The 115,343-nt window shown below is 73.1% G+C and carries 74 protein-coding genes and 13 pseudogenes (1 of these 87 running past the window's edge); 50 read left to right on the top strand and 37 right to left on the bottom strand.

Features of this window, described 5'->3' with window-relative positions:
* Positions 1–2: a 2-nt sliver of an ester cyclase gene (locus ABT403_RS29180; RefSeq protein ID WP_344155188.1), read on the top strand. The gene continues 427 nt to the left of window position 1, outside the view; just 2 of its 429 coding nucleotides fall inside the window; its start codon lies off the left edge, out of view; its stop codon straddles the left edge of the window (only 2 of its three bases are visible, at positions 1–2).
* Positions 3–1,246: 1,244 nt separating this feature from the next.
* Here ABT403_RS29180 and ABT403_RS29170 read toward each other — a convergent pair.
* Positions 1,247–2,197: pseudogene (locus ABT403_RS29170) on the bottom strand (helix-turn-helix domain-containing protein); the annotation flags it as partial.
* Between the two features lie 39 nt (positions 2,198–2,236).
* Here ABT403_RS29170 and ABT403_RS29165 point away from each other — a divergent pair.
* Together ABT403_RS29165 and ABT403_RS29160 are read left to right on the top strand one after the other, a co-directional pair.
* Positions 2,237–3,355 (top strand): saccharopine dehydrogenase family protein, encoded by a 1,119-nt coding sequence (locus tag ABT403_RS29165; RefSeq protein WP_344155185.1) that lies wholly within the window; start codon positions 2,237–2,239, stop codon positions 3,353–3,355.
* Positions 3,352–3,936 (top strand): TetR/AcrR family transcriptional regulator, encoded by a 585-nt coding sequence (locus tag ABT403_RS29160; RefSeq protein WP_344155182.1) that lies wholly within the window; start codon positions 3,352–3,354, stop codon positions 3,934–3,936. The genes ABT403_RS29165 and ABT403_RS29160 overlap by 4 nt, the downstream gene beginning before the upstream one ends.
* On the opposite strand, the gene ABT403_RS29155 is transcribed toward ABT403_RS29160, so the two are convergent.
* The gene (locus ABT403_RS29155) at positions 3,916–4,119 is read right to left on the bottom strand and encodes a hypothetical protein (protein ID WP_344155179.1); all 204 of its coding nucleotides are present in this window, start codon (positions 4,117–4,119) and stop codon (positions 3,916–3,918) included. The two genes, ABT403_RS29160 and ABT403_RS29155, sit on opposite strands and share 21 nt — an antisense overlap.
* Before the next feature lie 102 nt (positions 4,120–4,221).
* On the opposite strand from ABT403_RS29155, the pseudogene ABT403_RS29150 reads away from it, so the two are divergent.
* Together ABT403_RS29150 and ABT403_RS29145 are read left to right on the top strand one after the other, a co-directional pair.
* Positions 4,222–4,555, top strand: a pseudogene (locus ABT403_RS29150) (transposase); the annotation flags it as partial.
* A 61-nt stretch (positions 4,556–4,616) separates the two neighbouring features.
* Positions 4,617–4,763, top strand: a pseudogene (locus tag ABT403_RS29145) (transposase); the annotation flags it as partial.
* A gap of 361 nt (positions 4,764–5,124) precedes the next feature.
* Here the strand turns inward: ABT403_RS29145 and ABT403_RS29140 are convergent.
* Positions 5,125–5,916 (bottom strand): MBL fold metallo-hydrolase, encoded by a 792-nt coding sequence (locus ABT403_RS29140; RefSeq protein WP_344155176.1) that lies wholly within the window; start codon positions 5,914–5,916, stop codon positions 5,125–5,127.
* Positions 5,917–6,000: 84 nt separating this feature from the next.
* On the opposite strand from ABT403_RS29140, the gene ABT403_RS29135 reads away from it, so the two are divergent.
* Positions 6,001–6,606, top strand: a complete 606-nt coding sequence (locus tag ABT403_RS29135; protein WP_344155173.1) for a CGNR zinc finger domain-containing protein — start codon at positions 6,001–6,003, stop codon at positions 6,604–6,606.
* Between the two features lie 464 nt (positions 6,607–7,070).
* Here the strand turns inward: ABT403_RS29135 and ABT403_RS29130 are convergent, their stop codons facing one another.
* From ABT403_RS29130 to ABT403_RS29115, 4 genes are all read right to left on the bottom strand, one after another.
* The gene (locus tag ABT403_RS29130; protein WP_344155170.1) at positions 7,071–7,685 is read right to left on the bottom strand and encodes a DUF4328 domain-containing protein; all 615 of its coding nucleotides are present in this window, start codon (positions 7,683–7,685) and stop codon (positions 7,071–7,073) included.
* Positions 7,686–8,639: 954 nt separating this feature from the next.
* A complete protein-coding gene (locus ABT403_RS29125) occupies positions 8,640–8,867 on the bottom strand; it encodes a hypothetical protein (RefSeq protein ID WP_344155167.1) in 228 nt (75 codons plus the stop codon).
* 144 nt (positions 8,868–9,011) lie between these two features.
* Positions 9,012–10,322, bottom strand: coding sequence for a hypothetical protein (locus ABT403_RS29120; RefSeq protein WP_344155164.1), 1,311 nt, complete (start codon positions 10,320–10,322; stop codon positions 9,012–9,014).
* 142 nt (positions 10,323–10,464) lie between these two features.
* Positions 10,465–11,223 (bottom strand): polymorphic toxin-type HINT domain-containing protein, encoded by a 759-nt coding sequence (locus tag ABT403_RS29115; RefSeq protein ID WP_344155162.1) that lies wholly within the window; start codon positions 11,221–11,223, stop codon positions 10,465–10,467.
* Positions 11,224–11,775: 552 nt separating this feature from the next.
* On the opposite strand from ABT403_RS29115, the gene ABT403_RS29110 reads away from it, so the two are divergent.
* The 3 genes from ABT403_RS29110 to ABT403_RS29100 all read left to right on the top strand — a co-directional run bounded on the left by ABT403_RS29110 (position 11,776) and on the right by ABT403_RS29100 (position 13,788).
* Entirely contained in the window at positions 11,776–12,411 is a 636-nt protein-coding gene (locus ABT403_RS29110) for a hypothetical protein (protein WP_344155159.1), read from the top strand.
* On the top strand, positions 12,408–13,496 hold the full coding sequence (locus ABT403_RS29105; RefSeq protein WP_344155156.1) for a hypothetical protein: 1,089 nt from the start codon (positions 12,408–12,410) through the stop codon (positions 13,494–13,496). Before ABT403_RS29110 ends, ABT403_RS29105 begins: the two co-directional genes overlap by 4 nt.
* Before the next feature lie 64 nt (positions 13,497–13,560).
* The gene (locus tag ABT403_RS29100; protein WP_344155153.1) at positions 13,561–13,788 is read left to right on the top strand and encodes a hypothetical protein; all 228 of its coding nucleotides are present in this window, start codon (positions 13,561–13,563) and stop codon (positions 13,786–13,788) included.
* Between the two features lie 19 nt (positions 13,789–13,807).
* On the opposite strand, the gene ABT403_RS29095 is transcribed toward ABT403_RS29100, so the two are convergent.
* Entirely contained in the window at positions 13,808–14,110 is a 303-nt protein-coding gene (locus tag ABT403_RS29095; protein WP_344155214.1) for a hypothetical protein, read from the bottom strand.
* Here ABT403_RS29095 and ABT403_RS29090 point away from each other — a divergent pair.
* Positions 13,998–14,519, top strand: coding sequence for a DUF6009 family protein (locus tag ABT403_RS29090; RefSeq protein WP_344155205.1), 522 nt, complete (start codon positions 13,998–14,000; stop codon positions 14,517–14,519). The genes ABT403_RS29095 and ABT403_RS29090 overlap by 113 nt on opposite strands.
* 144 nt (positions 14,520–14,663) lie before the next feature.
* Here the strand turns inward: ABT403_RS29090 and ABT403_RS29085 are convergent, their stop codons facing one another.
* The gene (locus tag ABT403_RS29085) at positions 14,664–16,091 is read right to left on the bottom strand and encodes a carboxylesterase/lipase family protein (RefSeq protein ID WP_344155150.1); all 1,428 of its coding nucleotides are present in this window, start codon (positions 16,089–16,091) and stop codon (positions 14,664–14,666) included.
* Between the two features lie 192 nt (positions 16,092–16,283).
* Positions 16,284–16,559, bottom strand: a complete 276-nt coding sequence (locus ABT403_RS29080; protein ID WP_211275124.1) for a putative quinol monooxygenase — start codon at positions 16,557–16,559, stop codon at positions 16,284–16,286.
* Between the two features lie 130 nt (positions 16,560–16,689).
* Between ABT403_RS29080 and pdxR the strand changes: the two genes are divergently transcribed.
* The gene (pdxR, locus tag ABT403_RS29075) at positions 16,690–18,153 is read left to right on the top strand and encodes a MocR-like pyridoxine biosynthesis transcription factor PdxR (RefSeq protein WP_344155147.1); all 1,464 of its coding nucleotides are present in this window, start codon (positions 16,690–16,692) and stop codon (positions 18,151–18,153) included.
* A 544-nt stretch (positions 18,154–18,697) separates the two neighbouring features.
* Here the strand turns inward: pdxR and ABT403_RS29070 are convergent.
* Positions 18,698–18,949 (bottom strand): DUF8825 domain-containing protein, encoded by a 252-nt coding sequence (locus tag ABT403_RS29070; RefSeq protein WP_344155144.1) that lies wholly within the window; start codon positions 18,947–18,949, stop codon positions 18,698–18,700.
* A 293-nt stretch (positions 18,950–19,242) separates the two neighbouring features.
* Between ABT403_RS29070 and ABT403_RS29065 the strand changes: the two genes are divergently transcribed.
* Positions 19,243–19,869, top strand: a complete 627-nt coding sequence (locus ABT403_RS29065; RefSeq protein WP_344155141.1) for a TetR/AcrR family transcriptional regulator — start codon at positions 19,243–19,245, stop codon at positions 19,867–19,869.
* A gap of 50 nt (positions 19,870–19,919) precedes the next feature.
* Here the strand turns inward: ABT403_RS29065 and ABT403_RS29060 are convergent, their stop codons facing one another.
* The 5 genes from ABT403_RS29060 to ABT403_RS29040 are packed head-to-tail and all read right to left on the bottom strand — an operon-like array spanning position 19,920 to position 23,891.
* A complete protein-coding gene (locus tag ABT403_RS29060; RefSeq protein ID WP_344155138.1) occupies positions 19,920–20,207 on the bottom strand; it encodes a DoxX family protein in 288 nt (95 codons plus the stop codon).
* Between the two features lie 13 nt (positions 20,208–20,220).
* The gene (locus tag ABT403_RS29055; protein ID WP_344155135.1) at positions 20,221–20,529 is read right to left on the bottom strand and encodes a hypothetical protein; all 309 of its coding nucleotides are present in this window, start codon (positions 20,527–20,529) and stop codon (positions 20,221–20,223) included.
* The gene (locus tag ABT403_RS29050) at positions 20,526–22,136 is read right to left on the bottom strand and encodes an FAD-dependent oxidoreductase (protein WP_344155132.1); all 1,611 of its coding nucleotides are present in this window, start codon (positions 22,134–22,136) and stop codon (positions 20,526–20,528) included. Before ABT403_RS29050 ends, ABT403_RS29055 begins: the two co-directional genes overlap by 4 nt.
* Positions 22,133–23,038, bottom strand: a complete 906-nt coding sequence (locus tag ABT403_RS29045) for an alpha/beta fold hydrolase (protein WP_344155130.1) — start codon at positions 23,036–23,038, stop codon at positions 22,133–22,135. Before ABT403_RS29045 ends, ABT403_RS29050 begins: the two co-directional genes overlap by 4 nt.
* 19 nt (positions 23,039–23,057) lie before the next feature.
* Positions 23,058–23,891: an alpha/beta fold hydrolase gene (locus tag ABT403_RS29040; RefSeq protein WP_344155127.1), complete on the bottom strand. Its 834-nt coding sequence runs from the start codon at positions 23,889–23,891 to the stop codon at positions 23,058–23,060.
* Positions 23,892–24,174: 283 nt separating this feature from the next.
* Between ABT403_RS29040 and ABT403_RS29035 the strand changes: the two genes are divergently transcribed.
* Both ABT403_RS29035 and ABT403_RS29030 read left to right on the top strand, forming a co-directional pair.
* Positions 24,175–25,194, top strand: coding sequence for an alpha/beta hydrolase (locus ABT403_RS29035; protein WP_344155124.1), 1,020 nt, complete (start codon positions 24,175–24,177; stop codon positions 25,192–25,194).
* A 384-nt stretch (positions 25,195–25,578) separates the two neighbouring features.
* A complete protein-coding gene (locus tag ABT403_RS29030) occupies positions 25,579–26,067 on the top strand; it encodes a hypothetical protein (protein ID WP_344155121.1) in 489 nt (162 codons plus the stop codon).
* 476 nt (positions 26,068–26,543) lie between these two features.
* Here ABT403_RS29030 and ABT403_RS29025 read toward each other — a convergent pair.
* A pseudogene (locus tag ABT403_RS29025) lies at positions 26,544–26,745 on the bottom strand (transposase); the annotation flags it as partial.
* Positions 26,746–26,794: 49 nt separating this feature from the next.
* Between ABT403_RS29025 and ABT403_RS29020 the strand changes: the two are divergent.
* Positions 26,795–27,178, top strand: a complete 384-nt coding sequence (locus ABT403_RS29020) for a hypothetical protein (protein ID WP_344155118.1) — start codon at positions 26,795–26,797, stop codon at positions 27,176–27,178.
* Positions 27,179–27,465: 287 nt separating this feature from the next.
* Here ABT403_RS29020 and ABT403_RS29015 read toward each other — a convergent pair.
* Positions 27,466–27,686, bottom strand: a pseudogene (locus tag ABT403_RS29015) (IS5/IS1182 family transposase); the annotation flags it as partial.
* Positions 27,687–29,174: 1,488 nt separating this feature from the next.
* Between ABT403_RS29015 and ABT403_RS29010 the strand changes: the two are divergent.
* The 7 genes from ABT403_RS29010 to ABT403_RS28980 all read left to right on the top strand — a co-directional run bounded on the left by ABT403_RS29010 (position 29,175) and on the right by ABT403_RS28980 (position 41,602).
* Positions 29,175–29,867, top strand: coding sequence for an alpha/beta fold hydrolase (locus ABT403_RS29010; RefSeq protein WP_344155115.1), 693 nt, complete (start codon positions 29,175–29,177; stop codon positions 29,865–29,867).
* A 185-nt stretch (positions 29,868–30,052) separates the two neighbouring features.
* Positions 30,053–32,275 (top strand): WD40 repeat domain-containing protein, encoded by a 2,223-nt coding sequence (locus ABT403_RS29005; protein ID WP_344155112.1) that lies wholly within the window; start codon positions 30,053–30,055, stop codon positions 32,273–32,275.
* A gap of 8 nt (positions 32,276–32,283) precedes the next feature.
* Positions 32,284–33,258: an AAA family ATPase gene (locus ABT403_RS29000; protein ID WP_344155109.1), complete on the top strand. Its 975-nt coding sequence runs from the start codon at positions 32,284–32,286 to the stop codon at positions 33,256–33,258.
* The gene (locus ABT403_RS28995) at positions 33,255–34,493 is read left to right on the top strand and encodes a DUF58 domain-containing protein (RefSeq protein WP_344155106.1); all 1,239 of its coding nucleotides are present in this window, start codon (positions 33,255–33,257) and stop codon (positions 34,491–34,493) included. Before ABT403_RS29000 ends, ABT403_RS28995 begins: the two co-directional genes overlap by 4 nt.
* On the top strand, positions 34,490–36,820 hold the full coding sequence (locus ABT403_RS28990) for a transglutaminaseTgpA domain-containing protein (RefSeq protein WP_344155103.1): 2,331 nt from the start codon (positions 34,490–34,492) through the stop codon (positions 36,818–36,820). Before ABT403_RS28995 ends, ABT403_RS28990 begins: the two co-directional genes overlap by 4 nt.
* Positions 36,807–41,156 carry a caspase, EACC1-associated type gene (locus ABT403_RS28985; RefSeq protein ID WP_344155100.1) on the top strand — a complete coding sequence of 1,450 codons (4,350 nt, stop codon included), beginning with the start codon at positions 36,807–36,809 and terminating at the stop codon, positions 41,154–41,156. The genes ABT403_RS28990 and ABT403_RS28985 overlap by 14 nt, the downstream gene beginning before the upstream one ends.
* A complete protein-coding gene (locus ABT403_RS28980; RefSeq protein WP_344155097.1) occupies positions 41,153–41,602 on the top strand; it encodes an effector-associated constant component EACC1 in 450 nt (149 codons plus the stop codon). The genes ABT403_RS28985 and ABT403_RS28980 overlap by 4 nt, the downstream gene beginning before the upstream one ends.
* Positions 41,603–41,680: 78 nt before the next feature.
* Here the strand turns inward: ABT403_RS28980 and ABT403_RS28975 are convergent.
* Positions 41,681–42,127: pseudogene (locus ABT403_RS28975) on the bottom strand (transposase family protein); the annotation flags it as partial.
* 51 nt (positions 42,128–42,178) lie between these two features.
* On the opposite strand from ABT403_RS28975, the gene ABT403_RS28970 reads away from it, so the two are divergent.
* Both ABT403_RS28970 and ABT403_RS28965 read left to right on the top strand, forming a co-directional pair.
* The gene (locus tag ABT403_RS28970) at positions 42,179–42,343 is read left to right on the top strand and encodes a hypothetical protein (RefSeq protein WP_344155094.1); all 165 of its coding nucleotides are present in this window, start codon (positions 42,179–42,181) and stop codon (positions 42,341–42,343) included.
* 515 nt (positions 42,344–42,858) lie between these two features.
* A complete protein-coding gene (locus ABT403_RS28965) occupies positions 42,859–43,494 on the top strand; it encodes a hypothetical protein (protein WP_344155091.1) in 636 nt (211 codons plus the stop codon).
* Positions 43,495–43,753: 259 nt separating this feature from the next.
* Here ABT403_RS28965 and ABT403_RS28960 read toward each other — a convergent pair whose 3' ends face one another.
* Complete coding sequence (locus tag ABT403_RS28960) at positions 43,754–44,137, bottom strand: nuclear transport factor 2 family protein (RefSeq protein WP_344155089.1); 384 nt, start codon at positions 44,135–44,137, stop codon at positions 43,754–43,756.
* A gap of 498 nt (positions 44,138–44,635) precedes the next feature.
* On the opposite strand from ABT403_RS28960, the gene ABT403_RS28955 reads away from it, so the two are divergent.
* The 3 genes from ABT403_RS28955 (at position 44,636) to ABT403_RS28945 (ending at position 47,654) form a co-directional block, all read left to right on the top strand.
* Positions 44,636–45,208, top strand: a complete 573-nt coding sequence (locus ABT403_RS28955; RefSeq protein ID WP_351650182.1) for a peptidylprolyl isomerase — start codon at positions 44,636–44,638, stop codon at positions 45,206–45,208.
* 1,021 nt (positions 45,209–46,229) lie between these two features.
* Positions 46,230–47,171: an isoprenoid biosynthesis enzyme family protein gene (locus ABT403_RS28950; protein WP_344155085.1), complete on the top strand. Its 942-nt coding sequence runs from the start codon at positions 46,230–46,232 to the stop codon at positions 47,169–47,171.
* Positions 47,172–47,252: 81 nt separating this feature from the next.
* Positions 47,253–47,654 (top strand): hypothetical protein, encoded by a 402-nt coding sequence (locus tag ABT403_RS28945; RefSeq protein WP_344155083.1) that lies wholly within the window; start codon positions 47,253–47,255, stop codon positions 47,652–47,654.
* A gap of 10 nt (positions 47,655–47,664) precedes the next feature.
* On the opposite strand, the pseudogene ABT403_RS28940 reads toward ABT403_RS28945, so the two are convergent.
* Positions 47,665–47,805 (bottom strand): annotated as a pseudogene (locus ABT403_RS28940) (ATP-binding protein); the annotation flags it as partial.
* Between the two features lie 155 nt (positions 47,806–47,960).
* On the opposite strand from ABT403_RS28940, the pseudogene ABT403_RS28935 reads away from it, so the two are divergent.
* The 3 genes and pseudogenes from ABT403_RS28935 to ABT403_RS28925 form a co-directional block, all read left to right on the top strand.
* Positions 47,961–48,269: pseudogene (locus tag ABT403_RS28935) on the top strand (hypothetical protein); the annotation flags it as partial.
* A gap of 323 nt (positions 48,270–48,592) precedes the next feature.
* Positions 48,593–48,970 carry an NUDIX domain-containing protein gene (locus ABT403_RS28930; protein WP_344155079.1) on the top strand — a complete coding sequence of 126 codons (378 nt, stop codon included), beginning with the start codon at positions 48,593–48,595 and terminating at the stop codon, positions 48,968–48,970.
* Positions 48,971–49,044: 74 nt separating this feature from the next.
* The gene (locus ABT403_RS28925; RefSeq protein ID WP_425580142.1) at positions 49,045–49,302 is read left to right on the top strand and encodes a hypothetical protein; all 258 of its coding nucleotides are present in this window, start codon (positions 49,045–49,047) and stop codon (positions 49,300–49,302) included.
* Positions 49,303–49,323: 21 nt separating this feature from the next.
* Here ABT403_RS28925 and ABT403_RS28920 read toward each other — a convergent pair whose 3' ends face one another.
* Together ABT403_RS28920 and ABT403_RS28915 are read right to left on the bottom strand one after the other, a co-directional pair.
* Positions 49,324–49,677: a hypothetical protein gene (locus ABT403_RS28920; RefSeq protein WP_344155077.1), complete on the bottom strand. Its 354-nt coding sequence runs from the start codon at positions 49,675–49,677 to the stop codon at positions 49,324–49,326.
* 238 nt (positions 49,678–49,915) lie between these two features.
* Positions 49,916–50,758 (bottom strand): helix-turn-helix transcriptional regulator, encoded by an 843-nt coding sequence (locus ABT403_RS28915; RefSeq protein ID WP_344155075.1) that lies wholly within the window; start codon positions 50,756–50,758, stop codon positions 49,916–49,918.
* Between the two features lie 260 nt (positions 50,759–51,018).
* Here ABT403_RS28915 and ABT403_RS28910 point away from each other — a divergent pair, with 260 nt between their 5' ends.
* Complete coding sequence (locus ABT403_RS28910; protein ID WP_344155073.1) at positions 51,019–51,951, top strand: oxidoreductase; 933 nt, start codon at positions 51,019–51,021, stop codon at positions 51,949–51,951.
* Positions 51,952–52,008: 57 nt separating this feature from the next.
* Positions 52,009–52,989: an aldo/keto reductase gene (locus tag ABT403_RS28905; protein WP_344155070.1), complete on the top strand. Its 981-nt coding sequence runs from the start codon at positions 52,009–52,011 to the stop codon at positions 52,987–52,989.
* A 66-nt stretch (positions 52,990–53,055) separates the two neighbouring features.
* Here ABT403_RS28905 and ABT403_RS28900 read toward each other — a convergent pair.
* Positions 53,056–53,934, bottom strand: a pseudogene (locus ABT403_RS28900) (LysR family transcriptional regulator); the annotation flags it as partial.
* 83 nt (positions 53,935–54,017) lie between these two features.
* Between ABT403_RS28900 and ABT403_RS28895 the strand changes: the two are divergent.
* The 3 genes and pseudogenes from ABT403_RS28895 to ABT403_RS28885 all read left to right on the top strand — a co-directional run bounded on the left by ABT403_RS28895 (position 54,018) and on the right by ABT403_RS28885 (position 56,797).
* Positions 54,018–55,244 (top strand): amidohydrolase family protein, encoded by a 1,227-nt coding sequence (locus tag ABT403_RS28895; RefSeq protein ID WP_344155067.1) that lies wholly within the window; start codon positions 54,018–54,020, stop codon positions 55,242–55,244.
* 252 nt (positions 55,245–55,496) lie between these two features.
* Positions 55,497–55,619, top strand: a pseudogene (locus ABT403_RS28890) (IS630 family transposase); the annotation flags it as partial.
* 293 nt (positions 55,620–55,912) lie between these two features.
* Positions 55,913–56,797: an AraC-like ligand-binding domain-containing protein gene (locus ABT403_RS28885; RefSeq protein WP_344155200.1), complete on the top strand. Its 885-nt coding sequence runs from the start codon at positions 55,913–55,915 to the stop codon at positions 56,795–56,797.
* Positions 56,798–58,313: 1,516 nt separating this feature from the next.
* Here ABT403_RS28885 and ABT403_RS28880 read toward each other — a convergent pair.
* The 9 genes and pseudogenes from ABT403_RS28880 to asnB all read right to left on the bottom strand — a co-directional run.
* A pseudogene (locus ABT403_RS28880) lies at positions 58,314–58,487 on the bottom strand (hypothetical protein); the annotation flags it as partial.
* 56 nt (positions 58,488–58,543) lie between these two features.
* Positions 58,544–72,088, bottom strand: coding sequence for a non-ribosomal peptide synthetase/type I polyketide synthase (locus ABT403_RS28875; RefSeq protein WP_344155064.1), 13,545 nt, complete (start codon positions 72,086–72,088; stop codon positions 58,544–58,546).
* Positions 72,085–80,667 carry a non-ribosomal peptide synthetase gene (locus tag ABT403_RS28870; protein WP_344155061.1) on the bottom strand — a complete coding sequence of 2,861 codons (8,583 nt, stop codon included), beginning with the start codon at positions 80,665–80,667 and terminating at the stop codon, positions 72,085–72,087. The genes ABT403_RS28875 and ABT403_RS28870 overlap by 4 nt, the downstream gene beginning before the upstream one ends.
* Positions 80,660–85,189, bottom strand: coding sequence for a type I polyketide synthase (locus ABT403_RS28865; RefSeq protein WP_344155058.1), 4,530 nt, complete (start codon positions 85,187–85,189; stop codon positions 80,660–80,662). Before ABT403_RS28865 ends, ABT403_RS28870 begins: the two co-directional genes overlap by 8 nt.
* Positions 85,190–85,241: 52 nt before the next feature.
* A complete protein-coding gene (locus tag ABT403_RS28860; protein WP_344155055.1) occupies positions 85,242–85,997 on the bottom strand; it encodes an aspartyl/asparaginyl beta-hydroxylase domain-containing protein in 756 nt (251 codons plus the stop codon).
* An 84-nt stretch (positions 85,998–86,081) separates the two neighbouring features.
* The gene (locus tag ABT403_RS28855) at positions 86,082–92,588 is read right to left on the bottom strand and encodes a non-ribosomal peptide synthetase (RefSeq protein WP_344155052.1); all 6,507 of its coding nucleotides are present in this window, start codon (positions 92,586–92,588) and stop codon (positions 86,082–86,084) included.
* Positions 92,585–94,357 (bottom strand): non-ribosomal peptide synthetase, encoded by a 1,773-nt coding sequence (locus ABT403_RS28850; protein ID WP_344155048.1) that lies wholly within the window; start codon positions 94,355–94,357, stop codon positions 92,585–92,587. The genes ABT403_RS28855 and ABT403_RS28850 overlap by 4 nt, the downstream gene beginning before the upstream one ends.
* Positions 94,354–95,070, bottom strand: coding sequence for an aspartate/glutamate racemase family protein (locus ABT403_RS28845; RefSeq protein ID WP_344155197.1), 717 nt, complete (start codon positions 95,068–95,070; stop codon positions 94,354–94,356). Before ABT403_RS28845 ends, ABT403_RS28850 begins: the two co-directional genes overlap by 4 nt.
* Positions 95,067–96,944: an asparagine synthase (glutamine-hydrolyzing) gene (asnB, locus tag ABT403_RS28840; protein ID WP_344155045.1), complete on the bottom strand. Its 1,878-nt coding sequence runs from the start codon at positions 96,942–96,944 to the stop codon at positions 95,067–95,069. The genes ABT403_RS28845 and asnB overlap by 4 nt, the downstream gene beginning before the upstream one ends.
* 779 nt (positions 96,945–97,723) lie before the next feature.
* Between asnB and ABT403_RS28835 the strand changes: the two genes are divergently transcribed.
* The 8 genes from ABT403_RS28835 to ABT403_RS28800 all read left to right on the top strand — a co-directional run bounded on the left by ABT403_RS28835 (position 97,724) and on the right by ABT403_RS28800 (position 105,572).
* Positions 97,724–98,524, top strand: a complete 801-nt coding sequence (locus tag ABT403_RS28835; RefSeq protein WP_344155042.1) for a thioesterase II family protein — start codon at positions 97,724–97,726, stop codon at positions 98,522–98,524.
* A 148-nt stretch (positions 98,525–98,672) separates the two neighbouring features.
* Positions 98,673–100,271, top strand: coding sequence for an amino acid adenylation domain-containing protein (locus tag ABT403_RS28830; RefSeq protein ID WP_344155039.1), 1,599 nt, complete (start codon positions 98,673–98,675; stop codon positions 100,269–100,271).
* A complete protein-coding gene (locus ABT403_RS28825) occupies positions 100,268–102,703 on the top strand; it encodes a M20/M25/M40 family metallo-hydrolase (protein WP_344155036.1) in 2,436 nt (811 codons plus the stop codon). The genes ABT403_RS28830 and ABT403_RS28825 overlap by 4 nt, the downstream gene beginning before the upstream one ends.
* A gap of 76 nt (positions 102,704–102,779) precedes the next feature.
* The gene (locus ABT403_RS28820; protein WP_344155033.1) at positions 102,780–103,247 is read left to right on the top strand and encodes a GNAT family N-acetyltransferase; all 468 of its coding nucleotides are present in this window, start codon (positions 102,780–102,782) and stop codon (positions 103,245–103,247) included.
* Positions 103,248–103,327: 80 nt separating this feature from the next.
* Positions 103,328–103,579 (top strand): phosphopantetheine-binding protein, encoded by a 252-nt coding sequence (locus ABT403_RS28815; RefSeq protein WP_344155030.1) that lies wholly within the window; start codon positions 103,328–103,330, stop codon positions 103,577–103,579.
* Positions 103,576–104,487, top strand: a complete 912-nt coding sequence (locus tag ABT403_RS28810; RefSeq protein ID WP_344155027.1) for an ABC transporter ATP-binding protein — start codon at positions 103,576–103,578, stop codon at positions 104,485–104,487. Before ABT403_RS28815 ends, ABT403_RS28810 begins: the two co-directional genes overlap by 4 nt.
* Positions 104,488–104,516: 29 nt before the next feature.
* On the top strand, positions 104,517–105,335 hold the full coding sequence (locus ABT403_RS28805) for an ABC transporter permease (protein ID WP_344155024.1): 819 nt from the start codon (positions 104,517–104,519) through the stop codon (positions 105,333–105,335).
* A 54-nt stretch (positions 105,336–105,389) separates the two neighbouring features.
* A complete protein-coding gene (locus ABT403_RS28800) occupies positions 105,390–105,572 on the top strand; it encodes an MbtH family protein (protein WP_344155021.1) in 183 nt (60 codons plus the stop codon).
* Positions 105,573–106,198: 626 nt separating this feature from the next.
* On the opposite strand, the pseudogene ABT403_RS28795 reads toward ABT403_RS28800, so the two are convergent.
* Positions 106,199–106,348, bottom strand: a pseudogene (locus tag ABT403_RS28795) (transporter substrate-binding domain-containing protein); the annotation flags it as partial.
* Between the two features lie 260 nt (positions 106,349–106,608).
* On the opposite strand from ABT403_RS28795, the pseudogene ABT403_RS28790 reads away from it, so the two are divergent.
* From ABT403_RS28790 to ABT403_RS28775, 4 genes and pseudogenes are all read left to right on the top strand, one after another.
* A pseudogene (locus ABT403_RS28790) lies at positions 106,609–106,940 on the top strand (DUF4383 domain-containing protein); the annotation flags it as partial.
* 55 nt (positions 106,941–106,995) lie between these two features.
* Positions 106,996–107,505 carry a MerR family transcriptional regulator gene (locus ABT403_RS28785; RefSeq protein WP_344155018.1) on the top strand — a complete coding sequence of 170 codons (510 nt, stop codon included), beginning with the start codon at positions 106,996–106,998 and terminating at the stop codon, positions 107,503–107,505.
* Positions 107,411–107,989: a hypothetical protein gene (locus ABT403_RS28780; protein ID WP_344155015.1), complete on the top strand. Its 579-nt coding sequence runs from the start codon at positions 107,411–107,413 to the stop codon at positions 107,987–107,989. The genes ABT403_RS28785 and ABT403_RS28780 overlap by 95 nt, the downstream gene beginning before the upstream one ends.
* 257 nt (positions 107,990–108,246) lie before the next feature.
* Positions 108,247–109,173 carry an Imm49 family immunity protein gene (locus ABT403_RS28775; RefSeq protein WP_344155012.1) on the top strand — a complete coding sequence of 309 codons (927 nt, stop codon included), beginning with the start codon at positions 108,247–108,249 and terminating at the stop codon, positions 109,171–109,173.
* Between the two features lie 41 nt (positions 109,174–109,214).
* On the opposite strand, the gene ABT403_RS28770 is transcribed toward ABT403_RS28775, so the two are convergent.
* The gene (locus ABT403_RS28770) at positions 109,215–109,922 is read right to left on the bottom strand and encodes a hypothetical protein (protein WP_344155009.1); all 708 of its coding nucleotides are present in this window, start codon (positions 109,920–109,922) and stop codon (positions 109,215–109,217) included.
* A gap of 96 nt (positions 109,923–110,018) precedes the next feature.
* Between ABT403_RS28770 and ABT403_RS28765 the strand changes: the two genes are divergently transcribed.
* The 3 genes from ABT403_RS28765 to ABT403_RS28755 all read left to right on the top strand — a co-directional run bounded on the left by ABT403_RS28765 (position 110,019) and on the right by ABT403_RS28755 (position 112,085).
* Positions 110,019–110,402 (top strand): ribosomal protein L7/L12, encoded by a 384-nt coding sequence (locus tag ABT403_RS28765; RefSeq protein ID WP_344155005.1) that lies wholly within the window; start codon positions 110,019–110,021, stop codon positions 110,400–110,402.
* Positions 110,403–110,505: 103 nt separating this feature from the next.
* Entirely contained in the window at positions 110,506–110,721 is a 216-nt protein-coding gene (locus tag ABT403_RS28760) for a cupredoxin domain-containing protein (protein ID WP_344155002.1), read from the top strand.
* 545 nt (positions 110,722–111,266) lie between these two features.
* Positions 111,267–112,085 carry an IclR family transcriptional regulator gene (locus ABT403_RS28755; protein ID WP_344154999.1) on the top strand — a complete coding sequence of 273 codons (819 nt, stop codon included), beginning with the start codon at positions 111,267–111,269 and terminating at the stop codon, positions 112,083–112,085.
* Positions 112,086–112,320: 235 nt separating this feature from the next.
* Here the strand turns inward: ABT403_RS28755 and ABT403_RS28750 are convergent, their stop codons facing one another.
* Both ABT403_RS28750 and ABT403_RS28745 read right to left on the bottom strand, forming a co-directional pair.
* Positions 112,321–112,695 carry a hypothetical protein gene (locus ABT403_RS28750; RefSeq protein ID WP_344154996.1) on the bottom strand — a complete coding sequence of 125 codons (375 nt, stop codon included), beginning with the start codon at positions 112,693–112,695 and terminating at the stop codon, positions 112,321–112,323.
* Between the two features lie 43 nt (positions 112,696–112,738).
* Positions 112,739–114,985 carry a serine/threonine-protein kinase gene (locus tag ABT403_RS28745; RefSeq protein WP_344154993.1) on the bottom strand — a complete coding sequence of 749 codons (2,247 nt, stop codon included), beginning with the start codon at positions 114,983–114,985 and terminating at the stop codon, positions 112,739–112,741.
* Positions 114,986–115,343 lie beyond the last annotated feature (358 nt).

The raw sequence follows: 115,343 nt of genomic DNA, 5'->3' as shown, positions 1-115,343 counted from the left end.
GATCCCGACTCGATCCACGGGTAGGGACGATCACTCCACCGGGGGGCGGGAGGCCGGTCGCGGCTCCCCCGCCGCTGCCCCTGGTCCTGCCGCGTCTCGTCGGCGAGAGCGGGATGCCGCAGCTGCTCTGGCACCGCACGCCCACACCTCCAGCGTAGGCCCGCATCCACAGGCCTCGACGGACCCGCTCGCCGGCAGCGGACACCGGGGGCCCAGGTGGGAGGGGCAGGTCGGGTGGCGGAGCTCAGCGTCCAGCCCTCAGGCGGTCGACCCAGCGGCCGAGCCTGCGCCGTGACCGGCGAGGACGCGGCTGCGACGGCCTACCACCGTCTGTCCCCGCCTCTTCGGCGGCGCCAGACCTCCGTCGCCAGTGATCATCAGGCGACAGCAGCGGCGCTCTGCGATCCGCTTGAGCCTGGACCTCGACGTGGGCTTCGTGAGCGGTGATGCGGAAGGCCTCCTCGTAGGAAGCCAGGGCTGCACTCATGGCGCTGCCCGCAAGCCCCCGGCGGCGGACACGCGATGCCAGCCAGGTGAAGAACCCCAGGACCACGCCAAGGCCGCCGACCCAGAGCAGCAACGGCAAGAACGCATCCATGGACGTGAGCCTAACGGCTCCTGCGCCGCTCTCCATGGCCTGCCTGGCGGCGGACGATGCCGGATTCCAGGTCGGCTCACGGGGTGGGCGGGGCCGGAGGTGAGGGTCCGACGCCGGGGGAGGTGCGGTGGTAGCCCCTAGTGCTGTGACCGCGAAGGTTCACCGGGTTCGCTGGCTGCTGCGACCACTGGACTGGTGGGATTACGGCCGACAATGAAGTGTTCGGTCCGGGTGTGCAAGGTTCCCCCGCGATCCTGCGTCGGGAGGGCACATGCAGCGCGGCGAGGTCTGGTTGGCGGACTTTGACGAGCAGCGGCCGGTAGTGCTGCTGTCAGGAGACGGAGCGTCCGGGTTCCGAGCGATGCAGGTCGTCGCTACTACTTCTGCGGGGACTGAGATCAGCGGTGTGGCCGTCGAGGTGGCAGTGGGGGCGCCAGAGGGGCTGCCTCTCGAGGGCGTCCTTCGAGTGGCGCTGCCACGTCCCGGTCTTGTCCCGTGCAATTGGCTGGTCACGCTGGCGCCGGAAGACCTGACCGAGCGGGTGGGAGTCTTGTCGTCAACGAAGCTCGGCGAGATCGAGGATGCCCTCCGTGCCGGTGGACTCGAGCAGGCGGCGCACCAGGCTGCTTGATCAGGCAACGAGTGGGGTCGGCCTCCCCGGCGAAGGCCCTTCTCGCTGCGGATGCGGGCACGTTCCTTGCGCTGGGCGGCCAGGATGTCAGGGTGGCGGGCATTCTTGTTTCGCCAGCGCAGGTAGGCGTGCAGGGCCCGGGTCTGGACCGTGTGGTTCGGATGCTGCGAGTTGGCCAGGGTGAACAGCCGCAGCGGCCCGAAGTGGGCCTCGATGGGGTTCGCCCAGGATGCGTAGGTCGGGGTGAAGCACAGTTCGACCTTGTTCTTCGTCGCCCACCTGCGGATTCTCCAGTTCAGGTGGGCGGAAAGGTTGTCGAGGATCACGTAGAGGGGGCCGCCGTCCGGGCGGGTGGCCCGGATCGATCGCAGGGCTGCCCAGGTGTGGTTGATGCCTTTGCTCCTGCGGTTGACACCCCACAGTGTGTCGTCGCCGACCGAGTAGCAGCCGTGGAAGTAGGTGATCCCATGGGTGCGGCGGAAGGCGGCCGGCAGCCAGTTCGGTTTGTCCTGCTTGGCCCAGCGGGATCCGGTGGCGGGACGGATGCCGAGGGGGCCGAACTCGTTCTGGGGACTCCTTCCAGGTCTTCGTGCGCTGGAAGGAGATCCCCGGCGGGCCAGCGGACAGCGCAGGGCTTCCCGGCCGGTCCGCACTGGCCGGGAGATGTTGCGCCACAGGTGGTCGGCGAGTTTTCGGACCGACCAGCGGGTGAAGGGCTTGCCCGGCAGGGTTGGGCGGGTGGTGGCCGTCTGGATGACGAAGTCCTCGTCGTCACGATTCAGCGGGCGGGGACGGCCTCCCGCCCATCGAGGGTCCAGGCATGCAAGCCCGATCTCGTTGAAGCGCTGGATCACATCACGGACGGTGTCCTCATCTGCCTGGACCAACCGCGCGATCACCGGGACCGTGCTCCCGCCGGCCGAGGCCAGCACCATCATCGCCCGCCGAAACCACACCGAGTTCACGGTCTACGCAATTTTTAGGTCTACTGACCTATAGTGTGGCGCATGAGCGATGAACTGCTTTACGACCCGTCCGGGCCCGTCCTGATCACCGGCGGCTACGGAACCGTCGGCGCCGAGATCGCCCGCATGGCCGCCGCCGACTTCCCCGTCCTGCTGACCGGCCGTTCCCCCGAGCGGGGCCGCGCGCTCGCCGAAGGGCTCGGCGGGGAGGCGCGCGCCTGGGACCTCGCGGACCCCGCCCCCTTCCGCGCCGCCGTGCGCGCCGTGGTCGGCTCGGTCAACGACCCCGACGACCGGGTCCTGAGAGCCGCCGTCACCGCCGGGATCCCCTACGTCGACATCACCCGCTGGACGGCCCGGCTCCAGCGGGCCGTCACCGTGACCGCCCTGCTCCGCCCGACCGCCCCCGTGCTGCTGTCCTCGGCGTGGATGGGCGGGGTCAGCAGCCTGGTCGCCGCGCGGCTCGCCGCGGAACTGGGCGGAGCCGAGCGGGTTGAGATCGCCGTCCGGTGGGACACCGCCGACCGGGCCGGAGCTGACTCCGTGGAGTTCATGGACCGGCTCGGCATCGGCTTCGAGGTGGTCGACGGCGGCCGGCGCCGCCTCGCCACCCCGCTCACCGACGCCCGGACGGTCCGTTTCGACGGGGCCCCGGTCAGGGTCGCGCGCATCGACACCCCCGAGCAGTTCACCCTGCCCCTGACCCTCGCCGCCACCACCGTCGCCACCCGGATCGGCTTCAGCTCCGCCGCCGCCACCCGGGCCCTGTTCGCCCTGCGCGGCACAGGCTTCTTCCGCTGGGCCGGCGGCGAACGCTGGGCCCCCGCCCGCCGGGCCCTGCTGCACTCCCCGGGCGACGGCGGAACCGCCCTGGTACGGATCGACGTGGAACACAGCGGCCGGAGCCGGTCCGCGACCGTCGCCGACCCGCACGGCCAGAGCCACCTGACGGCGGCCGGCGCGCTCCTCGGACTGCACCGGGTCCTCGGCACCGACGGGGCACCCGCCCCCGAGGGCGTGGTCTTCCCCGAACAGCACCCCGACCCCGGGGCGGCCGTCGCGCTCCTGGCCGCCCGCGGAGTCCGCGTCGAACTCACCGACGGGCCCTCCGCCGCCCTCCCCGACGGCCTCCACCGGGCCGGGACCCCGGCCGCCGCATGAGCCCCGGACCCACCCCCAAGGGGGAACTGCGCCGTTCGGCACTGCTCGACGCCGCCGAGCGGATCCTCGGCTCGGCCGGCGGAGCCGAACTCACCATGCGCGCGGTCGCCGAGACGGCCGGGGTGCGCCTCGGACACCTCCAGTACTACTTCCCGGCCCGCTCCGATCTCGTGGCGGCCCTCCTCGACCGGATCCTCGCCGCCTCCCTGGAGCGCGTCGCGGTCCTGGCCGAGAACGGCGCCGGCGAAGCAGGAGGACTCGGACCCGCCCTGGACGCCCTCCTCGGTGAACACGAAGACCTGTCCCTGGTACGACTGTTCACCGAGGTCTGGGCCATGGCCGCGCACGACGAGGCCGCCGCCCGCGCCGTCCGCGCCTTCTACGGCAGGTACGCGGACCACGTGGCCGACTTCATCGGGCGCCGCCTGCCGGGCCTGCCCGCCGCCACCGCCCGCTCCCGCGCGGAGGTCTTCGTCATGGTGATGGAGGGCTCGGCCCTGTTCCGCTCCGGCATCGCCGGCACCCCGAGCCCGGCAGCCGAGGCCCGGCTGCGCCGCGTCCTACGGGAGCTCCTCGAATGACCCGGCGGCCGGCCGCGCTCCGGCCCCGGCCCCGGTCCGCCCCTCCTTGGCCTTGCCGACGACGAGGTCGGTGGTCCACGCCTCGCCCGACTTCATCTCCTTGCCGTCGGCGTTGACGGGGGAGTACACGCCGCCCACGGGCACCGTCTCGCGGGGCGCTACGGGCCGTGGGCCACGCTGCACACACGTTTCCGCAGGTGGGCGGTAGACGGGACGTTCGACCGGATGCTGCGGGCCGCTCAGGCGAAGGCGGACGCGGCGGGCGACGTCCAGTGGCTGGTGTCGGTCGATTCCACGGTTGTCCGTGCTCACCAGCATGCGGCCGGGGCACGGAAAGGGGGCTCTGCGACCCGGCCCTCGGTGGTCCAGAGGCGGTCTGACCAGCGAAATCCACCTGGCTTGTGACGGCCGGGGCCGTCCGCTCGGCTTCGTCCTCACGGGAGGCGACACCAACGACTGCACCCGGTTCACCGCCGTGATGGAAGCGATCCGGGTGCCCCGGCTCGGACCCGGTCGTCCCCGTGTCCGGCCCGATCACGTCCTGGGCGACAAGGGCTACGGCTCCAAAGCGATCCGAACCTGCTTCGCCGTCGGGGCATCGTCCATACGATCCCCGAACGGGCCGACCAGGTCCGCAACCGGGCTGGCGCGGCAGCCGCGGAGGCCGCCCGCCGGCCTTCGACCGCGAGGCATACAAGCACCGCAACGTCGTGGAACGGTGCTTCAACCGTCTGAAGCAGAGGCGTGGGATTGCCACCCGGTACGACAAAACCGCCGAGTCCTACGAAGCAGCCGTCACCCTCGCGTCACTCCTGATGTGGGCGTGACATTTGACGACAGAACCTGGGGGTCGGGCAGACCGGTTGCGCGGGTGAGTGCCACAGGCATACGGCGCGCATGGAGTAGGAACGGAAGCGGTCGGTGATCCCCACGTCCCGCGCACGGGCCGTGTGGGTGTGTGAGCCACGACGGTCGGACGGCTTCCCCTCTCGTCACCGGCGCAGCCGCGTCGGGCTCCCGTCCGGGGGGGGCGCCTCGGACGGCGCCGTGCGACGCCCGGCGACCGCGACGACGCCACCCGCCCGATCGCCGACGTCCTCGCCGGCGTGGACCGTGACCGACGCGCGGCACGGTCACCCCGGTCGCCCTGGTCGCGCCCCGTCCCCTCGGTCGCGCCGGGCGCCCCGGTCAGCCCCGGTTGCCCAGGTCCAGCCGGCCGAGCAGCCCGGCCGCCGTGAACGCGGCGATCAGTTCGTCACGCCCCTCGGTGAAGTGCCCCCAGCTGTCGTAGTGGACGGGAACCACCCGGCGCGCGTCGAGGATCCGGGCGGCATCCGCCGCCTGCGCGCTGTCGAGGACGAGCAGCCCGCCGTCGAAGAGTTGGGGGAAGCGCGGAGCCCCCGCGAACAGGATGGCGGTGTCCACCGGGCCGAACCGTCCGGCGATCTCCTTGACCAGGTCGACGGAGGCGTTGTCGCCGCTGACGTAGACCGTCGGCAGACCCTGCCCGGTGAGGACGAAACCGACGACCTGACCGGTGAACGGCTCGACCTCCTCGCGCGTGCCCGGCCCGTGCAGGGCGGGCACGCCGGTGACCGTGATTCTGCCGCCGTCGGGACGGTCGAGGTCGACCGACTCCCAGTCGGCGAGCCCCTTGGCACCCGCCCCGAGGCGCTTCCCGCCCCCGGGTGTGGTCAGGGTCAGGGGCACGTCGGCGAGCAGGGCCCGGCCGGACTCGTCGAGGTTGTCGGGGTGTTCGTCGTGGGAGAGCAGGACCACGTCTATGCGGCCGAGGTCGGTCGGCGCGGCGGAGGCGGCGGCCGTCTTGGTCAGTCGCCGGCCGCTCGGCATGGGGTACTCGCGCGGCGCGTCGAAGGTGGGATCGGTCAGGAACCGCAGGCCGCCGTATTCGAAGAGGGCGGTGGGGCCGCCGAACACGCGGACGGGGATCTGCTCGACGGGCGTGCTGGTGTCAACCATCAGTACCTCACGGATAAGTTGTGGGCCATCCGTGATGATCGTAGAGGTCTCTCACGGATGGACGCAATGGGTACCATGAGAATCATGAGTGAGATCCCGGCCGCCGAATCCGCGCCACCGCCCGCGCCGGGGGCGCAGGACCACCTCGCCCTCGACTTCGTCAACAGCGCCATCGCGCTGCCCGGGGGGCAGTTCATCGATTACCTCGGCACGCCCGAGAGCGCGAACCGGTGGCTCACCGCACACGGCCTCGCGCCGGCCGACGCCGGGGTCCGGGACATGTGCGCGACGCGGCTGCGCTCGATGCGGGAGCACCTCCGGGCGCTGTTCGCCGCCCGTGTCGACGGGGTGCCCGCCCCGCCCGCGGCGCTGTCCGCCGTCAACGCGGCGATGAGCAAGGCCCCCACGGCGGCCCTGCTGTACTGGGACGAGAAGAACGGCCCCTACCGAGTGGCGCCGTGCCCGACCAACGAGATCCTCGACCGCGCCCTGGCGTCCCTCGCCGCCGACGCGGCCGATCTCCTCACCGGCCCCGACGCCGACCGCCTCACCGGCTGCGGGTCGAGCCCCTGCAACCGCTACCTGCTGCGCAACGGCCGCCGCCACTGGTGCTCCACCCGCTGCGGCGACCGCGCCCGGGCCGCCCGCGCGTACGCCCGGCGCACCCGGACCCAGGTGACGACGGACTGACGGGACCCGAAACGACGAACCCGCGCTCCGGACGGTGTTGCCGGCCGGCGCCTCGACGTACCGCACACACCGCAGAGTCCTCCTGGGACTGCCGCCCAGCGGATCTCCTTTTGGGGTCTGGCCAACCAGTACCTCGCCGAACTGGCCCCCTGGTCCGTGCCGCTTTGTGTGGTGGTACCCGTCGCCGTGGTAGCGCTTACGTGTGGACGGCCGTGGTACCGCCACGCGGTGTTCCTGCGTGCTCCCAAGACCGCCGACCGCCGCAGCTCCTGGCAGGCCGTGCGCGACGCCCGCGCGGAGACGGCGCGCCTGACCCCTGCTCGCGGCCCGCATAGGCGGCGCCACGCCGCCCCTGGGTCCCGGCACGGTGTCGGTGCAGGTCGTGTGCGGGCCTGATTGAGACGCCTCATCGGGCGGAACTTTGGCCGTCGATCGAGGGTTTCGGCAGCTCGGCGGCGGCCCCGTCACACCCGGGCGTACGGGCCCTCGGTCGCCATCGTGTTCTGCATCGCCGTCAGCCTGCGGACGAAGAGGACGGCGAGTATTGCGGCGATCACGGTGACCAGGTCGGCGGCGATCCCGAGCAGTCCCGCCGAGAGCAGTGCGTCCACGGTCTCGGCCGCCATGTAGATCTTGCTGAAGACGCGGCCCGTGATCGCGGCCAGGACCCAGACCACCCACCAGGACGTCAGCAGGCTGGCGGGCGCCGTGCGGTCGGCACCGTCGGGGCCGAGCTGGGTGCTGGCCCGCCAGGTCTGCCGCGCGATCCGGTGGGGCAGGAACAGATTCGCCACGGGGACGAACCAGGCACCTATGGCCCAGCCGCGGCCCAGGGTGAAGACGTCGGGGCGGAAGGCGCCGCCGTTGCTGCGCACGCGGTGGAACCAGATGATGAAGACGACGACCGTGGGCAGGACCGTGAGGAACTGCAGTACTCCGGCAAGCATGGTGAGCGCGGGAGACAGACTGAGTTCGAGGTCGTCGAAGCGGGTGCTCCCGGGGAAGCCCTGCAACCACGATTGCTCATAGGCGCCGGCGCCGGCGGAGAAGAGGTGCGCCGCGGCCGCTGCGCCGAGCAACCAGGTCAGGGCCGTTGCGAGGCCCCTCGGGGAGCGCAGCACACCATGAAATGCCGGCGGAGCCACACTGGCAGGCCCGTACGGGTAGGGATGGCCCTGCTGGGGGACCTGATAAGGAGTGGGGCCCGTCTGCGGCAACGGCTGCGGAGGCGGCTGTGAGCCGGGCGTACTGAAGGACATGAAGACGGACCCCCCACGGGAACGGATGACATGCGGAAGGCCTCCGCCGGGTGGGCGGAGGCCTCTGAGAAGGTACGTCCCCCGATAGCCGGAGTCCAGACGGTTTCTGCTGGCCAGGACGTGTGCAGAAGGGTGGGCCGATCGGCCGGGCCTAGAAGTCCGGCAGAAGCCGTTGACCAAGCGAAGCGACTGCCGGTTCAGGTGCTTGCCCGGCCGGGCTGTAGGCGACCTCCGTCACGGCTGTGGCCTGCGTCGGATGAGCTGTGATCGCTCATCGAGTCGGCCCGGCGAAACGGAAGCCATAAGGGCGGCCCCGAACGGCTGCACACCCTGCGTGTGCGACGAACGCCCAGGCGCCGCCGCTCGCGGGCTGCCCGGGCCTGCCTGTCGAACGGGGAGGGGACACCTGTGAGCCGGCGGCCGGTACCGGACGGGGCGCAGGGGCGTCCAGAGGCTGAATCCGTGTTCCCGACCGCATGCCGTGGAGGTCCCGCAGACGCGGTTGCTGAGGCCGGGGGTGCCGGAACCCGGCCTCAGCCACTGCGCATGCCGTTGGCGCACCGAGTGCGCGGTCAGTTGGTCAGTTGCCGGCGATGATGTCGCCGATGTGGGTCCATCCGTTCGGGCCGGTGGTGTCGCCGCCATTGAACAGGGAGGCGTGGAGGCAGGCCAGCTATGCCCTAGACACGCAGCACGTTGTCGGCCCGCCGCTCCAGCGCGGCCGAGTCGTCGTTGCTCCCGTACGAGCCTTCAGTCGCTTCACCCGGGCGGCTTTCACCACCGGAGTCGGTGGCAGCGCCCGAGCCCGCCTCGGCCGTGGGCGTCGCCGCGGCGGCGGCCGCCGGGGATCTCCGCGAAGAACTGCGGGTCCTCCACGGGCGGGACCCGTTCGGTGGAGGACGGCGGCGGTGTGCCCGTGCGGGCGGCTTCCACGACGAGGAACCGCACGTCCTCTCGCCGGTCGCCGTCCGCCCGCCCGGTAAGGGCCGCGAGCAGGAACATGGCACCGGGATGCCCGGCCTCGCTCGCCGTGCCGAACCAGCGCTCGGCCCGCAGCAGCTCGCCGCGCAGCAGCGCCTTCGGTCCGCGCCGTAGAACGAATCCGCATGTGTCCGCTCGCTGTGGGTGCTGGTTCGTGCAGGTGGGTCAGGTGTGCCGCACCAGGTGGTGGACCGTGAAGAGGAGGTGTTGCTCACCGTAGTGGAAGCGGCTGGCGAGGCTTTCGTATCGGGTGTACTGCTCCTCGGTGAGAGGGAGTCGCAGGATCGCCACGATGGGCAGGAACAAGCGGAACCCGAGGTCGGGATCGGCCCGGACGACGACCTGCTCCAGTGCCTCCATCACCGTGGAGCTCTCCAGGGGGTGGAACGCGGGGCTGATCACCGTGCCTGCGGCAAGCGGAGCCAGTTCGCGGATTTCGCGCAGGACCTCGGCACCGCCGTCACCGGCCGGGGCCGTGTTCGCCGGGGCGTAGACGGGTGCCACCGCGGACAGGTTCTCCTCGCACCGATCAGCGATCTGCCGCAGCCACTCCCGACCTGCGATACCGAGCAGGTCGATGTTGTAGCCCCGCTCCGTCGCGGCCAGCCACACGAGGGTGATCGCGTCGTCCGGCAAGCCGGAGTCGAGTAGCCGGCGGGTGTCCTCGAGGAGGACAGCGGCTTCGGAGCCTGGCGGGCGCTCGTACCCGTCGCCCACCAGCGCGTGTTCGACGGCCTGGCCGGGGGTGCGGTGGTGCCAGCCGGCGGTGAACAGTCCGGCGAGCCGGGAGAGCCCGAAGTCACCATGGAGCCGGCACCGGCTGGTGCTGACCGCCGGCCAGAGGATAGTGAGACCGTCATGGACGACGGCTGCGGGGAAGCCGAATCGCCAGCCCAGTTCCTGAAGGCGGAGGTACCCCTCGTACGGGACGGGCACCGCGCGGGCCTTGAGCGCGCGGAGGAACAGCCGCATGCCGAGGTCGCCATCCGCGCCGGTCACCACCTGTTCCAGGGCGTCGACCAGGTCCGGCAGTGCCGTGGCACCGGTCAGGCCTGGTGCCATGGCCCGGAGTTCCACCACGACGGCGCGGCACAGTACCGCGTCCCGCACCGGCCGCACGGGCGACGGGACGTAGGAGCGCTTCTCCTGGCGAAGCCGTGCCGTGGACACGTCCGAGACCTGCTCCAGCCAGGCACGACAGCTCATGCCGTGGCCGCGCGGGTCGAAGGCGTGCCCAGTGGCGGACAGCCACACCGTGGAGAGGACGTGTTCCGGTAGGTCGGACGCCAGCAACCGGCGGGCGTCCTCACCCAGCTCGACGGCTCCCTCACCCTCGAAGCAGTCGGCGATCTCTGCGGCGCAGAGGGCAATATCCAGATCTGTCCTGGAGCCGGTGAGGGCGAGGCGTTCGGTCAGGGCTGTCAGTCCGAAATCCGAGCCGTAGAGCTCGTAGTACGCGCCACGTTCCCGGATCACGGTCCCACCCCCGGGGGGAAATGCGGTCATGATGGCGAACCCACCTCGTCCCTGGCCGTTGTGATTCTGCACCTTCATCAGTTTCAGCCTGACTTCGTTCCGGCGTTGGTGATCGTCACGCCGTCAGGGCGGTAGGTCTTCCCTAGGGACTGGTAGGCCGTCCAGCGCCGCGGCCGCTGATGTTTCCAGGGCCACTTCGCCGTCCTGCGCTCTGGCAACCTTCTGTTTGAACGCGTTCCAATGCCGCCTTGTCGAAGACCCGCTGGCCGCTCTTGACGGTCGTGAAGTGGTCCTCGAGAACGCGATCGATGGCCTGTTGGGCGATCTCCTGGCTGGTCCACACCGTATTCGGCACACCCTTGCGCCGGGCGGTCCTGAACGCTTCGGCCGGATCCGGGAGTACGTGTTCCGTGAGACTGCGCATCGCGCCCGAGTCCCTGTACTTCCGGAGACTCGGCAAGAGCTCGTCGCTGAGGTTGACGCAGTTGTGCACGAGCACGTCCGGTGCCTGTGAGCCTTCGGCGCGGACGTAGAAGGTGTTCGGGCCGTCGACCGTGAGGTCGTAGACCTGCTGGAACGCCGCGTCGGTCTCACTGCGCACCCTTGCCACCGTGACCTGCGTTCCGCCGGGGCGGAGCAGCCGGTCTCCCGGACGCAGTTCCGAGGCCAGGACCCAGCCGCGCTTGACGGCGTGAACCTTGTGGCCCGGGGTGGTGTCCAGCCTGCTGCCATCGGCCAGGCTGATGCTGACCAGCCGGTCGGCCGTGTGCCGGAAGGTATCGGTGACCGGCTCGGAGCGGACGATCCCGGTGGCCGGATCGTTGGCCAGTACCGCGTCACCCACCCGCAGGGGGGTGACGACGCTGCTGGTGCCGTCACCTTGCCGGGCCGGTGATGGCACACCACGGTGACCGGAATTGCGCGTGGTTTGACCAGTCCAGGCCCCATCCCCGAGCCCGGGTCGGATTTCACACCGAGCGCCAGGACACGTCCGCGCCGGTCCGGCTTGGTCTGCTGGAGCTGAGTGACGAAGCCGAGGCCGACGGGCGCGAGGGATTCCGCCCTCTCGTGGAGCTCAGCCCCGAGGACCGACGGCAGGTCGTCACCCTGCCTCCGAGCATCGCGCGGCTGACCATGGTCAAGCACCTGGAGCCTTGAGGAGTTCACCCCCTACAGCTCACAAGTTGCGACCGCCTTTTCCCCGCCTGCAGCCTGACCTGGACTCCGTCCACAGAGCTTGCCCTGGAAGACCTCGATCCCAGACGCGGGGATCCACAACGGCCGTGCGGCGCGCCCTGACGGGGGTGGGCCCCGGTCCGCGAGCTGTGGGAGTGCGCGAACCCGAAGGTCCGGTTCATCCTGGGCACCATCGTGGTCACGGTGTTCCTGTCAGGGATCCTGCTTTCCTGATGGGATACGGTCAAACCCGCCACGGACGAAGGGAAACCCCCACATGCTGACGGAGACGACCGGCCGAACGCCCCAGGGCCTCGCCGCCGAACTGGCCGGCCTCAAGGCGGTCGACGACTGGCCGTCGGTCTGGTCGGGCCCGCCCCAGGGCGGGTCGGGGGCGTTCAACGAGTGGTGCGGACGGTACGGCTGGCAGCCGCAGACGTTCGACCGGCAGCTGCTCGTGGAAACGCGCAGCGGCGGGCGATGGACGTTCTACGACCGCATCGGCGGCGAGTGGAGCCCGCTCGTGAGCCTGACGCACTACCCGTGGCAAGTGAAGGCCGGCTCCGCCGCCGAGAACAACGAGGTCCTCACGACCGCCGCCGCAGTCTGGCCGGCGCACCTGGAGGCAGCCGTGGGCGTCCTTGGGGCGCCGACGTGGACCGGCCCCTGGGACGCCCCGGACTTCCCAGAACCCCCCCACCCCTCGTACTGGCACAGCCGTGAGGCACGCATGCGGTCCCGCCGGCCCTACCGGTTCGCGTACTGGGCACCGGGCGGAGACGTTCCGGGAACGCCGTTCATCGTGTTGAGCCAATCGGTGGCCTTCCCGACCTGGACCACCGACATGGCCGGTGCATCGGCGATCGTCCTTGACGTATACGCGCCCGAAGAGTTCCAGGGCTCCGGCCGATGACGGACGCGTCGTACCCCACTCGGGACGAACTCGCGCGTGCCATCGCGCTCGAGGCCGCCTACGAGGCGTCGAAGCCGCGGACCCCGGACCAGGTGGAGGCGGTCACGGCCCGCATATGGGGGGACTGGGTAGCGGCATACCCCGAGGCGGAGAACCGGCCTCCCTTGATCTCGTTCATCAGGGAGGTCGCCGACACTCGGTCGGTCACCATCGAGGGCCGTGGCGACACCCGCGCCTTCTGGTCGTTCAGGTCCCAGCCGGAGGGCGCCCCGCGGGATGTGGGACACCGGTTCCTTGCGCAGGCCTGCGGCGAGAGCCGCGGGTACCAAGTGCTGGAGGACACCGAAGCGGGCCGGACGCTGGACTCCTACCACTTGTGGCAACCCGAAGTGCAGAGGGCACTGGCCGAGGACCTCGGTCTGCCCGTGCAGGACGTGAGGGACCTCGCTCCGGAGGTCTGGAAGGCCGCGTCGTTCCGCTATGCCGTGGAGTCCCAGGGGCCGGTCGTGGCCTTCGCCGCCGAGATCGGTGCCGGTTCGGTCCTCGGTGAGACGGAGATGCCGCAGCTTCTCGGCCACCGCAACGTCGGGAAGGAAGGAGTCAGGTTCCCCCTCCCGTTCCCCCGCCACCAGCATCTTCCCGTGGAGATCGACGAGCTGATGTCGGACGAGGCGGTCCGGTGTCAGATGCGGATGGAGGACTACGACGCGAAGGACACGACCCCCGAGCAGTTCGCCGCCAAGCTCGCCGCCGTCGACGTCCCCGAACGCTTGAAGGAGCAGCACGGCGCTGCGGTCACGAGGCTGGGAGCGGCCAAGGGCTACGAGGAACTGACCGCCCGCACGGCCGGGAACGAGCAGACGGGCCCCCAAGCCCCCGAGGTCGCGGCGTCGGAACTGGACGAACCCGCGCCGCCGAAGCCCGAACCCGCGGCACCCAGGCTCGGCCAGTCCTTCATCCACGGGGCGGCCATCCCCCGCACCGTCGCTGTCCCGCCCCGCCCCGCAGCCGCCGTGGCCAGTACGCACGGCGTGATCAACCCCGTGCTCGAGGCCTCCTCCAAGTCTCCAGGGGTCGAACGGTGAAACGCCCCGAAGACACCGCCGCCGCCGGCGCGTCGGGGTTGCCCGCCAGGCCGACCCATGTCCCGTGCGCGGTGAAGACGGGGACCTGGTCGCGGTCGGCTTCGAAGACGACGCGGTAGTCGCCGTACCGGTCGAGCGCCATGTCGCGCAGAACCGGGATGAGCGCGGCGCCCCCAGGACCTCCAGGGCGTCGACGCTGAGCCGGACGGGCGCGCCGGGCTCCGGCGGCTGGACCAGGGCGCCGGTCGCGCAGAGCAGGCCGCCGGGCTGTATGCCGGTCAGCAGCTCCTGAGCTCCTGGGTGATCCGGGGTCAGCTCGAGGTTGCGCTTCTTCTCAGCCTCGGTGAGGGGCCGGGCCGGTCCTGCACGCGGCCGTGGCGGTGCCACAGCGGGGAGGCGGGCGGCTTGGGGTAGCCGGGGGCGTGGTCGACGTCGTGATCGGTGTTGCGCATGGGGGCCTCCGGTGGGAGGGGGCAGACGTGGGTGTCGCGCCGGCCGCTCTTGGACTGGGTATCGGAGGCGAACCGGCCGAAGCGGGCCTTGACGGGGTTCGCGGCGATCCGGCCCTCGGCGCACGCCTTGTGTACGGGCTCCCCGGCGTGGGCTTGTCGCACAGCGCGCAGGGGCGGGTCCTGCCAGGCATCGAAGTGCTGGCTGTCGCGCCAGTCGGGGAGAGCGCCGGGAGGTGGGACGAGGCCCGGTTCGAAGGGCGCCCTCTTGCCTCAGGGACGGCGGGTCACGGCCGGATGCCGGACAGCTGCTGAAGTACGCGGTCCATCAGGGCCGGCGGCAGGGGCGGGGTACTCATGCGGCCCGTCCGGCGTCTTCTGGCTCCTGCCCCGCGACCGCGACAGCCTCCCCGACGGCCTCTACGCCAGCGGCGCCCCCGCCGAAGCAGTCGACCCCGCCACCCTGGAGGCCGGCAGCAAAGGCAGGAAGACAGAACGCTCGGAGCGCCCCGCTCAGACCACCGACGCCTGGCCAGCGCGACGACATGTTTCTCGCGCAGGACCGCGGATCTGAGTCACTTCAGTCCCTTTTCCGGCAGAGGAAAGTGTTCTGACCTGCACAAACACGCCAGTGACTGAAGCCCCCGGGCCCGGCTGGCTTCTTGGTCGGCGGAACGGCTGGCGCGGCCGGCATTCCGGGGGCGTGTGGCCGGTGTTGCTATGCGGGGTCGGTGCGTTCCCAGATCTGGCGGGACGCTTCGAGCGGGTAGGCGGTGTCGGTGGGTGGGAGGTTCCAGATCCTGGTGGTGGGCTGGTCGGGGGTGAAGCGGGGCCAGCCGGGGTCGCCGGTCCGTGCGAAGGAGGTCCAGGCGGTGCGCAGGCGCTCGGACAGGCCGGCGAAGTCGGCGGGCGGTGGCGAGCCCAGGAACAGTGCCGCGTAACGGGTGTTGGGGTTACCGAAGGTGAAGGGGACGTCGATGCCGTGGGCGGCCCCGAGGGCGGGGCCTTGCCAGGTGAAGTCGTACAGCCAGGTCCGGCCGCCGGCTCGCGTGTGGGCTTGGGCGACGCGGGTGGTCGGCATCCGCACCAGCGCGTCGGACAGCACTTCTGTGAACAGGGCGTTGTCGGAGAGCCCCGGGTAGCCCTCGCGGTAGGCGGCGGCCGCGTCCTTGCCGAGGCCGACGGCTTCGGTGACCTGCCCCAGGTCGATGTCCTTCGCTGCCGGGACCGGCCCCTGGCCCCGGTATTCCTCGTGGGTGAACCCGCAGATCAGGTCGACGTCGCCGCCCACGCCCGCCTCGAAGGCGGTCCAGGGCTGTCCGGTCACCAGGTCGTCGTCGACGACGGGGCCGAACGCGGTGAAGCCGTCTTCGGGGCCGCGCAGTGGCGCGTCCTGGACCGCGAGGAGCGCCTCGGGCGGCAGGGAGGCCAGCGCGTCCCAGGTCGCGGGGAGGCCCGCGGCCTCGGCGATCGCCGTGGTGGCGGCGTGGGCTTCGGCGCGGGTGCGGGCTCCTGCCGGGATGCTCTGGGCGATCACGCGTCGGAACAGGCCACGCGCCGCGGGGGCGGACGCCAACAGGACGGCGGACGCGGCTCCGGCCGACTGGCCGAACACGGTCACATTGGCGTTGTCGCCACCGAACGCGGCGATGTTGTCCTGGACCCACTGCAGGGCCGCGATCTGGTCGCGCAGCCCGCGGTTGTCCGGGATGCCCGGCAGGTGACCGAAACCCTCGAAGCCGACCCGGTAGTTGAAGGTCACCACGACGACACCCGCACCGGCGAGCGCGGTGGCGTCGTACTGCGGCATGCGCGCAGAGCCGTGCTTCCACATGCCCCCATAGATCCACACCATCACCGGCAGACCGGCCGCACCGGGGTCGGGAGTCCACACGTTCGCGGTCAGGCAGTCCAGCCCGTCCCCGGGCCGCCATATCGCCGGTGCACCGGGTGCCGGGGCGAGTTGCGGGGGCGCGGCCCCGAACGCGAGCGTGTCACGAACGCCGTCCCACGGCGCGGGCGGTGCAGGGGGCCGGAACCTCAGCGGGCCCTCGGGCGGGGCGGCGAAGGGGATCCCCCGGAAGCACGCGATCTGGTCCCGGCTCGTCCCGCGGATCTTCCCTGCGGACGTGACTACCACGGTCATGCTGACCTCCTCGGCCAAAACACCCTGACGATCGACGTGGCCGCCCGGCGGTCTGGCCGGGCGCGGCCGTGACCGTGACCGTACACGCCACCTGCGCCGACGACCTCCTGCGCTTCGGCGTCGCGCTCGCCCCCGAGCCGCAGGAGGAGGTCAGCCGGGTACCACGTCTCCTACGGGCACCTGGTCCCGGCCTCAGGCGATGTGGCGGAGAAGACTGACGCGAAGCTCGCCGTCGAGGAGGTCGTCCATCCGGGCCGCGAAGTCCTGTAGGTGGGCGGTCTGGAGGTTCGCGGCGTGGTCGGCGCGGCTGCGCCAGATCTCGTAGAAGCAGAACGAGGCGGGGTCGTCCACATCCACGTGCAGGTTGTAGGTGACGCAGCCCGGCTCGCGCGACGTGGGCGCCACGAGCGCGGTGAGTGCCTGGTGCAGAGCCTGCTCCTTGCCGGGCTTGGCCCGCAACTGAGCCACGACTGTCAATGCGTCAGATTCGATGTTCGTCATCAGGGTGGGTGTTCCTGTTCATGGTGCGGTGACCCGTTGCCACCAGCGGCACAGGACGACGCTAGGGGCAAGTAGTCCGGCTATACAGTCCTCTTTCATGGACAGTGACCGGACCAATCGAGCCAGCGGCCTCCTCATCGAACTGGCCGAGGACGGTGGGTCGCTGTACGAGCGCCTGACGAGCGGGATCAGGACCGCCATCGTGGAGGGCCGCCTGGCACCGGGCCACCTGCTCCCCCCGAGCCGCGCGCTGGCTGCCGAACTCGGCTGCTCCCGATGGGTCGTCAACGAGGCGTACACCCAGCTCGCCGCCGAGGGCCAACTGCAGACGCGGCAGGGCTCCGGTACGCGCGTCACGGCCCATCCCACCAGGCCCAACCCGGACCGGGCACCAACGGCCCGGCGGGCACCTTCCGCACCGCCGGTGGTGGCCGACCTCCGGCCGGGCACACCGGACGTGGCCGCATTCCCCGCACCCGGGTGGACCCGGTCCCTGCACCACGTCCTCGCCGGCGCCGACTGGGAACCATCGGTCTTTCCGCAGGCAGCAGGGGCGCAGCGGTTGCGGGAGGTCGTCGCCGCCTATCTGAGCCGGGTACGCGGACTGGCGGTCGAGGCCGACGAGGTACTCATCACCTGCGGTACCTCCCACGGAGTGTCGCTCGTCGCGCGGGTCCTGGCCGCACGCGGGGTCCCGCACCTGGCTGTCGAGGATCCCGGCTGGCCCCGTCTGCACCGGGTCGCGGCCGCCGCCGGCCTGCCCACCGTGCCGGTCGCCGTGGACGCCGAGGGCCTCGACGTCGAGGCGCTGACTCGCACAGATGCCCGGGCGGTGCTGTGCGCACCGGCCCATCAGTTCCCCACCGGCGCGGCCCTGTCCCCCGCCCGCCGGAGGGCTTTGCTCGCCTGGGCCGTGCAGCGCGCCTCCGTCATCGTCGAAGACGACTACGACGCCGAGTTCCGCTACGACCGCAGACCCGTCGGCGCGCTGGCCGGCCTCGACCGCAACCTCGTGGTCTACCTGGGCTCGGTCAGCAAGACCCTGCATCCCGGACTGCGTTTGGGCTGGATGGTCCCACCGCCGGCGCTGCGCCAACCGCTGCTCGACGCCCTCGACACCGCGGCCGCCGGCCCCAGCACCCTGGACCAGCTCACCTTCGCCAGGCTCGCCGGCACCGGCGGCTACGACAAGCACCTACGCCGCGTGCGCAAGACCTACAGGGCCCGCCGCGACGCCCTCGTGACCGCGCTGGGCGGCCATGCCGTCATCCGCGACTGCGGCCCGGTCCGCGGCATCGCCGCCGGCCTGCACCTGTTGGTCCCCCTGCCCGCCGGACTCGACGACCACGTGATCGTCGAACACCTCGCAGACCGCGGCATCGCCACCGCCGCCCTCTCCGGATACACCACCCGCCGCCAACCGCCGGCCCTGGTCATCGGCTACGGCCGACTCGCCCCGAGCCGCGCGCAGTGGGCAGCCGAACAGATCGCGGAGGTCCTCCTCGACCAGCTACCGACTTCGGCGCTCGGCGGTGACCGGCTCGTTCATGCAGCTGACTGATGGTCATCTGCACGCTAGGCCGTTGGCATGCGATATGCGATATGCGATATGCGATATGCGATATGCGGATGGGCTCGGGCTGAAGGCGAGAGCCCGGTCCGTTGGCCAGCGCGCACTCCACGGCGTGCGCAGTGGCCGCCCGGGCGCGGGTGCGGCCGTCGAGCACCCACACCCACGGCGTTGCCGGGGCCGCCGCCACGCCGGTGGGGTTGCGGGTGGGTGGGCACCTGGTCCAGGGCGAAGCCGGGGATGGGGCGCAACTGCGCGGAGGTCATCCACGTGCTGTACTCCGCGGGCTCGACGCCGCTGCTTTCAGTGGTCTGCCGTAGTGCCCGTCGGGCAGCAGGAGGGTGATCGCTGCGGGCTGTGGTTGGGGGGGGCGGTCACGGTCAGGGGCGGGCGAGCCGCTCCGCCCGGGCCTGCCGGCATGCCGGGCACAGGGGGCTGGCGCCGGCTCCGTAGCGCGTGGTGGCCCGGCGGCACCGGACGCACGGCCCGGTCGAGACCGGCGTGGGCCGCGCGGGTGCGGGGTCGATGGGGCGGCTCATGCCGCGGCCTTCCGTCCGGGGCCCGTGGGTGTGCGGGCGGCGCGCTGCAGGTCGGCTGCGCCGGCCCGCCGTCCGGTGGGGGCGGTCCAGTACGGGTGGGTGCACAGGCGCGCCGACAGGTCGAGAAGCCGGCGCCGCAACGCGGTCGTGCCGGCCCCGGCGGGGGCCTGCGCCAGTTCGGCGTAGGTCTGCTGCCACGCCCTTTGGAGGGTGATCAGGTCCTCCGGGAAGCGGAACGGTGGTCTCATCTTCCAATGGAAACACGTGTTCGAATTCCTGCGCGAATGCCTCGCCGAATCCGGCAGTCAGCTCTCGCGCAGGGAGTGCGGGAACTGGGGTGCTCGACACAGGCTATGCAGTAGGTCGCGTCCAGGTACGGCGGATCGAAGGGGGCACCGCCACTCGGTGTCCAGCCGGCGGTCTCCATAGTGGATACGGTGTTGCTGTTATGGTGCTGGCCGAGGAGGTGAACGTTTCCGTGGCAGCAGCTGGTCCTACGCGAGCGACCCAGGCATCGGCTCGGCGCCCGGGGCGTCCGCCTGTGCCGCTGGAGCGCATCGTCTCCACCGCACTGCAGATCGTGGACGACGAAGGGGCCGACGCTCTCTCGATGCGGACGCTGGCCCAGCGCCTGGGTTCGGGCACCGCGACGCTGTACCGGCACTTCGACAGCCGGACGGCACTGGTCGCCCACGTCGTGGACCGCATGTTCGGCGCCGTGGACCTGAACGGCGACGAACTCCGCGCGATGGGCTGGCAGCAAGCGCTGCGGACGGTCGCGCACACCATGTTCGAGGCCCTCGCCCGCCACCGGAACGCGGCGCGCCTGATGGCCGAAGAGATACCCCTGGGGCCGAACGCCATGGCGCTGCGGGAACACTGTCTCGCGGCGCTGCTCGGCAGCGGCTTCCCGCCGCGACTGGCCGCGCACACCTTCGCCACCCTCGCCCGCTACGTCCTCGGATTCGCCATACAGGTCAACGGTCATGGCGGCGGCGGGCAACGCGACGACGCGCACCTGTCCGCCGTCTTTCAGAGCGCCGATCCAGTCTTGTTCCCGGCAACGGTCACCGTCGCCGGGTCGATGCCCGTTCCGATCGAGGACGAGTTCTCCTTCGGCCTCGAACTCCTTCTCAGCGGGCTCGCCCACCTGCGCGACGACGCCTGACCAGCCAGGACGATCCGAATCTGAGGCCGTCGGCCTGTGAATGCAGTGCCTCAGGCGAACAAGGCCCAGAGGTATGAGGCGACCAGCACCGCGCACACGGCGGCGGGCACGAATGTGGCAACCGGGTCGCCCTTGCGCAGGTGTACGACCACAGCTCCGGCCAGCAGCAGGAGAAGGCCGACCCCCGCGAGGCCGCCGAGCGCCGGCACGGCGGGGCCGAGCGCCACGCCCGCGACTCCTGCCAGTTGCAGCACGCCGATGCGGCGGTAGGCGGCGACGGAGAAGCCGGTCTCGGCGGCCAGCTCACGTGCCTTCGGCAACGCGAGTGTGTTGAGCACTCCGCTTTGTCGATCAGGTCGGGGCTTGTCGACGACCGTCCACTCCTGGGCATTCGTCGCGCAGCGTGCCCAGCCACCCGCCCGGAGCCTGGCAGTCCTCCTCGGGATGGTGCTCCAAGGCGTCGCACAGCAGCCGTGCCAGCGCGGGCTCGCCGATGATGACGCGGCCGGAGAAGTCGGCGACCCCGGAGCCGGGCGCCTCGATGACGTCGCCGACGGCTGCGATGGCCTCGCAGGCGGCGGGGACGTCGACGTGCTCGGCGTCCGGCCGCTGCGGCGTCATCGTGATGACCTGCGCCCGGTGCAGCCGTATGCGGCTCATTCAGTGGCCCGCGGACCGGGGTGGGTGTGGCTCGGCTGGGACACGGTGCGGCTCTTTGTCCGCGGCGTCATCGCCCGCACGGCGGCTTGAGTGGCGGTGAGGAAGTCCCGGGTGGCGATGTGCCCGATGTAGCCGTCGGGCCGGATCAGCAGCAGCGTGTCGCCGGTCAGGCCGTAGGCACCGCGCAGCGTGTTCTCGGAGTCGGAGAAGGCGCGGCCGTCGCCCCCGGCCGGGCCGACGGTCAGCCGCTTCAGCGGGGCGCCCGTCGTCGGCCAGTCGAGGAGTTCGAGGTCCTGGGCGGCGCCGGGGCCGTAGGCGATGGCGGTGAAGTGCGGTCCCCGGAAGAGGTCGAACAGGCGGGTCTCGGTGCCGTCGGCGCCGAGCAGGCGGGCGTCCGGTGCGCGGTCGCCCACGCGCAGCGTGCCGGTGCCGGTGCCGGTGTTGCCACTGTCGCCGTCGGCGGGGGCGAGTGGGCCGCCGTAGTAGGTCAGGGAGAGCTGCTGCTCGTCCTTGCCGCGCTTCATGCTGGAGGGGTCGAGCTTGGCGATGCCGCCCCATTTCTCCGTGGACAGGCCCAGGACGCCGGCGGCGATCGGCTGCCGCTCGGCTTCGTAGGTGGCAAGGAGGGCGGGGTCGGCTCCGGCGAGGACCTGGCCGAGCTTCCAGCCGAGGTTGTAGCCGTCCTGCATGCCGGTGTTCAGGCCCTGGGCGCCGGCCGGGGTGTGGACGTGCGCGGCGTCGCCGACGAGGAAGACACGTCTGCGGCCGTAGTGCTTCGCCAGACGGATGTTGGGCCGGAACACGGACTTCCAGTGGATCTCGTGCAGCTGGATGTGCCGGTTGCGGGTGTGGGAGTGGATCCGGTCGACGATGGCGCCGATCTCCTGGGGCGGCTTTTCGTCGGGCGTGAGCCGGATCATCCACTGGAACATGTCGCTTCCGGGGAGCGGGCAGGCGGCGATGAGCTTGCCGCCGAGGCCGGGCCACATGTGCCACCGGTTGCGGGCCAGGCCGCTGACGGAGGCGTCCACGATCAGCACGCGGTCGGACTCGTCCGTCGTCCCCACGAAGCCGATGCCGAGCTGCTTGCGCACCGCGCTGGAGCCGCCGTCGGCCCCCACGGCGTAGCGGGCGACGATCTCCTCGGCCCCGTCCGCGCCCACGACCGTGGCGAACACCGTGTCCTCGTCCTGCGTCAGCTCGGTCAGTTCCTTGCCGAACTTGACTTCGCGGCCGAGCTCACCGAGCCGGGCGTGCAGGGCGCGGTCCGTGCGGAACTGCGGGATCAGCCAGGTGTTCGGGTACGGGACGTCCGGGGTCGGCTCCGTGTGGGGGAACATCTTCCACGGCACGCTGATCGGTCCTGCATGGAGCCCGAGCTTGGGATAGAGGTCGCCGCCGGCCAGGACGTCGTCGAGGGCGCCGAGGTCTTCGAGGATTTCGAGGCTGCGGGGCTGGATGCCCTTGGCGCGCGAGCCGTCGAAGGCGTGGGGGGACCTGTCGACGATCCGGACGTCGAGTCCGCGGCGTACGAGGTCGATCGCCAGGGCGGAGCCCGAGGGGCCGGCACCGATGATCAGTACGTCGATGGCCTGCGGGTTGTTCATGGGTCGAGCCTTTCGGTGCGTGCGGACACGAACGGGACGAGCTGATCGGCGACGTCGCGAGGCCGTTCGAACGGGGCCATATGCCCGCATTCGGTAATGCTGTGATGTCTGTGAGGCTTCAGCAGGGCGCGCGCCGTGTCGGCGTACGCCGACGGCGTGACGGTGTCCTCGTCGCCCCACAGCAGCAGCGTCGGAATGCCCAGCGCACCCGTCCGCCGGAAGAGGTCGTCACGGCCGGTGACGGGCAGGTGCTGCAGGGTGTCGAAGACCGCGTACAGCGAGCCCTCGAAGCGGAGGGAGCCGAGGACCATTTCGGTCAGTTCCGCGCCGAGCTCGGGGTCGCGGACGTTGTGCCCCAGGTGCCCCTGGAGCAGCCGGAGGCCGCGGTGGCGGGCGACCACCCCGGCCAGCAGATCGCTGCGCATCAGCCGGTCGGGGGAGGTCAACCGCGGTCGCGCGAGACCGGCGGGGCCGACGAGGGTGAGCGTGGACACCGACGAGCGGTACCGGGCCGCGTACGTCATGGCGACGAGCGCGCCCATGGAGGTGCCGACCAGGTGCAGGGGCCGCGCCGTCAGGCCGAGCCGGTCCGTCAGCTCGGCCAGCTGCCGCGTGAACAGCCTCTCGTCGTATCGCGCCCTTACCCGGTCGGAGTAGCCGCGGCCGTAGGCGCTGCAGGTCAGAGTGCGCAGCCCTTGGGCGTGCAGCTCGCTGACGAGGCCGTCCCAGTAGAACAGCGGGATGGTCAGCCCGCCCGCCATCAGGACCACGTCCCCGCCTTCGGGCCCGGTCAGCTCGTAGTGGGTGACGCCGTCGGACAGCTCGATGAAACTGCCGCGCAGCGCCCCCCGCGAGTCGGCGGTGAGTTTGCGGTCCTCGCCCGGGGCGACGAAGTACTTCATGGCACGGGCCTCCTTGCCCTCAGTGCGCGGGGGTCCCGGCGCAGGAGCCGAGGAACGTCGTGATCGCCTCCGCGACCCACTGCGGTTCCTCCTCCGGCAGCAGATGTCCGCCGTGGGGGTGGACGAGCTCCCGGGCACCGGGGATGTCGCGGGCGAAGTGCTGGCCGTCGATGCCCGCGCTGCGCAGCACCAGTGTGGGCACCCTGATGCGGGGGATCCGCGCGCTGCGGTCCGGCTGGTCGGTGTTGCAGAAGTCGACGAAGGCAGAGCGGTTACCGGGGCGGCTCATGAGCTGATGGGCGCGGTCCACCATGGCGTCGTCCACGATCCGCGCATGCGGCCCGACGGCCGCGCGCAGGTTGCGCTCGATGGCCCCGCGCGGCATCACCCGCCTCAGCAGCGGTCGCACCAGCGGGTTGCGGGTCAGGCGCATGCCTGCGGGCACCGTCTTCTCCGGGTAGCCGGTGGCATTGACCAGCACCAGGCCGGTCAGCCGCTCCGGATGGTCCAGCGCGAGGTTCCAGGCGATGTTGCCGCCCAGGGAATTGCCGGCCACCGCGTAGCGCGGCACTCCCAGCGCCTCCAGGAAGCCCGCCACCGTCGCGGCGTACACCGGGACGCGGTAGTCGCGATCCTCGCGCGGGCCCGTCAGCCCGAACGCCGGCAGGTCGGGACGGATGACATCGAACGAACCCGACAGCAGGTCCGTCGCGCGGTCGAAGTGCTGCAGGGACGAGGCGCTGCCGTGCAGCAGCACGAGAGCCGGGCCGTGCCCGGCGCGCTTGTAGTGGATCCGCAGGCCGTCCACCTCGACGAACCGGGAATCGGGCTGGGGCTCGGACCAGGTACTCATAATGGATACACTGTTGCCGATAAGGTGGTCGTGTCAAGTGGAAGCCTTGGCGCGGGCACGGCGCCCTGCCTCGGCCACCTCCTGCACGACCACCCGAACGCGATGCCCCCGAAGCGGCAGACCAGGCCACCGAGGATCTGCTGCGGATGTCCGGCCTTCCCGGCGACGAGGCCCATGAGATCGGCCGGAAGCCACTGTCCGACCTGGAAACCGCGCCCGACCGGCACGGCCACACCCCCTGAAGCCGAGAACCGTGATCACCCGAACGAAAGGTCCGCAGTACATGACACTCCGACGCGTTCTCAGCGGACTGGGCGCCGCAGCGACCCTCGGCGCCGCTGCGGCGATCAGCACACGTCGCCGCGCTCTGACGGCAGTGCCCCGCGAGCTGCGGCACCCCGTGCTCTACCTCCCGCTGAACTTCGCCAACCCGGTCACTCTGGCCATCGCCCGCCGCCTCGTGCCCTTGGCGGGAGCCGCCTCCAGGCCCGGGGTCCGCGTCGAGCGGCGCACGCTGCCGGCCACGACCGACGGCCTCCCCGTCGAGGTGCTCACCTACCAGGCATCAGGCGGCCAAACGCCGCGCGCGGCGCTGCTCTGGATCCACGGCGGAGGAACCGTCATGGGTGCCGCTCGGCAGGAGAACACCTGGTGCAGCCGCGTCGCCGACGAACTCGGCGTTCTGGTCGTCAGCGTCGACTACCGGCTCGCACCCGAAAATCCGTACCCCGCAGCCTTGGACGACTGCTTCGGTGCGCTTCGCTGGCTTCACGCCAGCGCCGCCGCCCTCGGCATCGACCCCGCCCGCATCGCCGTCGGCGGCGAAAGCGCCGGAGGCGGACTCGCCGCCGCCGTAGTCCAGCGCGCCCACGATTCAGGAATGCCGGTCCGGTTCCAACTCCTCCTCTACCCCATGCTCGACGACCGCACGGCTCTACGCGTCGACCCTCCCCACAGCGCCGTCTATACGTGGACCCCGGACTCCAACCGCTTCGCCTGGACCTCCTACCTCGGCCGCCCACCACAGGACCGCGACGATCGCCCCTATATTGCTGCGGCAAGGCGTAGGAACCTCGCCGGGCTGCCGCCCGCGTGGATCGGCGTGGGCGACCTCGACCTGTTCCACGACGAAGACGTCGACTACGCCCGGCGCCTGAGCGAGGCCGGGGTCGCCTGCGAACTGCGGCTCGAACCAGGGATGTACCACGGTGCTGATGCCCTGCTCGACGGCAAAGCACCCTCGATGACCGCTTTCCGCACCGCCGCCCTCGACGCTCTGCGAACCGCCCTGGCCAAGCCCTGACCGTCCCGGACGCTCTCCCTCCTGGCCAGCCGCCCGCGAAGCGGGCCCAGGGCCGCAACGCGAGCAGACCGCCTGATCACCACCGCCGACATCGCCGACGCGGCCGCAACCACGCCCCCTGGGCGGCATGCTGCTCGACGGACCGGCTGGCCGCACCGACTACGCGCTGGCCGAACCCGGCCCCGGCCCCGGGTCCGAGGTCGGGGGCGTCGGCCGGTTCGTGTGGCAGGGGCACCCCTGCGCGGTGGGCGGTCCGACCCGGTCCGGTCCGGGAGGTGCTTGAGGCGGGACGCGCCGGGCAGGCCGCTGTGCTCCCCCGGACGGGGGAGGAGGTCGCTACGTGCGGAGGACGTGGCCTCACGGGCTCCGCACCAGGATGGAGTCATGAACACGGCAACGAGGAAGCGGACGGGGATGCAGCGGGTCGCCGCGCTCACTGCTTGCGCGGGTGCGCTCGCCTACACCATCAGCAAGGTCGGCCTCGCGCGGGACGGCGAACTGGGCATGCCGGGCTTCCCCGCGCCGCCCGAGGCGTATGCGTCGGTCGGTGATGTCGCGGCAGCTCAGCTGGGCAATGCCGCTCTCGGCCTGTTGATGGCGCTGGTCGCCCTGCTGCTGGTCCGCCCGCCGGTCGGCCGATGGGTCCGGGGGTGTGTGTTGCTGGTCTCCTGGGCCGGGATCCTGATGGTCGGGTCCGGCGTCATCGGCTTCGGCGCGCGGGCGGCGGGCCTGGCTCCCGACCTGGGCGCCCCGCCCCCCGATGCCGGAACCGCCGTCGCGGCGCTCGCCGTCGGCGCGCTGTGGGTGGCGGGCTGGGCGGTGGCAGCGGTCGGCGCCACAGGCAGACGGAGCGCTCAGGAGGACGCTGAGTAGGCCCTCTGTGGTGTCGCACGGAATCCCACTGCCGATGGCCCCCGGCCCCCGGCCCGTGGACCATGCCGGCGGCTGGAGCGGATCGCGCAGTCCCGGCCGCCCGTCTGTGCGCTTCGTCCGAGGCCTTCCGCGACACCGCCCGCGTGCGCGACCTCGTCGACGCCCTGCGCCCCGACGCGTGCTGGATCCCCGAACCCTCCCTCGTCGCCGAGGACGAGAACAGCCCTGTCATCGCGCACATTCGGTCTACAGGCCGATGCCCCGTCAGCAGCGCGGGCGACTTCGGTCTGCCTTGGCGGCGACACGTAGTTCCCCGGCGTCCCCCCGGACCATGTGGCCGAGCACGGCCCGCCGCAGGGGCCCTGCGCGGCCTCCTTGGCCAGCACGTGATCCTCGGCCCGGACCAGGCCGTCGCGTACGCCGGGGCGTGCGCCGTGTGGACGCTCTGACCGCCCGGCCTTCTCCCGGACCCGCTAGCGCAGCAGGTCATTGATCTTCACGTCCGTGCCGTCGTCGCGCCAGGCCGCGAAGTAGTAGACGGCCGACTTCGGCGGCAGGTCGTGCGGGAGACACGTTGGCGATCTCCCGTATCTCGTAACGGCCTTGATGCCCCGTCGGCGACGGGTGGTCGGCCTTCCATTCCGAGATCACCGGCCCGATCAGTGCCGAGTCCGTCAGTGGGAGGACTCGTGAGGGGGCGGGCGGAGGCCTCTGGCAGCATGGGCTTGTGACTCATGCGAACGACTCGGACGACCCGCTCCAGTTGCTGATGGGCTTGGAGGTCAGCGCTGTGTCTTTCGTGCGCGACTACGTCGAGCTGCACTTCGATGGACCGATTCTGCGGGCCTTGAGCGACCCCTCGGGGGTGTACGGGGGCCGCGAGTGGCGCTTTCCCGCACCAGGGTCGCTGGAGCTCATGCGCTGCTACATCGGCAAGACCGTCGACGGCTATGAACTGGATCCAGATCGGATTCTGGCCCTGGACTTCGGAGAGCACCGCTTCGTCATCCCGCTGGACTCCGATTCAAGCGGTGGTCCCGAGGCGGCCCACATGGTCGGCGTCGACGAGAGCGGTAGGGCTTCTGTCCTCGGCGGGATGTGGATCTGGTAGCCAGAGGGGCGCCGGTCCCTCGATGTTCTTTGGCAGCAGGTCGTGGTCGAGGGCTTCGCAGATATCGCGGGCCCGGAGAGGGCTGGTCCGGCGGTGCAGCCGGGATCCGGGCGGCGAGTCTTCCGGGTGATCGACAGGTGTTCGAGGCGGGTCTCGGCTTCTCGCAGTCGGCAGTGCAGCTCTTCGATCTGGGTGCGAAGGTCGTCGGCCAGGGCTCGGGCGGCGGCCTCTTGGAGGCCGAGCGCGTCGAGCAGGGGCTCGGTGTTCACGCTGCCACCGCCTGCGGATCACCGGGTGGGGGTGTTCGCGTTGGTGAGCCGACGGGCCATGACCTGGGTCATCGTCCAGTAAACGCGGGGTGCCGAGGAGGCAGGGCGGTGCTCGTAGTCGCGGACCAGGCGCCGGCGCACCACCGCTTCAGCTGCGGAACGAACCCTCTAATCGGCGGGCTCGTTCCCGGACCTTCCACTCGGTGATCACCGGCTCGATCAACGCCCACCGCTCGTCCGATAAGTCGCCCGGGTGCGGCTCGCGTTCACTCACCCCCCGCATCCGCAGGCCACCGGCTGCCGACCGGAAGATTCCGTCCGCACCCACACCATCAGAGCTGCGGCGGAGTGTGGGAGGCGCTGGCCCCCGGTGGTCCGCCGCACCAGCGGCTTTGTGCGGCTCAGGGAGGGCGGCCAAGCCGTGGGTGGTGTGGACCGTTGGGTTGCGTCCGGGCGCCTAGGAGCAGAGTCTTGAACTTGGGGAGATAAGCGGGGGTGTTCGGGAACGGCTGCGTGAGCGGAGAGGCCTGCGCACGGGTCGTCGTATGGAGGGTTATGTGGTGATCAGTTATGGCAAAGCTTGTGAATTTCAGGTGCCTTGGAGAGGTGCCTGGAAATAAGTTCCTGGACGGAAACACGGGTACCAACAAGGTTGCTCTTGCGCCCTCGACGGCCCCGCCCTTTACGGGGACGCTGTGGTCCCTCCAAGAGGTTCCGAGCGTGCCGCACGCATTTACTATCGAATGCATGGGAACTGGTGCGGGCAGTCAGGGCAGTCAGTTCTTGGACGGCAATACAAGCACGGGAGAAGTTACTCTCAGGCCCAACACAAATTTCACCGGAACACGGTGGCTCCTTTCTAACAGGCCCGACGGCAGCCACACGCTCACGTGTCTGGGAGACCAGGAAGGGGTGCGGATCCTGGACGGGATCACGCAGGCAGGCAAGGTCCATCTAGTGGATACCGTTGTCGGCAAGTCCGGAACCGCTTGGGCGCTTGAGGTTCCCGCCTGAGGGTTGCGGGTCTTAGTGTTGTTCGTGACAGGCAGGGCGTCGAGCGACGAGCCGACGACGAGGACTGCTCAGTCAGGGATCCGTAAGGCGTTCGCCCTCCCGGCCTGCCCGCCGCCGAACCATCCGCGTCGGGCCGCCGCAGTGCCCGGGCTTCGGCCCCCGCTCCGGGGCATCGCCTGGCTGACCTGACAAGTAGCGAAGCGCGCCACACCCGGTGGCCAAGATCGACCGCGTGTTGGGGTCTTCGTCGTCGTCGATCAGCCCGCCAGACAGGGACCCACAGTTCCTCGGTGGCGAAGGGTCGGCCTCGGTGTAGTGGAGTTGGAGTTCGCCCAGGCGCTCGGCGCAGCAGGCGGTCACCAGCCGGTGGCCGTCTGCTCGGGGTCGTCGGGATCGGGCGCAGAGACGGCCCGGAGGTCTGGGCACTGGGCCCGGCGGCAGTGAGGGCGGCAACGACGAGCAGAGATCTCGTGGCGATGGCGGTACGGGGCAGCTGGGGGCCCTCCTGGCGTCAAGAGGTGGGGATCGCAGCGACCGTAGGCGCCACCTCGACCTCCCGCAAGACCATGCGTAGCATGCACCTGCACGCGTGCCGGTACCGTTCCCAACGTGCCCGCAGGCAGCGCGCAGTGTCGCGTTCCGGGGGAGCACTGGCCGGCCCTGGCGGCTTGGCCGAGGCCCCGTGCGGCAGGAGGAGGGAAGGTGTCAATCTCATGATCGGCCCCACCGCCCCACGAGGACGGCGGATCACTCGCCCCGATGTGATCCTGCACGGGGAGGAGGTCGGTGCCGGACCGACCTTCCTGCTCCTTCACGCCGGTGGCGAACGCCGTCAGGTGTGGGGACCGGTCAGCGAGGTCCTCGTCGATGCCGGGTACCGGTGTGTGGCCTTCGACCAGCGAGGCCACGGCGACAGCGAGGGCAGTGCTCGGTCACTGTCCGCGTGCGCGGACGACGTCGCCGCGATGGTGTGTGCCGAGCCGCCGGCAAGCGTGGTCGTCGGTGCCTCACTCGGCGGGCTCGCCGCCATCGCCGCCCTTGAGGATCCGGCCGTGCGGGCCAGGGTGGCGGGGCTGGTGCTGGTCGACGTCGTACCCTGCCTCGACCCCTCCAGGGTCCGCCGCTTCCTCGCTTCCGTCGGCCCGCTCGGCGCCCACGCCGAGCTCGTCGAGGACATCCTCGCCCAGGTTCCGCGGCTACGTCAGACCACCGCGGAACTCGACCTGCCCGTCTTGCTCGTCCACGGCGACAACGGCTCGTCGCTCACCGACGAGGACATCGACCAGTTGCTGCACCTGGCTCCTCACACCACGGTCCGGCCCATCCAAGGCGCCGGGCACCTCATCGCCCGCGACCAGCCCGTCGCCCTGGCCCAGGCCGTCATCACCACCACCACCTGGCGGTAACCGCGCCGCCCGGTGTTTCCGGTACTCCACGGAGGGAGGGTGACGTCATTGCCTCCCGGAGCCGGCGCTGGCCCTCCGGAGCAGTCGCGGACAACCGGCGTTTTTCAGTCAACCATGTTGCAGAACCGCTTAGTTGACGTGGAGCGCGGCACAATGGCCCTCCGGTGACGACGCATGGGGGGTGCGTGACGTCTTCGAAAGGGGAACGCGGAAGTGACCGCAGGGTCATCGCCGCCGTGCTCGTGTTCTGCGCGCTCGGGGCAGTGGCCCTCGTGTCCCTGGGGCCGCCCCGCGACACCACGGTCCTGAGGTTGGACGCCGGCACCGCCTGGCTGGTGAGTGAGGCGCCCGGCCTGCTCACCGCCGTGGACGGGATCGCCGCCCGGCCCGTCGCGCAGGTCCGGGTCCCGAACGCGGCCGGCGGCCGGATGGAGGTCGTACGCGGCGGTGCCGTGCCCGTGCTCCTGACGCGGCTGCCGAAGGAGGACGGCGCCATCTCGTACGCGAGCCCGGTGGACGAACAGCGGCTGGCCCTCGCGTCGACGGAGCAACTGGGCTCCCCCACCTCCACCGTCCTCGTCTCGGGTACGGCCGCGTACTCGGTCGACCACGCGCAGGGCATCCTGAACCCCTTGAAGGAAGCAGGGCCCGGTGCGCCGCGCGGGGGCACGCTGCGGGCCGGCTATCCGGTCGCCGAAGCGGTGCCGGACGGACGGCGCGGCGCATGGCTCCACCTGCCGGACCGGCACGAGGTCCTGCACCTGGACGGCGCCGGCCGTACCGTTCGGCGGATCGCCGTGCCGGGAGCACCGGGGGACGTCATGCTGATCGCGGGGGAGGGGCGGGCCGTCGCCGTCAACCGCTCCGCACCGTCCTTCGTCGTACTCTCCGATTCCGGGAAGGGGCGGGAGGTGCCCATCGCCCTCGACGCGGGTGAGGAGCGGGTGGCGGAGGCCGGCTTCGGCGGGGACGACCGGCTTCACGTGATCGTCTCTCCCACGAACACGCTGCTGACCCTGGACATGGACAGCGGGCGGGTGCTGCACCGGGTGCGGCTCCTGGAGGGCGCGCCGCGCCGCCTGGGCCCCCCGGTCGAACAGGGCGGGCGCGTCTGGGTCCCCGACCGGGACGGTGCGCAGGTGCTGGCGCACGACCCCGTCTCGGGGCGCACCACCGTCGAGGCCCGCCTCTCCGGCTCTCCCGCCCCGGAACTCATGGTCTTCGCCCAGGGTGAACGGGTGTGGGCCGACGATCCGGGCGGGCCGCAGGCGATGGTCTCGTACGCGGGTACCACCCGGGTCTTCCGCAAGTATCCGGAAGGGGAGCGGGGTACCCCGGCTCCCTCCGCCACCCCCACCCCCACGCCGACGCCTACACCCACCCCCACGACACCCACGCCCACCCCCACCCCCACCCCCACACCCACCCCCACCGCACCCGGCGAAGGCACCCTGCGACCGAGCCTGCTCACCACCCTGGCGACCACCGCCCAGGAGGTACGGTTCGCGCCGGACGGCGACACGATCGCCCTGTCCGACGGGCTCCGGATCAGCCTGTGGAGGAGGCAGGGCGACGGCGGCTTCCGCATGCTCAGCCGGTTCCAGCCGCTGGGCGCCGACGAGACGCACGGGATGGACTTCACCCGGGACTTCAAGTCGCTGTACGTGTTCACCTCTCGTGGCCTCGGGCGCTACGACGTCACGGATCCCACGACGCCCCGGCAGGTCTGGGACTCCTACCTCGCCGGCGCGTTCGACCCGTTCACCTCCAGTTCCCTGGACGCCACGGGAACCATGTGGGCCGTCAGCGTCCGCTGGCCCACGGACAGCCGCGAGCGGGCCGAGTTGCAGCTGCTGGACGTGAGCGACCCGGGCTCCCCGTACATGATCGGCTACGGCCAGGCGATCGGCGGCGAGGACCTCGCCCTCGGCCGGGTGGCCTTCAGCCCGACGGCGCCCCTGCTGGTCGTCCCGGCCGTGCTGCTGACGAGCCCCGTGACCTACTCCCTCCGGTTCATGGACCTGCGCGATCGCCGCGCCGCCCGCACGGTGAACATCCCCACCGGATCCGGCGCCCCGCCCCCGCGGTTCTCGGCCGACGGGACACGAGTCCTGGCCGGGGGAACACGTACGCGCCTGTCGCTGTGGGACGTGCGCGACCCGGCCCACCCCGAGGAGCAAGCACTGCCCGAGGCGGTCGGCCCGTCCGCGCTCCTCTCTCCCGACGGGCGCCTGGTGGCCCAGTCGTCCGACGGCTCCGTCGTCCTGTGGCGGTTGGGCGACGACGGAGTCCCGCGCAAGGCCGGCTCCCTGCCGGGCAAGGACACGGAACCGCTCGGATTCAGTCCCGACGGACAGACCCTGGCCGTACGACGAGAGGGGAACGTACAACTGTGGAAGGTCGGTTGAACGTGCCGGTGCCGGCGGGAAATGACGCCGCAGAGGAGCTCCGCGGCTTCCGCGGCCGCTTCGAGCTCGTCGCCCAGGCCGTGGACCAGGTGCTCAACGGGAAACGGGACGTGGTCCGGCTGGCTCTGGCCTGCCTGCTCGCCGAGGGACACCTGCTGATCGAGGACGTCCCCGGCGTGGGCAAGACCTCACTGGCGCGGGCCCTGGCCGCGGCGTTCGGCGTGTCCAGCAATCGGATCCAGTTCACGCCCGACCTGATGCCGTCCGACGTCACGGGCGTCGAGGTCCACCAGGGGGGCGGCACCTTCGTGTTCCGCCCCGGGCCGGTCTTCGCCCACGTCGTCATCTGCGACGAGATCAACCGGGCCTCTCCCAAGGCCCAGGCGGCACTGCTCGAGGTCATGCAGGAGCAGCAGGTGTCGGTGGCCGGCCAGGCCCGTCCGGTCCCGCGTCCCTTCATGGTGGTGGCCACGCAGAACCCGATCGGCTTCGAGGGCACCTACCCGCTGCCGGAGGCCCAGCTGGACCGCTTCATGATGCGGCTGAGCATCGGCCGGCCGGATCTGGAGGCGGAAAGCGAGATCCTCGCCCGCGACGACCGGCCCACCCCGGGGCCGGCGCTCCCGGAACCGGTCTTCGACTACCGCGTGCTGACCTCCATGGTGGAGACCGCACGCCGGGTGAGGGTCGACCCGGCCGTGCACCGGTACGTCGCACTGCTGCTGCGCGAGACCCGCTCGGACGTCCATGCCGCGGGCATCCGGCTCGGTGCCAGCACCCGGGGTGGACTCGCCCTGCTGCGGGCCGCACGGGTCCACGCCCTCGCCCAGGGCCGGCAGGGTGTGACGCCGGACGACGTGAAGGCCCTCGTCGGCCCCGTACTGGCCCACCGGCTGCTGCTGACCGACCGCGCCCTCCTCGACGGGCTCACCGGCGAGGACGTCCTGCGCCGCGTCCTGGCCACCGTGGCGGTACCCCGGTGATCACGGCCCGCGGCGCCGGAGTGCTCGGCGTCAGCCTCGTCCTGCCGGCCTGCGCGTGGCTCCTGGGCACGGCGGCCCTGGCCGCCCCCGCGGTCGGCGGCCTGCTCTCCCTGGGCGCCGCAGCCCTCCTGGTCCGCTCCGCCGCCGCGAACGGCGGGCCGGCCCGGCTGGACAGGGAGACCGTGACGCGCGGGGAGACGGTGACGCTGACGGCCGACCGGCCGTCCGTCCCCGCCTGGATACCGCTGGCCTGGGAACTCCTCGTGAGCGAGGGGACGTCGGGGCTGCCGGGGACCCCGGCGGGTCGGGGTGCCGCGCAGGCGGCCGGCGACGGTGCGACCCTGGTCCTGCGCATGTCGCCGCAGCACCACGGCGTCCTCGTCATCGGGCCCTCGGCGCTGAGCGTCACCGACCCCCTGGCGCTGTTCCGCCGCGAGAGCCGGGCCGGCGGGGCCAGGACGCTGCGGGTCCTCCCGCGCACCCTCCCCGTCCCGGGGGCCCAAGGGGGCCGGGCACACAGCGCTCAGGTGACGGGCCGCCCCCTGCCCCGCCGCGACGGGCCGGAGTTCCACATGCTCCGCGAGTACCGGACCGGCGACGACGCACGGCGCATCCACTGGCCGAGCAGCGCCCGCACCACGACACTGCTCGTGCGCCAGGACACCGCCGTGGAGGAACCCGTCCGGTATCTCTGGTTCGACGCCCGGGCCGACTGCTATCCGGACCGCGCCTCGTTCGAGGAGGCCGTGGACACGGCTGCCTCCCTCGCCGTGGACGCCGCCCGCAAGGGGCTGGCGCTGAGGATGTGGACGAGCGACGGGGCAGTGCTGAACTCTCCTTCCGGTCCGTCGGGGGCGGCGCGCTCCCTGGAGTTCCTGACCGAGGTCGCGCCCGTCCCGCCGGGTCCGCGCCAGGACCGCCCTGGTTCCCGGCCGGGGACGGCCGCCGGGACGGCGGGCGGCCGTTCCCCGGGCCCGTACCGGGTGCCCGCCCAGGGCCTGCTGACCGTGGTGACGGGCGAGTCGGCGAACGGCCGGGCCCTGCCGACCCCTACGACGGGCGGGTGCGCCGTCGTCGCGCTGCACCTGGGCTCCGCCGCGCCCCGGGCCGAACCAGGGGGCGACGGTCCGGTCGCGGGCTCAGCCCCCGTGCGCCACCGCCACGCCCGCGACGCGGAGCAGGCCCTGCTCCTGTGGGCCTCCGCCGTGGGCGGGGCGCCCCGGAGGCGGGCGTGAGCGGGGCCCTCGGGCGCGCGGCGGGCCGGGCCCTGCCCGCCGGTTCGGCGGCCGCCGTCGCCGGCTCCGCCTTCCACCGCGCGTTCGGGTACGAGGCCCTCGCGCTGCCGCTGGCCGTGGCGACCCTGGTGCCCGTCGTCCTGGCGGTCGTGGCGGCCGGGGGCAGAAGGCGGCTGCCGGTGGAGGTCTCGCTGCCGCTGTCGGCAGGCCTGTGCTTCCTGACCGCGTGGGCGGTGCTCCACGGATTCCCGCCCCCGGAAGGGGTGCCCCCGCTGGGCACGCTGCCGGGTACGGCCGTCGAAGCGTGGGCCGCGTTCCTCGACGTGCCGCTTCCGGCGGCGGCGGACCCGGTGCTCCTGGCGGTGCCGTTCACCGCGACGTGGACGGCCTCGGCCGCGGGGGCGGAGCTGGCCGTACGGGCCCGCCGGGTCACCGCCGCCACGCTCCCGGCGTTCGCCCTGCTCGTCGTCGCGATCGCCCTGTGCCTGCCCGGCCGCGGATCGCTGCTCGGCCAGGTCGTCGCGCTCGTCGCGGTGGTCGCCGCCACCCTGGCGCGCCCGGCCGTGGCCCCCCGCACGGCCTGGCTCGTCCTGGCGCCGGCGGGCGTCACCGCTGTCGCCGCCGCCGTCCTGGCGACGCTGTGGCCGACGGGCCCGGCACCGTACGATCCGCGTGAACACCGTCCGGCCGTCGAGGAGTCGGCCGCCGTCAGCAGCCCGCTGGCCCAGTACGCACAGTGGGAACAGCAGCCCGACGAGGCCCTGTTCACCGTGGAAGGCGGCCCCTCCGGGGCTCCGCCCTCCTCCGGCCCGGCCGCTGGACCGGAGCGCTGGCGGCTGGCCTCGCTCACCTCCTACGACGGCCGCGAGTGGACCCTCCACGACGTCTTCACCCCGGTCTTCGGACCCCTGCCCGCTGATCCGGTCCTCGGGCCCCTCGCCGCAGGGCGGGCGGAGAGGGGAGGGAGCTCCTCGGCCGTGATCCGGAACCTGACGGGCCGGCTGCTGCCCGTCCCCGATGCTCCGGTGGCCCTGCGTTCCGAGCGGACCCGCCTGTCGTTCAACCGTTTCGAACGCACGGTGCTCACCGCCTCAGCCCTGTCGCCCGACGCACGCTACCGCGCCACGGGCGGCGCGGCCCCGGCCGTCACCCCCGCCGAGGCGGCCGGACTGTCACCCGCATCCGGCCTCCCGCAGGCGCTGGACGTACCCGGTTCCGCGCCCCCGTCGTTGCGGGAGCTGGCCGACCGGGTCCACGCCGCCGCCGGCACCCCGTACGGGCGGGCCCAGGCCCTCGCCTCCGAGCTGTCGCGGGAGTACCGGCGGACGTCCAACGCGCCACTGAGCCAGCCGATCGCCTCGCTCAGCCGGTTTCTGGCCGACCGCAAGGGCTCTGCCGTGGACTTCGCCGCCGCGTACGCGCTCGCCGCCCGGCTCGAAGGACTGCCGTGCCGGATCGTCGTCGGATTCCGCGTCCCGGCCGGCAGCGGCCCACGCACCGTCCTCGCCCGGGACGCGGCCCTGTGGACCGAGGTCGCCTTCGACCGCGTCGGCTGGCTGCCCTTCGACCCCGTCCCCGCTCCCGGCCTGCCCGACCAGGACGACGCCCGTCCGGAACCGAGCCCCGTCACAACCGCACCGGTTCCCTCCCCCTCGTCCCCGCCCTCCCCCTCGTCCTCGTCCTCGTCCCCGCCCGGCGCGGGCGGCGGGGCGTCCCCCACCGGCGCGGCGCGGCCGGGGGACGCTCAGGGGATCGGCGCCGCCTCCGGCATCCCCTGGGCCGGCTGGGCGACGGCGGCCCTCGCGGCCCTCGCCGTATCGGGGGCGGCCGCCCGCATCTGGCTGGTCCTCCTACGGCCCGTGGCGCGCCGGCGCGCGGGGCGTCGCGCGGCCACACCCGCGCGACGGGTACTCGCCGCCTGGCTCGATGCCCGGCACGCCTTCGACGCCGCGGGCGCCGACCCGCCCGACCCCTCGCACACCCTGGTGGAATCGGCCCGGCTGCTCTCGCGGGCCGGGCCCGCGGCCGCCGTCCGCGCCTCCGCCGTCTCCCTGGCACAGCTCGCCACCAGGGCCCGCTTCTGCGAGCCGACCGCCGAGGAGCGGGCGGCCGATCCCTCCCTGGGAACGATGGGCCCGCAGGACGCCGAACTGGCCTGGCTCCTGGCCGAGTCCATCCGGGACGAGCTGCGGCCCGAGCGCCGGCTGCGGGCCCTCACCTCAGCGGCCCGGGTCCTGCTGCCCGCGGCCCTCTCGGCCCGGGTGCTGCCCGCCCGCGCCCTACCGGCCCGCCCCCGAACGGAGGAGGAACGCGTTGAGCAGCACTGACCTGGGGCTGGCGGCGCCGGGGTGCCACGTCCTGCTGATCGGCAGCGGGCTCAGCGCCGACCCCGAGGTGCTGCCGCCCGTTCCCGCCGTGCACCGCACCCTGGCGGACCTGGCCACAGCCTTACGCGAACACTGCGGGGTCGGCCCCGGGCAGCTGACGGTACTCGAAGACCCGCCGGACGCGGAGACCTTCGCGCGGGCGGTGTCGGACGCCGCCCGCGCCGCCCACGACACCCTGCTCCTCTACTACGTGGGCCACGGACTGGTCGGAACCCACAACGAGCTCCGCCTGTGCACCCGCGCCACCACCGGCCACCCGGACACCCTCCCGTACAACACGCTCGGCTTCGGGCAGATCCTCGACCTGGTGCGCAGGTACAAACCCGAGCGGCTGATCACCGTCCTCGACTGCTGCCACGGCGGCCGGGCCGCCGACGATCCCTTCACCGGGCTGCGCCGCCACTACCTGCTGCCCGCGGCCGCCCGCGACGAGGCGGCCCTGGCACCGGCCGGCGCGACGCACACCGTGTTCTCCGGGGAACTGCTCGCCCTCCTCGACGAGGGCGATCCGGGGGCGTCGGCCCACCTCACCCTGGAGGACGTCCGGCGCCGGCTCGCCGGGCGCGGGCTGGAGCCGCACGTCCAGCAGGACAGCACCTCCGCATGGTTCGCCCTGGCCCGCAACAAGGCCTTCGTATCCGACTCGGGAATCGTGCCCGGCCCCCCGGACACGGGGATCTGCCCCTATCCGGGCCTCGCCCCGTTCGAGGAGTCGAACCGGCGCTGGTTCCACGGCCGCGAACAGCTGAGCAGGGACCTCGCCGCGGCGCTCACCGGCCCCGGCCACCCCGGACTGCCGCTGATCCTGCTCGGTGTCTCCGGCGTCGGCAAGTCCTCGCTGCTGCGCGCCGGACTGCTGCCCGCCCTGCGCCGCGGCGCCAGCCCCGCCGGTCTGCCCCTGGGATGGGAACCCGTGCTCCTCACCCCGACGGAGCACCCCCTGGACGCGCTGGCCCAGGCCCTGTCCGCACCCACCCGGCTGCCCGCCGGACACCTCAGGAGGCTCCTCGCGGACGAACCCCACGCGGTGGCGGACCTGCTGCACCGGCCGGGACTCGGACACGCCGTGGTCGTCGACCAGTTCGAGGAGGCCTTCAACCTCTGCGAGGACGCCGACGAGCGCACCGCCTTCATCCGCGCGCTCGCGGAGCTCGCCGCGCTCGGCGGCACTCCGCGCGGCCCCGTGGCCGTTCTGCTCTCGCTCACCGCCCACTCCTTCGCCGCCTGCGCCGAACGTCCCGAACTGGTGCGGGCCGTGACGGAGCACCAGTTCGTCGTGCCACCGCTGTCCGCCCCCGAGATCCGGGCCGCCGTGACGGAGCCCGCGCGTCAGGAGCACCTGCGCGTCGAAGCGGGCCTGCTCGACCTCATCCTGGCCGATCTCGGCCACGGCCCCGCCCCCGGGGGCCAGGAACTCTCCGCCCCGGTCGCCACCAGCCTCGTCCACCTCGCGCAGGCGCTGACGGCGACCTGGGAGCGGCGGACCAACGGCGTCATGACCATCCGCGGCTACCGTGAGGCGGGGGGCATCGCCGGTGCCATCACCCAGTCCGCCGACGAGGTCCTGCGCGGCCTCGGCCCGGACCAACGGCTCGTGGCACAACAGCTGTTGCTGCGTACGATCCGACCGGGCCGCCCCCTGGAGGGGGTACCGCCGGTCCGTACCGCCGTGGACCGCGACGCGCTGGTGCGCGAGCTGGGCAGCAGGCACACCGAGCCCCTCCTGGACCGGCTGCTCCGGGCCGGGCTGCTGACGCAGACCGGGCGTGCCGTGCAGCCCGCTCACGAAGCCCTGCTGCGGGACTGGCCGCTCATGCGCAGGTGGCTCGCGGCCGACCCCGAATGGCGCGTACGGCACGCCCAGTTGACGGATGCCGCGGCGGCCTGGCGGGACGCCGGCGAGACCGACGCGGACCTCTACCGGGGCCACACACTGAGCCGGGCCCTGGAGCTGACCCAGGACCGGAGCACGCTGGAGGTCGGCGCCGAGGTGCTGCGGTTCCTCGACGCCTCGGTGAGGCGCCAGCGCTCGACCACCCGCCGCTCCCGGACCAGGCGCCGTCTCCTGGCCCTCGGCGCCACCGCCTCCGCCGTCGTGCTGGCCGCGGCGTCCGTGCTGGGATGGGTCGCCCACCGGGCGCAGGGGCGGGCCGACGCCGAGGCCGGGGCCCTGCGGTCCCGGCAGCTCGCCGCATCGGCGCTGACGCTGCGCCACGTCGACCCGCCGCTGGCGGCGCGCCTCGCCGTGGGGGCGGAGCGCAGCGCCCCCACCGACGAGTCGTGGGCCGCGCTGATCGCGAACTCCGGCCTGCGCCCCGCCGACTCCGGCGGCCGCGCCAGCGACCTGCCGGCGGCGACCTCGTACGCCGCCGCGTCCGACCGCCCCGTGGTCGCTCTGGCCAGCGGGGGAGGAGTACAGCTGTGGGCCGTCGACACCCGGTCGCCCCTCACCACGCTGCGTACCCGCGCCCCCGTCGTGGGACTGGCCTTCTCACCGGACGGGCGATGGATCCTCGCGGTCGCCGACGGTTTCCTGCTGTTCTGGGAGGCCGCGGCGCCCGGACCGGAGCCGGTCCGCAAGGTCGAGGTGCCGGACGGCACCGGATTCGTGGAGGCCGTGGGGTTCTCGCACGACTCCGCCACCGTCGCCCTCACGGGCAAGGACTCCACCCGTCTGGTATCCGTCGAACCGGCGGGGCCGGCGCGGATACGGACCCTTGCCGGCGAGGCGCTGCGCTACGGCGCGGGCGGCCGGATGCTGACCGGGCATGACGGCCAGGGGCGGCTGCTGGTGCGGCGGGTGGCCCAGGACGGCACCGAGGGCCCACCCCAGCTCCTGCCCGGGGCGTCGGGCCCGTACTCGGAGGCGACGAGCGTCTCGGCCGACGGGAGCGTCATGGCGGTCCGGCGTCAGGACGGGACGGCCGAACTGTGGTCGCTGCCGGGCGAGCCCCGTCGTACGGGTACGGTCGCGTCGGCGGGAGCCGCCGCCGCCCCGCCCGCACTCTCGGCCGACGGAGGGCTGCTGGCGGTGCCCGGTGGCGAGGGCGTCCAGGTGTGGGACGTCCACGGGGCCGTCCCGGCGCTGCTGGGCCAGACCTCGGGGCAGGGCGCGGCCCGGATGGCGGCCTTCCTGCCGGACGGACTCCGGTTGCTGGTGACGGACGCGGCCGCGTCCCGGGTGTGGGACACCCGGGCCCTGCGCCAGCCCGGGGCCATCGGCGCCGCACCGGTGGCCGGCGCGGCGGCGGTGGCGTACCGGCCCGACGGACAGGCCCTGGCCGTCGGCGGCGCGGACGGGGCGGTCTCGGTACGGACGGTCACGGGTGCGGTGGTGCCCGTCCCCGCCGGGCTGGCGGCGGCGAGCGGGCAACGGGTCCAGGACCTGGCGTTCGCCCACGACGGACACACCCTGATGGTGGTCCGGGGGCGGGGCGTGGAGCTGTGGAACACCACGGATACGGGTGCGGCGGGTCCGCTGGCCCTGGTACCGGGTGTACGTGCGGCCCTGGCCTCCGGCTCCGCACGGCTGTCGGTCCGTACCGCGCACGGCACCGTCGAATGGTGGGAGGCCGACCCGCCCGCCCGTCCGCGCCTGTTGTCCTCGGTCGAGGGCACGGGGGCGGCGTCCACCGCTCCGGTGGCCCTCGCCCCCGACGGGCGTACCGGGTTCACCGGCTCCTGGTGGGACCTGACCGCGCCCTCGTCACCGCGCGCGCTCAAGCCGGCGGGGAGTGCTCCGGCGGCGGACACGGTCCTGGTCTCCGGCGCCGACGGAGCCCTGGCGGCAGGCGGCGGCCTCACCGGGGTCGAGGCCTACGCACGGCCGGGCCGGGCTCCGTGGACGGGGCCCGGGATGCGGGGCTTCACCCCCACGGCCGTCGCGCTGGCACCCGACGGAGCCCTGGCCGCGACCGGCGACGACCGGGGCACCATCCGCCTGTGGCGCCGTACCGGAAGCGGGCAGTGGCGGGCGCTGGCGGAACTGCCCCGGCGCGACGGCCGGGTGACGGCCCTCGCCCTGTCGGCGTCGGGAGGGCTCGCCGCCGCGGTCGCCGACGGACCCGTACTGATCTCCGACCTGTCCCGCAGCGCCCTCCTCTCGGCCCTGTGCACCGCTCCGCCCCCGTCCGGAACCGAGGCCGAGGCCCGCTGGGCCGCCTACGGCGGCCGGGGCACCCTGGACTCCGCCTGCGGCGGCACTCCCCAGCGGACCTCGCTCCCCGCCGCCGCCCCACCCTTCGAGACGCACCGCGACGGAAAAGGAATCTCATGAGGATCAGTTTCACCTCGGACGGCCCCTCCGATCCGGTGGAGGCCGACGACTGGCGCGACCTCGCGGCCAGGCTCGGTGCGGAGCCGAGCCTGGGCCGGGTCGAGGAACTGCGCGCCCCGATCCGGCCAGGCACTTTGGGCGGTGACCTGTACGGGCTGATCGCCGAGGTCGGCGCTGCCGGGGTGGTGGCGCTCGGCGCCGTCGTGCAGTCGTGGATCCGGCTGCGCGCAGGCCGGTTCAGGGTGTCCTGGGAGAGGGACGGCGGGGGGCGCACGGTGATCACGGTCGACGGTACGAACGCCTCCGGTGCCGAGTCGGCGCGCGTCCTCCTCGGGGAGATCGCCCGCGCCGTCGAGAACGACGCGAACTCCCCCCACCCGCTGCCCCCTTCGCCGGGCCCCGGGGCACCACCCGACCCCGAGGCCCTGCCGGGTCCCGGCCTCTGACCCGGCTCTGCGCAAGGACGCGGTGAACGTCGTACGGGTCGCGTGCCTCTGACGGCGACGGTGTCGTCGAGGAGCGATCACGAGCGCCGCTGCGGGAGCGGGCAGGGGAAGGTCCGACTCGCGCCAGACGTGGGCGTCGGCCTTGTGGCCTGGTGGAGGGCGTGCGCTGGCGATGACCAGGCGGCTGTCCGCGTCGATGATGACCCGCACGTTCGCCGAGAACCGGTAGTTCCGGGATGAGGCGGCGATCGTGCGGTCGCGGACCGGGATCAAGGTGCCGTCCACGATCCACAGCCGTACTACGTCGGCGACAGGCCGCAGTGCCGGCTCCAGTGCCAGCAGTGGCCGGAGCCGCTGGATGACCCGGCAGACGGTGGCCGGGGAGATCCCGAAGAGCGGAGCGAGCTGCCGCATGGTCAGGTTCGTGCGGTAGTACACGGCCACCAGCAACACCCGGTCCGGTAGCGGCAGGCACCAGGGGTGGCCCCCGCCGGGCCCGGTCCCGCCCCGCTGCGGGACCGGCCGTTGGACGTCGCGGCGGGCTGTGGTGACCGGACGTGGAGTTCACCCGGCCCCGTGATCGAGCCGTACGGCCTGATGGGCCCCATCCCGGTGGTACGAGAAGCGAGGGCGCGGCTGGAGACGGCACGCACGGCGAGCGTGGGAGCGGCGGCTGAGGCGCAGGCCCAGCAGCAGAAGGCGGCACGGAACATCGAGAAGCTGACCAGCCCCGACGGGTGAACCACCACGCGCAGGCCCGCCCGACATCCAGGCGACGTACCCAACGCCAGGAGTCCGCGATCGGGCGCTGGGCTGCCGGCCTAGCCCGATGACGAGGCTGGCCGCGCGACCCATCCTCCCAGGAGAGGAAGCTGCGATCTTTGCCCAGGCGGACGAGCTCAACGCCCACATCGCTCGGCTCCTCGAACACTACGGGTAGGCTTGTAGGTATGGGATTTGACTGGGAGAACATACTCGGCGCAAGCGGTGACGACCTCAACGATGCCTACGACAGGGCGGTCTCCGCGGCCATGTACAGCGATGACCCGGGGGATGACCCCCTGCCATTCCCAATCGGCGAAGAGCACGACTGCACAGACGGCTTGCGCTGAACCGAGCGCACGCACGAAACGCCCCGGCAAGCCGGGGCGTTTCGCCGTCTCAGAGATCGTGTCAGTCGATCCTGCCCGAGCCCTAGCCGGCCAGCTTCTCTCCTTGGATAGTGGCACTGTCCAATGAGGAAGGAGGCAGGGGCTGTGAGCGAGTACACCAAGCCACTCGTGATGGGCGCCATCGGGGTGCTGATCGTCCTCTTCGGTTTTACACCCGACTTGGGTGACGGAGCCAAGGAGTGCGCGGGGCACGACATGAAACCGGGCGACTCCTGCACGACGGCAGACGGCGCGTACGGCTACGACGACATCGCGGCCAAGGACGCCGAGAACCGGCAGAACAAGAAGGTGATCCTCTCCTCCATCGGTGGAGCCGTGATCCTCGGCGCTCTCGGGGTTGCCACACATACCGGGGTGGAGGACTTGCGGTACGCCCGCAGCCGGCGCAGGACCGCCCGCCACGACGCCCCGATCGCCGTGGAAACGGCGAGGATAAAGATGCGCACGGACCTGAACGGCATGGGCGCAGTCCCTCTGTCCCCCGCCGCCACAAACGGGCACGCCCAGCCCAGTCTGCTACTGACCGTATTCGGAGTCGTCAGCCGGGAGACGGGCGGGGAGCATCTCACCCCTGGTCCCAGATCACCGCGCTCAGCAAGCGGGAGCCGAGCAACGGCCACCCCCGCGCGGTCATCACCCGCCGTCGCGGCGCTCCCCTTCACTTCACCCTGGCCACCACCGCAGACCTTGCCGCGTTCTCACTGGCCCAGGAACTGGTGACACGCACACGAACCACTTGAGGCGCTTCCAGCCCGTACCTGGCCGTTACCACGCCGGACACCACGACAAGCCCAGCGCGGGCGCTCTTAGCAGGAGTCCCGCCATCGTCTGGCCCGCGCGATCTGCCACGGCGGTCGCGGCCAGATCCGCCAGGCGTACCGCGAGGGCCACGACAGCTACCTGTTCAACATCAAGGCCAGCGGCCCCGGTCCAGGCCTGCGCCAGCGCGGCGTCGTGGTGGAGAACGGCCGTGGCCTGGTCAGAACAGGGTGTTGTCGTTCTTGGAGGTGGCCGGGATGACCTGGAGGACGTCCCAGTGCTCGACGATCTTTCCGTTCTGGTCGAAGCGGAAGATGTCGATGCCCGCGTAGTCGTCGTCTCCTGGCCAGGTCTGGTGGCAGTGGAGGATGACGTGGTCGCCGTCGGCGAAGGCGCGTTTGTACTCGACGTGTTTGCCGGGGTATTCGGCGGCCATGCGCTCGAAGTAGTCGATGAACGCCTGCTTACCGTCGCCGACGTGCGGGTTGTGCTGGATGTAGGTGTCGCCGACGAAGCGATCGACGGCCTCGGCGGGGCGGCAGTCGTTGAACATGAGGTCGTAGAACGCCTTGGCCGTGGCCTTGTTCTTCTCCGGATCGCTCATGGGGTCACCGTAGGACCGGCCGCGGCCTGCGGCGCGGTGAGTGCGTCGAGCAGGTGATCGGCGCCGACGGGGACTGGCAGAGCCCGTTCCTTCAGGTCGGAGGGGATGTCGGGGTGGGTGGGGTTCACGCGGACGAGGCGGGCCTGGGGTTGTGACTGTTGTCCCGTGCCACCCAACGCTGATCGTGTGCCATCGAACTTTGACGGACGCGAGTTTGTGCCATCAGAGTTTGATCACACCTGTCACCTCGTTGGGGCGACTTGTGCGAGTTCTCCTTCCGGGTGGGCGCCTTCCCCGCTACCAAGATCGAGCCTTGTACGGACTGCGAACGGACCCTCCATGATCTTCACCGCTCTGCGCGGCGTTGCCGGTGCTGCGCTCCTTGCCGGACTCGTCGCCGCGGCTCCAGCTTCACACTCGGAACCCGTCCTCAGCCCCGCGGCCGCCGCTGTGGACCCTGCGGCACCCCCCTCACCCACCGCCAAGCGCGGCGAGTGCGTGTTCTCGACCAACACGGGGCCGGACGCGAAGGACGTGGGAAAGCCCCCCGCCCAGCCGCCGTACACCGGCACGGTGAAGACCACCCTCAAGACCAACCTGGGCGACATCGAGCTCGACCTGGACGGGAAGAAGGCCCCCTGCACCGTCGATTCCTTCACCTACCTGGCCGAGAAGAACTTCTTCGACCGGACGTACTGCCACCGTCTGACCACTGGGGCGCTGAAGGTGCTCCAGTGCGGGGACCCGACCGGCACCGGCTCCGGCGGGCCGGCTTACCAGTACGGGGAGGAGAACCTGCCGAAGGCCGCATCCGGCAAGCAGACGGCCGAGTACGCCAAGGGCACCCTGGCCATGGCCAACGCGGGCCCCGGCACCAACGGCAGCCAGTTCTTCATGGTTTACGGCGACTCCGAGCTGCCGCCGAACTACACCGTCTTCGGCAAGATCACCAGCGGCATGGACATCCTGGAGGAGGTCGCGCGGGCCGGAACGGACAACGCGAATGGGGAAGGCGACGGCGCACCCCACAAGAAGCTCACCCTCCAGGACGTGACTATCGCCGCGAGGTAGGCCACACGGATCTGACGCCGACGGGCTGTGGGACTGGCCTCCGGCCGTTGCGATCACTCAAAGTTCGATGGCACAGGACAGACGCTCCTACGCCATCGAACCTTGATCGCGTGCCATCGAAGCCGAGCGACTGTGCCGAGGCAGTCCATGAGGCCGCCGAATCAGAACGCAGCCTGCACCGTTTCCACGCGCAGCCCTGAACCGTCGACGCGGATGCAGGTGCGCTGGCCGGCCGTTCTCACCGGCGCATCACCCCATCGACTGAACACGACCCGGCTCCGAGAGTTTCGCCACTCAAACTTCCTGCCCGGGCGTGACACCTGCCCTCGCCTGTGGCACGCCCCTTCCGCCCGGTGGACGCCTGGCCGGCCTGCCCGGCTACCGGGCATGAGGTGATCGCCACCGTCGGCAGCAGCCGAAGGCCGACCCGCCCCGGCGCCCCCGGCTGGGAGGGAAGCCGCATGCGCCTTACGTACCACGGCCGAGACCCGCGCGGCACTCGCCGCCGTGACCCTGCCCGCTGCAGCCGCCGCCCCGCGCAGCGGGCAGCGATCCGGTCGGCGAACGGCCTCACCGCGTCCCCGGTGCCGGCCCGGGCGACCGCCTCGGGGTCGGCCGTCCCGTCCCGGCCGGTCTCCTCTTCTACCTCGGCGGCGACGCCGAGTTCCCCGATGTCCACCCCGACCAGGTCGCGGCGCCCGGCCGGCGCCGGGACCTGCCCGCGCTCCTGGACCACCACGTCCCGTACGGGCCTCCGTGGGCGCGGGACGGGCCCGCTGTCAACCGCTGCGCGCCGCGTTCACCGTTTCGGGGTGGGGGTGTTCGGCTTCGCGGGTGGCGGACGGTTCGGCTGTGTGATCATCCGGAGCGACATTGTCGTGGAGGCGGACCGTGGAGCATGGGTGCCGGCCGCCCCTGTGGGGAAGGACATGGGGTGAGCCTGACCGGGCACCGATCGATCCGGCATCCGAGGCCGCCGGGCATCGACACGCTGCAGTGCAGGCAGCGCTACGGGCTGGGTTTGGTCCCTGACCCGCGGCACCGCGCCATGATGGCCGGCCTGCTGGATTCCGGTCTCCTCGACGCTCTGGTGGCGTTCGCGCTGGAGTACGAGCCGGCGGTGGACCAGGAGGGGGCCCGCTTACGGGCCGGCCTGCTGGCCGCCGAGTTCGAGGCCTTCGGGCTCCCCGTCCCGGCGGCGACGATCCGCACCATCACCGTGATGCGCGGCCTGATGGTGCCGGTCACCGATGAGGACCTCGCCTTCGCACTCGACCGCATCTGGGTGTTCGGTACCTTCCTCGACGACCTGTGCAGCCGCGCGCCGGCCGAGGCCGAGGCGGTCCTGCAGGAGGCTCTGCTGCCCGAGCGGCCCCCTTCCCGGCCGACCACTCGCTACCTGCGGCACGTGTTCGAGCAATTGGCGCCGTTCTGCGAGCCGACGTTCCTGGCGGTCTACCGGGCCTTCCTCCACAACGCCCTCATCGGCGTGCTGATGGAGGCGGAGTTCACGCCCCAGGTCTCCGACGGAGTGGACAGCGACTTCGTCCGCGCCTACAACGGCTTCTCCCAGTTCTGGTTCGTCTCCCTGCAGTTCACCCACCCGTGCCTCGATTCCGCCAGCGACCGGGCCTTCTGGTCGGCGGCACTGTCCTCCGGGGTCACGTTCCTGAACGACGTCAACGATGTGCTGTCGTGCTACAAGGAGGCGCTCGACGGGACCGACTTCGCCAGCAGCAGGCTCTACCGCACCAGCATGCGGGAACGCATGCCCTACCAGGCGGTCGCCCGCCGCGCGCTCGCCGGCGGCCTGGCCGCCCGCGACCGCCTCCTCGCCCTGGCCACCAACGATCAGCGCCCCCACCTGGAGCGCTATATGGCCGGCTACGTCTACTTCCATCTCCGCTGTCGCCGCTACCGCTGGAACGACATCTACCCGGGCCTGACGCCGATCGACACCTGACATGCGGGGCGGCGAGCGGCGTAGGCAAGCCCTGCCAAGACCGGGCCGTGCCCGAGCGTCGTTGTTCGAGATGATGTGGCGGTGTCTCTTCGCTATTTCAATCAGACTGGCTGGACCGCGATCTTCAACGGCACCGACACGGAGATCGGCCGTATGGTGCGTGTGGAGGGCTGGGACCAGGCGACTGGGACGGCTCTGGTCGTCGATCCCAAGCGTGGTGCCCTGCGCGCGGTGACGGACTACGAGGACTTCTCCCACTTGGAGCGAGCCGATCAGGTCGTAGCCGCGGTGCCTGGTGGTGGGTGGCGGGTGCACTGGAAGGACGAGGGGCCAGGGGGAACGCCGCTGACGGAACAGGTGCTGGCCTGGTTGATCACCTCGCAGGGGCGGGCGACAGCCATCACGGTCGATGCCGCGGGGCATACCGAGGACGCTGACAGCGCCGATGTCTTCATCCCGCCGGGCGAGGACCCGGTGTCCTGATCGGAGCCGGTCAGGCCACGTCGTTCTCCCGCTCGATGGTCTTGAGGCGGTTCTTCAGTCGGTAGCTGGGGCCGTTGATGGAGATCACTTCGCAGTGGTGGAGGAGCCGGTCGAGGATGGCGGTGGTGAGGACCTCGTAGCCGAAGACCTGGCGTCCGCGTTCTCCGAGCACATGGCCCACCGGAAGATCGCCGACCTCGGCCTCCGCGTGGTGACCGGCGGCCTCGGCCCGGACGAGTTCCTGATGGGCTACGTCCGCCAAGCCCTCGTGCTCTTCGGCGCCGACGCCGTTTTTTCCGCGCCGGGATGGACGCCAACAAGCCTCTGGCCGCCAAGCTCATGCACACCGCCGGCGAGCCCCTCGACACGGCGGAGGCGGTCACCCGGCTCATCCTGCGCGGCCCGGACCCCGACGGCCGGATCCGGGAGCTCGTCGCCGACGCGATGGCCCGCGCGGGCGACGGCCTGGCCCGCGGCCTCACCCTGGCTGACCTGGCGAAGGCCTGGAGGCCGCTGGTGATGACCAGCGACAAGCTCGCCTCCGCCTACGCGCTCGAACGCCGGTCCCCCTACCTGGCCCGCGATCCAGTCGAGCTGTCCTATCGGCTCCCGGTCGAGCACAAGATCAACGATCCGGCCCAGGGCAAGCGGATCCGGCGGGACGCGGCCAAGGCCCTGGGCCAGTCGCGACAAGCTCGGCTTCGCCTCCCCGGTGCCATCCTGGCTCAACGACAACCTCGCGGCCTGGGCCGACTCCCAGATCCGCATGGCCCTCACCGACGTCCCGCCCGGGTTCCGCCCCCTCCTCGAGGGGGGTTTGGAGCCCGGTGGCCGGTTCGACCGCACTCGCATGCCGGCCCTCATGGCAGCCGCCTGGTTTTCGGACCGGACGGTGAGGGCTGCCGCGTGATCCCCAACTCCGTTACTCCGGTGAGGGGATGCACTCCGAGAACACCGCCATCGAGGAGCCGGCCGCCGCCCGCGGAGCCGTCGCGATCATCACCAACCGCCGCGGCGAAGTCCTCCTCCACCTCCGCGACGACCTCTCCGAGATCGCCTGGGCCGCCCACTGGTCCGTCCTGGGCGGCGGCTGCGACCCAGGAGAGTCCCCTGCCGACGCGATCGTCCGTGAGCTCGACGAGGAAGCGGGCCTGATCCCCGATGACCTGCTTCGCCGCCACCTGGGACGGCGACGAGACGGACCTGCCGAGGGCGTCAAGCTCCAGTTCTTCGCCCCCGACTACCTCGACATCCTCACGATCCCGCCGTTCATCCGGGACGGGATCCACCGCTATCTGGCCGCCGGGCCCTCCTGATCACGCCGCCCTTTTCGGGCGGGGCAAGGGTGGGGCCGCCAGCGGCGGCCCCAGCCGAAGGGACGACCCCGAGCATGAAGATGACCGTCATCGGATGCGGCTACCTCGGCGCCACTCACGCCGCTTGCATGGCCGAGCTCGGCCACGAGGTCCTGGGCATGGACTCCGACATCGACAAGGCCCACACCCTCAACTCCGGCCGGGCCCCGTTCTTCAAACGCGACCTCGACGGACCCCTCGCCAAGCACCCCGCGACCGGCCAGCTGCACCCCGAACCAGCCCGGCAGCGACGCCTAGGACCTCACCCACCTCTTCGACACCGTCCGCCGTGAAGACCCCGGCCGTCGTCGCGGTCAAGTCCACCGTCCCGGTCGGCACCGCGCCCCGCGTCGCCGAGATTCTGCGCGAGTACGCTCCCGCCGGGGGCTGATCTGGCCCGCATCGAACGGCACTGGGTGCGTCACCACATCAACGTGCTGGGCGGCCTGCGGGCTTGCCGCACTGTGCCGGACCCAGTGCTGGAAGTAGGCGATCGTGTCGTCGGCGCGGGCTCGTCCGCTGCGGTGGATCTTTCCGGTGCCGGCGAGGCCGACGGCGGCTGCCCCCTCGACCTCGCCGACGATCCGCATCAGGCCCAGGGTGTAGAGCAGGTGACTGGTGAAGGCTGCTCCGACCGGCGGGGTCATCCGGCGAGCGATGCCGCGCATGATGTGCGCGTCACCTTCTGTACCTTCTGCCCTCTCTGCCGGTGGTCGGGCTCCGGCGGTTGTGACACGGGATCCTCCTGCTCAGGTGATCAAGGGCGGGTCGGGTGTGGCCGCCGAGGCTGACGGGCGCTCCCGCTCGATGGCGCGAAGGGAGCCCTGGGCGCATTCCGGCGCCCGTCGGCGCCCGTCCGGGGGCCTGGGCGGACTGGGCTGGGCGGACTGGGCTGGGCGGGGGGCGTCAGGTGGTGAAGGTCTGGTGGCCGAGGACGCGGAGGAATTCCAGGCGTTCGGCGGCGTCGGTGCCGGGCTGGGGCCGGTAGAGAAAGAGGCGGTTGCCGGTGCTGGGGCTCAGGACGACGTCGCATTGCAGGTCGAGGCGGCCGACGTGCGGGTGGAGGAGGGTCTTGCGGGCGGAGCGGACCGTGGCGACCTCGCCCAGTTCCCAGATGGCGGAGAACTCCTCGCTGCGCTCGAGCAGGTCGTTGACGAGTTGCTCGCCGGCTGGGTGGGGGCCGTGGCGGAAGACGGCCGCGCGCAGGTCGGCGACGATGACGCGGCCGAGTGACGCGTGGTCCTCCTGCGGGTACAGACCGCGGGCTGTGGGGTGGGTGAACCAGAGCCAGGCGCCGTTGCCCTCCCGGCCCGGTCGGCTGGCCAGCGGTCCCAGCAGGGCGGCGGCCGCGGCGTTCTGCACGATCACCGTGCCGAGCTCGTCGACGATCTGCGCGGGGGTGTCGGTGAGGGCGTCGACGATGTGCATCAGCCCGGGGTCGGCGTAGCCGTCGGCGGAGTGGTGTTGTGGGGGCTGGTGGCCGGCGACGGCGTAGAGGTGGTCGCGTTCGTCGGTGGACAGGCGCAGGGCGCGGGCGAGGGCGCCGATCAGGGCTTCGGAGGGGTTGACTCCGCGTGCCTGTTCGAGGCGTTCGTAGTAGTCGGTGGAGATGTTCGCCAGCATGGCCACTTCCTCGCGGCGCAGGCCGGGGGTGCGGCGCCGTCCGCCGGGGATGAGGCCGACGTCGGCGGGGCGCAGGGCCTCGCGGCGGGCGCGCAGGAAGCGGCCCAGCTCTCGGCGGTCGGTCATGTTCGGTGCTCCCTGGCGGTACGGCGGTCACTGCGGCAGAGCGGGACGGGGCGGGCTTGCAGTGCGCTGACATGACCAGCTTGGTACGTCCGCCTCCGGTTATCCACGTATTGCCGGACCGACGATAAACGCACCGTGGATACCCCTTCGTGCCTGCAGCAGGCTGGGAGACAGCCGCTGGGAGGCCCCCTCCCAGTCCGGCGTTTTCGCACGTAGACGGCCGGTTGCAGCCGTCGAGCACTGCTGAGGAGCTTCATCCCATGGCCAAATGGACCAGCGCCCGCATCCCCGACCAGAAGGGCCGGACAGCTGTCGTGACCGGGGCCAACAGCGGTCTGGGTTTCCAGACGGCCCGCGAGCTGGCCCGCCACGGCGCCCACGTCGTGATGACCGCCCGGGACCGTGATCGCGGCACCGCCGCCGTGGAGCGGCTCCTGGCCGAGCAGCCGAGGGCGAGCGTCGAGCTGCGCCTGCTGGACCTGTCAGACCTGGACTCGGTGACCGCCTTCGCACAGGAGGTCCTCGACGACGGCCTGCCGGTGGACGTCCTGGTGAACAACGCGGGCGTCATGTGGCCCCCGCACCGGCTCACGCGACAGGGCCACGAGCTGCAGTTCGCCACCAACCACCTCGGCCACTTCGCGCTCACCGGCCTGCTGCTGCGCCGTCTGGAGAAGTCCGCCGCCCAGGGCCGCGACGCCCGCGTGGTGACGGTCAGCTCTGTCGAGCACCGCGGCGGCACCATCTTCTTCGACGACCTGCACGGCGAACGCGGCTACGCCCCGCGCGCCTACTACTCCCAGTCAAAGCTCGCCAACACCCTGTTCGGCCTGGAACTCGACCGGCGGCTGCGCGCGGCCGGATCGACGGTGACCAGCGTCCTTGCCCATCCGGGCTACGCCAGCACCAATCTGCAGTCCAGCGGCCCGACCGGCTTCCTGCGGTTCTTCTTCTCCAAGATCGCCAATCCGCTGATGGCCCAGCCCGTCGAGAAGGGGGCCTGGAACCAGCTCTACGCGGCCACCGCACCCGAGGTGAAGGGCGGCCAGTTCATCGGCCCGGACGGCTTCGGCGAGTACCGGGGCCACCCCGCCGTGGTCCAGCCCGACAAGGCCGCCCAGGACCTGGACGTCGCCCGTCGACTGTGGTCGGTCTCCGAGCAGCTCACCCAGGTCCGCTACCCCTCCCGCTGACCACTGCCCGACACCACCGTCACGTCCATCGACGAAAACATCCGGAAGGCACCACAGATGACCACGCACAAGCGCGTCCTGGGCCGCCAGGGCCTGACCACCTCCGCCCTGGGGCTGGGCACGATGGGGATGACGATGTTCTACGGCCCCAGCAACCGCGAGGAGAACATCACCACCATCCACCGCGCGTTCGACCTGGGGGTGACCCTGTTCGACACCGCCGAGGTCTACGGTGGCGGCACCGGATCGAACGAGCGGCTGCTCGGTGAGGCCGTCAAGGGCTTCCGCGACGAGGTGGTGCTGGCCACCAAGTTCGGCTACGACCTCGCCAGCCCCGGCGGTCTCAACAGCCGGCCCGACAACATCCGCAAGGCCGCCGACAACAGCCTGCGCTACCTCGGCACCGATCACATCGACGTCCTCTACCAGCACCGCGTCGACCCGGACGTGCCGATCGAGGAGGTCGCCGGGGCGGTGAAGGAGCTGATCGAGGCGGGCAAGGTCCGCTACCTGGGTCTGTCCGAGGCCGGCCCCGAGACCATCCGCCGTGCCCACGCCGTGCAGCCGGTCTCGGTCCTGCAGACCAAGTACTCCGTCTTCGAGCGGCACGTCGAGGACACCGTCCTGCCGGTCGTGCGCGAGCTCGGGATCGGGTTCGTGCCTTATGCCCCGCTGGGACGCGGGTTCCTCACCGGAGCGATGAAGCCGGCCGACCAGTACACCGCGGACGACTGGCGCCGCCTCGACCCGCGCTGGCAGGGCGAGAACTTCGACGCCAACGCCCTAGCCGTCGCTGCCCTCACCGAGCTGGCCTCGTCCAAGGGCATCACCACGGCCCAGCTCGCCCTTGCCTGGCTGCTCGCGCAGGGCGACGACATCGTCCCCATCCCCGGCACGCGCAGCCCCGAGCGCCTGGCGGAGAACATCGGCGCCACCGGCGTCACGCTCACCGGCCACGACCTCGCCCGGATGAAGGAGATCCTGCCGAACGGCGCCTTCGGCGACCGCTACGCGGCTCCCTTCATGCCCAAGGGCTGACACCGACCCCGACCCGCCGCAGCCGACGAGGGGCTCTTCCGCTTCGAGTTGGCGGGCGGTGTCGTGAACGAGGGTGCGGAACCAGCGGTGGCCGGTGTCGTGGGTGTGGACGGGGTGCCACCACAGGGCCTCGTTGATCGGCCCGGCGTCGAAGGGGCAGGGGAGCACGCGCAGGGACGGCGGGAGGGGGACGGCCCTGGTCAGGCGTCGCTGGATGACGGCGACGCGGTCGGTGTCGGCCACGTACAGGGGCAGGGCCAGGAAGCTGTCGGTGACCGCTTCGGGCTTCAGCTGGAGGCCGCTTTCGGCGAGGCGGTGCAGCATGAAGCGGGAGTCGCGCGGCTCGAACTGCCCCAGCACCCACCGCAGTCCGCCGATGTCGTCCGCACCGGGTGCGGCACGGGTGAGGGGGTGGTGCCGGTCGGCGATGACAACCCATTCGTCGGCGAAGAGCGCCAGGCTCGGCAGTCCGCTCACGCCGCTGTCCCGGGGCGCGATCAGCCCGTCCGCCGCGGAGGCGCCGGCTTGGTCGTGCATGGCTTCGGGAGTGGCGAACTGGCGGAACCGCAGGCGGGCGTGCGGTGCCCGCTCCTGGAAGGCGGTCAGGAGCCGGGGGCCGAGGACGGCCATGGCGTAGTCGGAGACGTGGAGGGTGAACTCCCGCTCGGTGGTTGCGGGGTCGAAGTGGGATTTGGTGGCGAAGAGCCGGTCGGAGAGCTGCAGGACGCTGCCGGTCTGTTCCTGCAGTTGCTGTCCGAGGGGGGTGAGGCGGTAGCGGTTGCCCTCGCGTACGAGCAGGTCATCGCCGAAGTGCCTACGCAGGCGCGCGAGCATCGCGCTGGCCGCCGGCTGGCTGACCCCGATCCGCTCGGCCGCGCGGCTGACGTGCCGCTCCTCGAGCAGGGCCTGCAGGGCGATGAGCAGGTTGAGATCAGGACGGGCCACACCCCAAGGCTATCAACCAGGCTGATATATCCATATGGATCATTGATTTCCTTTATGTGTGGTGCGGCAGAAGACTCGATGGCATGAACCAGCACGAACCGAGCCTCGAGCTCACCAACGCTCTGCTGATCGACGGCACCGGCGGCCCCGTGATCGACGGCGCGACCGTTGTCGTCTCCGGCGGCCGGATCGCCGCCGCCGGGACCGGCGCACCGGTCCCTCCCCACGCGACGGTGGTCGACCTGGAGGGCAAGGCGGTCCTTCCGGGGCTGATCGACGCCCATGTGCACCTGGGAGGACTGGGCTTTCGGAGCACGCCGCCGTTCGGTGGCCGGGCCGCCACCGGCGACTACGCCGCCGCCCGGGAAGGGGCCTTGCGGTACGGGGTCACCACCCAGCGCAGCCTGGGCGACTTCCTCCACGACGGCATCGCCGTGCGGGACGGCATCGAGAACGGCACCCTGGCCGGGGCCCGGGTCGTGACCAGCGGGCCGAGCTTCCAGGTCGAGGGCGGGCACCCCAACGCCACCGTCTGGGGCAGCGAGCCGGCAGCCGTACGGGAAGGCGCCCGCATGCCGAAGACGGCCGAAGAAGCGGAGCGCATGGTCGACGAGCTCGCCGCCGCGGGCGTCGACCTCGTCAAGATCATTATTTCGAACAACGCGATATTCGGCCCGGCCCGGCCCGAGCTGAAGATGCCCTGGCACCTCACCGAGGCCATCGCCGATGCCGCCCACGCCCGCGGGCTGCGGGTCGCCGCCCACACCGAGACCGTCGAGGACGCCAGGACGGCGGTCGAGCGCGGTGTCGACGACATCGAACACCTGGTGCTGCGCGCGGAGGAACCGCAGGACGAGGCCGCCGCCGAGGCGCTGTTCGCCCTCATGGCCGACCGCGGCACCTACCTCGTACCCACCATGGTGGCCCACCGGTTCGAGGCGACCGCCGACGGGGACGCCCGCGCCCTGCGCTACGGCAACCACCTGGTCCACCGCGCCTACGAGGCGGGCGTACGGCTCGGGGTCGGCTCGGACGCGCACTCCCCGGGCCTGCACGGCTGGAAGCTGCGCGACGAACTGGTGATGATGGTCCACGACCAGGGCATCCCGGCCCTCGCAGCCCTGTCCATGGCGACGAAGACCAATGCCGAGCTGCTCGGCATCGCCGACCGCCTGGGCACCGTCGAGCCGGGCAAGACCGCCGACCTGCTGATCGTCTCCGGTAACCCGGCCCAGGACATCACCGCCATCGGCCGTGTCCACCGGGTGATCCGAAGCGGCCGAGTCGTCTTCGAGGGCGAAGGAGCGTGACCACGTGACGAAGATCGACGTCCAGGCGGCCGCATCGGTTCGATGAAAGTCCGGATCACCCAGAGCTTCGCCGATGGTGCGGCCCGCTCGACATCCGTGAAGGTGACGATGGGGTGCGGCAGCGGCGCGAAGGCGTGGAAGCTCTACAAGGCCCCGGCCGTGCGGACCCTGACGGTGGGCCAGGACGCTGTCTTCGACTTCGCCCTCAGCTCGCCCGGCAGCGACACGCTCACCCACAAGGAGCAGCCGTTGATCCGGGCCTGGCTCGCCAACTGGAACGGGCACCCAAGGCCCTTCGTCTGGACGAAGACAGCCGACGAGATCCTCGACGAAGTCGCTGCCCACTGCCACCGAATCTCTGACTCAGGTCACTAGCCGCGGCAACTGGGGCCCGGAGACACCGACCGGCGGGGAGCAGGGGCTGCCGTGGAATCGGTTCAGGCACTGGGTGGGGTGGGCTGTCTGACCTGCCCTGATGGCAGTCTTCCGGCAGGGTGTGGCTGATAATCGCTCGGGAAGTAGCTGTGGCTGGTGGCGCAATTCGGTCGATACGGACCGCCGTGACATCAAGTGGAGAGGATCATATGGGACCGCTGGTTGCGTCGACTGCTGTCGAGGCACGTGAGGACAGGTTCGATTGGTTCTGCGAGGCAGTGTCCGCAGATGTAATGCCCGTGACGCTCAGCACCAGCCATGCGGCCGACTTCCAGGCACATATGACCCACCTCAATCTCGGTGTGGTGAGGCTGGGCGCTGTGGAATGCTCACCGGTGCTCTCACGTCGCACCCTGTCTCATGTCCGGCGTGGCGATCCGGAGCAGTTGCAGCTGGCGCTCATCTCGAAGGGCACGTTCAGGATCTCTCAGCGCGGCACCGACACGGTGGTCGCGGGGGGACTCGTACTCACCGACACGTCGCGACCGAGCGAGGGAGCCTGCATAGGCGGGCAGGTCGAGACGGTCGTCATGCAGATTCCACGCCAAGCCCTGGCACTGAACCCGAACCAGGTGGACCGACTCCTCGGACGAAACCTGGCCGCAAGCTCAGGGGCAGTCCTCGCCGACTTCATGAAATCGCTGCTTACCCGGGGCCCGGGCATTCGTCCGGAGGAGTTGCGCGCGATGGGCTCTGTCACCCTCGACTTGGCCACAGCGTTCCTCGCACACCGGCTCGGGGACCCAGGTGAGGCGCCGGCCGAGGCTCGCGCGCAGGAGACACTCCAGCGGATCTACCGCTTCGTCGACAACAGTCTCGGTGATCCGGCACTGACCCCTCAGATGATCGCCGACCGCCACAACATATCCCTGCGGAGTCTCCACGCGCTCTTCGAAGACGAGCCCCTGACCGTCGCTGCGCACATCCGCCGAAGCCGTCTGGAGCGTGCCCGTACCGACCTTGCGAGGCATGACTTGAGCCGACAGCCTGTCCAGACGATCGCGGCGCGCTGGGGCTTCCTCACCGCCACCGGGTTCAGCCGGGCATTCCGCGAAGCCTACGGCATCACCCCCACCGAGCATCGTGAAATCTCCCTGGCAGGCCGACACCGCACATAGAGCACGACAATCGTCGCCGTCACCCATGACGCGCCCTACCGGGCTCAGGCATCTCCTCGTCTTTGGAACCGCCGTTCTCATCTGAACGGGCTTGTTCGTCTGGATGCGGTCGATGAGCGCGGCAAGGTCGGCTGCGGCGCTTGCCGGTCGGCGTTGTGGGAGTTGAGTTCGTTGATGCCGGGGCGGAGCAGTACGGCATGGGTGCCGCTGCGTTCTGCCGGCGGTCGATGCCGTCGCGGATGCCTTGGGTGGTGTAGCCGCCCTGATTGGTGATCCGGTCCCAGAGCGGGGCTCGGTAGCCGGCGCGGCTGGACTGCCGTCACCGGCGGTGATGGAGTCGCCGAGCGGCATGATCCGCAGCAGGGGAGGGGCGGGCTGCGGGGCAGCGTCAGCCGGTGAGGCAGCCAGACCGAGTGCGGCGGTGGTCCCCACCAGCAGGGCGGCGGCCAGGGCAGGGCTGCGTTTCTTCATAAGGGAGGCTTTCTGGGGGTCGGCCCTGCGACTCGCACGAGGATGAGGGCCTGGCCGGGAGAAGGGGCGACAAAGGGACGGCCGTCCCTGTCCTGCCCTGGGGGCAGGACAGGGACGGCCGTCAGATGGAGCCACGGCGGGGCTCAGTGGAGCGTGCTCGCAGTGGCTCAGGTGCCGCTGGCGACGACGCCGATGCCGGTCCAACCGTTTCCGCCGACCGGGTCGCCGCCGTTCCAGAGCCAGACGGAGGCGCTGTTGCCGTCGCCGGCGAGCACGTAGTCGGCGTGGGTGTCGCCGATGGTGCCGGCGAGCGGGTCGGTGGCTCGGGGAGCGGACCCGAGCTGGGTGGGTGCAGCGAGGTCTTGGCGCCGTTGGAGAGGTACCGGCGCAGTTGTCCGTCAGGGGCACGGCCCAGAGGTCTGCATGGCCGTCGCCGTTCACATCGCCGGGGCAGGATCTTGGTCAGACCGGCGGGCGACCGCTCCGCGCCAGGCAGGGCGACGACGCCACAGGGCAGAGCGCGGTTCGTGCCGACGGTGCCGCGGTGCAGAGGCCGTTGGTGCTGGGGCCCACCAGGTCGTACTGCCTCCCCCGTCTGCGTCACCGAGGGCGGCGGACGGTCGCATGGGCCCATCCCGTCGGACGGTCGTGCACTGCGCTGACGGCCGCCCGCATTTGGGCGAACCCCCGCCGCACGGTGAACGACCTCCGTGCGGCGGAGCAGCCATTGGCGGTTAGCGCAGGGTCGAGCGCGGCGCGGGTCAGCCGTTCCAGGTACCGGTGAGGGCGAGGTGGCCGGGGGATGCAGGCAAGCCCTGGAGGGCCACCGCGGTGGTGGTGGCCCAGTTCCGGGGAGCCGCCCCGCCACCCCTCCGAGTTCGACCGCCTGCTGAAGACCGCCCCGGGGCGGGCTGCGCCTGGTCGGTGGCGGGCTGACAGGTCCGGACGCTGGGGCGGATCCGTGGGTGTTCCAGGCCGAGTGTGCCGAGGCGTTCTCGAGCCGCCCCTGCCACCAGTAGGCAGCCTCGAGCGGCGCATCGAGGTGGGAACAGGCGGCAAGGCGTTCCTTCACCGCTCCCTCCGCCGGCTTGCGGGCGTCTTCCTCTTGGTCGATGGCCGTCTGGACGATGACGATTCCGGTTGCCACCGTGCCCCCTCGCCGAGCCGTTGGTCCTGCGAGCCTGCTGGCCCCGTGGGAAGCGACATCGACGCCGTCCATTGGTCGGCGCAGAGCGGGGCGGCGGGCCCGTGAGGGTGCCGCCGCCCCGCTCCGGGTCAGGAGCCGGCCAGCCGTTCGGACAGGACCGCGGCGATCGCCGCGATCGGTTCGGGAGCGGTCATCTCCAGGTGCCGGCTGCGGATGCCGTGCTCCTCGATCCGGCCGGTGACCCGGTCGTGCCAGCCCGCCACCGGGCCGGCCCCCTCCGTCTCCTCCAGCTCCGCCGTGAAGTAGAGCAGGTCGCCGTCGAAGGTCCGGCTCGCGAAGCGCGCCATCAGATTGGCGTGGGCGAGACAGACGTCGATCAGGGTGGACAGTTCCCCGGCCCCGAGCTCCGCCAGGTAGCCGCCCCCGCTGCGCAGCCGCTCGATCACCGCCGACCGGTCGGAGGTGTCGTGGCCCTGTGCACCGGAGACCGCGAGCAGCACCTCGGACACCTCGCTCTCCACGACCTCGGGTCCGGAGCCGTCACCGCTGTAGCTGTCCATCAGCGCCAGCAGCGAGACGGCTTCTCCCGCCTCCCGGAGCCGTACGGCGATCTCGTGCGCGACGACGCCGCCGAAGGACCAGCCCAGCAGCTGGTACGGGCCCTGCGGCTGCACCGACCGGATGCGGCGCACGTACTCCGCCGCCATCTCCCCGAGCGTCCCCGGGACGGATCCGCCCGGCTCCAGCCCGTCGGCCTGGAGCCCGTACACCGGCTGGTCGGCCGGCAGGTGGGGCAGCAGGCCGGCGTACCCGGCGCTGGTCCCCTCCACCGGGTGGACGCAGAACAGCGGGAGCGCGGTCCCCCGGGCCCGCAGCGGCAGCAGCCCGGAACTCCCGTCGGGTCCGGCCGCCGCACCCCCGTCGAGGAGCGCGGCGAGCGACGCCGGGGTGGGCGCCGAGAACAGCGAGCGCACCGGGACCTCGGCCCCGAGCGCCTCCCGGATCCTGTTGATCAGCCGGATCCCGAGCAGGGAGTGCCCGCCCGAGGAGAAGAAGTCCTCCTCCACGGCGAAGCCGTCCCGGCCCAGCACCTCCGCGAACAGCGTGCACAGGGCGCGCTCCGTGTCCGTCTCCGCGGCCCGCCCGGCCCGTTCGGGCCCGGCCTGCGGAGCGGGCAGCGCCCGCCGGTCCAGCTTGCCGTTGGACGTCACCGGGAACTCGTCGAGGAAGACCAGCGAGGACGGGACCATGTGCTCGGGCAGCACGCGGCCGAGACCGGCGCGCAGGTCCGCCTCGAGCTCCGCCGGGTCGCACCACTGCCGCTCCGCCCGCGCGGACGCCGCGGAGGCCCAGCCCGCGGGCCGTCCGGCCGCCGGGCCGCCGGGCCGCACCGCGAAGACGTTCACCAGATCGGTGTCGGCCAGCGCGTCGGGCCGGTCCTCGAAGACGTCGAAGCCCTCGGCGGTCAGCAGGGCCACGACCTCGGCGAGGCGGCCGCCCGCGTCGTGCACCTCGGCCACCACCTGGTGGATCAGCGGCCAGTGCTCGGGCAGCACCCCGCGCAGGATCTCCAGCTCGCTCTTCTCCGCATCGACCTTCAGCAGGTCGATGCGGGTCACCTGCTGCTCGGTGATGAGGTCGGAGACCGTCCGCAGGGCACAGTCCACCTGCACGCTGCGCAGCCGCTCCGTCAGCAGGTCGTCCAGGTCCGCCCCCAGTTCGGCGCTGCCGTCGCCGCCCTCCAGGGCCCCCAGGTCGTTGCGTACGAACGCCTCCACGACCGCCCGCTCCTCCTCGGCGGCGCCGAACCGGCCCGAGAGGATGGAAAGCTGCGGGTAGTAGGTGAAGGAGGCCTCGCCCGGTGCCTCGGCCATGCCGTGGTTGAACGGCCGGACGTCGGCGCCGTGCAGCCGCGCGTTGCGCGACAGCAGGGTGAACAGCTCCGGGATCGGCTCGAAGGCGTACACCGTCGAGCGCGGGCAGGTCCGGGCCACGAACAGCGAGAAGAACCCGATGTGGGCGCCGACGTCGAAGACGACGGCGTCCTCCGGGAGCGTCAGGCCGTGCCGGACGTACTCCTCGCGGGCGAAGACCTCCTGGTACAGGAACTCCACCTCCGACGGGTTGTTCCCGAAGACGCTCATCCCGTTGGGCAGCCGGTGCAGCGACAGGCCCTCGGTCTCGCCCTCCGCGGTCATCCGGGCGAACTCCCGTACCGGCGCGGCGTGCCGGGCGTCCGGCACCACGTAGCCGGTGAGCCGTCCGTCGCCCGGACGGTCCTCGCGGACCAGCACGGTCGCCCGGTCCACCGCGGGGTGCTCGCCGAGCCGGGCCTCGATCTCGCCCGTCTCGATCCGGAACCCGCGCAGCTTGACCTGGCCGTCGGCGCGGCCGAGGTACTCGACCGCTCCGTCGGCGCGCAGCCGGGCCACGTCGCCCGTGCGGTACATGCGGCTGCCCGGAGCCCCGAACGGGTTCGCGACGAAGCGCTCCGCCGTCAGGTCGGGACGGCCCAGGTAGCCGCGGGCGAGCTGGACGCCCGTCAGGTACAGCTCACCGGGAACGCCCGGCGGCACCGGACGCAGCGCGGCGTCCAGGACGAAGGCGCCCGTGTTCCACACCGGACGCCCGATCGGCGCCGGCCGCTTCGAACCGTCGTCCACGCAGGTCCAGGAGGTCACGTCCACCGCGGCCTCCGTCGGCCCGTACAGGTTGTGCAGCGAGGCCCCCAGGGTGGCGCGGAAGAGTTCCTCCGTGGCGAGCGGCAGTGCCTCACCGCTGCACACCACCCGGCGCAGACCGGTGCACAGCGCCGCGCCCGGCTCCCGCAGGAACACGTCGAGCATGGACGGCACGAAGTGGACGGTCGTGATCCCGGCGTCGCGGACGAGCTCGGCCAGGTAGGCGGGATCGCGGTGCCCGCCCGGCCGCGCCACCACCAGGGTGGCGCCGCTGATCAGCGGCCAGAAGAACTCCCACACCGACACGTCGAAGCTGGACGGGGTCTTCTGGAGGACCCGGTCCCGGCCGGTGAGGCCGTACTCGTCCTGCATCCACAGCAGGCGGTTGACGATGGCCGCGTGCGGGACCAGCACGCCCTTGGGGCGGCCGGTCGAACCCGACGTGTAGATCAGGTACGCCGCGTCCCGGGGCGAGGCGGCTACGGCGGGCGCGTACCCGTCGGGGAGGGCCGCCAGCAGCTCGCGCGTACGGTCCGCGTCGACCTCGACGACCGGCACGCCGGCCACGGCGGCGGGCAGTGCGGCCGCGAGCTCCCGGGTGGTCAGCACGGCCGCGGGCCGCGCGTCGGCGAGCATGTACGCGATCCGCTCCGCCGGGTAGTCGGCGTCGAGCGGCAGGTAGGCGCCGCCCGCCCGCAGCACCGCGCAGAGCGCGACGACGAGCTCCGCCGACCGGGGCAGCGAGACCGCCACGACGCTGTCGGGACCGACCCCGAGGGAACCCAGCAGGGCGGCGAGCCGTCCGGCACGGGCGTCCAGTTCGCGATAGGTCAGCGACGTCTCCCCGAAGACCACCGCGGTGGCGTCCGGGGTGCGCGCCGCCTGCTCCTCGAGGAGCTCGGCGAGGGTGCGGGCGGGCAGCTCCCGCTCCGCGCCCGCGCAGTCGGCCAGGACCCGTGCGCGTTCCCCGTCGGTGAGGATGCCGATCGTGGAGAGCGGCCGGTCGGGGCCGTCCACCGCGGCGTCCAGGACCCGGCGCAGCCGCGCCGCGAGGAGCTCTGCCGAGGCCGGGTCGAACAGGTCGAGGCTGAACTCCAGGACGCCGGAGATGCCCGCAGGCCCGCCCTGGGCGTCGTGCTCCTCGCTGAGCAGGACCGACAGGTCGAACTTGGCGGAGGCCGCCCCGGCCGGGACGGGGTCCACCCGCAGGCCGGGCAGCTCCATCCGGGCCTCGGGCGTGCTGTCCACGGCCAGCGCGACCTGGAACAGCGGGTGCCGGGCCAGCGAACGCTCCGGGTTGACCAGCTCCACCAGGCGCTCGAAGGGCAGGTCCTGGTGGGCGTAGGCCGCCAGGTCGGTCTCGCGCACCCGGTGGACCAGCTCCCGGAATGTCGGGTCGCCGGACGTGTCGGTGCGCAGGACCAGCGTGTTGACGAAGAACCCGACGAGGTCGTCGAGTGCGTCGTCGGTGCGGCCGGCGACGGGGGTGCCGAGCGGGATGTCGCTGCCCGCCCCCAGCTTCGACAACAGGGTGGCGAGTGCGGCCTGCACCACCATGAAGACGCTCGCCTGGCTCTCGCGCGCCAGCGCCAGCAGGTCCCGGTGCAGGTCCGCTCCGAACGCCAGCGGCACGGTCGCGCCGCGGTGGCTCGCCACCGCGGGCCGCGGCCGGTCGGTGGGCAGGGCCAGCTCCTCCGGCAGGTCCGCCAGCGCCCGGACCCAGTGCTCGCTCTGGAGGGCGGCCAGGCTGTCGCCGTCCTGCTCGTCGCCGAGCAGCTCCGTCTGCCACAGGGTGTAGTCGGCGTACTGCACGGGCAGCGGCGCCCACGCGGCTGCCGCGCCCTCGGCGCGCGCCCGGTAGGCCTGCGCCAGATCGCGGGCCAGCGGCTTCATGGACCAGCCGTCGCCGGCGATGTGGTGAAGCACCAGCAGCAGTACGTGCTCCTGCGGCGCCAGCTCGAACAGCGTCGCCCGCAGAGGCGGTTCGCTGTCCAGCCGGAAGGGACGGGAGACGGCTGACGCCATCGCGTCCGCCAGTGACTCCTCGTCCACCGGGACCACGGGCAGCGCCGGACGGCCGGCCTCGGGTGCCAGCACCACCTGCCGGGGCACGCCGTCCACCTCGGGGAAGACGGTGCGCAGGCTCTCGTGCCGTGCGGTGAGGTCCGCCAGCGCGGCCTCCAGCGCGGCGGTGTCCAGCCCGCCGGTGAGCCGCAGCGGGAGGGGGATGTGGTAGGAGTCGCCGACTCCCTCCAGCTGCTCCAGGAACCAGAGCCGGCGCTGCGCGTAGGACAGCGGGACGTCGCCCGTGCGCGCCGCGGCGCGCAGCGCGGGCCGCCGCCGTCCGCGGTCGAGGAGCCGGGCCAGCCCGGCGACCGTGGGTGCCTCGAAGACGGCCCGGATGGGCAGTTCGGAGTCGAGGACGGACCGGGTCCTGCTGATCAGGCGGGTGGCGAGCAGCGAGTGGCCGCCGAGGGCGAAGAAGTCGTCGTCGATGCCGACGGACGGCAGTCCGAGCACCTCCGCGAACAGCTCGCACAGCACCTGCTCACGGGCGTCGCGCGGAGCCCGGCCGGTGGAGCGGGCGCGCAGGACGGGGGCGGGCAGCGCCCGCCGGTCGAGCTTGCCCGTGGACGTCAGCGGGATCCGGTCGAGGGCGACGAACGCCGACGGCACCATGTAGTCGGGCAGCCGGGCCGCCAGCAGGTCCCGCAGCGCGCCCTCGTCCGGGTCGGCCCCCGAGTCCTTCGCGGTCACCGTGTAGGCGACGAGCCGGCTCTCGCCCGCACCGTCCCGGTGCACGACGACCGCGGCCTGGCCGATGCCGGGGCATGCGGTGAGCACGGACTCGATCTCCCCGGGCTCGATGCGGAACCCGCGGATCTTGACCTGGTCGTCGGCGCGCCCGAGGTATTCGAGGGCGCCGTCGGCCCGCCGCCGGGCCAGGTCGCCCGTCCGGTACATCCGGCTGCCCGGAGCGCCGTACGGATCGGCCACGAAGCGCTCGGCCGTCAGGTCCGGCCGGCCGAGGTAGCCCCGGGTCAGCTGGTCGCCGCCGAGGTAGAGCTCGCCCGGCACGCCCGGCGGCACCGGGCGCAGCCCGGCGTCGAGCACGTGGGCGCGCAGGTTCTCCAGCGGCCGGCCGATGGCCGGGGCCTCGTCCGCGCGCATCCGGCAGAACACCGCGTCGATGGTCGTCTCGGTGGGGCCGTAGAAGTTGTACGCGTGGACGCCCGGCTCGGTCGCGAGCCGCTGCCACAGGCTCTCGCCGACGGCCTCGCCGCCCAGCATCAGCAGGGCGGGCCGGTGGCCCTCGGCGGGCAGCAGCCCCTCGGCGAGAAGCTGCGGCAGGTAGGACGGGGTCACGTCGAGGAAGTCGATCCGCTCCCGTCCCACGTAGCCGACGAGCGCGGCGGGGTCCCGCCGCACCTCGTCGCCGAGCAGGTGCATCTCGTGGCCGGCCACCATCCACAGCAGCGGCTCCAGCGCCGTGTCGAAGGTCAGCGCGGGCACCAGCGCGGCACGGAAGCGCCTCCCTCCGCGGGCGGCGACCTCGGGCCCGATGAACTGGTGGTGATGGGCGTGGAAGAGGGCGGTGAGGTTGCGGTCCTCGACGACGACGGCCTTCGGCAGTCCCGTCGAGCCGGAGGTGTAGATCAGGTACGCCGGGTGCGACGGGTCCGCCGGGGCGGACCGTTCGGCGTCGCCCACGTTCCGGGCGGCCGCGTCGTCCGGGGCTCCGTCCAGCAGCGCCCGGACCTCCGGGGAGTCCAGGACGAGGGCCGGCGCACCGTCGGGGAGCCGGCCGGCCAGCGCCGTGGTCGTCAGGGTGCACACGGGGCGCGCGTCGCCGTAGATGTGCGCGAGGCGTTCGGCCGGCTGGTCGGTGAGCACCGGCACGTACGCACCACCGGTCTTGAGCACGGCCAGCAGACCGCAGATCAGGTCCGTGGTCCGCGGCAGGGCCAGCACGACGTAGCGCTCCGGCCCCGCCCCGTGCGCGATCAGCAGCCGGGCCAGCCGGTTCGCGCGGGCGTTGAGCCCGGCGAAGTCCAGCACGCCGTCCTCGGCGACCAGGGCGGTCGCCGAGGGGACGGCGGCGGCCCGCTCCTCGAACAGTTCGGCGAAGGTCGCGGAGGGCAGCGGGCGGGTGGTGCCGCTCCACTCCTCCAGCACCTGCCGGCGCTCGTCCCCGGTGAAGAGGTCCCCACCGGTCACCGGACGGTCCGGGTCGGCCAGTACGGCCTCGAAGAGCCCCTCCAGGCGCCGCATCATCGTCTCGACGGTGGTGCGGTCGAACAGGTCGGAGCTGAACTCGACGAAGCACTTCAGGCCCGCCGCGCTCCCGTCGGAGCCGCGCTGCTCGCTGATGCCGAAGGACAGGTCGAACTTGGTGCCCGTGGTGTCGACGTCCTCGTCGGACAGGGTCACGCCGGGCAGATCCAGCTTCACCTCGGGGGTGTTCTGGAAGGCCAGCATGACCTGGAAGAGGGGGTGCCAGGACAGCGAACGCCGGGGGTTGAGCTCCTCGATGAGCTGCTCGAAGGGCATGTCCTGGTGCGCGAACGCCTTCAGGTCCGTGCGGCGCACCCGCTTGAGCAGTTCGCGGAACGTCGGCTCGCCCGAGGTGTCCACGCGCAGCACCAGCGGGTTGACGAAGTAGCCGACGAGGTCGTCGAGCACGGCGTCGGCGCGGCCCGCCACCGGTGTGCCGAGGGCGATGTCGGTGGTGCCGGACAGCTTCGACAGCATGGCGGTGATGCCGGCCTGGAGGACCATGAACAGGCTGACCCGGTTGGCCCGGGCCAGTCCCAGCATGGCCTCGTGGACGGCGGCCGGGATGTCGTGCCGGACGATGCCGCCCTCGTAGGACATGGCGGCGGGACGCGGCCGGTCCGTGGGCAGCGGCAGGTGGTCGGGCAGCCCGTCGAGCGCCTCGCGCCAGAAGGCGAGCTGCTTCCCGCCGAGGGTCTGCGGGTCGGAGAGGTCGCCGAGCCGCTCGTACTGGCCCAGGGCGAAGTCGGCGTACTGGAGCGGCAGCGGCTCCCACGCGGGGGCCTCGCCGCGGGCGCGGGCGAGGTACGAGCCGATCATGTCGCGGGCCAGCGGCGCCATCGACGAGCCGTCCCCGGCGATGTGGTGGAGCACCAGGATCAGTACGTGCTCCTCCTCGCCCAGCTCGAAGAGGTGCGCGACCAGCGGGGGTTCGGCCGACAGGTCGAAGGGGTGCCGCGCCACTTCCGCCAGCTGCTCGGGGAGCAGCTCCTCGGTGGTGGCGGCGAACACCAGGCGCGGCGCGGCCTCCTGCGTGCTCAGGACGTGCTGGTAGGGCACGCCCTCGCGGTCCGGGAACACCGTGCGCAGGCTCTCGTGGCGTTCCGTCACATCGATCAGCGCGGCCTGGAGCGCCGCCCGGTCGAGGGCGCCGGACAGCCGGATCGCCGACGGCATGTTGTAGGCGGGCGTCGCGCCCTGGAGCTTGCCGTGGAACCAGAGGGCGGACTGGGCGAAGGACAGCGGGATCTCCCGCGGACCGGCCGCCTCCGTCGCCGGCAGGACCGGCTCCGCCGGGGACCGGTCGCCGTCCGCCCCGTCCAGCCCGTCCGCCTCGGCCGCGGCCGCGTTGCTGCGCAGCCGCTCGGCGAGCCGGGCGATGGTGGGCAGTTCGAAGACGTCACCGGGGGAGACGGAGAGCCCCAGGCGCTGGCACTCGGCGGCGATCTGGACGATCAGCAGGGAGTCCCCGCCGAGTTCGAAGATGTTGTCGTCCATGCCGACGCCGGGGATGCCGAGCAGTTTGCCCCAGACGTCCGCGAGCTGCTGCTCCACCTCGTCGCGCGGTGCCCCGCCGGACCCGGCCCCGGACGCCGGCCCGGCGGACTTCGCCGCCGGGCGCGGCGTCGGCCGCGGCCGGTCCCCGAGCCCGGCGCGCGGGCTGACGAGCAGGTGCGGCAGGTGCTGGTTGGCGAGGACCCGCTCGAGGGCGGCGAGGCCCTCCCGGGTGGCGATGCCGCCCTCCTCGGGCTCCGCGGCGCGCCGGGCGCCGCCCTGTGCGGGGCGCAGCACGAACCCCTCGACGGTGACCGCGGGCAGGCCGTCCGGCCCGGTGAGCACGAGGTCCACCACCAGGGTGTCCCGGGCGCCGGAGCCCTCGCGCTGGAAGGTCAGGACCCGGACCTCGGCCGGGAGGTCGCGGTGCACCACCAGCCGGCGGTACGCCACGGGCAGGTGGGTGCCCGTACGGGCGACGACGGCGCCGGTCGCCAGGTCCAGCAGGGCCGGGTGCAGCGGATGGGCCGCCAGGTCGCCGTGGAAGGCGCCGGGCAGGGCCAGCGCGAGGAAGCCCTCCCGCTCGGACTGCCGCGCCTCGACCAGGCTCTCCCAGCGCGGACCCGTGGTCAGACCGGCCCCGCCGCGTGCGGCGCCGGCCCCGGTGAGCTCCACCGGTGCGCCGCACCGGTGCGCGGCACCGGCCAGATCGACCGGCAGGGGGTCCGGGCCGGTGAAGGCCGCCACGGAGCCGTTCGCGTGCGGACGGGCCGGTGACTGCGGGGACAGGACGGACCAGTCGTACCCGCCGTCGCGCGGGGCGAGCCGGACGGTGATCTCGGGGTGTTCGCCCTCCGGGACGCGCAGCGGCCGGGCGAAGACGACGTCGCGCAGCTCGGCCGGGCCGGAGCCCGAGACCTGCCGGAACGCGGCCGTCGCCAGGTCCAGCAGCGAGGTGCCCGGGAGGACGGGCTCGCCGCCGAGGCGGTGCTCGTCCGACAGCCAGGCGGTCTGCGCGCCGTGCCGCAGCCGCAGCTCGACGGCGCCGCCGTCGCCGGTGCGGCGGAGGTCGAACAGGGGGTGGTCGAGGGGCTCGCCCCCGGTCCAGGACGGGGAGCCGCTCCCGACGGCCATGCCCACCTCGGACCAGCGGTCCCAGCCCACCGACACCGCGGTGTCGACGGTGTGCGCGAAGCTGTCCAGGAAGGCGTTGGCGGCCGCGTAGTCGGCCTGGCCGGGTGCGCCGACCACGGCCATCGCGGAGGAGCAGAGCACGAAGAAGTCGGGTGCGTCGTCCCGGGTGAGGCGGTGCAGCACGACGGTGCCCCGGACCTTGGGGTCCAGGACCCGGCCGATCTCCTGCGCGGTGCGCAGCGACACCACGCCGCCGCCCGGCACACCGGCCGCGTGCACCACGCCGTCGATCCGGCCGTCCGTGGCGCGGACCCGGTCCAGCGCCTCCCCGAGGGCGTCGGCGTCGGCCACATCGGCCTGTACCACGCGCACGGTGGCGCCCTCGGCGGCCAGCGCGGCGAACCATCCGGCCGTCTCCGGCGAAGCGGTGGCGGACGGAGCGACCTGCCCCTGGGGGCGGATCACCGTCCAGTGCGGGCCGTCGGGCACGGACCGGCGGGTGACCAGCACCAGCGTGCAGTGGGAGGTCCGGGCGGCGCACCACTCGGCGACCGCCCGCCCGATGCCGCCCATGCCGCCCGTGACGAGGTAGGTGCCGCCGTCCCGGAGCACCGGCCCGTCCGACGGGCCGGCCAGCTCGGGGCGGCCCATGGCCGGCGTCCAGCGCCCACGCCCGCGCAGGGCCACCAGCGGCTCGGCGGACTCCCAGGCGGACTCGGCGTACACCTCGGCGAGCACCCCCTGCGCGGCCTTGGCCAGCGCGGCTGCGGTGCGCGAGGGGCACGCGACGTCGACGGCGCGCACCGTGAGCAGGGGCGCCTCCAGCGGAATCACCCGTACCGGACCGGTCACCGCGGCCGAGTGCGGGGCGCGCGGCGGCTGTCCGCCGACGGCCTGGGCGCCGTCCGTCACGAACAGCATCCGCACCGGGCGGCCCGGGAAGACCTCGCCCAGCGCGCGCGCCGTGAAGACGGGCACGGTGACGGCCGCCGCAGCGGCGTCGCCGATCAGGTCGGGCCCGGCGTCGTCCAGGTCCGGGTCGTCCATCGCCCAGCAGCCGAGCACGAGGTCCGGCGCGTCCCCGCGTCCGGCCAGGTCGGCGGCGAGCGCCCGGAAGGCCTCGCGGTCGCCGGGGTGCAGCAGGTAGCCGTCGCCGGACCGGGCGAAGGAGCCCGTCGCGAGGGGGGCGTCCGCGGCCCGGGCCGTGACCACCCGGGATCCGGCCCCGGCGAGCAGGCCGGCCAGCTCCGTACCCAGGCCGGACGCGTCGGCGAGCAGCAGGACGGTGCCCAGGGCGCGGGGCGGGGCGGCGGGCGGGGCCGAGCGCTGCCAGTCGGCGGCCCGGAACCAGCCGTCCACCCCGGCGGGCACGGCCGCGGCCCGGGCGGGGGCGGCGGGGCCCCGGGTGCCGGAGGCGGGCTCGAACCAGTGCCGGTCGCGCTCGAACGGGTAGGTGGGCAGCGGGATCCGGCGCAGCCCGGCCCGGTCGCCCAGCTGCGACCAGTCCACCTCGGCGCCCGCCGTCCACAGGGCGGCCAGCGCGGTGAGCCGGTCCGGTGCCTTCCCCGGCTCCGTCCGGGAGACGCCGGCCAGCACCTTCCGTCCGGCGCCCAGCGTGCGGCGGGCGGCGGGTGCGAGGGCGCCACCGGGGCCGGTCTCCAGCACCGGCACCGTCTTCGGGCAGCGGGCCAGGGCGTCGGCGAAGCGCACGGCCTCGCGCATCTGCCGGCTCCAGTAGGCGGGGGAGCAGGCCTCCTCGGGGGTCAGCCAGGTGCCGGTGACCGACGAGACCACGGGCAGCGAGGGCGCCCGCATCGGGATCCCGGCGGCCAGTGCCGTGAACTCGGCCAGTACGGAGTCCACGTGGCGGGAGTGGAAGGCGTGCCGGGTGGCCAGTACACGGGCCGCGACCCCGGTGGCGGCCAGCCGCTCGCGCAGCCGCTCCACCGCCTCCGGCGCGCCGGCCACCACGCAGCGGTCCGGCGCGTTGACGGCGGCGACGTCGAGGTCGTCCCCGAGCAGGGCGCGCACCTCGGCCTCCGGCAGCGGAACGGCCAGCATCGCGCCGACGGGCAGACGGCCCATCAGGCGGCCTCGGGCCGCCACCAGCCGGGCGGCGTCCGCCAGGGTGAACACCCCGGCGAGCGCGGCCGCGGTGAACTCGCCGACGCTGTGCCCGACCAGCGCGGCCGGGCGGATGCCCACCGCGGCCCACCAGGAGGCCAGCGCGTACTCGAAGGCGAACAGCGCGGGCTGCGCCACCTCGGTGCGGTCGAACAGGTCCGGGTGCTCCGGATCCAGCAGCAGGTCCCGCAGCGGGGCGTCCGTCCACGGCCGCAGCGCCTCCAGCGCCTGCTCCAGCGCCTCGCGGAACACGGGCTCCGCCGCGTGGGCCTCGGCGCCCATGCCGGGGAAGCCGCTGCCCTGGCCCGGGAAGACGAACACGGCGCCGGCCGCGGACCCGGAGGCCGTGCCCGCGGCGGGCACGGCGAGGGCCTCCGCGGCCTCCGCGGTGTCCCGGGCCACTACCGCCCGGCGCCATTCGAACTCGCGCCGGCCGGTCTGGAGGGAGTGCGCGGCGTCGCGCAGCGAGCCGGCGGGCCGCTCGCCCAGTGCGCCCGACAGGGCCGCCGCGCTGCGCTCCAGCGCGGCCTCGGAGCGCGCGGACAGCGGCAGCAGCTGCCACCGGCCCGGCTCTCCGCCGCCGTGCGCGGCGGGGGGCCGCGGCGGCTCCTGCAGGACCAGGTGGGCGTTGGTGCCGCCGATGCCGAACGAGCTGACGCCCGCGAGCATGTCCCCTTCGGGACCGCTCCACGGCTCCGCCTCGGTCAGGACGCGGAAGCGGCTGCCGTCCAGCCCGTGCCCGGGGTGGGGCCGGTCGAAGTGCACGGTGGGCAGCAGCGTGCGGTGCTGGAGGGAGAGGACGGTCTTGATCAGGCCGGCCATGCCCGCGGCGGTGTCCAGGTGGCCCACGTTGGACTTGACGGCCCCCAGCACGCACCGGCTCTCCGGGGCGCCCGCGAACACCTTCCGCAGCGCCGCGAGTTCGATCTGGTCGCCGAGCGCGGTACCGGTGCCGTGCGCCTCCAGGCAGGCCAGCTCCTCGGGGCGGATCCCGGCGACGTCCTGCGCCGCGGTGATGACCCGGACCTGGCCGCTCGTGCTCGGAGCGGTGAAGCCGACCTTCTGGCTGCCGTCGTTGTTGACCGCGGATCCGCGCAGGACGGCGCGGATGGTGTCCCCGTCCTCCAGGGCGTCGGCCAGCCGCTTGAGCACGACCGCGCCGACACCGCTGCCGAACACGGTGCCGGTGGCCTCCGCGTCGAAGGGGCGGCAGTGGCCGTCCGCGGACAGGATGCCGCCCTCGCTGTGCAGGTAGCCCAGTCCCTGGGCCACGCCCACCGACACCGCGCCGGCGAGCGCGACGTCGCACTCGCCGCTCAGCAGCGCCTCGGCCGCCAGGTGCACCGCGACCAGCGCGGAGGAGCAGGCGGTCTGGACGTTCAGGCTGGGTCCGGTGAGGCCGAGCCGGTAGGAGACCTGGGTGGCCAGGTAGTCCTTGTCGCTCCCCGCGAGCCACTGCACGTCGGCGCGGTCGGCGAGCTCGTCGGCGTACGGGAGCAGCTGGTGGGTGAGGTACGAGTTGAAGCCGGACGCGGCGTACACCCCGATGTCGCCGCGGGTGCGGTCCGGGCGCTGGCCGGCGTCCTCCAGGGCGGAGACCGCGCACTGGAGGAACAGCCGGTGCTGCGGGTCCATCAGCTCCGCCTCGCGCGGGGTGATGCCGAAGAACGCCGCGTCGAACCGGTCGGTGTCCTCCAGCACGCCGCCGGAGGCGACGAAACGCGGGTCGGCGAGCCGCTCCGGCGGCACGCCGAGCGCGGCGAGCTCCTCCGGGCTGCGGAAGGTCAGGGTCTCGCGCCCGGCCAGCAGGTTCGCCCAGAACTCGGTGCTGTCGGCCGCGCCGGGGAACCGGCAGGCCAGCCCGGTGACGGCCACCGCGTCCGGGACGTCGCCGGGCAGCTGCCCGGCGTCTCCGGTCATCCGGTCGGTCATCGACATCTCTTCTCTGTTCGTGCTCGTGCTCATGCGGTCGTGCCCCTGCCGGTCCCGCCGCGGCGAGCGGACCGGCGTCGTTCGTGGTGCTGAGACCGGGCGGGCTGCGGTGCGGGTGCGGGTGCGGGATCGGCCGCCGGTACCGCCGGTTCCGCCGGCGCCGGTTCGGTCACGGGTGCGGACGGGCCCTGCTCGTCGAGGAGGGCCGCCAGCAGACGGATGGTCGGGTGCTCGAAGAGCTCGAGGACCGGCACCTCCCGGCCGAGCTCCTCGCGGATCCGCCGCTGTACCTGCACCAGGTGGATGGAGGTGGCGCCCAGTTCGAAGAAGTTGGTGTCCAGGCCGACGCTCTCGCTGCCCAGCACCTCCTCCCACAGCCGGACCAGCTGCCCCGTGGCGCCGCCGCCGGCGGCGGCCGCCATCACGGCGGGCGGTAGGGCCGGCACCCGGGCCGGCGCCGGTGCCGGTGCCTGCGCGGGAACCGCCAGGGCGGGGGCGGTGGCGGGGGCGGTGGGAACCTCGGCGACGGCCGCCCGGCGCGCCAGCGCCTTGCGGTCCACCTTGCCGTTCGCGCTCAACGGCAGCGCGTCGATGCTCCGGATGCGGCGCGGCACCATGTAGACGGGGAGCCGCTCCGCGAGGACGGCACGCAGGGCCTCCTCCCGGTGGGCGCCGGATCGCGAGGCCCCGGCGGCCGCTCCGCCGATCATGCTGTGCAGGACGGACTGGCCGTCCTCCAGGCACAGGGCCTCGCGCAGCGGTTCGGCATGGACGTCGCCGACCGGCCGCAGCGCCAGTCCGCAGTCGGCGGCCCGCTGACGCAGCAGCTGTGCCATCGCACCGGCCTCCAGCAGGCAGAACCTGTCCGACAGGGACCCGTAGGACGGGGTGATGGCCGATTCCCGGGAGACCAGGTAGATGCCGAACCCGGCCGACCCCGCGAGGTCGCGGTTGGCCGCGCCGAACAGGGCCGGCTCGTAGCCCACGTCCTGGCGCATCGCCACGAGGGCGGGCTGCGCAGGGTCGAAGTAGTACGTCCCCGCGGCCACGCCCGCCACGCCGCCGGGCGCGACGTGGACGTAGACCTGGACCGGGTAGAGCCCGCCGGCCGAGCCGTAGCCGTACTTCGGCACCCCCGAGTCGTCCTGGCGGGCCAGGACCGTCAGCAGTGCGTGCAGTGCGGCATCCGGCACCGGGACCGGCCCGAAGGCGTCCGCGCTGCCCCAGCCGGCCGCGGCCGTGCGCAGCGCCGCCGCGTCGGCAGGCCGGGTGAACGGCAGCACCGCACGCCCGGCCAGGTCCCCGCGGCGTCCGGGCTGGCTCATCCGGACCTCCAGCCGGCGCAGCCGCTCCGCGTCGAACCCGCCCGCGGCGGGCACGGCGGCCGGGGCCCCGGATGCGCCGTCCTCGACCACGTACGCGACCAGCTGCGCGCTGCTGCCGGAGCCCTCCACCAGGGCGGCGGCCTCCCGCACCCCGTCGGTGCGCACCAGCGCGGCCTCGATCTCGCCCAGCTCGATGCGCATGCCGCGCACCTTGACCTGCGAGTCCTCGCGGCCGAGGAACTCCAGCGTGCCGTCCGGCATCAGCCGGGCCAGGTCGCCGGTCCGGTACAGGCGTTCACCGGTGACCGGGTGGGAGACGAACGCCTTCCCGGTCAGCTCGGGTGCCCGGTGGTAGCCCAGGGCCAGCCCGACGCCGCCGATGAACAGCGCGCCGGGGACCCAGACGGGACAGGGCCGGAACGCCTCGTCCAGGACGTGCATCGACTGGTTCCGCATCGGGCGGCCGTACGGAATGCTCGGCCGCTGCGGGTCCACGGTGTCCACCGGGTGCAGCACCGACCAGATCGACGCCTCCGTCGCCCCGCCCATGCTGATCACCCGGCTGCCGGGAGCCACCTCCCGGATCTGGCCGGGCATGCCGACCGGGATCCAGTCGCCGCTGAGCATGACCAGCCGCAGCGACCCGAGGACGGCGCCGGGGTTGCCCAGTGAGTGCGCCAGCAGCATCTCCATCAGTGCGGGGACCGAGTTCCACACGGTCACGCCGTGCTCGGCGACCGCGCGCGACCAGCGCACCGGGTCGCGGTCCTCGTCGTCGCCGGGCATCACCAGGGCGGCGCCGGCGGCGAACGTCCCGAACAGGTCGTACACCGACAGGTCGAAGCCGAGCGCCGAGATGCCGAACACCCGGTCCTGCGGGCCGACCGTAAACCGCTCGTTGACGTCCGTGACGGTGTTGAGCGCGCCCCGGTGGTCGATGACGACGCCCTTGGGGTCGCCGGTCGAGCCCGACGTGTAGATCACGTACGCGAGGTCGTCCGCGGTGGCGGCGGACACCACCCCGGGGCCGTCGTCGTCGTGCGCGGCCTCGGGGTCGAACACGATCCGGGCCACGTCCCCGGGCGCCTTGGCGGCGGCTTCGCCGTCCGGCAGGACGACCACCCCGACCGCCCCCGCGTGGTGCAGGGTGTGCGCGATCCGGGCCTGCGGGAGCTTCGCGTCGAGCGGCAGGTAGGCGGCGCCGGCCCGCAGCACGCCGAGCACGGCTGCGGCCTGCTCCCAGCCCCGGCCCATCAGGACGCCGACCAGGTCGCCGACGCCCGCGCCCGCGTCCCGCACCGCGCGTGCCACGGACGCGGAGGCGCGCTCCAGCTCGCCGTAGGTGACGGTGCCGGTCGCCGAGATCACGGCGGTCGCCTCCGGCCGGTCCGCCGCCCGGGCCAGGAACGGCTCGTGCAGCAGTCCGCCGGGCAGCGGGCCTTCGGTGGCGTTGAGCGCCCGGTAGGCCTCGTGCTGCCAGGCGGGCAGCACGCTGCGGTGCCCGTCGGTCCAGAACGCGTCGTCGTCCGCGAGGGCGCGCAGCAGCCCCGTGTACGCGGCGAACATGTCGTCGAGCATCCCGTCGGGGAACAGCGCCTCGACGGCGTCCCAGGTGAGCCGGAGCCGCCCGGCGTCCTCGGAGATCTGGTGGTCGAGCCACACCTGCGGGGTCTGGGTGATCGTGTGGACCACTTCGGCGCCCAGCTCGCGCAGCGCGGCACTGCCGCCGTCGTCGGCGGCGCCCAGCTCGCTCGTGAACACCACCGGCATCGCGGCCGCGGCGGCACCGCGCCGCCGCATCAGCTCGCGGGCCACGTGCACCCCGCTCACCAGACGGTGCTCCAGGTCCTCCCAGAGCCGCTCCTGCACCCGGCGGGCGCGCACGGCGAAGCCGTCGCGGCAGCCGCCGTCCACCTCGAACAGGCTCAGGGCGGTGAAGTCGCCCACGAGGGCGGGCAGATCGGCGTGGTCGCCGATCCGGTTGAAGAGGGTGAGGTTCAGGGTGAACCGGTCGTCCGCGGACCACGTCCCCAGGATCTGGGAGTAGGCGGTCAGCGCCACCGCGGAGGGGGTGATCCGCTCCTTGGAGGCCCGCGCCTTGAGCCGCTCCCACACCTCGGCGGGCAGGTACTCCTCGCGGCGTCCGAAGCGGGTCTCGGCCAGCGACTCCGGCTGCGTGCACAGCGGAAGCCGCGGTGCGGGCGGCAGGGTCTCCAGCCGCGCCTGCCAGTAGGCGAGGTCGCGCTCGTAGGCGGCGCCCAGACGCCGCTCCTGGTCGGCCATCACGTAGTCGCGGAAGGTCAGCTCCAGCGGCTGCGGCGCCAGTCGGCCCTGGTACACGGCGAGCAGTTCACCGAGCAGGATCCGTACGCTGCCGCCGTCGGCGATCAGGGTGTCGATGGACAGGTGCAGCCGGTCGCGGCCGGAACCGAGCCGGCTGGCCCGCAGCTCGAAGAGGGGCCACGTGTCCGCGGGCAGGACCTGGTGCGACATCGAGGCCCGGATCCCGGCCAGGCGCTCGGCCTGCGCCCCGGCGGCCAGCGGCGCCAGGTCCTGGGACTCGATGCGGTAGTCCGGGACGGACTCCAGCACGCGCTGGGTGCCGTCCGCGCCCACCACCAGGCGCAGCGCGTCGTGACGGCGCACCAGGGCCCGCCACGCGTCCTGGAGCAGGTCCAGGTCCAGGTCGGTGACGTCGAGTTCGACGTACAGGTGGCAGGAGACGTCGCCGCCGACCGCGCCGCTGCGCCCGATCCAGTAGGCGCGCTGCACGTCCGTCAGCGGGAACGGCTCGTGGCGCGACGCCGGGTCGTGGCGCAGCACGACGGCCGCGGCCTCCTGGGCCGGTTCGGCCGCGGAGCGCAGCTCCCGGACCGTACGCGCCAGGTCGGCGACCGTGGGCGAGGTGAAGAACACCCGCAGCGGCAGCTGGACCTCCAGGTCCCGCCGGATGCGGGCGAGCACCTGGGTGGCCAGCAGGGAGTGGCCGCCCAGCTCGAAGAAGTCGTCGTGCCGGCCGACCCGTTCGGCCTCCAGCGCGCTGCGCCAGATCTCGGCGATCTCCTGCTCGATGGCGTCGGCGGGCGCCTCGTACGGGCGGCCCGTGACGGCGGTGCCCGGCGCGGGGAGCGCCGCCCGGTCCACCTTGCCGTTGCTGGTCAGCGGGAACGCGTCGAGCAGCAGGAAGCGGGACGGCACGAGGAAGGCGGGCAGCCGCTCGGCGAGCGCCGCGCGCAGCGCGCCCGGGTCAGCGGCCTCGCCGTCGGCGACGACGTAGGCGGTCAGCGCGGCCCGGTCGGTGCCCAGGCCGTGGGCCGTCACGACGGCCTGCCGGACCCCGGGCAGGTCCGCCAGCACGGCCTCCACCTCGCCGGTCTCCACCCGGAAGCCGCGGATCTTGACCTGGTGGTCGTTGCGCGAGAGGTACTCCAGGCGCCCGTCGGCCGTGGTGCGGACGATGTCGCCGGTGCGGTACAGGCGGGCCTCGGGGTCCGGGCCGAAGACGTCGGGGACGAACCGTCCGGCGGTCAGCTCGGGACGCTCCAGGTACCCCGCGGCCACCCCGGCCCCGCCGATGAGCAGCTCACCGGGGACCCCGGCGGGGACCCTCCGGCCGTGCCCGTCGACGACGTAGACGGTGGTGTTGGCCAGGGGCCTGCCGATCAGGACCGGTGCGCCGCCGGGGGCGACGGTGTCGGTGGTCGACCAGACGGTGGTCTCCGTCGGCCCGTACATGTTGCGGATGTCCGCGTCGAGCCGCTCGTGCAGCCGCAGCGCCAGGCCGCGGTCCAGCGGTTCGCCGCCGAGCAGCAGCATCCGCAGGCCGCGCAGGGCGTCGGCGTCGGCGTCGTCGAGCAGGGTGCGCGCCAGGGACGGCGTGCACTGCAGGTGGGTGACGCCGTGGCGGCGCACCAGCGCCGTCAGGGAGCCGTCGCCCGGTCCGGAGACCGCCGCGGGCACGGCCGTCCGCGGCGCGGCCGCGGCCCGGCGCAGGGCGTCGAGCCGGGGGAGCGCCGCGACGACGGCGTCGGCGTCCACTCCGAAGTCGAGCAGGCAGGCCAGCTCGTCCACGCCGATGTCCGTCAGGCGGCGCACCAGCGGCAGGCAGTCCTCGGCGGTGCCGATGAGGGAGCCGTCGCCCATGTAGCGGGCGCAGGCGTGGTCGAGGAGCGCCTCCAGGTCCTCCGGGGTGAAGTCCGCGGAGCGGATGTCCATGCCGAGGCCGCGGGCCATGTTCTCGATCAGGCCGAGCGAGGAGCGCAGGTAGTCGCGGAACGGCTCCCAGGCGCGGGCCCGGACGTCCTCGGCGTCCTCGCCGACGTAGGTGTGCAGCATCAGCGTGACGTGGGGCTCGCCGGCGTGGCCGGCCGCCCGCCAGGCGTCCCGGTAGGTGGTGATCCGCTCGGCGAGGTCGTCCACGCTCTGCCCGAGCAGGTGGGTCAGCAGCCCTGCGCCGATCTCACCGGCCCGCCGGCAGGTCTCGGGATTGCCCGAGGAGGTCAGCCAGAACGGCAGCTCGGCCTGGACGGGCCGGGGCAGTACGGCGATGTCGGCCGACCGGCCGCCGGGGGCCTCGAAGGGCACCCGCTCGCCGCGCCACAGCCGCCGTACCTCGTCGATCCCGCTCAGGAGCAGCTCGTTGCGCCCCTCGTAGGCGTCCTTGGCCAGGACGAAGTCGTCCACGTGCCACCCGGAGGCGAAGGAGAGCCCGACCCGGCCGCCGGAGAGGTTGTCGACGACCGACCACTCCTCGGCGACGCGGACGGGGTGGTGCAGCGGGAGCACGACGCTGCCCGCGCGCAGGCCGATCCGGGTGGTGGCACTGGCGACGGCGGCGGCGAGCACGGACGGGGCCGGGAAGGGGCCGCCGAAGGCGTGGAAGTGCCGCTCGGGCATCCACACGGCGCTGAAGCCGTGGGTGTCCGCGAAGGCGGCGCCCTCCGTCAGCAGCCGGTACTGCTCGGGCCCGGGGCCCGATTCCGGCTCGGAGCCGGAGAAGTAGAACAGGCTGAACTCCGGCCCCGCGGCGTCCGCTTGCGCGGCCGGGGAAGGGGTGGGGTGCGCGGCGGGCGCCGGCGCCGCCTCGGGGTCCGCGCTGAGCACGACGCGGTGGCCGCGGCTGAGCGTCCACAGCAGCTCGACCACGGAGATGTCGAAGGAGACGCTGGTCACCGCCAGCCAGCCGACCGGCCCGTCGGTCTCCACGACCGCGTCCATCGCGACGAGGAAGTTGTCCAGGTTGCGGCGGCGGACCACGACGCCCTTGGGCCTACCGGTGGACCCCGAGGTGTAGATGACGTAGGCGGGGGAGTCCGGCGAGGCCTCGGCCGCCACGTCCCCGGCCGGGGACGGGACGCCGGCCGGCGCGTCGGCGCCGGCGGAGTCCAGATCGAGGAGCGGGGCGCCGGCCGGCGCCGCGTCGCGGGACGCCGCGTGCACCACGACGAGCACGGGCCGGGCGTCGTCCACCATGTGCGCCAGGCGCGCCGCCGGGTAGGCGGGGTCCATCGGCAGGTAGGCGGCCCCGGTGCGCAGCACCGCCAGCATCGACACGACCAGGTCGCCGCCGCGCCGCAGGCACAGGCCCACGAGCGAGCCGGGTCCGGCGCCGGCCGCCCCCAGGCGGGCGGCGAGCTCCTCGACCCGGGCGCCGAGCTGCGCGTACGTCAGCTCGGCGCCGTCGCACACGAGCGCGGTCGCCCCGGGCCGCTCCCGGACCTGGCGCTCCAGGCCGGGCAGCACGCCGTCGGCGGGCGCGACGGGCGTCGCGGTGTCGTTGGCCGCGTCCAGCACGGCCGTCTCGGCCGGCGACAGCGCCAGCAGCCGCGACAGCGGCAGGTCCGGGTCGGCGGTGGCGCTCCGCAGGACGGCGGACAGCGTCGCCGTCCACCCGCGCACGGTCTCCTCGTCGAACAGGTCGCGGCTGAACTCGCACACGCCCGACGTCAGTTCCCCGTCGCGCGCCAGTTCCAGCGTCAGGTCTCCGCGGCACACCCCGTTGTCGAGGTCGACGACCTCCAGGGACACGCCGGGCAGGGACAGCTCCTGCTCGGGCACGTTCCGGTAGCCGAACTGCACCTGGTAGAGCGGCGCGTAGCTCAGGTCCCGCTCCGGGCGGAGCTCCTGCACCAGGCGCTCGAAGGGCACCTGCTGGTGCGCGAGGGCCCCCAGGACCGTTTCGCGCACCCGGCCGAGCAGCTCGGCGAACGACGGGTCCCCGGACAGGTCGGAGCGGACCACCAGACTGTTGACGAACATGCCGACCATGGGCTCCGACTCGGCGGAGGTGCGCCCGGCGGTCGGCACGCCGACCACCACGTCCTCCTGGCCGGAGTGCCGCATCAGGACGGCCTGCCAGGCGGCCAGCGTCACCATGAACGGCGTGGCCTGGGAGTTCCTGGCCAGGACCTCGATCGCCTCGGTCGTCCCCGCGTCCAGGGCGAACCGGACCCGGCCACCCCGGTAGCTGGGTACGGCGGGCCGCGGACGGTCGGCGGCCAGGGCCAGCAGGTGCGGGGCGTCCTGGAGGCGTTCCCGCCAGTACGCCAGCGGTTCGGCCAGTGCCTCGGCCGTGAGCTCGCGGCGCTGCCACGCCGCCCAGTCGGCGTACTGGGCGGTCAGCGGCGCGGGCGCGGCCGTGCCCGACAGGGCGGCCGCGTAGAGCGCCCGCAGGTCCTGGATGAGGACCTGGCGGGACCAGGCGTCACCGACCAGGTGGTGGTTGGTGATCACCAGGAGGGCCCGGTCCGGCGCCGAGCGCAGCAGGAGGGCGCGGAACAGCGGACCGGCCGTCAGGTCGAACGGCCGTGCCGCCTCGGCCTCCGCCGCGGCCTGTTCGGCCGCGGGGTCGGCGGGCAGGTCCACGATCTCCAGGGCGAACGCGGCATCGTCCAGCACATGCTGCACGGGGCCGTCCCCGTCCGTCGCGACGACGGTGCGCAGCGCCTCGTGGCGGGCCACCAGCCCGTCCAGCGCGGTGCGCAGGGCGGGGACGTCCAGCGTCCCGCGCAGACGGAGCGCCGCGTACTCGTTGAAGACGGCGAGCCCCGGGTTCAACTGCTCCAGGAACCAGAGGCGTTCCTGGCCGAAGGAGAGCGGAGCCGGTACGGACCGGTCCCGGCCCGCGGCGAGCGACGGCGCAGCCGCTGCGCGGGCCGGGGCCCCGCCCCGGATGCGCGCCTCGAACCGGGCGCGCTGCTCGGGCGAGAGCCTGGCGAGCCGGCTGTCCCGGCCCGCGGAACCTGCGTCGGAAGCCCGGCCGGGGCCGGGAACTGCGGTGTCACTCATGGCTCTCCAGTTCAGCGATGATGCACTCCTCGATCTCCACGGCCAGATCCGCGATCCGCCCGCCTTCGAAGAAGACGCGGGCGGGGATCTGCACGTCGAACTCCGCGCGCAGGCGGGCGACCACCTGGGCGGCGAGCAGCGAGTGGCCGCCCAGTTCGAGGAAGTCGTCGTACACGCCCACCCGCTCCAGGCCGAGCAGCTGTCCGTAGATCACGGCCAGCCGCTCCTCCGTCTCGGTGCGCGGCGCGGTGTACGGGGTGGTCAGTTCGGGGCGGGGCGCGGCCGTCCCGGCCGGCTCCGCGGCCTCCGCCCGGCCGGCCGCCCGCAGGGCGCCGTCGGAGGCGATCCCGGTCCCGGGCCGCGCGATCACGGCCTGGCCGGGACGGCCCTCCAGCAGCGCGGCGAAGGCACGCGCGCCCTGCTCCGGGCTGAGCGCGCCCTCCAGCATCGACTGCTGGAACGCCCGCAGGTCCTCGGGCACCTCGGCGGTGCTCGCCATGCCGACCCCGGACCACATGTCCCAGTCGACCGAGACGGTGAACCGGGCCCCGCGGGCGGTCTCGGCCGCCGCGACGGCGTCGAGGAAGGCGTTGGCCGCCGCGTAGTCGGCCTGCCCGTAGGTCGGGACCAGCGAGGCGAGGGAGGAGCACAGCACCAGGAAGTCGGCGTCCTCGGAGCCCAGCGCGTCCAGCAGGTTGAGCACCCCCGCCGTCTTCGGCGCCAGGACCGCGCGCATCTCGTCGTCGCCGCGCCGCTCCACGGAGCCGCCGCCGGGGACGCCGGCCGCGTGGACCACCCCGTCGATCCGGCCGAAGCGCTCGCGGACCCGGTCGAGGGCGCCGGCCAGCGCCGCCGCGTCGGCGACGTCGGCCCGCTCGGTGTGCACCTCGGCCCCGCCGGCGCGCAGCTGCTCCAGGGCCCGCGCGGCGTCGGGCGCCAGCCCGTCCTCGCCCCGGCGGCCCAGCAGCACGATCCGCGCGGAGCAGGCCCGCGCGAGGTAGCCGGCCAGGGTCACCCCGATGCCGCCCAGACCACCGGTGATCACGTAGGTGCCCCGCTCGCGCAGGAGCGCCGGGATTCCCTGCGGCGCCTCCAGCGGAGTCTCGCGCAGGGCCCTGACCAGCGTCCGCCCATCGCGCACCGCGGTGACGGGAGAGGCGCAGGCCCGCATCGTGCGGACGACCGCGGCCGCGTCGGCCGCGTCGGGACCCGTCTGCGGCGCGTCGCCCGGCAGGTCCACCTGGGTGCACTTCAGCGTGCGGTACTCCTCGGGGAGCACCATCGCGGCCCCGCTCAGCAGGGCGGCGTACGGGTCGGCGCCCTCCCCGTCGGCCACGGCGAAGGCACCCGCCGTCAGCACGCCCAGCCGGACGTCGTTGAGCACGCTCTCCGACATCGCCCGGGCGAGGCGCACCAGCCCGAAGTAGGCGCCGTCCGCTTCGGCGCCGGCCGCGCCGTAGCCCCAGCCGTACAGCACCGCCGTGGGGGTCCTGACCAGGGCCCGCAGGTCGGTGAGGAGGCGGGCGTAGTGCCCGGGGTCGGCCGGGTCGATCTCGTACACCCCGCGCCGGACACGGCGGTACTCGCTGCCGGGCAGCACGCAGGTGACGATCTGGCCGCGGGCCGTCAGCAGGTCCACCACCGGCTGGGCCCGCTGCTCCGCGTCGAGCAGCACCAGCCAGGTGTGCCGGCGGCCCCCGAAGGGGTCGTCGTCGGTGGGGAGCCCGGCGTCCCGCCACTCGACGCGGGCGTGGAAGACGTCCGGTGCACCGCCGGCCTCCGGCGCGGCGGCGGGCCCGGTCGCGCCGGGCAGGGAGCCGGCAGCGGCCCACGGGGCGGGCCCGGCGGGTTCGATCCAGTGCCGGACCCGCTCGAAGGGGTACCCGGGCAGCTCGGCGCGGGGCGCGCCGTCGCCCGTACCGCCCCAGGAGACCGGGACGCCGTGCGCCCACAGGCTGCCCAGCGACAGCAGGGCCGCCGCCGCCTCACCGGCCGCCGTGCGGCCCCGGCTGGGCAGCATCGGCAGGGCCGTCCGCGGTGCCGCCTCGCGGCCCGCCGCGACCAGGTCGGTCAGGACGCTGCCCGGCCCGGCCTCGACCAGCACCAGCTGCTCGTCGAAGGCGGCCAGGCGGCCCAGTCCGTCGTGGAACCGCACGGGCGAGAGCATCTGCCGCGCCCAGTACGCCGGGTCCACGGCCTGCTCGGGCGTGATCCAGTCACCCGTCAGGTTCGACAGGAACGGAATCCGGGGGGCGTGCCGTTCCACCTTCTCCAGCTCCGCGGCGAACCGCTCGGCCGCGGACTCGCACAGCCGGCTGTGGAAGGCGCGCTCCACCGGCAGCGCCAGTGCCCGCACACCGCGGGCGGCCAGCGCCTCGGCCGCGGCCGCCACCTGCTCCGCGGGACCCGACAGCACGGCGGCCCGGGGGCCGTTGACGGCGGCGAGGTCGAGGCCGTGCCCGGCGGCCACGGCCCGCGCCTCCGCCTCCTCCAGCGGCACCGCGAGCATGGCGCCGGGAGCCATCTCCTCCATCAGCCGGCCGCGCGCGGCCACCAGGGCCAGCGCGTCCGGCAGGTCGAGGACACCCGCGAGGCACGCCGCGGTGAACTCGCCCAGGCTGTGTCCGAGCAGGGCCGCCGGACGCACCCCGCGGTGCTCCAGCAGGCGCGACAGCGCGTGGCTGACGGAGAACACCACCGACTGGGTCACCGAGGTGCGGCGCAGCTCCTCCGCGGAGCCCTCGCGCAGCAGCTCGACCAGGTCGCGGCCCAGGTGCGGTGCGAGCAGCCGCGCGCACTCGTCCAGCGCCTCGCGGAAGACGGGTTCGGCCCCGTACAGCCCGAGGGCCATGCCGGGGAACTGGGCGCCCTGGCCCGGCAGCAGGAACGCCGCCCGGGCCGTGCCCAGGTCCGCCCGGCCGAGGACCGAGTCGCGTGCGGTGCCGGCGCGCAGGGCGGCCGCGGCCGCACCCGTGCCGTCGGCGACGACGACCCGGCGGTGGGCCAGCTCGCGGCGCCCGCCCCGCAGGGTCCGGGCGACGGACGCCAGGGGGCGCTCCGGGTGCGCGTCGAGGTCGTCGGCCAGCCGCCCGGCCAGCGCGTCGAGCGCGGTCCGGGTCCGGGCGGACAGCGGCAGCGCCACGGCCCCGGCGGGCTCGCCGGCGACGGAAGCGGCGGCCGGCGCGGGAGCGGCCGGGGCCTGCTCCAGGACCAGATGGGCGTTGGTGCCGCCGATGCCGAAAGCGCTCACCGCCGCACGCCGCGGCCCCCCGGCCACCGGCCACGCGGCGAGTTCGCCGGGCACGAAGAACGGCCCGTCGTCCAGACCCAGCGCGGCGTTGGTCTCCCCGGCGTGCAGACTGGCCGGGATCCGGCCCTCCCGCAGCGCGAGCACCGCCTTGATCAGGCCGGTCACACCGGCGGCCACGTCCAGGTGCCCCACGTTCGACTTGACGGACCCCAGGGCGATGCTCGCGCGGCCGGCTCCCGTGCCGCCGTAGGCCGCGGTCAGCGCCGCGACCTCGATCGGGTCCCCGATGGGCGTGCCCGTGCCGTGCGCCTCGACGTAGCCGACCGACTCCGGGGCGACCCCGGACAGCGCCAGTGCCTCCCGGATCACCGCGGTCTGGCCCTCGACGCCGGGGGCGGTGTAACCCGCCTTGGCGGCGCCGTCGTTGTTGACGGCCGAGCCCAGGATCACCGCGTGCACCCGGTCGCCGTCCGCGAGCGCGTCCGCCAGGCGCTTGAGTACGACGACACCCGCCCCGTTGCCGAACACCGTGCCGTTCGCACCGGCGCCGAACGGACGGCAGTGGCCGTCCGCCGACTCGATCCCGCCGTCGGCCGGCAGGTACCCCGCCCGGTGCGGCACGGTCACGGTCACACCGCCGGCGAGCGCGAGGTCGGACTCCTCGCTCAGCAGGCTCTGCACCGCCATGTGCACCGCGACGAGCGAGGTGGAGCACGCGGTCTGCACCGTGACGGCCGGGCCGCGCAGGTTCAGCTTGTACGCGACCCGTGTCGCCAGCTGGTCCACCTGGTTGCCCTGGAACAGCAGCGGCAGCCCGAAGGTCGCCTGGAGGTCCGTGCGGGGCAGCAGGTTGTGGATGAGGTAGCTGCTCAGCAGCGACCCCGCGTACACCGAGACCGCGCCCGGGGTCCGGTCGGGGTCGCAGCCGGCGTCCTCCAGCGCCGACCAGGCGCACTCCAGGAAGATCCGCTGCTGCGGGTCGATGAGCGCGGCCTCGGCCGCGCTGTAGCCGAACAGCTGGGCGTCGAAGCCCTCGATGTCCTCCAGGACGCCCTTGGCGGGGACGTACCCCGGCGCGGAGAGCAGGGCTTCCGGCACTCCGGACGCGCGCAGCTCCTCGGGGGAGAAACGGGTGATCGCCTCGGTCCCGGAAGCCAGCAGCTCCCAGAGGCCGGCGACCGATTCCGCACCGGGGAACCGCCCGGCCATGCCGACGACGGCGATCCGGCCGGCGGTGTCGTCCCAGTCGATCGGGATCTGCTCTTCGTGCAAGGTGTACTCCGTCAAGAGGTGGTGAACGTCGGTCCGCGGCGGCCGCGGGGGCTCAGACGGCCATCAGGTACTGCTGGAAGCGCGGCATGAGGATGCTCAGGGCCTTGATCTCCACCTCGGTCAGCTCCGGGTGCCACACGTCCCACAGCAGGACCGAGCGCTGCCGGGTGCCCCGGTTCCACGCCTCGTGGATGAAGCTGTCGTCGAAGAGGATGACCTTGCCCTCGTCCCAGGTCCGCTCGTCGTCGGCGACCTTGATGGAGCAGTCCGGCGGGACCACCAGCGGCAGGTGGGTGGTGAGCAGCAGGTTCACGCCGCCCGTGTGGGGGGTGATGTGCACGCCCGGGTTGAGGACGGTGAACATGCCGTCACGCGGACCGTGCGGCGTCTGCTCCAGGGCCTCCACGGTCACCGGGCAGCGGTCGCGCGCCTCGGCGCGCCAGTCACCGTTGCGGTAGAGCTGGTAGGTGTCCCAGCCCTGCCAGCCGAGCTCCTTCGTGTACATGTCCTCGTAGGGCGCGAACCGGGCCTGCTCCTCGCGCAGCGCGTGGAACTCCGACAGGATCTGCGGGAAGGCCTCCTCCATGGTCCGCACCCAGCCGAGACCGGCCGTGTCGTGCCAGGGGAGCGCACTGATCCCGGGGAAGAAGAGCCGGGTGGGCTCCTGCTCGTCGTGCAGGTACTCGGGCGTGCTGCGGCCCGTGAGGATGGCCAGGCACTCCTCCACCCGCTCCAGGCCCGACGTGCCGAGGACCCCCTCCAGCTCGCGCATCACCTGGTCGGTGTCCATCGCGTTCATCCCGCTCATGCCGTTCCTTCCGTCGTGTCCGTACGCGGACTTCGCTTGGTGTTGCCGGGCCGGCCGTACCGGGACGCGGTACGGCCGGCCCGCTCAGCCGGTCTCCCGGGCGGCCCGCCGGGCCCTGGCCCGGCCGGCCTGCGCGGCCCGCCGCTGCAGTCCGCGGCGCTGTGCGGCCTCCGCGTCCTGTCCCGCCTGCGGGGCCGCGTCCGCCGGGGCGGCCAGCCCGGCGGCGAATTCGGCGATCGTGGGCCGGGCGAAGACGTCCACCAGCCGGACCGGCCGCCCCAGACGCCGCGTCAGGTCGATCTGCAGCCGCGCGGCGAGCAGCGAGTCCCCGCCCGCCTCGAAGAAGCTCGTGTGCCGCCCGATCCGCTCGGTTCCCAGCAGTTCCCGCCACGCGTCGGCGACCGTCTGCTCCAGCCCCGCCAGCGGAGCGGCGGCCCCGGCCCGGTCCGCGGCCGGGCCGGGCGCCTCGGGCAGCGGCAGCCGGGCCCGGTCCCGCTTGTTGGTCCGGGTCCGGGGCAGTGCCTCCAGCAGGAGGACCGTCTCGGGCACCGCCGCCGCGGGCAGCCGCTCCGCGAGGTGCCTGCGCAGCTCCGCCGCGTCGACGCCCCCGGCGGCCACCGCGTAGGCGGTGAGCCGCTGCGCCCCCTGGATCCGGTGCACCGCCGCCGCGGCCTCGCGCACCCCGGGATGCGCCTCGAGCACCGCTTCGACCTCCTCCAGCTCGACCCGGTTGCCGCGGATCTTGACCTGGCTGCCGAGCCGCCCGGCGAAGGCCAGACCGCCCTCCGGCAGGAGCCGGCCCAGGTCACCGGTCCGGTACAGCGTGGCGCCGGGCTCGCGGGGGTCGGGTACGTAGGCCGCGCGGGACTCCTCGGGCCGGCGGTGGTAGGAGCCCGCCAGGAACTCGCTGCGCAGGTGGATCTCCCCGGTCACGCCCACCGGGCAGACCCGGCCCTTGGAGTCGAGCACCACCGCGGACCGGCCGGGTATGGGCTCGCCGACCGGCACCGACGCGGGGAACTCCTCGCCGGGCAGCAGCTCGCGGTGCGTGGCCAGCACGCACTCCGTCGGCCCGTACAGGTTGTGGATCCGCGGCCGGACCGCCCGGTGCGCCCAGTCGTGCGCCAGCGCCACGGGCAGCACCTCGCCGGCCATCAGCAGGTGCTCCAGATCGGGCAGGTCCTGCCCGGCGGCGTCCAGCACCTCGGACACCAGCTGGAAGAAGGCCGGGACCAGCTGGATCTGGGTGATGCGCTCGGCCCGCAGCCACTGCGCCATGGCCACCGGGTCGCGGCGCACCCCGTCCGGCGGCACGCACAGCACGGCACCCGAGCACAGGGCGGCGAACACCTCGGTGTAGGCGGCGTCGTAGGTGAACGGCGCCCACTGCGCGATCCGGCTCCCGGGGCGGACCCCGAAGCGGGTCCGCTGCCAGTCGGCGAACTGGGCCAGCGTGGCCTGCGGCAGGGCGATGCCCTTGGGCGTCCCGGTGGACCCGGAGGTGTAGACGAGGCACAGCGGGTCGTCGGGGCCCGGCTCCGAGGCCGGGGCCGCCGGGGCGTCCGCCGCGGGCCCCGCCCCCGCACCGGCGGGCACGGCCGGGTCGAGGAAGAGCAGCGGGAAGCCGCCGAAGGTGCCCTGCGCCCGGTCCAGCAGGCCCGGATGGTCCGCGACCGCGTCCTCGGCCGCCAGGACGCAGACCGGCTCGGCGTCCGCCAGCACGGTCCTCAGACGCAGGCTCGGGTCCGACGCGTCCAGACAGGCGAAGGCGGCACCGGTCTTGGCGACGCCGAGGATCGCGGCGCTCTGCACCGCCCCCGTGGGCAGCAGCACCGCGACGAACCGTCCCGGCTCCGCCCCCAGCGGGAGCAGCCGCTGCGCGATCGCGTCGCTCCACCGGTCGAGCTGCCCGTAGCCCACCTCCTGGGCGCCGTGCCGGACGGCGGGCGCGTCGGGTGCGGCGGCCGCCCGGCGGCGGAACAGCTCGTGCACCGGCACCGCGTGGCCGGCGCGGCCGGTGCCGGCGTCCACGGCGGGCGCCGGGGCGGCGTCCGACAGGTCCAGGGCGTCCGGTGCCCGTCCGGGATCGGCGAGGGCGGACCGCAGCACCGCCTCGAGGTGGCCGGCGAACCGTGCCGCCTGGCCGCGGCTGAAGCGGCTGCTCGCGTACTCCAGTTCACCCTCCAGGGCACCGGGCCCGTCGGTGAGGGACAGCGTCAGCTCGTACTTGGCGGTCCGGGTGGAGGTCGGCACCGGCGTGCCGAGCGACGCGCCCGGACCGGGCTGCGCCTGCGGGGTGTTCTGGAAGACGAGCATGGCCTGGGCCAGCGGCGGCCGGGCCGGGTCCCGGGTCAGCTCCAGCGCCGAGACGAGCCGGTCGAACGGGACGAGCGGGCGGTCGAGGTCGGCCGCCAGCACCCGGCCCGTACGCGCCACCAGTTCGGCGAAGGACGGCGAGCCGGACAGGTCGATCCGCACCGGCAGCGTGTTGGTGAAACACCCCACCTGCTCGTCGAGCCCGGCCGCGCCGCGGCCGGCCACCGGCACGCCCACCACCACGTCGTCGGTGTCCGCGTACCGCCCCAGCAGCGAGGCGAAGACGGCCAGCAGCACGGTGAACGGTGTCGTCCGCAGCCCCGCCGCGGTCTCCCGCAGCAGGGCGGCCGACTCCGGCTCCACCCGGAACGGCAGCGTCGCACCCTCGGTGGCCCGGCCGGCGGGCCGTCCGAGGTCGGCGGGCAGCTCCAGCACACCGGAGTGGCCGGCCAGCCGCTCGGTCCAGTAGCCGAGGTGCTCCGCACGGACCGCGCGAGCCGCGTCCGAGGCCTGCTCGGCCGCGTACGCACGGAACCCGGACGCCAGCGGCGCGGGCGCCGCGGTGCCGTGGACGCGGGCGGAGTAGAAGGCGGCCAGGTCGCGGACCGCGACGCCGATGGACCAGCCGTCCACCGCGATGTGGTGGGCGGTGACCAGCAGGGTCGCCGCGTCCTCGGAGGTGTGCACCAGCGTGGCGCGCAGCAGCGGCCCCGCGGCGAGGTCGAACGGGCGGACCGCCTCGGCCTCGGCGAGCGCGTCCAGTACCGGTCCGGCCTCCTCCCCGGAGGCGCGCAGGTCCACCACGTCCAGCGGCACGGGCGTCGCGGGCTCGTACACCATCACGGCGCCGTCCGGGCGCAGTTCGCAGCGGGCGGCCAGCACCTCGTGCCGGGCCACCAGGTCGGCGAGGGCGCCGGCCAGGGCCTCCTCGTCGGGTACGCCGGGCAGGGCGAGCCGGGCCGCCAGGTTGTAGGCGGCACCGTCCTCGTCCAGCCGGTGCAGCAGCCACAGCTGGCGCTGCTGGTCGGTGAGCGGGACCACCGGACCGGCCGGGGCGGCGGCCGCGGCGGGCAGCGGCCGTACGGGGGCACCGGCCCAGTGGTCGGCCAGCGTGCGCAGGACCGGGGCCTCGTAGAACGCGGCGAGTGCCGGAGCCGGACCGAGGTCGCCGGCCAGCCGGGCCAGCAGCCGCGTCGCCGAGATGGAGTTGCCGCCGGCGGCCAGGAAGTCGTCGTCCAGGCCCACCGATGCGACGGGGACGCCGAGGACGTCGGCCCACACCGCCGCGATCCGGGACTCGAGGGGGGTCGCCGGGACGGCCCGGCCGGCGTCGTGCGCCGTGACCCCGCGCGCCGCGCGGGCCAGCGCGGGCCGGTCCACCTTGCCGCTGGTGTTCAGCGGCAGTTCGGGCAGGCGCACGAAGACCGAGGGAACGGCCGCGGCGGGCAGCCGGGCCGCCAGATGGCGGCGCAGCCCGGCGGCACCGGCCCCGCCGTCCGCATCGGCCGGGTCCGTGCCGGGTCCCCCGGCCGTCCAGAAGGCGACCAGCCGGGGGCCGGCCGGGTGCTCGCGGTCCAGGACCACGACGGCCTGGGCCACCTCCGGGTGCGTGCCCAGGAAGTGCTCCGTCTCGCCCAGCTCGATCCGGTGGCCCAGCAGCTTGACCTGCTGGTCGGCCCGGCCGGCGACGTGGATGCGGCCGTCGGGCAGGTACCGGGCGAGGTCGCCGGTGCGGTAGACGGTGCCGCCCGCCGGGTCGACCGGGTCCGGCACGAAGGCCGCCGCGGTCAGCTCCGGCCGCCGCCAGTAGCCCGCCGACACCCCGGCGCCGCCGATAACCAGCTCGCCGGTGGCGCCGAGGGGCACCGGACGGCCCCGGCCGTCCAGGACGTAGCAGACCGTCCGGGCGACCGGCCGGCCCACCGTGACCGGCTCCCCGGGCAGCACCCGGGCCACGGTCGACCAGATGGTGGTCTCGGTCGGCCCGTACAGGTTCCACACCTGCGCCGTCAGCTTCAGCAGCCGCTCGGCCAGGTCCTGCGTCAGCGGCTCCCCGCCGCTCAGCGCCCGCAGGCCGGGCAGGCCGGTCCAGCCGCCGCTCACCAGGGCGGTCCACAGCGACGGCGTCGCCTGCATCACGGTGGCCGACTCGGCGCGCAGCAGCGCCGCGAGCGCATCGGTGTCCCGGACCGTCTCGCGCGCGGCCACGGCCACCTGGGCCCCCACGGTCAGCGGGGCGAACAGCTCGAGCACCGAGATGTCGAACGACAGGGAGGTCACCGCGAGCAGGACGTCGTCCGGGCCGATCCCCGGCTCCCGGGTGACGCTGTGCAGGAGGTTGGCGACGGCCCGGTGGGGCACCGCCACCCCCTTGGGCGCGCCCGTCGAACCGGAGGTGTACATCAGGTAGGCGATGCCCTCGGGCGAGGCCCCGGGCGGCGCGGCGGCAGCCGGGCCGGCCGCGTCGCCCCGCCGCAGCAGCTCCTCGGGGGAGACCGACGCGATCTCCGCGGCCGGGGCGTCCGGGCCGTCGGTGACGAGCAGCACCGCGCCGCTGTCGCGCAGGACGTGGGCCGCCCGCTCGGCCGGGAGGTGCTCGTCGACCGGTACGAAGGCGGCGCCCGCCCGCCAGATGCCCAGCAGCAGCGGAACCAGGCGGGGGCTGCGCCCCACCCGTACGGCGATCCGCTCGCCCGCGACGGCGCCGAGGCCGGCCGCCACCCGGTCCGCGTACGCGTCGACCTCGGCGTAGCCGAGCACCTCCGCGCCCTGCCGGACCGCTGGGGCGCCACCGCGCTCCGCGGCGATGCGGCGCACGGCCTCCTCGGCGGACCCCCACGGTGCGACGCTTTCGTCCACGGCGTTGAAGCCGGCCAGCACGCGCCGCCGCTGCTCCGCGGTCATCACCGGCAGGTCTCCGACGGCCAGGTCGGGTTCGTCGGCCGCGGCGCGCACCAGGCACAGGAGCGCGTCGGCGAGGGAGGCCGCGGTGCCGGCGCCGAACAGCCCGGTGCGGTACTCCAGGTCCAGCTCCAGCTCCCCGGAGGGGCGGGGCCGCAGGAAGAGCGACAGGTCGTACTTGGCCGTGCCGCTGTGCGAGAGCGCCGGCACGGTCTCCAGCCCGGGCAGCCGCAGCGTGGTGGCGGGGCCGCTGTGGAAGGCGTACATGACCTGGAAGAGCGGGGTGCGGCCGGGACCCGCCGAATGCCCCAGCTCCGTGACGACCGTGTCGAACGGGGTGTCGCGGTGCGCCAGGTCGGCCTTGAGGGCGAGCCGGGTACGCCGCAGCGCCTCGCGGAAGGTCGGCTCGCCCGACAGGTCGGCCCGGTGCGCCATGACGTTGAGCAGGGGGCCGATCACCGAGGACAGGCGCGGCAGGTTGCGGGTGGCGACCGGCATGCCCACCACCAGGTCGTCCTGGCCGCTGAAGCGCTGCAGGACCGCGCAGAACGCGGTCAGCAGGACGGTCGGCAGGGTCGCGGTCTCGCTCCGGCCCAGCGCCGAAAGCCGGGACACCAGCTCGGCGGGGAGCGTGGCCCGGTGGACCGTGCCGGAGAGGTCGCTCCGGTCGGGATGCGGGTGGTCGGCGGGCAGTTCGAGCACGGGGAGGTCGCCCCCGAGCCGCTCGCGCCAGTACTCCGTGCCGCCCTCGGCCGGGCCGGCGGTGCGCTGCCAGGCGGCGTAGTCGCCGAAGTCGATCCGCGGGGCGGGTGTGCCGTCGGCTCCGTCCGTGCCCTCCTCGGCCGAGGCGTCGCCGACGGCGGCCGCGTACCGCTCGGCGAGCGCCTCCAGGAAGACGCCGAACGCCCAGGCGTCCACCACGATGTGATGGGCCACGAACATCAGGAGGTGGCGCTCGTCCCCGACCCGGAAGAGGCGGGTGCGCAGCAGCGGCGGACGGGACAGGTCGAAGGGGACCGAGGCGGCCCGCGCGACCCGCTCCGCGAGGTGGCCCTCCCGGTCCTCGGCGGGCAGCGCGCGCAGGTCCTCCAGGACCACGGTCGAACCGACCTGGTCGGCGAAGTGCTGCCACGGCTCGCCGTCCGCGTCCACGGCGATCGAGCAGCGCATGATCTCGTGCCGGACGGCCAGATCGGCCAGCGCGCGCTCCAGGGCGCCGGGGTCCAGCGGTCCGGTCACGTGGAACGCGGCGGTCTCGTTGTGCAGGGCGGTACCCGGCCGCACCTGCTCGGCGCGCCAGATGGCGGCCTGGGCGTGGCCGAGCGGTGCGCGGTCGCGTCCGGCCCGCGGCGCGAACGGCTGGGGGCGGCTCATGCCGACGCCTCCTCGGAGAGCTGCGACGGACGGTCCCCGCGGGCGGACGTGACGGCAGCGGCCAGTCCGGCGACGGTCGGGTCGAGGAGGAAGGTGCGCAGGGCCACCTCGGCGCCGAACCGGCCGCGCAGGGCGTCCAGCAGCCGTGCCATGGCCAGGGAGGTCCCGCCGAGCAGGGCGAAGTCGTCCGTGCGGCCCACCTCCGGGAGGTGCAGCAGCTCGCACCAGAGCGCGGCGATCCCCCGCTCCAGCTCGGTGCGCGGGGCGTCCTGGCCGGCCGTGGGCCGGGCGGCCGTCAGCGGGGGCAGGGCCCGCCGGTCCACCTTCCCGCTCAGGGTGCGGGGGACCTGCGAGAGGCGGACGACGACGGAGGGCAGGTGGCCGGCGGGCAGGTGCAGCGCCGCGTGGGCGCGCAGCTCCTCGTCGCCGACGGGGACGTCGGTGACCACGTACGCCCCGAGCACCGCGGTGCCGTCGTGGTCGGCCGTCACGGCGCAGGCGTCGTGCACGGAGGGGTGCGAGCGCAGGGCCTCCTCGACGGCGCCCAGTTCGATGCGGACCCCGGAGACCTTGACCTGCTGGTCACGGCGGCCCAGCAGGACCAGGGTGCCGTCGGCACCCATCCGGCCCAGGTCGCCGGTGCGGTAGCGGTGGGGGAGGCGGAAGCCGCCCTGATCGGCGCCGAGGTACCCGGACAGGGCGAACGGCACTTCGATCTCCACCTCGCCGATGGCGTCCGTGACCGCGGCGCCGGCTGCCAGCACCCGTACCGTCACGCCCGGCATGGGGCGCCCCGCGGGCACGGTCGCGGCGGATGCGTCCGAGGCGTCCAGGCGCCGGAAGACCTTGGTCATCGTGGTCTCGGAGGGCCCGTACAGGTTGACGAGCTGCTTCGTGTCCCCGAAGAGGCCGCGCCACCATGCGACGTCGGAGGCCCGGACCGGTTCACCGGCCAGCAGCGCGACGCGCAGGTCGGGCAGCGAGCCCGCCTCCGCACCCGCGGTGCGCAGGGTCCGGAAGACGGTGGGGACGCAGTGCAGGACCTCCACCCGCTCCTCTGCCAGCCAGCGGACGAGCGCCGCGCCGACGGGGAGCTCCGGGACGGGGGCCACGCAGACGGTGCCGCCCGCGCAGAGCGGGACCAGCAGGTCGCGCAGGAAGGCGTCGAAGCCCGGCGAGGTGAGGAGCGAGACCCGGGTGCCCTCCCCGACGCCGAACTCGGCGGTCTCCCAGTCGACGAAGTGGGCGACGGCGGCCAGGCTGCCCCGGATGCCCTTGGGCCGCCCGGTGGTGCCGGAGGTGAAGTAGACGTAGCCGGCGTCGGTCCGCGCGGGCGCCTCCAGGTGCGGGGCGGACCAGGGAGCGGGGGCGCAGGTGTCCGCCCGCAGGACGGGAACGTCCCCGATCCCGGCGGCGGCCAGCGCCTCGGCACCCGCGGAGTCGGCGACGACGGCGCCCGGGGCCAGGTCCGCGACGATCGCGGCCCAGCGGGCGGCGGGCTGGCGCACGTCGACGGGAGCGGCGGTGCGCCCGGCCACGGCGCAGGCGAGCAGGCCCACCGCGGCCCGGACCGGGTCGGCGCACACGACGAGCACGGGGCCGTCGCCGCCGTCGCCCGCGGCCGCGCCGGTCAGCAGCAGGTGCACCCCGGCGACCTGCTCGGCGAGCTCCCGGTGGGTCCACGTGCGGTCCGGTGCGGACACCGCACAGGCGTCACCGCGTCGCGTGATGTGGTCGTGCCACCGGGCGAGGAGGGTCTCGTGGCTCACAGCACTCCGTTCCTGATCCGCTCGGCGGCGATCGTCAAGGGGTCGATGGAGGGGAACTCGTCCGCCCGTCCCGAGGCGGCGATCCCACGGGTCACCAGGTGCAGTTCGGTGCAGGCGGCGACGAACGCGCCCACCCCGTAGCGGGGCAGCGCGTCGCGCAGGAAGTCGACGGCCCGGGCCGGGTCGCCGCCGCGCTTGATCCGGTACACCAGGTCGTGGAGCGTGTCCTGGTCGTCGGGGGCCAGGGTGACCAGCCGGTCCGCGACGGCCGGGTGGCGCGGGTGCGCGGTGAAGAGGCCGGCCCGTGCGGTGCCGCTGGTGCCCAGAAGCAGATGGGGGCGCGAGGAGCGCTCCAGCTCGTCGAAGACGATGTCCACCAGGGACACGCACCGGGCCGCGAGGTCGGCGGGCAGCGCGCCGAGGACGTGGTGCGCGGTGAGGCAGGCGATCACGACCCGTTCGGCGCCGGCCTCGCACAGCCCGCGGACCGCGCGTTCCACGGCTTCCCTGAGGCGGTCCATGTCGTTGCTCCCGATGGCGTCGGTGCGGTCCACCACGGCCGGATCGGACCAGAGCAGGATGCGGGGCGCCTCCTGTTCCACCGCCCAGGAACCCTGGGCGTACACGGTGCGCAGCAGTTCGGTGGAGGCCAGCGGGCCCATGCCGCCGACCACTCCGACCAGCAGCTGCGAGACGGTGCTCGCCGGGGTCATCCCAGACACGGCAGATCGAACTCCTCGACGAACAGGGCGAATGTGGCGATGACCATCAGGTAGTCCGTGTCCAGGTGGGCGTGCACCCGGTGCTGCCCCGACCGCTGCCGGCGGGCGAGTTCGGCCACCGTGTCCGGGTCGAAGTAGCCCTGGCGGCGCACGGTGGAGGGGGCGATCAGTTCCTCGAACCAGTCGGCGCCCGAGGTCAGCAGGTGGGAGCTGGTCTGGGCCCGGAAGCCGTACTTGGGCCGGGCGAGGATCTCGGGCGGCACCAGGCCGGCGGCGGCCCGGCGCAGGACCGCCTTCTCCTGCGTGCCGTGCAGCATCAGCTCCGGCGGCACCGTCGTCGCGAAGTCCACCACGTCCCGCGCCAGGAAGGGGAAGCGGAGTTCGACGCCGTTGGCCAGGGCCATCCGGTCCCCGTGGTCTCCGAGGAGGTGGTCGGCGAGGCGGAGGTGGAAATCCAGGTACGAGCGCTGGTGCAGCGGATGGCGGCCCAGCAGGCGGTCCGGATCCACCAGTCGTTGAGCGGTGACCGAGAACTCGTCCAAAACGTCGGCGAGATCGGCCGAATACAGCTCGCGCCGGAACTCCTGGGCGGCTATTTGGTCGTTTTCGTAGAAGAGGTCGGTGCCCCACATCCGCAGGGCCGCCTCGCGCTCCAGGTGGGCTTCGAGTCCTTCGGCGCGACTGCCGGACAGCCCCGCCGCGTCGAAGCGGTATCCCGGATATCCCCCGAATAGCTCGTCCGCCCCCTCACCGCTCAGCACGGCACGCGTGTCCGAATTCCGGACGGCCCGGGAGAGCAAAAGGGAACAGACGTTGTACGACTCGCGCACCGGGCACTCGGCGTGCCGGACCATCGTCGTGAGCCGGGCGGCAAGTTCGCTGTCGTGAACCGGGACTTCGTGGTGCGCGGTGCCCAGCTTCCCCGCGACGAGCCGCTGGGCCGCGCCCTCGTCGAACTCGCGGTCGGGGAAGACGGCGGAGAAGCTCGGCCAGGAGTGGCCCGGACGCGCACGCGTCATCAGGGCGCCGATCAGGCTGGAGTCGAGGCCGCCGCTGAGGTACATCCCCACCGGCACGTCCGCCAGCAGCCGGCTGTCCACCGCCGACCCGAGGAGGCCGGCGGCCCGTTCGGCCTGTACCTGCAGCGCCTCCTCGGCGGCCCGGCCCATGAGCGGGGGAGGGGCGTCGGCCAGGAGGGGGTAGTCCAGGTCCCAGTAGCGCTCGGTGCGCACCCCGGACCGGTCGGCGACGAGCCGTTCCCCGGGGCGCAGGGCGTGCACGCCCTCGAACATCGTGCGCGGACTCACCAGTCCGGGCAGGGAGAGCACCTGGTCCAGCCCGCGCAGGTCCACCCGGCGGGTCACCGCCGGGTGGCGGAGGACGGCCTTCACCTCGGAGCCGAAGACCAGCGTGTCGCCGACGACGGTGTAGAAGAGCGGCACGATGCCCGAGTGGTCACGGGCCAGCAGGAGCCGGTCGGCGGCCGAGTCGTACAGGGCGAAGCCGAACTGGCCGTCCAGATGGGCGGTCATCTCCACCCCGTACTCGCGGTAGAGGGGAATCAGCACCTCGGTGTCGCACGTGGTCCGGAACGAGTGGCCGCGCCGGGAAAGGGAGTTCCTCAGTGCGCCGTGGTTGAAGATCTCGCCATTGCAGACCGAGGCGATCCGGCCGTCCGGGGAGACCTGGGGCTGATTTCCGTTCGCCAGGTCGTTGAAGGCGAGTCTGCGAAATCCGAAGGAAACGCTTCCCAGGGATATGGATCCGGCGTCGTCCGGGCCCCGGTGAATGAGCTCGGCGGCCATCTCGCGAGCGATCGACTCGCGTTCGTGATCCGCAGTGCCGACTGAAAATACCCCCGCCACGCCACACACTTGAAAAAGCACCCCAGCAAGCTATGCGTATGAATGGGGATGCGACTCTGACAAAGTCATGAACGCCGAATTCGGCGAAGGCCGGGCCCCGTTTCCCCGTAAATCCAAGCCCTGATTGGTCGGTCGGGCGGATCGTGTCGCCAGCTTCCGCGGCGACGGCTGGACCGACCGTACGTGTGGCGAGAGTGCAGGTCAAGCCCCATGTCCAGCAGGTCGGTTGTCGGCAGGGGGGTATCGAACGGGCCCGTCGGCGCCGTGGGACGGGCCCGTTCGACTTCCTCGCGGGGGACCGGACGGATTGCTTCCGAATGGCCGGTGACCACATGTGACGCGGCGGGGGGTTGACGCATTAGGCGCGGGTAGGCAAGGGTGATCGGGACGGCCCGTGAAGGGCCTGTTTCGGGGTGACCACGGGGGCTCGCCCAGATTTCCCGCCGACGGCTGACCACCGGGGGCACGGAGAAGATCGAATCCGTAATCGACCGTCAACTGCGCGTATTTCTGCAGTGTGACGTGCGGTCACTGGGGGTGAGGGGTGGGGGTCAATGGGCCACGGCGCTGCCGGGGTGCGTGCACTCACGACGAACCACAATGCGTACATCCATGACTGAACAGACATGGCGACCATCGGCAGCGCTTCGATTCGCTGCAGTACTTCGAGGGCATTCAGGCGCCTGTGCCGGGGCACGGACTTCCGCGGGGGCGGGCCGCAAGGCCGTCACCGCCGTCCCCCCGGCCCGGGGCGCCCGGGCAGGGCGGTAGGAGCAGTCATGATCGGTAACCTCGCTGACGTCGGGCAGGACGCCTCCCGCTGGGTTCCCTGGAACCCGCCGACGGGCGCGGCGACGGGACGGATCCGCGTCCACTGCCTGCCGCATGCCGGCGGAGCGGCCAGCGTCTACCTGCCCTGGGCCCGCTCGGCCGACCAGCCCGACCTCGACTGGATCCCGGTGGAGCTCCCGGGCCGGGGCAGCCGCCTGCGGGAGGAACCCCTCGCACGCATGGACGAGTTGGCGGACCGGATCGTGGAGGCGCTGTTCCGGGTGCCGCAGTCCGACCCCTTCGTCCTGTTCGGCCACAGCATGGGCGCCTACGTCGCCGCCGAGGTCGTCCGCCGCCTGGAGGCGGTGGGCGCGGCGGGACCGCTCTGCCTCGTCGTCTCCGGCGCCCGTGCGCCGGGCTCGCCCACCGGCCGTCCACTGCACGCACTGCCGGACACCGAACTGATCGAGGCCCTCGTCGAACTCGGCGGGACGTCGGAGGAGATCCTGCGGCACGAGGAACTCATGAACCTCATGATTCCCGTCATCCGCGCCGACCTCACGCTGCTCGCCCGCCACCACGAGGACGCGGCCGCCTCCCCGTCGGGCCCGCTGTCCTGCCCGGTGCTGGCACTCGGCGGCACCGAGGACCGGCTCGCCGCACCGCAGTGGATCGACGGCTGGCGGGCGACGACCACCGGAGGGTTCCGCAGCCGGATCTTCGAGGGCGACCACTTCTTCCTGCACGAGCGGCGCGCCGAGGTCGCCGAGGAGATCGCCGCGTTCACGCGTTCCCTCGTCGTCGGCTGACCCCGGCCCTCAAGCCCGGCACGGCACGGCTGCCGGTCCCCCCTCCCCACGGCTCGGCCGACCGGCCCGCGCCGGGCAACGGCTCCCCGGCACGGGGCCGCCGACCGCCGCCCCGCACACGCACCCGTATCCGCATCCGGAGAAGCAGTTGCCCCACCGCACGCTCTACGAATGGTTCGAGCAGACCGCCTCCTCGTACCCGGACCGGCCGGCCCTCGACCTGCCTGGCGAGGGTCCCGTCTCCTACCGGGAACTGCGCGGCGCGGCGGAGCGGACCGCCGCCGCACTGCTGCGCGCCCGGGGCGGACCGCCGGCCCGCGTGGCCCTGCTCGCCGAGCGCAGCCTGGGCGCGTACGCCGGATACCTGGCCGTACTGAGCCTCGGCGCCGCCGTGGTCCCGCTCAACCCGGCGGTCCCGGCCGAGCGCAACGCACGGATCCGTGCGCTGGCCGGAGCGGACGCCGTGCTCGTGGACGACCCCGGCAGCACCGTCGCAGTGGCCTTCGCAGCCGCAACCGCGCGGGACGGGGCCGGGCCGGTGACCGTGGACCTCTCCGTGGCCCGGCATGCCGCGGCGGACGGCCCGGGGACACCCGAGGGGTGCGGGCCCGCCCGTCATCCGGACAGCGACGCGGTGGCCTACGTGCTGTTCACATCGGGCTCGACCGGACGCCCCAAGGGCGTCCCCGTGCGCCACCGCCACATCGTCCCCGCGCTCGAACACCACATCGCGCGATGCGAGCTGGGACCCGGCTCGCGCCTGTCCCACACGTACGGACTGACCTTCGACCCGTCCGTCTTCGACCTCTTCGGCGCCTGGGGCTCCGGCGCGACCCTGGTGGTCCCGGGCCGCCAGGACCTCTACCGGCCGGTCGACCACATCGTCGAACGCGGCATCACCCACTGGGACTCGGTGCCCTCGCTGGTGGCGGTGGCCGCGGAACTGGGCAGGCTGCCCCTCGGCCGGGCGACCGGACTGCGGCACAGCGTCTTCGGCGGTGAGGCGGTGACGGCACGGCACTGCGAACTCTGGCGCCGGGTCGCGCCCGACAGCGCGATCCACAACCAGTACGGGCCGACCGAACTCGCCGTCACCTGCGCCGTCCACACCCTGCCCGCCGACCGGGCGGACTGGGAGGTGGCGGCCAACGGCACGGTCCCCGTCGGCCCCGTCCACGCCCACCTGGAGCACCTGGTCGTCGACGAGCACGGCCGCCCCGCCGGCGAGGGCGAACTGTGCGTCCGCGGGATCCAGCGCTTCGACGGCTACCTCGACCCCGCCGACAACGCCGGCCGCTTCCTGCGGACGGCGGACGACGGCCGGGCCCTGCCGCCCGGGGGCGACGCGGAAGCCGTACGGCCGACGGACTGGTACCGCACCGGCGACCGGGTCCGCCGGACCGGGAGCGGGCTGCTCCACCTGGGCCGGCTCGACGAGCAGGTCAAGATCCTCGGCAACCGGGTGGAACTCGGCGAGGTCGAGGCCGCACTGCGCGAACTGCCCGGCGTGGAAACGGCGGCCGTCGTCGCCGTGGCGCAGGGCGCGGACCTCGTGCTGGCGGCGTTCTACTCCGGCACCCCCGCCCCGGCGGCGGAGCTGGCCCGCGGGCTGCGTGCTCGCCTGCCGCGGTACATGGTCCCCCAGCGGGTGCGGCACATGGACGCGCTCCCCCTCAATGCGAACGGCAAGATCGACCGGAAGAGGCTGTCGGCGGACGCCGCCCCGGCGGAAGGCGGCTCCCGATGACGGCAGGACAGGCCCGGCAGGACGACCGGCCGGGGCAGGACGACGCGCTCCAGCAGGAGGACCGGTCCGGGCAGGACCGGCCCCGGAAGGGCGCGGTGCCGGACGCGGCGGTCCCGCAGGAGGGCGGACCGCGCTGGGCGTGGTGCGTCCCGCTGCTGCTCGCATGCGCCGCCGTACTGGCGGGCTGGTCCGCCTTCGCGACCCCGCAGCCGGCCGGCGCCGACGCACCGGCCACCGCCTTCTCCGCCACCCGGGCCCACGAGCACATCGCCCGGACCGCCGCACAGCCGCACCCCTCGGGCTCCGCGGCCCAGGAGGCGTCCCAGCGCTACCTCGTCGACCGGCTGACGGAACTCGGCCTGGACCCCGTGGTCACGGAACGGACCTTCGCGACCCCCACCCCGTACAGCTCGCACCTCGCGGGCCGTGTCCGCAACATCACCGCCACGATCCACGGCAGCGACAGCACCGGCACCGTCCTGCTGGTGGCCCACAGCGACTCGGTCCCCGGCGGACCCGGCGCCTCCGACAACGGGCTCGGAGTGGCCTCGCTGCTGGAGACCGCCCGCGCCCTCAAGGCCGCACCCCAGCAGCGCAACGACGTCGTCCTCCTGTTCACCGACAGCGAGGAGACGGGCCAGCTCGGCGCCAAGGCCTTCCTCGCGGACGGGAAGGCCCCCGACCCCGCCCGCACCGTCGTCCTGAACCTCGACGCACGCGGCACGTCCGGCCGGACCGTCATGTTCGAGACCGGCCCGCACAGCGGCGCGGTGGTCCCGGCCCTCGCCGACCGCCCCGCCCTCGCGACCTCGCTCTCCCGCGAGGTCTACCGGCTGCTGCCCAACGAGACCGACTTCACCGCGTTCCGGGAGGCGGGCCACCCCGGTCTCAACTTCGCCGTGGTCGGCGGGAGTGCCCGCTACCACACCCCCCAGGACACCGTGGCGAACGTCGACCGCGGCAGCCTCCAGGACATGGGCGCCACCGTCCTGGAGACCACCCGCCACCTCGCGACGGCCGACCTCGGCGGCCTCGGCGAGGGCGGGGAGGACACCTACTTCGAGATCGCCGGACTCCTGGTCCACTACCCCCAGGGCGCGGTGCTGCCCCTCGGCCTGCTCGCCCCGGCCGCGGCCGGCGCCGCCCTGTGGTGGACCCGTCGGCGCGGCGGACTGCGGACCCGGGCCGTCGCACGGGCCGCGGCCACCCTGCCCGTCGCCCTGGCCGGCACCGCCGCCGGCGGCTGGGCCTGCTGGCAACTGGCCCTGCTCGTACGGCCGGAGTACGCGAACTTCACCTACGGCGCCCCGTACCGCACGGCCCTGCCCACGGCAGGTCTGCTCCTGCTCACCGGCGCGGTCGCCTGGCTCTGGGCCGCCTGGTCCGGCCGACGGGCCACCGCGGTGGAGTCGGCCGCCGCCCTGACGGCATGGTGCGCCCTGCTCGCCGCGGTGACCGCCGTGCTGGTGCCCGGGGCCTCCTACCTCTTCTGCTGGCCCGCCGTCGCCGGGGCGGCCGGGATCGCCCTGAGCGCGACGCGGCCCGCGCACTCGCCCTGGAGGGCGGTGGCCATGGGCCTGTGCGCCCTGCCCGCGGTGCTGCTCCAGGTCCCCCTGTCCCTGCTGCTCCTGGCCACCGTCGGACCGGCCGCCGCCGCGGCGCCGCTGGCGCTGCTGCTCCTGCCGCTCCTCACCGTCCCGCTCACTCGCGGCCGGCGCCTCGCCGGCCGGGTGCCCCTGGTGACCGGCCTGGCCACCGTCCTGGCCGCCGTCGGCACGATCGGGGCGGGCGCCGCCCTCGACACCCCCGATCCGGCCCGGCCGACCCCCGTCGGCCTGATGTACGCCCTCGACGCCGACCGGCAGCAGGCGTACTGGGTCACCGACCAGCCGGCCGGCGACCCCTGGGTCGACCACTACGCCGCCGGCTCGACCCCGGCGGACCTCGAGGACCGCTTCCCGAGCCTGTACCCGGTGGGCGGACTGCGCACCGGCCGGGCCCCCGCGGCGGCCGCCGTCGCCGCCCCCACCCTCCGCGTCGAGGACCCGGGCAGTGCCGGGGGCGACGGGGGGACCCGTACCGTCCGGCTCCGGCTCGGTGCCGAGAACGCCCCCGCCGACCTGCTCGGCCTGTACGTGGACACGGCGGGCGCCGAGGTCGAGAGCGCGACCGTCGGCGACGTCCGGCTCGGCGGTGAGGACAACCGGACCTACACGGGCACCCCCTGGAAGTGGGGCCTGGTCCTCAACGCCCCGGGCCGGGACGGGGTCGAAGTGACCCTGACCGTCCGCGCGAAGGGCCCCGTACGCGTCCTCCTGCTGGCCCAGAGCGCCGCCCTGCCCGCTGGCTCCCTGGACCGGCCGCTGCCGGACACCCTCACGTGGTCGCCGACGACCTCCGGAGCCGTGGCCACCCGAGTCCTCACCCTCTGACCGCCCGCCCCCCGAACCTCCACATCCCCACTCCACATCCCCACCCCTCGCCCCCGACCCGAAGGAACCCGCACCGATGGACGACTCCGCTTTCGTGCTCCGCCCGGCCGCTCCCACCGACGCCGACGAGATCACGCGCCTGTTCCTCGCCTCCCGCGCGGCGGCGATGCCGTACCTGCCGCGGATCCACAGCGACGAGGACACCCTCGCCTGGATCACCCACGTGGTGCTCCCGGACAGCCGCGTCTGGGTCGCCGCCGACTCCGGGACCGGGTCGATCCTCGGCTTCGCGGCCCTGGAGGACGGCATGCTCGAACACCTCTACCTGCTCCCCGACGCGCGCCGCCGGGGCATCGGCACCCGCCTGCTGGCCGAGGTGCGCGAGGCCTCCCCGGACGGCCTCTCCCTGAACGTCTTCCAGCGCAACGAGGACGCCATCGCCTTCTACGTCCGCCACGGCTTCGAGCTGGTCGACACGAACGACGGCAGCCGCAACGAGGAGAACGAGCCCGACGCCACCTACCGCTGGACCCCGGCCCGTTGAACCGGCCGCACAGCACGGACAGCACGGACAGCGACAACAGCGCGGAGCGGACAGCGGACGTGGAGAGAGGAACCCCGACAGTGCCAGAAGTCCCCGACGTCCGGGCAGTGGCGGAGATCTGGGCCGCCGTGCTCGGCCTCGACGAGGTGGCGCCGCAGGACAACTTCTTCGACCTCGGCGGGAACTCCATCCTCGCGGCCCGGGTGAGCGCCCGGTTCGCCGCCCGGTTCGAGCTGGACACGATCGACGGCCTGGAAGCCCTCTTCGACGCGGACGACCTGGCCGGCACCGTGGAACTGCTGCGCGAGGCGTCCGCAAGGGCGGCCGCGTGAACGCCCCGGCCGTGCGCATCAGCGCGGCGGTCAAGCGCTACGGCGACATCACCGCGGTGAACGGCCTCGACCTGGAAGTGGCGCCCGGCACCTTCCTGGGGCTGCTGGGCCCCAACGGCGCCGGCAAGTCCACCACCATGCGCATGCTGACCGGCCAGACCCGCGCCGACAGCGGCGAGGTCGAGGTACTGGGCTGCAGGCTCCCCGCCGAGTCGCGCGCGGCCCGGGCGATGACGGGCGTGGTGCCGCAGCACGACAACCTCGACGAGGAGCTGACGGTACGCCAGAACCTCGAGGTGTTCGCCCGGTTCGCGCAGCTCCCCAAGGAGCGCCGCGGCCCCGCCGTGGACCGCGCCCTGGCGGCGACCCGGCTCACCGACCGCGCCCGCCACACCACCGAGGGGCTCTCCGGCGGGATGCGCCGCCGGCTCCTGCTCGCCCGGGGCATCATCAACGACCCGCGCCTGCTGCTCCTCGACGAGCCGACCGTCGGCCTCGACCCCCAGGTCCGCCAGGAGATGTGGGACGTCATCGGGGACATGCGGTCCGCGGGCACCACGGTGGTGATGACCACCCACTACATCGAGGAAGCCGAACGGCTCGTGGACGAGGTGGCCGTCGTCTTCGCCGGCCGGGTCGTCACCCGCGGCGCCCCCGCCGCGCTGCTGCGCGAACACGCGGGCGAACAAGCCGCGGAGTACGAGGGCACGGCGGCGCGGCGAGCCGAGGTCGAGGCCCTCGCGGCCCGCGCCGGCCTGCCGAGCCGGCGCACCGGCCTGTCGGTGTCGGTCCTCCGGGCCGAGACGATGCCGGCCGACCTCCGGGACCTGCTGGGAACCCCGGACGTCCTGCGCCGCACGACCCTGGAGGACGTCTTCGTCCTCCTCACCGGAGAGCTGTTCCAGTGAGCACAGCGCATCCCACGGAGAACGCCGCCATGACCCAGACCACCCTTCCCGAGCAGTCGGCGCAGAAGCCGGGCCGGCCGGCCACCGCCCGGCTGCTGCCCGCCCTGAGCGCGGTGTGGCACCGCGAACTGCTGCTCTTCCGCCGCTACTGGCCGGCCACCACCTTCGGCTCCCTGGTCGAGCCGCTCATCTACATGGCGGGCTTCGGCCTCGGCTTCGGCGCACTGATCGACGAGGTGGAGGGCCACTCGTACCTGGAGTTCATCGGCACGGGCATGGTCGTGACCTCGGTGCTCTTCTCCTCCGCCTTCGCGGGCATGTTCGAGAGCTACAACCGGCGCCGCTACCAGCGGATCTACGACTCGATCCTGAGCCAGCCCGTCGACGTGGGCGAACTGGTGACCGCCGAGGCCAGCTGGATCGCGGCCAAGTCGGCCGTGTACGGCTGCGCGCCCCTGGCGGTGACCCTGGCCGTCGGACTCCCGTGGACCCCGCAGCTGCTGCTGGTGCCGCTGATCGCGCTCCTGGCCGGCTTCGCCTTCGGCACCTTCGGCATGTGGGTCTCCTGCCTGGTACCGGCCATGGACTGGCTGCGGCTGGTCGTCTCCGGAGTGCTCACGCCGCTGGTGATGGCCGCCGGGGTGTTCTTCCCGCTCGGCTCGCTGCCCGGCTGGGCCGCCGCGGCGAGCCTCGCCAACCCCATCCAGCACTGCGCCGAACTCGTCCGGCACGCCGCCTTCGGCACCCTCGCCGCCGCCGACCTCGGGCACACCGCCGCACTCCTGGTCTTCGGCGGAGCCTCCTGGATCCTCGCCGTCCGCGGTATGAACCGCCGCCTGATCGACTGACGACCTGCCACCCCACAGCCCCCTCACCCCCGACCCCGCCGGAGCACGAGCACCATGAGCGACACCAACCCCTTCGACGACCCCGAGGGCCGCTTCCTGGCCCTGGCCAACGACGAAGGCCGCCACTCACTGTGGCCCAGCGACATCGAGGTCCCGGCAGGCTGGCGCGTGGTCCACCCCGAAGCCACCCGCGAAGCCTGCCTCACCCACATCCGCACCCACTTCACCACCATCTGACCCCCCGGGCCCCGCCGACAACGGAGGGCCCCGGAGCGCCGGACACGGCCGGCGACGCTCTTCGGCGGCGTGATGACCCTCCTCGAGGGCTCGCGGCCGTCGCCGAGGACGACCTGTTCCTCGCGACGCGCCACTACGTGTTCGAGTTCAGCCTCGCGGACCGGGACGGGGTGCACTCCATCCCGGGCATCGCACCCTCGCCGTCGCGGCCGCCGCTGTGTCGCCCGCACCCCCTTCCAAGGGGTGCGGGCCACCGCCATGTCCGCGCTCCTGGGTGGCGACGGGCGCACCTGGGCAGGCGCGGAGACGGCCGGGGCGAACGCGTTCCACGTCGTGGGGAACGCCTTGGCCGCGTCCCCCAGGTTGGCTTGGAAGTCCGCCGGCCACCGGGTGCGCACGTACTCCTGGAGGGCGCGGTACACCCTCCTGCACGACTCCACGGGCGTGCCCTTGGCGAGGGCGATGGCGTAGAAGCCCGTGTCCTGTCCGTCCGTCACCGCCGGCGGCACCTCGATGTCGTCGTGCTTCTCCGTGTACCGCGTCCACCTCGTGGCGGCGGAGGGAGGCGACGCACTCCGCGAGCCCGGCCCGCCCTTCGATCAGCGCGCCGTTCTCGTTGAGCAAGGTCAGCTGGCTGGTGGAACCCCGGCGCGTGCAGACCGTCCGGCGGTCCAGAAGTCAACCTCGTGCTTCCGCGTCTCGGTGATCTGGACGTGGGCGATGACCACGTCCACGCGCCCCTCCCGCAGCGCCGTCAGCCGCTCGCCCGGGGTGAGGGCTACGAACCGGGGGCCCCCGGCTCCCGAATCCGAGGCGGGTGGCGAGCCACGCGCTCATCGAGGTCTCGAAGCCGCGGGAGGCGCCCTCGCTCAGGGCGCCGAGCCCGGGCGCGTCGATCGTGACGCCGATGGCCAGCGGGTTGCCGTCGCGCGGGAGATACCGGTCGCCCGTCGTCCTGGACAACTCCGGACAACCGAGCCCTCTCGCCGGCCGGCGGCGCGCACTCGGCAAGCCAGGGGTCGACGACCTCGCCTTCGGGTTGCTGCTCGTCATCGCCGCCGCCGTGGGCGGGAACCTCGCCTCGACGGTCAACATCACCGTCGGCGTACTGTTCCTGGCGAGCGGGTTCGTCCACCTGTTCCTCATTTCGGGCATGAAGCCAACGTCTTGGACTTCGGTCTGTCGAACGTCGTCTTCAGCTTCCTGATGTACGGCCGTGTCAGCGGCGGACTGGACCACGACAACCCCTACTGGCAGCGCCGGCACCCCGAGAGGGTGGTGCGCGAGGCGGCACTCGTCCTCCCGGGGGCCGGTAGCTCGACCACGACGCACGCACGGCTTGCGGAGCACAGGGACGACCGCTCCTGACCAGCAGCATCGGCCGGCCTCACTCGCATCGTTTCCGCATCGTAGGAGGGAGCGTATGAGCGGAACGGCCCTCGGTGTCACGACGGGCGCGGTGGCTAGGCGCCCGGGGGCGTCTCCCACCACGGTGCGCTCCTGGGAGCAGCGGTACGGCATCGGACCGGCGGTCCGGGAAGGCCGCAGGCACCGTCGGTGGACGCCCGGTGACATCGCGATGCTCGAAGAGATGTGCCGGCTCACCTCGTCCGGTATCCCTCCGGCCGAGGCCGCCCGGGCGGCGGCTGCCCGCCGTCAGCCTGATGCCGAAGACCGGGGCGGGTTCTCCGCGCCCGAACCGGCGGAAGCGGTCGCCCCGCCGGTCGGGCCGGGGGCGGAAGCGTCAAGGCGGTCCCGGGAGCGGGCAGCCGCTGGGAGAGGCGCGGCAGGAGTGCCGCGGGCTGGCACGCGCCGCCGTACGGCTCGACGGCCCGGCCATGGAAGCGCTGCTGCGGCGGACGGCGGAGGCCCACGGCCTGGTGACCGCGTGGGAGGAGGCCAGGGTCCCGGCCCTGCGCGCGGTGGGCCGTAAGTGGGAGTCGGCGGACGACCGGTACGTCGAGGTCGAGCACCTGCTGTCGTGGCACGTGTCGACCGCGCTGCGGAGGACGGCCGTCACCGCCCCCGGGGCATCGGCCCGGGCGGCGCCTGTGGTGCTGGCCCGTCTGCGGGGGGAGCAGCACACGCTTCCCCCGGAGGCACTGGCCGCGGGTCTCGTCGAACGGGGGCTGCCGACCCGGACGTTCGGCGCCGCCGTGCCTGCGGAGGCTCTGCGCGCGGCGGTGGGCCGGTCGGGTCCGACGGCCGCGGTGCTGTGGTCCCAGTCCCGGCGGACGGCGGACGGCGTGCTCGCGAGGCAGGTGGCGTCGACGGCGTTCGGCCCCAGCGGGGCGAGGACCGTTCCCGTCGTCCTCCTCGCGGGCCCGGGGTGGTCCGCGCGGTCCGTGACCGCGGGGATGAGGCGGCCTCGCGGGCTGCGGGAGGCGCTGGACGCGATCTCCGCGCTGCACGCGTGATCCGCCGCCCTCCCGCCGGCCGCAGGAGCGGAAGAGCGGCGTGGGGCGGCTCGGAACATTCCGCGACCGCCCTCCGGTATCCCTCTCGTGATCCGGCGGCCGGCCGGCCGGCCGTTCGTCATCAGCGGCAGCATGACGACGAGCAGCCCTGGAGCGCCACGGGGTGATTCCGGCACCCCCACGAGGCCTTCAGCGCTCGCGTCGCCCGACGGAAAGCGGGAAGCGCCGCTGTCGGTGTCGCCTGACAGGATGCACGGATGGAGATCAACCACGCGCCACGCCATCCCGTGAACCAGCAGCTCCTGGACGGGGCCCTCGGCGACAAGGCGCACCGTGTCCAGGAGCGTTTCGAGGACGTCTACCAGCGCGGCTATCCGATGCGCGTGATGCTCGAGGAACTCGGCCACGAGCTGCTCGACCACGTCGCAGCGCGCACCACCCGGGCCCCCGGCCTCGACGACGAGCGGACTCGCCTCGCCCTGCTCACCGCTGCCGAGTGCCGCCTGGGAGTGCTGGAGCTGGGCTGCACTCCAGCAGGCGACTGGGAGGTCCCCCTGCCCCTCACCAGGACGCGTCTGACCAGCGAAGAGCTGGACTACGACGAGGCGCACGACGCTACCGACACGGTCACCGCCCGGACATGGATCGACGCCTTCGACATCTGCGTCGCCAGTGGTCTGGTGCAGGACCGGGAGCGGGCGATCGGCCTCCTCCTGCGCAGCGACTTCGCACCCGCCCTCCGCAACAACCTCCCCCACGCCGGCCGGGACTCCGTCTCCGAACCGGACGACCTCGCACACATGGACGCCCTGTGCGCCTACCTGGCTCCGGCCCGCGGCCACCTGCCCCGAGACTGGCCCCAGGTAACACTGACCAAGCCATCGACGGACGAGCGACTGGATGCCGCCCTCGCCCTCGACGCCGCCCACGCGGTGAGTCCCGACCAGCGCCTGCTGCGTGTCCTGCTCGATGACGACCAGAGCGCCTTTGAGCGGGCCTTGGACGAACGACTGGCGCAGCACCGTGCCGGCGCCGGTGAGAATCCCGCGCCGGAAACCCTGCTTCCGCTGGGCGCGATCGCCTTGGCCGCCCTCGCCGTGCAGGTGCATGGCTGGGACCTGCAGACCAGGTCCGCCTACCTCCCGACCTCCCTCCTGAAGCCGCTCGCCCCTGTCGGTTCCTGACCTGGCACGCCGATCAGGACGGCAGTTGCCCGGCCGCGGAGCTACAGCAGGTCCACCTCCGCGTCGACGTCCCCGAACTCGCGAGCCATGTGCACCAGCGCTTCCCGCAGCAGCCGCCGGCGTTCCGAGCGGCCCATGGCGGGCCCCGCGGTGATGGTGACGGCCATCCGCGACCGTTGGCCGCCGTCGTTGACACCGAGCTGCGACAGGCCGACGAGCGTGTCCAGGCCCGGCAGCACTCCGTTGCCGGCGGGCTGCTCGCACGTCATCCGCAGCTCGGTGGTGGGTGGGGCGGCCCACGAAAGCCCAGCCGGGTCTCCCCCTACGTCAGGCAGCAGCTCGGCGGCCGTCTCCCATGCCCCGAGCAACACTGCCTGGACCTCGCCGAGACCCAACTGCGTGTCCCAGCCGGGGCCGAGGGCCGCTGCCCACGCCTCCGGGCTCTCGATCAGGACGTCCGCGCAGGCGACCACCGTGGACTCCATCGCGGTGGGCAGGGCGAGGATGACGGAGGCCTTCACAGCCGCGCCGCCGTCGGGCCCGCCGATCGAGCACGTGTAGCCGGCCGACCGGCCCGAGTTGCCGAAAGGCCACCGCTCCCAGCGAGCGGCGGGCAGCGCGCCGCCCCGGCGGCGGGACAGCAGCGTCACCTCGCCGGCCACCGCGGAGTGCGGAAGCAGCTGCTCCAGCCGCGTACGCCGGAACTTGTTGATCTCCAGCGTGCTCACCTCGGCCCAGGGCAGGTTCACCAGCGCCCGCAGACGTAGCGCCGGCGTCTGGCCGGCAGTCCCGATGTCGGGGGATGGTTCACTTGCCGGACAGCTTCAGGCCGCAGGGGAGGGTGCGTGGAGGAGCCAGGATTCCGAGTTCTGCTCACGGAGTCAGGAGACCAGAAGGCGGAGGCGATCCGCGCGATCCGAACGATCACCGGCCTCAGCCTTTGGAATAGCAAGCTCCTGCTGGACCGTGCGCCCGTAGCGGTCACAGAACCCGACTGGCTCGAAGCCGCCGAGGACGCGGCCGGTGTCCTTGAGGCCGCAGGTGCCCATGTGACAGTGCTTTGCGACTGGTGCGACCGCACCATCACGCGAGCAGCTGGCCCGCTTGACCCCGCCCCGTGCAGTGGGCCATGGCCTCCCGAGACCTGTCGAGCGAGCTGCCCGCCGGCAACGGACTCGGTAAGGCCACTGCTGACGGGCTCACAGCCAGACCTGAGAGACACGCTCTAGGCGTTTCAGTTGGTCCGGTGTGTGCTGAGGTGCCCAGTGCGCTGGCGGAACGTGGTTCAGGTGTCCACCTGCGGTTGCAATCGTTGATCAAGGTATGACGAACATGCGCACCCTGCTCACTTCTCCTGCACTTTCGGCACTCGTCCTCGGTGCCATGGCCTTGGCTGCGGTCCCGGCCAACGCGGACGGCGTCACAGGCGGCACCTTCAGCCCCAGCCCGAGCGGCGCCCACAAGGCCAGCGAGCTGCTTCCGAGGGGCACCGTTTTCCCCCTTCCGGCGAACAAGATTGTTGAGATCTCCATGCCGGCATTCCGGTAGCCGCGGGATTCCTGTCATCCCGGTACCTGTGAGCCTCAATGGCCCTACAGCCAGCCCTCCGCCCTCCTTTTCGCCAGCCTGCTCCACCTCTTCGGCCGGGGAGACGCGGCGCAGTTCTGGTTCCAGTACGCGGCCGGCGCGGGATCGGAGACCGCCGCCCGCACCCTCTACCTGCTGCACCTGTCCCGCGCCGAGATCTCCATGGCCCGCCACTGGCACAACCAACCCCCCCACTCCCGACCAGAGCGAGGACGTCCTCCCGCTGCCCGCGGTCGACACCGTCGAAGACACCTTCCAGGCATCGATCATCTGGACGTCCCCGCCCATCTCCACCACCGAGATCACCGCGACCCCCCACACCCCACCAGACCTGCGCCAGCTCCCGGCCCCGATCCATCCGGACCGCGCTGGAGACCACCACCTTCGAGGAAGACGAGGACCTGGGCGACGTCTACCTGCCCACCCGCCGCCTAGCCTCCGCTCTGGCCCGCTGCGCCCGCCTGGACCCAGCGGGCCTGGCGGCCGAGGCGAAGCCGGGAGCACGCATGGCCAAGCGGCCCAAGCGCCTCCAGCCCGTCAACACCCAGCTCGAAGCCGCCCAAAGGGCCCTGCGCGTCCTGGAGGTCATCCACCGCCACACCGGCGGCGTCTCCCGGACACAAATCGCCCGCGAGACCGGGCTGCCCCAACTTCACCTCGCCCACGCCATCGACAACCTGGTCCGCACCCAGCTCGCCACCCCGGTCGCCGCCGGCATCTACGCCGCTGGCTCCTCACTCAAGCTCGCCGAGTCCGGCCGCACCGCGGCCGCGCTGCTGCGCGAGACGCTCGCGTTCCTGCGCGACGAGGTCGGCGCTGCGGTCTACGTCGCCGCCTACACCGACGGCGAGGTCTCCATCACCCAGTACGCCGACAGCCCCACCGCCCCCGCGGTCCACGAGTGGGTCGACTTCCGGGAAGCCGCCCACGCCTCCGCCGTCGGCAAAGCCCTCCTGGTCCAGCTCGACCCCGCAGAGCTCCGCGACCACCTCGGCCGCCACCGCATGGAGGCCTTCACCCCCCACACCATCACCAGTCAGGAGGAACTCTTCGCCGAACTCGACACCCGCGACCCCGGCGAGCCCCTCGTCGACCTCCAGGAGTACGCCCTGGGCACGGTGTGCGCGGCCGTGCCCATCCGCACCGGCACCGAGCCCGAATGCGTGGCCCTCTCCCTTCCGACCCCCGACCCGCTCAAGCTCGCCCAGGCCGCCCGGGTCCTGCGCAACGAAGCGATCGCCGTCCTCCTGGCCCTCCTCGTCGGAGGCAGCAACCCGCCACCGCCCATCACGCCGAGCATCCCCTGCGTGGTGATCCCCCGGTAACCGACAGCCCGCAGACTCGCGCGGACAGGCGGGTGGGGCAACGCCGCCTGTCCGCGCGAGCCAGCCATTTCGGCACCTGCCGGGCCGTCGAGCCGCTCTTCGATACCGGCGAGGATGTCGCAGGAAAGTCGCTCCCGCAGCCGGAGGCCGGTCTGGACAACACAGACTGGCCTCGGTCCCTTCCGCAGACGGCGGTGGCGTCAGCCCTCGGAGCCCCCGAGAACCCACGACAACGTCAGCGCAGTCGGAGAGCGACCAGGGCGCTGTTGATGTGGTCATAGGTCACTGAGAACGACTTGCGGGTGCCAGCGCCGCAGGCTTCGAACTCCTTGGTCTCGCCTGCGTCAGCGTCGATACGTACCCCGGCGCACTTGGCATCGGCCCGGGCGTCCTCGACCCAGCCGTGGACCTTGAGGTCCCCGAGATCGCACTCGAGGCGCCACGACGCCGTGGCGCCGTCGACGCGGGGTTCGCGCGCTGACGTCCAGCGACCCGCGCTCGCCGGCGTCGCCACCGCCACGACGAGCACGGCGGCCAGCGCTGTGCGGCCAGCATCGACACACGGGAAGCCGCACCCTGTAATCCGTGCGGCGGCCGGAATCACCACCAAAGCGCGCCTCCCCCTTCAGCGTGGGGTGACGCCCGACGCCAGCCTACGTTTCCCACCCTTGAGCTGCTTCCCGCGTCCAGTAGGCCTGGTTGTGCCGGAAGTCGATCGTGTCGGTGTGCTTTGCTCCCAGGATTCGGCTGGAGTCGGAGACAAGAGCTGCGTAGAGGTCGCGCGCGGCTGCGGGATTGCCGGCTTCACCGACCCACCAGGCGTGACGGTTGCGGGCTGTGAGGGTGTCGGGGTGTACGGGTCCGAGGAGGCGGGTGAGGTCCGAGACGAGGCGTCTGTCCAGGTCGCGCGCGGCTGCGGGATTGCCGGCTACTCCGACCCACCAGGCACGGCTGCTGCGCGCTGTGAGGGTCACGGTGTGGTCGGGTCCGAGGACGCGAATGAGGTGCGGCATGAGGACTGCGTGAAGGTCGCGTGCGGTTTCGGGGTTGCCGGCTTCGCCGACCCACCAGGCGTGGTTGCTGCGGGCAGTGAGGGTGTCAGGGTGGTTGGTTCCGAGGATGCGGGTGAGGTCCCGGATGAGGGTTACGTGAAGGTCGCGTGCGGTTGCCGCGGCGCTGGCTTCGCCGACCAACCAGGCCGGGTCGCCGCCTTCGCCGACCCACCAGGCCGGGTTGCCGGCCTTGCCGACCCACCAGGCGTGGCGGCGACGGGCAGTGAGGGTGTCTAGATGCTCGGGTCCGAGGACGCGGGTGAGGTCCCGGATGAGGACTGCGCCCAGGTCGCGTGCGGCTGTGGGGTTGCCGGCTTTGCCGACCCACTCAGCGTGGCTGCTGCCGGCTCTGAGGGTGTCGGGGTGGTCGGGTCCGAGGACGCGGGTGAGGTTCCGGATGAGGGCTTCGTATAGGTCGCGTGCGCGAGCCGGGTTGCCGGCTTCACCAACCCGCCTGGCGTGTTGGCGGCGGGTGGTGAGGGCGTCTAGGTGGTCGGGTCCGAGGACGCGGGTGAGGTTCGGGATGAGGGCTTCGTACAGGTCGCGTGCGCGAGCCGCGTCGCCGCCTTCACCGACCCACCGGGCGTGTTCGCAACAAGCTGCGAGGGTGTCGGGGTGGTCGGGCCCGAGGACGCGGATGAGGTCCGGGATGAGGGCTTCGTATAGGTCGCGTGCGCGAGCCGGGTCGCCAGCTTCACCGACCCACCAGGGGTGGTGGTGACGGAAGGTGAGGGTGTCGAAGTGGTCGGCACCGAGGACGCGGGTCACGTCCGGGATGAGGGCTTCGTATAAGTCGCGTGCCCGAGCCGGGGCGCCGGCTGTACCGACCCACACGGCGTGATAGTGGCGGGCCCTGAGGGTGCTTTGGTGATCAGGTCCTAGGGAGCGTGTGGCGACTTCGACAATGGCGGCACACAGGTCTCGCGCTCTGACGACATCGCTTTCGGCGGCTGCCACTGCCTGTTGGATGAGGTCGTCTACGAACGTGGCCCCGCCGGACTGCGGCACCTGGGGAGCGGTGTCGGGCTCGGTGACGTGAGTAATAGCCGCCAGCGCTCTGTGCACTGTGTGGGCGTCTGCGGGCCGGTCCTCTACAGCCTTTTCAAGGAGTGCCAGGACGAGTGAGTCGAGCGCTTGCGGGATCTCAGGACGGTGCGTCCGCGACGGGGCCGGTGCCTTGTGTGAGTGCTGGTGCATCAGGGCTTGGAGGTTGCCGGTGAAGGGCGTGGTCCCAGTGAGCATGGCGTACAGCAGGCATCCGTAGGCGTACAGGTCGCAGCGCGTGTCGACGGTCTCGCCGCGCCATTGTTCGGGTGCCATGTACGGGGGTGTGCCAAGGAGCAGGTTCTTTGAGGTGAGGCCGGCGGTGGAGTCGATGGCGCGGGCGATTCCGAAGTCGCAGATCTTCACCCGTCCCTGGTGGAGGAAGACGTTCGCCGGTTTGAGGTCGCGGTGGACGATGCCCTGGTCGTGGGCCGCGGCGAGAGCGTCGATGATCTGGATCGCCAGGCTGAGAGCGTCCGCGATGGGTAACCCGTGCGGTGATTCGGAGAGTAGGGAGGCCAGGTCACGGCCGTTGAGGAGTTCCATCACGATGAACAGCTGTCCCGCGTCATGCCCGACGTCGTGCACGACCGTGATCCCGGGATGGTGCAGCCGGGCGCCGATCGTCGCCTCTCTGCGGAAGCGGCTCACCGCTTTTTCGTCCTCGCGACCAGCCAGCAGGATCTTCACGGCGACCGCGCGTTTGAGCTGCTCGTCGAAGGCCTGCCAGACCTGGCCCATGCCGCCCTGCCCGAGACACTCGACCAGCTCGTACCGGTCGGCAAGACGCGTCCCTGCCTCCACAACGCCCCCCACGTCATCGCGGCCCACCCCTGACCGCAGAGCCCACCCAGACGCAGCACCGGGCGGCTGAAGAATCTTCCGTCGATGTCCATCGCAGGGCAAGGCCGAACGCGTGGACGCCGCTGCGGGTCGGCCGCGTTCGGCCGCCGTTGATGGCGCGGGTCCTGCGCAACGAAGCGATCAATGTCCTCCTGGCCTGGCCCTGCTCGTCGGAGACAGCAACCCGTCACCCATCGCGCCTAGCATCCTCGGCGTGACGATCCCCAGGTAGTCGACGCACACCCGGCTCGCGCGGGCGGGCGGGGGGGGGCGCGCCCCCCCCCCCCCCGCCCGGAAAACCACGCAGGACCAAGAGCAG

This window comes from Streptomyces sp. NPDC000075 (assembly GCF_040301925.1).
GTDB classification, from domain to species: domain Bacteria; phylum Actinomycetota; class Actinomycetes; order Streptomycetales; family Streptomycetaceae; genus Streptomyces; species Streptomyces polychromogenes.
Note: the sequence above shows the minus strand (reverse complement) of the source record. Positions and strands in the feature narration are given on the sequence as shown.

Excerpts from the sequence above, each read along its gene's own strand:
- ABT403_RS29165 (WP_344155185.1), top strand. The coding sequence starts at position 2,237 with ATGAGCGATGAACTGCTTTACGACCCGTCCGGGCCCGTCCTGATCACC.
- ABT403_RS29160 (WP_344155182.1), top strand. The coding sequence starts at position 3,352 with ATGAGCCCCGGACCCACCCCCAAGGGGGAACTGCGCCGTTCGGCACTG.
- ABT403_RS29140 (WP_344155176.1), bottom strand. The coding sequence starts at position 5,916 with ATGGTTGACACCAGCACGCCCGTCGAGCAGATCCCCGTCCGCGTGTTC.
- ABT403_RS29135 (WP_344155173.1), top strand. The coding sequence starts at position 6,001 with ATGAGTGAGATCCCGGCCGCCGAATCCGCGCCACCGCCCGCGCCGGGG.
- ABT403_RS29125 (WP_344155167.1), bottom strand. The coding sequence starts at position 8,867 with ATGTTCCTGCTCGCGGCCCTTACCGGGCGGGCGGACGGCGACCGGCGA.
- ABT403_RS29110 (WP_344155159.1), top strand. The coding sequence starts at position 11,776 with ATGCTGACGGAGACGACCGGCCGAACGCCCCAGGGCCTCGCCGCCGAA.
- ABT403_RS29105 (WP_344155156.1), top strand. The coding sequence starts at position 12,408 with ATGACGGACGCGTCGTACCCCACTCGGGACGAACTCGCGCGTGCCATC.
- ABT403_RS29085 (WP_344155150.1), bottom strand. The coding sequence starts at position 16,091 with ATGACCGTGGTAGTCACGTCCGCAGGGAAGATCCGCGGGACGAGCCGG.
- pdxR (WP_344155147.1), top strand. The coding sequence starts at position 16,690 with ATGGACAGTGACCGGACCAATCGAGCCAGCGGCCTCCTCATCGAACTG.
- ABT403_RS29070 (WP_344155144.1), bottom strand. The coding sequence starts at position 18,949 with ATGAGACCACCGTTCCGCTTCCCGGAGGACCTGATCACCCTCCAAAGG.
- ABT403_RS29055 (WP_344155135.1), bottom strand. The coding sequence starts at position 20,529 with ATGAGCCGCATACGGCTGCACCGGGCGCAGGTCATCACGATGACGCCG.
- ABT403_RS29050 (WP_344155132.1), bottom strand. The coding sequence starts at position 22,136 with ATGAACAACCCGCAGGCCATCGACGTACTGATCATCGGTGCCGGCCCC.
- ABT403_RS29045 (WP_344155130.1), bottom strand. The coding sequence starts at position 23,038 with ATGAAGTACTTCGTCGCCCCGGGCGAGGACCGCAAACTCACCGCCGAC.
- ABT403_RS29040 (WP_344155127.1), bottom strand. The coding sequence starts at position 23,891 with ATGAGTACCTGGTCCGAGCCCCAGCCCGATTCCCGGTTCGTCGAGGTG.
- ABT403_RS29035 (WP_344155124.1), top strand. The coding sequence starts at position 24,175 with ATGACACTCCGACGCGTTCTCAGCGGACTGGGCGCCGCAGCGACCCTC.
- ABT403_RS29030 (WP_344155121.1), top strand. The coding sequence starts at position 25,579 with ATGAACACGGCAACGAGGAAGCGGACGGGGATGCAGCGGGTCGCCGCG.
- ABT403_RS29010 (WP_344155115.1), top strand. The coding sequence starts at position 29,175 with ATGATCGGCCCCACCGCCCCACGAGGACGGCGGATCACTCGCCCCGAT.
- ABT403_RS28980 (WP_344155097.1), top strand. The coding sequence starts at position 41,153 with ATGAGGATCAGTTTCACCTCGGACGGCCCCTCCGATCCGGTGGAGGCC.
- ABT403_RS28960 (WP_344155089.1), bottom strand. The coding sequence starts at position 44,137 with ATGAGCGATCCGGAGAAGAACAAGGCCACGGCCAAGGCGTTCTACGAC.
- ABT403_RS28930 (WP_344155079.1), top strand. The coding sequence starts at position 48,593 with ATGCACTCCGAGAACACCGCCATCGAGGAGCCGGCCGCCGCCCGCGGA.
- ABT403_RS28925 (WP_425580142.1), top strand. The coding sequence starts at position 49,045 with ATGAAGATGACCGTCATCGGATGCGGCTACCTCGGCGCCACTCACGCC.
- ABT403_RS28920 (WP_344155077.1), bottom strand. The coding sequence starts at position 49,677 with ATGCGCGGCATCGCTCGCCGGATGACCCCGCCGGTCGGAGCAGCCTTC.
- ABT403_RS28915 (WP_344155075.1), bottom strand. The coding sequence starts at position 50,758 with ATGACCGACCGCCGAGAGCTGGGCCGCTTCCTGCGCGCCCGCCGCGAG.
- ABT403_RS28910 (WP_344155073.1), top strand. The coding sequence starts at position 51,019 with ATGGCCAAATGGACCAGCGCCCGCATCCCCGACCAGAAGGGCCGGACA.
- ABT403_RS28905 (WP_344155070.1), top strand. The coding sequence starts at position 52,009 with ATGACCACGCACAAGCGCGTCCTGGGCCGCCAGGGCCTGACCACCTCC.
- ABT403_RS28895 (WP_344155067.1), top strand. The coding sequence starts at position 54,018 with ATGAACCAGCACGAACCGAGCCTCGAGCTCACCAACGCTCTGCTGATC.
- ABT403_RS28885 (WP_344155200.1), top strand. The coding sequence starts at position 55,913 with ATGCCCGTGACGCTCAGCACCAGCCATGCGGCCGACTTCCAGGCACAT.
- ABT403_RS28875 (WP_344155064.1), bottom strand. The coding sequence starts at position 72,088 with ATGAGCACGAGCACGAACAGAGAAGAGATGTCGATGACCGACCGGATG.
- ABT403_RS28870 (WP_344155061.1), bottom strand. The coding sequence starts at position 80,667 with ATGAGTGACACCGCAGTTCCCGGCCCCGGCCGGGCTTCCGACGCAGGT.
- ABT403_RS28860 (WP_344155055.1), bottom strand. The coding sequence starts at position 85,997 with ATGAGCGGGATGAACGCGATGGACACCGACCAGGTGATGCGCGAGCTG.
- ABT403_RS28855 (WP_344155052.1), bottom strand. The coding sequence starts at position 92,588 with ATGAGCCGCCCCCAGCCGTTCGCGCCGCGGGCCGGACGCGACCGCGCA.
- ABT403_RS28845 (WP_344155197.1), bottom strand. The coding sequence starts at position 95,070 with ATGACCCCGGCGAGCACCGTCTCGCAGCTGCTGGTCGGAGTGGTCGGC.
- ABT403_RS28835 (WP_344155042.1), top strand. The coding sequence starts at position 97,724 with ATGATCGGTAACCTCGCTGACGTCGGGCAGGACGCCTCCCGCTGGGTT.
- ABT403_RS28825 (WP_344155036.1), top strand. The coding sequence starts at position 100,268 with ATGACGGCAGGACAGGCCCGGCAGGACGACCGGCCGGGGCAGGACGAC.
- ABT403_RS28820 (WP_344155033.1), top strand. The coding sequence starts at position 102,780 with ATGGACGACTCCGCTTTCGTGCTCCGCCCGGCCGCTCCCACCGACGCC.
- ABT403_RS28805 (WP_344155024.1), top strand. The coding sequence starts at position 104,517 with ATGACCCAGACCACCCTTCCCGAGCAGTCGGCGCAGAAGCCGGGCCGG.
- ABT403_RS28800 (WP_344155021.1), top strand. The coding sequence starts at position 105,390 with ATGAGCGACACCAACCCCTTCGACGACCCCGAGGGCCGCTTCCTGGCC.
- ABT403_RS28785 (WP_344155018.1), top strand. The coding sequence starts at position 106,996 with ATGAGCGGAACGGCCCTCGGTGTCACGACGGGCGCGGTGGCTAGGCGC.
- ABT403_RS28780 (WP_344155015.1), top strand. The coding sequence starts at position 107,411 with ATGGAAGCGCTGCTGCGGCGGACGGCGGAGGCCCACGGCCTGGTGACC.
- ABT403_RS28775 (WP_344155012.1), top strand. The coding sequence starts at position 108,247 with ATGGAGATCAACCACGCGCCACGCCATCCCGTGAACCAGCAGCTCCTG.
- ABT403_RS28760 (WP_344155002.1), top strand. The coding sequence starts at position 110,506 with ATGCGCACCCTGCTCACTTCTCCTGCACTTTCGGCACTCGTCCTCGGT.
- ABT403_RS28755 (WP_344154999.1), top strand. The coding sequence starts at position 111,267 with ATGGCCAAGCGGCCCAAGCGCCTCCAGCCCGTCAACACCCAGCTCGAA.